The 115,343-nt window shown below is 40.1% G+C and carries 79 protein-coding genes (1 of these 79 running past the window's edge); 30 read left to right on the top strand and 49 right to left on the bottom strand.

What is annotated here, in order from left to right; all coding sequences use genetic code 11:
- Positions 1-463: 463 nt before the first annotated feature.
- Complete coding sequence (locus tag SOM16_RS23250) at positions 464-745, bottom strand: transposase (RefSeq protein WP_414692262.1); 282 nt, start codon at positions 743-745, stop codon at positions 464-466.
- 208 nt (positions 746-953) lie between these two features.
- On the opposite strand from SOM16_RS23250, the gene SOM16_RS15140 reads away from it, so the two are divergent.
- Together SOM16_RS15140 and SOM16_RS15145 are read left to right on the top strand one after the other, a co-directional pair.
- On the top strand, positions 954-1,472 hold the full coding sequence (locus tag SOM16_RS15140) for a ferritin-like domain-containing protein (RefSeq protein WP_320464837.1): 519 nt from the start codon (positions 954-956) through the stop codon (positions 1,470-1,472).
- 72 nt (positions 1,473-1,544) lie between these two features.
- Positions 1,545-2,447, top strand: a complete 903-nt coding sequence (locus tag SOM16_RS15145; RefSeq protein ID WP_320464838.1) for a PAS domain-containing protein — start codon at positions 1,545-1,547, stop codon at positions 2,445-2,447.
- Between the two features lie 1,579 nt (positions 2,448-4,026).
- Here SOM16_RS15145 and SOM16_RS15150 read toward each other — a convergent pair.
- From SOM16_RS15150 to SOM16_RS15165, 4 genes are all read right to left on the bottom strand, one after another.
- Positions 4,027-4,392 (bottom strand): hypothetical protein, encoded by a 366-nt coding sequence (locus tag SOM16_RS15150; protein ID WP_320464839.1) that lies wholly within the window; start codon positions 4,390-4,392, stop codon positions 4,027-4,029.
- Between the two features lie 119 nt (positions 4,393-4,511).
- Complete coding sequence (locus SOM16_RS15155; RefSeq protein WP_320464840.1) at positions 4,512-4,676, bottom strand: hypothetical protein; 165 nt, start codon at positions 4,674-4,676, stop codon at positions 4,512-4,514.
- A gap of 63 nt (positions 4,677-4,739) precedes the next feature.
- Entirely contained in the window at positions 4,740-5,021 is a 282-nt protein-coding gene (locus SOM16_RS15160; RefSeq protein WP_320464841.1) for a hypothetical protein, read from the bottom strand.
- Positions 5,022-5,865: 844 nt separating this feature from the next.
- On the bottom strand, positions 5,866-6,402 hold the full coding sequence (locus SOM16_RS15165) for an alpha-ketoglutarate-dependent dioxygenase AlkB (RefSeq protein WP_320464842.1): 537 nt from the start codon (positions 6,400-6,402) through the stop codon (positions 5,866-5,868).
- Positions 6,403-6,456: 54 nt separating this feature from the next.
- Here SOM16_RS15165 and SOM16_RS15170 point away from each other — a divergent pair, with 54 nt between their 5' ends.
- Together SOM16_RS15170 and SOM16_RS15175 are read left to right on the top strand one after the other, a co-directional pair.
- On the top strand, positions 6,457-7,041 hold the full coding sequence (locus SOM16_RS15170; RefSeq protein WP_320464843.1) for a hypothetical protein: 585 nt from the start codon (positions 6,457-6,459) through the stop codon (positions 7,039-7,041).
- A gap of 2 nt (positions 7,042-7,043) precedes the next feature.
- Positions 7,044-8,054, top strand: coding sequence for a hypothetical protein (locus SOM16_RS15175; RefSeq protein ID WP_320464844.1), 1,011 nt, complete (start codon positions 7,044-7,046; stop codon positions 8,052-8,054).
- Positions 8,055-8,394: 340 nt separating this feature from the next.
- Here the strand turns inward: SOM16_RS15175 and SOM16_RS15180 are convergent, their stop codons facing one another.
- The 3 genes from SOM16_RS15180 to SOM16_RS15190 form a co-directional block, all read right to left on the bottom strand.
- A complete protein-coding gene (locus SOM16_RS15180; RefSeq protein WP_320464845.1) occupies positions 8,395-9,873 on the bottom strand; it encodes a DNA/RNA helicase domain-containing protein in 1,479 nt (492 codons plus the stop codon).
- A 149-nt stretch (positions 9,874-10,022) separates the two neighbouring features.
- Complete coding sequence (rmuC, locus tag SOM16_RS15185; protein ID WP_320464846.1) at positions 10,023-11,549, bottom strand: DNA recombination protein RmuC; 1,527 nt, start codon at positions 11,547-11,549, stop codon at positions 10,023-10,025.
- A gap of 110 nt (positions 11,550-11,659) precedes the next feature.
- On the bottom strand, positions 11,660-11,938 hold the full coding sequence (locus SOM16_RS15190; RefSeq protein ID WP_320464847.1) for a DUF3892 domain-containing protein: 279 nt from the start codon (positions 11,936-11,938) through the stop codon (positions 11,660-11,662).
- Between the two features lie 762 nt (positions 11,939-12,700).
- Here SOM16_RS15190 and SOM16_RS15195 point away from each other — a divergent pair.
- A complete protein-coding gene (locus tag SOM16_RS15195; RefSeq protein ID WP_320464848.1) occupies positions 12,701-13,378 on the top strand; it encodes a Panacea domain-containing protein in 678 nt (225 codons plus the stop codon).
- Complete coding sequence (locus tag SOM16_RS15200; RefSeq protein WP_320464849.1) at positions 13,347-13,559, top strand: type II toxin-antitoxin system antitoxin SocA domain-containing protein; 213 nt, start codon at positions 13,347-13,349, stop codon at positions 13,557-13,559. The genes SOM16_RS15195 and SOM16_RS15200 overlap by 32 nt, the downstream gene beginning before the upstream one ends.
- A 571-nt stretch (positions 13,560-14,130) precedes the next feature.
- On the opposite strand, the gene SOM16_RS15205 is transcribed toward SOM16_RS15200, so the two are convergent.
- Positions 14,131-14,763 carry a response regulator transcription factor gene (locus SOM16_RS15205; RefSeq protein ID WP_320464850.1) on the bottom strand — a complete coding sequence of 211 codons (633 nt, stop codon included), beginning with the start codon at positions 14,761-14,763 and terminating at the stop codon, positions 14,131-14,133.
- Between the two features lie 3 nt (positions 14,764-14,766).
- Entirely contained in the window at positions 14,767-16,680 is a 1,914-nt protein-coding gene (locus tag SOM16_RS15210; protein ID WP_320464851.1) for a histidine kinase, read from the bottom strand.
- A 292-nt stretch (positions 16,681-16,972) separates the two neighbouring features.
- Here SOM16_RS15210 and SOM16_RS15215 point away from each other — a divergent pair, with 292 nt between their 5' ends.
- Both SOM16_RS15215 and SOM16_RS15220 read left to right on the top strand, forming a co-directional pair.
- Complete coding sequence (locus tag SOM16_RS15215) at positions 16,973-17,416, top strand: hypothetical protein (RefSeq protein WP_320464852.1); 444 nt, start codon at positions 16,973-16,975, stop codon at positions 17,414-17,416.
- Positions 17,417-17,860: 444 nt separating this feature from the next.
- Positions 17,861-18,349: a hypothetical protein gene (locus tag SOM16_RS15220; RefSeq protein WP_320464853.1), complete on the top strand. Its 489-nt coding sequence runs from the start codon at positions 17,861-17,863 to the stop codon at positions 18,347-18,349.
- Between the two features lie 292 nt (positions 18,350-18,641).
- Here SOM16_RS15220 and SOM16_RS15225 read toward each other — a convergent pair whose 3' ends face one another.
- Positions 18,642-19,052, bottom strand: a complete 411-nt coding sequence (locus SOM16_RS15225) for a type II toxin-antitoxin system VapC family toxin (protein ID WP_320464854.1) — start codon at positions 19,050-19,052, stop codon at positions 18,642-18,644.
- Positions 19,021-19,251, bottom strand: coding sequence for a hypothetical protein (locus SOM16_RS15230; RefSeq protein ID WP_320464855.1), 231 nt, complete (start codon positions 19,249-19,251; stop codon positions 19,021-19,023). Before SOM16_RS15230 ends, SOM16_RS15225 begins: the two co-directional genes overlap by 32 nt.
- A 446-nt stretch (positions 19,252-19,697) precedes the next feature.
- Here SOM16_RS15230 and SOM16_RS15235 point away from each other — a divergent pair, with 446 nt between their 5' ends.
- The 13 genes from SOM16_RS15235 to SOM16_RS15295 all read left to right on the top strand — a co-directional run bounded on the left by SOM16_RS15235 (position 19,698) and on the right by SOM16_RS15295 (position 40,555).
- Positions 19,698-21,029, top strand: a complete 1,332-nt coding sequence (locus tag SOM16_RS15235) for a Gfo/Idh/MocA family oxidoreductase (RefSeq protein ID WP_320464856.1) — start codon at positions 19,698-19,700, stop codon at positions 21,027-21,029.
- A gap of 1,001 nt (positions 21,030-22,030) precedes the next feature.
- Positions 22,031-23,374 (top strand): serine/threonine protein kinase, encoded by a 1,344-nt coding sequence (locus SOM16_RS15240; RefSeq protein ID WP_320464857.1) that lies wholly within the window; start codon positions 22,031-22,033, stop codon positions 23,372-23,374.
- A gap of 43 nt (positions 23,375-23,417) precedes the next feature.
- On the top strand, positions 23,418-24,371 hold the full coding sequence (locus tag SOM16_RS15245) for a hypothetical protein (protein ID WP_320464858.1): 954 nt from the start codon (positions 23,418-23,420) through the stop codon (positions 24,369-24,371).
- A gap of 94 nt (positions 24,372-24,465) precedes the next feature.
- Entirely contained in the window at positions 24,466-25,911 is a 1,446-nt protein-coding gene (locus tag SOM16_RS15250; RefSeq protein WP_320464859.1) for a protein phosphatase 2C domain-containing protein, read from the top strand.
- A complete protein-coding gene (locus SOM16_RS15255) occupies positions 25,898-30,013 on the top strand; it encodes an FtsW/RodA/SpoVE family cell cycle protein (protein ID WP_320464860.1) in 4,116 nt (1,371 codons plus the stop codon). Before SOM16_RS15250 ends, SOM16_RS15255 begins: the two co-directional genes overlap by 14 nt.
- 118 nt (positions 30,014-30,131) lie before the next feature.
- Positions 30,132-30,932: an FHA domain-containing protein gene (locus tag SOM16_RS15260; protein ID WP_320464861.1), complete on the top strand. Its 801-nt coding sequence runs from the start codon at positions 30,132-30,134 to the stop codon at positions 30,930-30,932.
- A gap of 489 nt (positions 30,933-31,421) precedes the next feature.
- On the top strand, positions 31,422-31,964 hold the full coding sequence (locus SOM16_RS15265; protein ID WP_320464862.1) for an RNA polymerase sigma factor: 543 nt from the start codon (positions 31,422-31,424) through the stop codon (positions 31,962-31,964).
- A gap of 48 nt (positions 31,965-32,012) precedes the next feature.
- Entirely contained in the window at positions 32,013-33,038 is a 1,026-nt protein-coding gene (locus SOM16_RS15270; RefSeq protein ID WP_320464863.1) for a FecR family protein, read from the top strand.
- An 87-nt stretch (positions 33,039-33,125) separates the two neighbouring features.
- Positions 33,126-36,329 carry a TonB-dependent receptor gene (locus SOM16_RS15275; protein ID WP_320464864.1) on the top strand — a complete coding sequence of 1,068 codons (3,204 nt, stop codon included), beginning with the start codon at positions 33,126-33,128 and terminating at the stop codon, positions 36,327-36,329.
- Between the two features lie 2 nt (positions 36,330-36,331).
- Positions 36,332-37,720 (top strand): RagB/SusD family nutrient uptake outer membrane protein, encoded by a 1,389-nt coding sequence (locus SOM16_RS15280; protein ID WP_320464865.1) that lies wholly within the window; start codon positions 36,332-36,334, stop codon positions 37,718-37,720.
- A gap of 11 nt (positions 37,721-37,731) precedes the next feature.
- Positions 37,732-38,643 carry a glycerophosphodiester phosphodiesterase family protein gene (locus tag SOM16_RS15285; protein ID WP_320464866.1) on the top strand — a complete coding sequence of 304 codons (912 nt, stop codon included), beginning with the start codon at positions 37,732-37,734 and terminating at the stop codon, positions 38,641-38,643.
- A 165-nt stretch (positions 38,644-38,808) separates the two neighbouring features.
- The gene (locus SOM16_RS15290) at positions 38,809-39,876 is read left to right on the top strand and encodes a glycerophosphodiester phosphodiesterase family protein (RefSeq protein ID WP_320464867.1); all 1,068 of its coding nucleotides are present in this window, start codon (positions 38,809-38,811) and stop codon (positions 39,874-39,876) included.
- A gap of 55 nt (positions 39,877-39,931) precedes the next feature.
- Positions 39,932-40,555 (top strand): hypothetical protein, encoded by a 624-nt coding sequence (locus SOM16_RS15295; RefSeq protein ID WP_320464868.1) that lies wholly within the window; start codon positions 39,932-39,934, stop codon positions 40,553-40,555.
- A 293-nt stretch (positions 40,556-40,848) separates the two neighbouring features.
- On the opposite strand, the gene SOM16_RS15300 is transcribed toward SOM16_RS15295, so the two are convergent.
- Complete coding sequence (locus SOM16_RS15300) at positions 40,849-42,207, bottom strand: hypothetical protein (RefSeq protein ID WP_320464869.1); 1,359 nt, start codon at positions 42,205-42,207, stop codon at positions 40,849-40,851.
- A gap of 575 nt (positions 42,208-42,782) precedes the next feature.
- Here SOM16_RS15300 and SOM16_RS15305 point away from each other — a divergent pair.
- The 4 genes from SOM16_RS15305 (at position 42,783) to SOM16_RS15320 (ending at position 49,171) form a co-directional block, all read left to right on the top strand.
- A complete protein-coding gene (locus SOM16_RS15305) occupies positions 42,783-44,018 on the top strand; it encodes an exonuclease SbcCD subunit D (RefSeq protein WP_320464870.1) in 1,236 nt (411 codons plus the stop codon).
- Between the two features lies 1 nt (position 44,019).
- Positions 44,020-47,754: an AAA family ATPase gene (locus tag SOM16_RS15310; protein WP_320464871.1), complete on the top strand. Its 3,735-nt coding sequence runs from the start codon at positions 44,020-44,022 to the stop codon at positions 47,752-47,754.
- A gap of 229 nt (positions 47,755-47,983) precedes the next feature.
- Positions 47,984-48,472 (top strand): hypothetical protein, encoded by a 489-nt coding sequence (locus SOM16_RS15315; protein WP_320464872.1) that lies wholly within the window; start codon positions 47,984-47,986, stop codon positions 48,470-48,472.
- A gap of 291 nt (positions 48,473-48,763) precedes the next feature.
- Positions 48,764-49,171: a hypothetical protein gene (locus SOM16_RS15320; RefSeq protein WP_320464873.1), complete on the top strand. Its 408-nt coding sequence runs from the start codon at positions 48,764-48,766 to the stop codon at positions 49,169-49,171.
- Between the two features lie 3,178 nt (positions 49,172-52,349).
- On the opposite strand, the gene SOM16_RS15325 is transcribed toward SOM16_RS15320, so the two are convergent.
- The 5 genes from SOM16_RS15325 to SOM16_RS15345 form a co-directional block, all read right to left on the bottom strand.
- Positions 52,350-52,646, bottom strand: a complete 297-nt coding sequence (locus SOM16_RS15325; protein ID WP_320464874.1) for a GIY-YIG nuclease family protein — start codon at positions 52,644-52,646, stop codon at positions 52,350-52,352.
- Between the two features lie 278 nt (positions 52,647-52,924).
- Complete coding sequence (locus tag SOM16_RS15330) at positions 52,925-54,550, bottom strand: RagB/SusD family nutrient uptake outer membrane protein (protein WP_320464875.1); 1,626 nt, start codon at positions 54,548-54,550, stop codon at positions 52,925-52,927.
- An 11-nt stretch (positions 54,551-54,561) separates the two neighbouring features.
- Positions 54,562-57,588, bottom strand: coding sequence for a TonB-dependent receptor (locus SOM16_RS15335; protein WP_320464876.1), 3,027 nt, complete (start codon positions 57,586-57,588; stop codon positions 54,562-54,564).
- A 485-nt stretch (positions 57,589-58,073) separates the two neighbouring features.
- Positions 58,074-58,739, bottom strand: a complete 666-nt coding sequence (locus SOM16_RS15340) for a hypothetical protein (protein ID WP_320464877.1) — start codon at positions 58,737-58,739, stop codon at positions 58,074-58,076.
- A 32-nt stretch (positions 58,740-58,771) separates the two neighbouring features.
- On the bottom strand, positions 58,772-59,287 hold the full coding sequence (locus tag SOM16_RS15345) for a L,D-transpeptidase family protein (RefSeq protein ID WP_320464878.1): 516 nt from the start codon (positions 59,285-59,287) through the stop codon (positions 58,772-58,774).
- Positions 59,288-59,522: 235 nt separating this feature from the next.
- Here SOM16_RS15345 and SOM16_RS15350 point away from each other — a divergent pair, with 235 nt between their 5' ends.
- The 4 genes from SOM16_RS15350 to araA all read left to right on the top strand — a co-directional run bounded on the left by SOM16_RS15350 (position 59,523) and on the right by araA (position 63,996).
- Positions 59,523-59,747, top strand: coding sequence for a CDGSH iron-sulfur domain-containing protein (locus SOM16_RS15350; protein WP_154281068.1), 225 nt, complete (start codon positions 59,523-59,525; stop codon positions 59,745-59,747).
- A 155-nt stretch (positions 59,748-59,902) separates the two neighbouring features.
- Complete coding sequence (locus SOM16_RS15355) at positions 59,903-61,603, top strand: ribulokinase (RefSeq protein WP_320464879.1); 1,701 nt, start codon at positions 59,903-59,905, stop codon at positions 61,601-61,603.
- Positions 61,600-62,301, top strand: a complete 702-nt coding sequence (locus SOM16_RS15360) for an L-ribulose-5-phosphate 4-epimerase (RefSeq protein WP_320464880.1) — start codon at positions 61,600-61,602, stop codon at positions 62,299-62,301. The genes SOM16_RS15355 and SOM16_RS15360 overlap by 4 nt, the downstream gene beginning before the upstream one ends.
- A 204-nt stretch (positions 62,302-62,505) precedes the next feature.
- Positions 62,506-63,996: an L-arabinose isomerase gene (gene araA, locus SOM16_RS15365; protein WP_320464881.1), complete on the top strand. Its 1,491-nt coding sequence runs from the start codon at positions 62,506-62,508 to the stop codon at positions 63,994-63,996.
- 130 nt (positions 63,997-64,126) lie between these two features.
- Here araA and SOM16_RS15370 read toward each other — a convergent pair whose 3' ends face one another.
- From SOM16_RS15370 to SOM16_RS15455, 18 genes are all read right to left on the bottom strand, one after another.
- Complete coding sequence (locus tag SOM16_RS15370) at positions 64,127-64,402, bottom strand: hypothetical protein (RefSeq protein WP_132535856.1); 276 nt, start codon at positions 64,400-64,402, stop codon at positions 64,127-64,129.
- Positions 64,390-64,584, bottom strand: coding sequence for a transcriptional regulator (locus tag SOM16_RS15375; protein ID WP_320464882.1), 195 nt, complete (start codon positions 64,582-64,584; stop codon positions 64,390-64,392). The genes SOM16_RS15370 and SOM16_RS15375 overlap by 13 nt, the downstream gene beginning before the upstream one ends.
- A 263-nt stretch (positions 64,585-64,847) precedes the next feature.
- Positions 64,848-65,867: a zinc-binding alcohol dehydrogenase family protein gene (locus SOM16_RS15380; protein ID WP_320464883.1), complete on the bottom strand. Its 1,020-nt coding sequence runs from the start codon at positions 65,865-65,867 to the stop codon at positions 64,848-64,850.
- Between the two features lie 172 nt (positions 65,868-66,039).
- A complete protein-coding gene (locus tag SOM16_RS15385; protein ID WP_320464884.1) occupies positions 66,040-66,828 on the bottom strand; it encodes an SDR family oxidoreductase in 789 nt (262 codons plus the stop codon).
- A 162-nt stretch (positions 66,829-66,990) separates the two neighbouring features.
- Complete coding sequence (locus tag SOM16_RS15390) at positions 66,991-69,231, bottom strand: DUF5703 domain-containing protein (protein ID WP_320464885.1); 2,241 nt, start codon at positions 69,229-69,231, stop codon at positions 66,991-66,993.
- A gap of 146 nt (positions 69,232-69,377) precedes the next feature.
- Positions 69,378-70,805, bottom strand: coding sequence for a sialate O-acetylesterase (locus SOM16_RS15395; RefSeq protein WP_320464886.1), 1,428 nt, complete (start codon positions 70,803-70,805; stop codon positions 69,378-69,380).
- Positions 70,806-70,959: 154 nt separating this feature from the next.
- Positions 70,960-71,553 (bottom strand): hypothetical protein, encoded by a 594-nt coding sequence (locus tag SOM16_RS15400; protein ID WP_320464887.1) that lies wholly within the window; start codon positions 71,551-71,553, stop codon positions 70,960-70,962.
- A 23-nt stretch (positions 71,554-71,576) separates the two neighbouring features.
- On the bottom strand, positions 71,577-74,990 hold the full coding sequence (locus SOM16_RS15405) for a glycosyl hydrolase (protein WP_320464888.1): 3,414 nt from the start codon (positions 74,988-74,990) through the stop codon (positions 71,577-71,579).
- Positions 74,991-75,033: 43 nt separating this feature from the next.
- On the bottom strand, positions 75,034-76,326 hold the full coding sequence (fucP, locus tag SOM16_RS15410; RefSeq protein ID WP_320464889.1) for an L-fucose:H+ symporter permease: 1,293 nt from the start codon (positions 76,324-76,326) through the stop codon (positions 75,034-75,036).
- Between the two features lie 405 nt (positions 76,327-76,731).
- Positions 76,732-77,178, bottom strand: a complete 447-nt coding sequence (locus SOM16_RS15415; protein ID WP_320464890.1) for a MaoC/PaaZ C-terminal domain-containing protein — start codon at positions 77,176-77,178, stop codon at positions 76,732-76,734.
- 227 nt (positions 77,179-77,405) lie between these two features.
- Positions 77,406-78,476: a Gfo/Idh/MocA family oxidoreductase gene (locus tag SOM16_RS15420; RefSeq protein ID WP_320464891.1), complete on the bottom strand. Its 1,071-nt coding sequence runs from the start codon at positions 78,474-78,476 to the stop codon at positions 77,406-77,408.
- Between the two features lie 6 nt (positions 78,477-78,482).
- On the bottom strand, positions 78,483-79,718 hold the full coding sequence (locus SOM16_RS15425; RefSeq protein WP_320464892.1) for an extracellular solute-binding protein: 1,236 nt from the start codon (positions 79,716-79,718) through the stop codon (positions 78,483-78,485).
- Complete coding sequence (locus SOM16_RS15430; RefSeq protein WP_320464893.1) at positions 79,711-80,874, bottom strand: CaiB/BaiF CoA-transferase family protein; 1,164 nt, start codon at positions 80,872-80,874, stop codon at positions 79,711-79,713. The genes SOM16_RS15425 and SOM16_RS15430 overlap by 8 nt, the downstream gene beginning before the upstream one ends.
- 469 nt (positions 80,875-81,343) lie before the next feature.
- Entirely contained in the window at positions 81,344-82,504 is a 1,161-nt protein-coding gene (locus tag SOM16_RS15435; protein ID WP_320464894.1) for a CoA transferase, read from the bottom strand.
- Positions 82,505-82,506: 2 nt separating this feature from the next.
- Positions 82,507-83,661, bottom strand: a complete 1,155-nt coding sequence (locus SOM16_RS15440; protein ID WP_320464895.1) for an ABC transporter substrate-binding protein — start codon at positions 83,659-83,661, stop codon at positions 82,507-82,509.
- Between the two features lie 143 nt (positions 83,662-83,804).
- On the bottom strand, positions 83,805-86,318 hold the full coding sequence (locus SOM16_RS15445) for a glycoside hydrolase family 2 TIM barrel-domain containing protein (RefSeq protein WP_320464896.1): 2,514 nt from the start codon (positions 86,316-86,318) through the stop codon (positions 83,805-83,807).
- Position 86,319: 1 nt separating this feature from the next.
- The gene (locus SOM16_RS15450; protein WP_320464897.1) at positions 86,320-87,486 is read right to left on the bottom strand and encodes a glycosylase; all 1,167 of its coding nucleotides are present in this window, start codon (positions 87,484-87,486) and stop codon (positions 86,320-86,322) included.
- Entirely contained in the window at positions 87,431-90,184 is a 2,754-nt protein-coding gene (locus SOM16_RS15455) for a family 78 glycoside hydrolase catalytic domain (RefSeq protein ID WP_320464898.1), read from the bottom strand. Before SOM16_RS15455 ends, SOM16_RS15450 begins: the two co-directional genes overlap by 56 nt.
- A gap of 282 nt (positions 90,185-90,466) precedes the next feature.
- Here SOM16_RS15455 and SOM16_RS15460 point away from each other — a divergent pair, with 282 nt between their 5' ends.
- Positions 90,467-91,240, top strand: coding sequence for an IclR family transcriptional regulator (locus tag SOM16_RS15460; RefSeq protein ID WP_320464899.1), 774 nt, complete (start codon positions 90,467-90,469; stop codon positions 91,238-91,240).
- Between the two features lie 1,505 nt (positions 91,241-92,745).
- Here the strand turns inward: SOM16_RS15460 and SOM16_RS15465 are convergent.
- From SOM16_RS15465 to SOM16_RS15525, 13 genes are all read right to left on the bottom strand, one after another.
- Positions 92,746-94,911, bottom strand: a complete 2,166-nt coding sequence (locus SOM16_RS15465) for an alpha-L-rhamnosidase C-terminal domain-containing protein (protein ID WP_320464900.1) — start codon at positions 94,909-94,911, stop codon at positions 92,746-92,748.
- Between the two features lie 72 nt (positions 94,912-94,983).
- The gene (locus tag SOM16_RS15470; protein WP_320464901.1) at positions 94,984-96,573 is read right to left on the bottom strand and encodes a sodium:solute symporter family transporter; all 1,590 of its coding nucleotides are present in this window, start codon (positions 96,571-96,573) and stop codon (positions 94,984-94,986) included.
- Between the two features lie 303 nt (positions 96,574-96,876).
- Positions 96,877-97,962: a Gfo/Idh/MocA family oxidoreductase gene (locus SOM16_RS15475; RefSeq protein ID WP_320464902.1), complete on the bottom strand. Its 1,086-nt coding sequence runs from the start codon at positions 97,960-97,962 to the stop codon at positions 96,877-96,879.
- 119 nt (positions 97,963-98,081) lie between these two features.
- Positions 98,082-100,589 (bottom strand): right-handed parallel beta-helix repeat-containing protein, encoded by a 2,508-nt coding sequence (locus SOM16_RS15480; protein WP_320464903.1) that lies wholly within the window; start codon positions 100,587-100,589, stop codon positions 98,082-98,084.
- 3 nt (positions 100,590-100,592) lie between these two features.
- The gene (locus tag SOM16_RS15485) at positions 100,593-101,489 is read right to left on the bottom strand and encodes a sugar phosphate isomerase/epimerase family protein (protein WP_320464904.1); all 897 of its coding nucleotides are present in this window, start codon (positions 101,487-101,489) and stop codon (positions 100,593-100,595) included.
- 6 nt (positions 101,490-101,495) lie between these two features.
- Positions 101,496-103,022 carry an acetylxylan esterase gene (locus SOM16_RS15490; protein ID WP_320464905.1) on the bottom strand — a complete coding sequence of 509 codons (1,527 nt, stop codon included), beginning with the start codon at positions 103,020-103,022 and terminating at the stop codon, positions 101,496-101,498.
- Complete coding sequence (locus SOM16_RS15495; protein WP_320464906.1) at positions 103,019-104,155, bottom strand: sialidase family protein; 1,137 nt, start codon at positions 104,153-104,155, stop codon at positions 103,019-103,021. The genes SOM16_RS15490 and SOM16_RS15495 overlap by 4 nt, the downstream gene beginning before the upstream one ends.
- 701 nt (positions 104,156-104,856) lie before the next feature.
- Positions 104,857-105,516, bottom strand: a complete 660-nt coding sequence (locus tag SOM16_RS15500) for a DUF3826 domain-containing protein (RefSeq protein WP_320464907.1) — start codon at positions 105,514-105,516, stop codon at positions 104,857-104,859.
- Between the two features lie 228 nt (positions 105,517-105,744).
- Entirely contained in the window at positions 105,745-108,483 is a 2,739-nt protein-coding gene (locus SOM16_RS15505; RefSeq protein WP_320464908.1) for an alpha-L-rhamnosidase, read from the bottom strand.
- 200 nt (positions 108,484-108,683) lie between these two features.
- Complete coding sequence (locus tag SOM16_RS15510; protein ID WP_320464909.1) at positions 108,684-108,941, bottom strand: hypothetical protein; 258 nt, start codon at positions 108,939-108,941, stop codon at positions 108,684-108,686.
- A 268-nt stretch (positions 108,942-109,209) separates the two neighbouring features.
- On the bottom strand, positions 109,210-111,978 hold the full coding sequence (locus SOM16_RS15515) for a glycoside hydrolase family 2 protein (protein ID WP_320464910.1): 2,769 nt from the start codon (positions 111,976-111,978) through the stop codon (positions 109,210-109,212).
- The gene (locus SOM16_RS15520) at positions 111,978-113,558 is read right to left on the bottom strand and encodes a sialate O-acetylesterase (RefSeq protein ID WP_320464911.1); all 1,581 of its coding nucleotides are present in this window, start codon (positions 113,556-113,558) and stop codon (positions 111,978-111,980) included. Before SOM16_RS15520 ends, SOM16_RS15515 begins: the two co-directional genes overlap by 1 nt.
- 2 nt (positions 113,559-113,560) lie before the next feature.
- Positions 113,561-115,343, bottom strand: partial view of a six-hairpin glycosidase gene (locus SOM16_RS15525; protein WP_320464912.1) — the 3' portion only. It continues 47 nt past the right edge of the window; 1,783 of the gene's 1,830 nt are visible here — the last part of the coding sequence; the start codon falls outside the window, past its right edge; it ends in the stop codon at positions 113,561-113,563.

Here is a 115,343-nt window from a genome sequence, read left to right on the forward strand (position 1 = left end):
CCGTAGCTCAGCTGGTAGAGCATTACACTTTTAATGTAGTGGTCCTGGGTTCGAATCCCAGCGGGATCACAGAAAGCTTCACAGAAATGTGAGGCTTTTTTGTTTTGGATCCATCTGGAAGCCAAACGAAAAAGCGGATCAAGCAAAAGAGTTGGGGAGTTGAGAAGTTGGATCAGGCGGAAAAGTTGGGGAGTTGAAAAGTTGGATCAAGCGGAAAAGTTGGGGGCTGTAATTTTTAAGCATAGATTTTAGATAGCCTGAAAAGGAAGAATTTGATACCTCTAACAACCTCTTGAAGTAGCCCTGAATGCCTTTAGTTTGGCATTGAAAGACTCTCCCGATGCGTTTGTGCTCCTGTTGATAAAGAAATTCAGGATCGACAAGTAATTTGTCTTATCGATCTTGCCACGGGCTGAAAGACATCGATACCACAGTCTTCTACCACATTGCACCATAATGGCAATTACTTGAACGCCTGCTCCTTGCTGTTGCACAACTTGAAGATATCGCCCAGTGTCAGAGAGATCTGGTAGGCTTTCTTCAGTTGTGGATACCTTTCGAACAAGAGTTCTGTACGGTGTTTCTGTATCGCTGTCCATTTGATGTAGTGCTCGAACAAAAGATACTTGCTCCTGGAGAGCAGTTGTTTTAGGGTATCCCCTTTTGGAAATATATCCGGCTGGTAGGTCCCAATCAGAACAAAACTGCAATTAGCCACCTGTGTTGCAATAAGCCAAGATCTCATTTGATCATTACCTGATATGTTTGCATAAATGGGTTCTATCAACTGAGCGCATCATTTGCGAATTTTTGTAATTGAGACGACATCGTAAGAAATGGATCATAAATTTTGCTAAGATCACAGTGTGCTGCAACCAGCAGACCTGACTTCAATAAACAATTCTGGCGCGTGCTGGTTTAACATAAGTACAGATTTATCAATAACTTTAGCTATGGAAAATCAACCTGAACAACCCACAATCAATTTTCAACCATCGGACCTGAAGCGTTATTTTATCCACCACCTTAGCAAAATATATTGCGCTAAAAATCACCTTGTAGACAATTTCCCTGAAGTATTACGTTTGGCCACCTTCGCAGACCTAAAGGAAGTCATCAATAACAATATTGAAGACCTGAGGAATCAAATCGCCCGGATGCGTGAGATCTACCAGATTCTCAATATTGATTATGAACCCGGAAGTTGCAGGATGTTTCAGGGACTTATTGACGAACTTTTCCGGGGCGCAAATGAGGATGTAGGCAATCCAGAACTTCGGGACATGTCTATTATTTATTATCTGCAAAACCTGGAAAGCCTGGAAATGGCCTCATTTCACGCCTTGCAGAATGCGGCCATCAAGTTTAACAACGATGACATCAATGAACTTCTGAAGGATAATTTTCAGGAAGCAAAAACAGAAAGAGCGATGTTGCGTTTGCTAACAGCCAAATATCTAACAAGCTCATAAAATAGTAAAAAGGAAAACAATTATCGAAATAACTTGTATTTAGTAGTTTACAATATCTTGAATAAGTGAGGAATGATGGATTTTAGATACTTATTGTCCCAACAAGTTGGAGAAATGCTAACGGCTTTGCCTGAAGAGTTCAACGTTTTGGCAATGGCCTTGGAATCAACTAACTCCGGAGTGGTGATTACAGACAACAGAAAGTCAGATAATCCGATTATATTCTGCAACCATGCTTTTGAAAACATGACGGGTTACTTGCGCGAAGAAATCATTGGAAGGAACTGTCGCTTTCTCCAGGGAAGCAACAGTGAACAGCAAACGCTCAACCCATTGAGAGCAGCTCTTTCCACCGGATCAGCAATAACCATTGAAGTAATTAATTACCAAAAAGACGGTAGAGCCTTCTGGAATGAATTATCTATTGCTCCTGTAAGAAATTCCGAGGGCTTAGTTACACATTTTATAGGCATGCAAAATGACATCTCCCGTAAAAAGACTATGGAGACTGATTTGATGGAACAGATCGAATTGCTCAATAAAAGAGTAGAAAAACAGCAACTATATATTAAAAAAGTAGAGGGCATCTTCTCGCAGATTCTTCACTACAACAGAGATTGTGTGGTATTTTTGGATGAAGACCTGAAGTTAATTAAAGCGAATACCAATTTTTATGAAATTTTTCAGCTTGATGAGGAAGAGGTTAGAAATACACCTTTCATGGGTATCCAGAATGGTGAGTGGAATGACCCCAGGTTGAGCTCGCTGCTGGAGCAAGTATTGACCAATGGTAAGAGTTTTGAGCATTTCAATATTCGTCTTCAGCAACACAGGGAAGGTTGTCAACAGGTTCTGATCAAGGGTAAAAAAGTGAAAATAGATGGTATCTTAAAAGATTTCATTTTGCTTAACATTAAATGCGTCTCCAGTTGGTCTGAGAAAGAAAATCAAATACCAGAACTATCCCGAAAGTGAGTCAAATATTTTACATTTATTGAGATTAGCATTGACCGAGTAAAGTGAAAGCTCAACAATTTAGAACATCCGTTTGAGCGAGTATTGATAACATAAAACTCGGTGAGTTCCGTGCTCAAATTTTAATTTCATCAAGTTAGCATCCCTGAATTATTACTGGATATGCTTCTAAAAAAAAATAAAAATATCTTAATTCTCCTTACAAAATTTTTGAATCACTTGTATTCTTATTAAACGCCTTTCTAGGTATCGATCCGGCAAACGTTAACAGATACTTTGCATCATCCTCAGTATCCCCTTGCTGTATAAGCTGCGAAACAGATGACGTTACGTCAATTTGGTGATAAGCTATCTTCAAGTAAGCGCATCAAAAAGATTATCCTATCTTAAAAAACCGCTTGATCAACATTTAATTAATCCCCAACTAATTAGCGCAGGACAACTCCAACCTTTGGTTTGGTAACCCATCCGGATCAGTATCTGCGATCATTTCACCCGAGAATTACCTAATTGATCAAAAATATTATGTAGAAAGTTACAGCATGAGCCGCGGTACACCAAACTGGTTAAGCTTGCATTTAGATCGAAACAATTTTGACGGCATCGCTACCAGAAAAGCCGATTTCGCTTCATTTAGTGGTATTTAAACGTTGATTCTAACACCTGGTGTAAATCCCAGTGGGATCACAGAAAGGGAGGCTTCTTTGTTTTGTATCCATCTGGAAGCTAAATGAAAAAGCAGCAATCTTATCAAAAAAGAGACTGTTTCTGATCTCGAAGCAATGGCATGTAAAGAATCAACCAGTAATAGAAAAGTTCAATATGGATTTTGTGTTTGTAGGCTGTTGTGATTGTCTAGTAAAAAATCAGACATCAAAACAAACAACATGAGCAGAGAATAAAAAGTCAGATAAATTAGGCCTAAATCTTGAACAGTATTTCCGTTCATTTTTTTAGTTACATTTATTTTCTCTGAGATGTCTTAAAATGCAACTATCATGGGCTAGGACCCGACTAGAACCCCAATAGAACCCGGGGTAAATATCTAGCTTTTTTAGGTAGAAAAGGTGGGGTTGTAGACCTGGTCTGCGTGGGAAGAAATCGGAAGTTTTTAGAACCGAAAGAAAGACATTAGCAAACCAAAACAGCGCAAGAAATTGAAGATTCGATACTCCATAAAAATGGTAAAGATATATGCCTCCGCAGTTTTCTTCCTTCCTGATCTTACCCATTCGGACAGTTCCACCGTAGAGAAATAAAGTCTTTTGCTTCGCTTGTTCACGTAGATTTACTTCCGGCTCACTTTGGTGTAAAGCGTGGGTACGGATAGGCTGGGAAATTCGGTAGCCTGTCTGATAGTCAATAAATCGTGTCCGGGAACGTTGGGAATTTAGCGACCTATTTTCCAGCAGCAGGTCTTTAATATGGTCTACCTTTTCGTGCAGTATGCTAATGGCCTGCGGTAATTCTTCGAATGTGTACTTCATAAGCGGTATCTTTTGTTTTGATACCGCAATGTTAGCCGCTTTTTTTGTAGGGTTACAACATATTAAACCGCATCCTTACTGTTTTCCTACTCCTATTTACTGTTTTTTTTGTTTCGGACTGTTGGAACAAGGAAAGGAACTTTATCTTTCATCCTTACCTCTAAAATTGGTGATTTACAGACCTTGGTATCGGAAGATATAATCGCACTGACGCAGCCCTCCGAATATTCGTTTACTTTATCTCCATTGCTATATAAGAAGTGTTTTAGAATCCATTTTTCAAGTTCTGCTTTTAATTGCATCCCACAATCAGGTTCATAGAGCTGCTTAAAAGCATCGGCAAGCTTATTACTGTTTCCGTTGAAAATCAATTGGCTTGCAGCTTGTTCGTCCGCTTTTATTAGGGCGTCAAGCTGGCTGAAATCTTCTTCTGAAAAATAAGTCCTTATCAGTCGCAAAAAGTCATCTGTATACTGGTGATTGAATTTTGGCCGGCCGCATCGGGATTATATGGGATTTTCTGAGGCTGCTCTGTCGTGGCATCTTCTGTTTGTTGCGCGCTTACCTGTTTTGCCATCTATTCCTCGAACGTTTCACGGGGATTTAGAATTTCATCTACTTCGATGATCAGCTCACTTAAGAACTTGTCCCTGATCTTTAAAGTATCGTGCAGACTTTCCACAAACTCATCACCAATATAAATATCCTTGTAGTCTGATTGCAGGTTGTTAACGATAAACAAGTAATCGAGTTGAATTGAAGATATGAAGTTGCTGGGATATTCGGCAATAAGCTCACCGTAATGTTAGTGAAAATTTGTCCGTATGAGTTTAAACCTTTCCTTTAATTTTTTAAGCTGTTCAAATTCTTTTTTTAAACTGGTGTCGTTAAGGGACAGCAGGTCAATTAACGACATGTCTTTTAATACCCTGATTTCACTCTTATAAGTAAAAGAATCATAGTAATGTGTTTCGTGGGCAGGGCTACAAGCTGGCTTATTTCCATCTTCTTTTATGGGGCGTTTCAATTCGGCTTTGGTAACAAGAAGGAGATTAAAAGTCTGATACGGATTAAGAAATTGGAACATTCTGCATAAGTCAATCAAGTTTTAGCGCTTACTTTAAATATCTCGGTAATTTAGATGATTATGTAGAATTAGTAAAACAAGAAATGAAGCGATCTTTTTAACAGAGGAGTCAGTTTGATTCATTTATTCGTATTACAATCGCTACTTAGTTCTGAATATAGATGGTTATATACCTTTTACGTGAGTGAAATTTAATCTCAAGTATGATAAGAACCGACACTGGCGGAGTAAAAACAACTTTACTCTACACAGGAATACTCAGCCTGTGTAAATTTTACTTAAATTTATCCGAGAAATAGGAAACATGATATTAAAATTCAACAGCCCTTATCAGTCCATCACATCATTAAAGGAGACTGAGATCAACGATTTTAGCCGTCCTCACCGGGCTAAACGGATCTTGAAAAACATACCTGCTTAATGCAATTCACAACGGCCAGGTAAATATAGGGGGAATTGACCTTTCAGAGATCATATCTTACAATTACAATGATTTTACCATTCACGATGCTAATCCAGGTACGGATGAGCAACTCCGGTCAAAACAAAGTGTATTTCAAAACAAGTCCAATACTATTTAGTCAACGGCTGAATACATTGCGGTCACAAGCTATCAATTCCTTTCAGTTGGCACTACTAATCGGTGGTATGCAACTGAGAAAAAATTACTTCAGCACATTCTGGATTTTGAGCGGCTATTAAATTGGTCTCGGCAGGATTATAAAATTTGCAAACCTCTAATTTTCAGTTCCTAGCAGAAATTGTTTTGCATCTTAGCCGATTTAGATTAATGATGTGGTTGACCCCAAGTCTGAGCTTAATTCTCACTCCAGTTTACCAGCAATTATAAATAGCCCCTCATGCACCTAAAGGTGATGCTGATCCGTTGGCTCGTATTTTTAGGATCTGCTAAGATTGCATGCAACCAGTCATGCTGCATCTCCGCAGACATGTGCAAAAAGGAGTTCGGTTTCATGAAAAAGTCTATGGTTTCTCCAGTGATCTTATTTTTGAACCGCATGGTTCTTGAATCGCCCAATGATAGGATTGTTATGCCGGTTAGTGGTGCTAAAATATCCGTTCTATCTGAATGAAAACCCATCGCCGATGCGCCGGAATCATAGAAATTAATAAGACAATTATTAGCTCTATAGCCTACAATTGGGAATATATCCTCGATTATTTTATTGATAAAACCTGGAAAATCCATTGAGCTATAGGTTAATCCAGAATAATTGTAGGGCATTCCAAAGGATGCCGTTTTTCTGGACCGGATGCGGCAATCCCAATCCACTTCATTTTTTGTCGTAGAGAAAAGATTTTCATAAGATCTTCCCCGTGCCTCAAAAACTGAAATACCTGCTGGAATGTTTTGATTCATTTTCGAGTTTTAGTATATTGTGCCGAACAAATTTAAATATAATTAGCTTAATTAATGCCTCGCAAAGATATTAACGGAAATGATTTTGCACCTCATTCCGATTTCCCTGTAAACCCAGAAGTCAGAAACATCGAATTTGCTGCCGGTAAGGCCTTTTTTGGCAAAAGAGAGTTTCCTAATTGTTTTTTAACGGATCTCACAATTCCACAAGTTGATCATTTCACAGTACACCCTGCAGACTATGAATTTCAGGACTGTCACTACCTGGATGAACGCTGTGATTACCTTAACGCTCAAACCAACGGACGGACTTTCGACAATATTATTTTTTGTAATCCCGTTCAGATAGGTTTCAGGGGTAGGTTTGAGACTAAGTATTTCTTAGAGAAGGCACACGATTTGTTGGCTGATGATGGCACGCTTATCGTCCTTGGAAACTCGACCAATAAATGGAGTAAATTTAGAAATCTCCAAAGGTATTATGACCAACTAAAAGAAGAGAATGACCTTGACTATGACTTCAAGTTCGAATTGCACGACATTGATCAAGATCATCCTTATAGGCAAAACCATATTTTTTACAGGATGGATAATCAAGTGACTACACCTAATCAACTTATTCACATTAAGAAAGCATAAAAATGGAAAATATTGCATCAGTGAGTATTGCGCTTGATAACTTCGAACTTTCTACGGACTATAGGATCAAAAATTATGTAAAAAACTTCAATAGGCATGTGGATTTTTTGATTGAGACTACTTCTGAAATTAATGAGGTATCAATTGGCAATGATAAAGAGTTCACTTTCACAGATTCCATTTATTGGCAATGTGAAGCCTCGATATTAGAAAATTTAGATGATGTAACCGATAATGAAGTTTTGAGCAAACTTGATGATCTGGAGGACAGACTATATTCAAAGCTAATTTCGAGCTTGGGCAAATTTTACCGAAATGGGGATAGAAGCTGGATTGACAAAATGCTAGACATGACCATTCAAAATACCTTACTTGGATTGAAGTTTGAACACTTTTCTGCTAGCAATCAATACCGGAATCCATGGACAGAGGCCACGGATATACTTTTGGATAATAAGTTGATCTACACCTTTTCTGATGATGTCGATCATTTAAAAGACCTCGGGCTTAAAATCAGTGATAAAGATAGCAGTGAAATTGCCCGTAAGCTTGTAGGGGTTGCCGGGAAAGGACATAAAAAGGATTTTGCAACTGGCTATTTCAGGGATCTCACTGCACTGAGAAATATGCTTTATAGTTTTCTAGAATCGACCGCTGATAACAGTGCAAAGGCAATCAAGAAAGAGCTTATTGTCAAAGAGATAAGAGACATGGGGGTAAAACCAGATCAACTAACTGACAATAATATTCAGAGTTGGTTGATTGATCCTTTGAAGCAAACCAATAGAATCGGATCCAATAAGGACGGTTATTTTGTTATTAGCACCGCTAGTGATTTAATTGCGTCGTATAATAGTCACTTTGAAAATTTCAAGGGGTTTTACCGGACATTGGACCGACACAAACGCTTAGCAGAAAAATTTGAAGTACCTATAGAAATTTTAGATAGACACAACGAATTTGTTAGGGAGCAAAATCTAAATGCAGAAGATTCTAAAGAAAGTTTGTTATAAATAGTAAAGGGATTGATTCCTTCAGATTGATTAGTTATCGTTATTTATCTTGCTTACTGATCTGGCAAAATAGCTACATTGGATTTACTTTTTCCTTTCCCTGCTTACAAGCCTATGACCAATCAATCCCGTTGCGAATTGACCAGCCTACAAAAAATTGAACTCCGCCGTAAACTCTTAATTATTAATGATTTGAACTGGACAATTGGGACCGAAATGCGCTGTCTTTAATTTACGGAAAGGTATGGTCAGCAATGCTGTTCGGAGTAATCAGATTAAGTGACCGTTTAGCAAAGAACCCCCCAATTGGGAATAAATATCAAAACGAATCAGCATGAAATCATTGAGCGTCCAAAATATTAATGCATCTTTCCAAAATCTCTGGATTGTTAACGATTATAACATGGAGCTTAATTCTTGTTCTTGTCATAATTTGAAAAAGCATTTTTACAGGATGATAGTATGGAGATTTAGTCGCCATAACTGCTAAAGCATTGTTACTATAGCAAAAACTGCGGTCGATTATTGCGACCACTTTATCAAATTCTTGACCTATTACTTCATGAGTACTGTTTTCAAAAGGCAAATGATAATCATCATATGGAAGAATATCTTTAGATGGAGTATAATTTATAATTTTCCAGCCATCTTCCTTTAGCTGATTTGCGAAATTCTTTGTTTCAGATGCCGTGTGAAAATAGCTTAATTCCACATTACCTCTGCTTAATTTTTCTAAGACTTTAGACTTGTCAAATAGGGCAATAATAAAGGATGCAATTTCTCTGTTTGTCCGAATTTTATCTGTTAGTTCAAAAAAGAGAGGAGATGTTTGGTCCAAAATCAGCTTAGATATATTATTTCTTGTTTCTTCGTTCCTTAAGCATTGTTGATTATCATAAGAAAAAATACAATTATTATTAGAAGCTTTGATTTTGTCGATTATGATTTCAAGTTGATAGGGTTTTATTCTTTGGCATTCGTCAAGTATAACTAATGAATATTCTCCAAAATCAATAGATGTATAATATTTAATTGCGATGATATCCCAACGATATTCTTCCCTCAACTTAATATGCCCTTGATTTAGAATTCCGCAATGTATTATCAAAACCTTATAGTTTTTGGCCAGATATTTTTTGGCTATATCAAATGTAAGCAACGTTTTTCCAGTTCCCGCTTTTCCACATATTGATATGAAAGCACTTCCCTTCTGGATTAACATTTTTAAACATTCCAATCTAATTTCTTCTTGTCTCGCCGTTAAAAAATACTTACTGGACATAAATTCATCTGTAGAATTAAATGGAGACACCAAATAGTTAGAAGGATTAAACAAATGGTTAATATCTTCAACGTTAATCAATTCCTGCACTGATATAACATTTATGAGTTCTTCGAAACTTACAGTGTATAAATTTTGTTTTTCATCTATACTATAAAGTTGCTTTTCACTTGAAACGTAAGTAAAGCAGAAGATTTTCTTATTCAAAAATGTTAGATAATAATTATTTCTGATTAATTGCTTAAGTATTTTAACGTCTGAGCTTTCACTTTTTAATTCAATATTAATTACAGAGTCTTTTCCGAATCTCAAAAGATCAAACTCTTTACTAATTTGAGGGATTACATATCCGAAAAAGTATTTATCTAAAAATTTAATGTGAGGATTTACTTCTTTTATTTGTTGTGTGAATAACCCTAAATCCACCATTTCGACTTCTTTTGGAGAAATTTTAAATTGACTAAAATATTGTTGCAAAAGTGGCTTACTTAGGGTTTTGTAAGCATGGACTATGGATATTAGATTAACTTCTTTCATTGTTCAACTTTGAATTTCGAAACTAATTAAACTCATCTTCAACCTTAACAAATAGTTCAACTTCATCCAAAAAAGGAGCATTATGTTTGAATCATCCTCATCTGACTTGATTCCTAATGATATTATTATCATCTTTAATTATTTTATTGTTAACTGTCAATGCCTTCTATTGTGGAATCAAGCTCTATCTCGATTGAATCCCCTAAAAGTGCAGTAGATTCTGGTTTAGGCAATTCCTGAACAGTTTTTAGCTGGCGTTCTATTGCTCGCGAACGTACACCAGCTCTATCGATAGTATTAGTTGCTTCAATTAGTTTCTTCTTTGTCTTCTCCAAGATGGTTCCGAAATTACCAAACTCAGTTTTAACAGCTCCCAAAATATTCCAAACATCGCTTGATCTTTTTTGAATTGCGAGGGTACGGAATCCCATCTGCAAGCTTTGAAGAAAAGCAACCAAGTTAGTTGGCCCAACTACCGTTACTTTATAATCCTTTCTCAGCGTTTCAAACAATCCCGTTCTTCTGATCACTTCGGCGTACAGGCCTTCGGTTGGTACAAACATGATAGCAAAGTCCGTGGTTACTGGAGGGTTAATATATTTGTCCCTAATATCTTTTGCACATTTTTTAACAGAATTTTCAAATAGCCTAGAAGCTGTTTCAATGTCTGAACCACTATCATAGGCATCAATTAAACGCTGATAATCCTCGTTAGGAAATTTTGAATCTATAGGCAAAAGCAATGGTCTATTATCTTCATGTTGCCCTGGCAGGTTAATTATATATTCCACACGCTCTTGTGTACCTTCTTTAACAAGCGCATTTCTTTCGTATTGCTCAGGAGAAAATATTTGCTCCAATATTGCCCCTAATTGGATTTCACCTAGTCCGCCACGAGTTTTTACATTCGTTAAAACTTTTTTCAAATCTCCCACCCCTGTCGCCAGAGACTGCATTTCACCCAATCCTTTATGTACCTGCTCTAAACGTTCGCTTATCATTTTAAACGACTCGTTAAAACGCTTCTCTACAGTTTCATGAAGCTTTTCATCTACTGTTTTGCGCATTTCCTCAAGCTTTTTGGTATTGTCTTCTGATAATGATTTCAGTTTGTTTTCTACCGTCTCACGTATCTCTTTTAATTTTTCTTCAGTATCTTTCTTTACCTGATCTTGTCTAGTAATCAAGTCTTCAAATTTCTGTCTTTGAAGTTCATTGAATTCTTTAACATTCAGTCCGAAACTTTCTTCAAATGATTTTAGCGAATTGGATTGTTCCGTTCTACTTTCCTTTGACGACTTCTCTAATTGCTCCTGTAGCGATTTAGTCTTCTCATCAAAAGACTTGACCAGGTTCAATAATTGATTTGAAAATATTTCAAATTGGCTTTTCTGGACTTCCGATAGATCTTTAACGGTATTGGAAAGCGTATCTCCTAAAAATTTAAAAGAGTTATTGAGTTCTTCCCTGTTTGATTTGAATGACGCTTGATTTTCATCTCGCGCTCGAGACGCCTCTTCTCTAATTGCAGGTTCAAGTTTTGAAAGTATCAAATCTGCTTTATAAAACTGTTCGAGAAGTGGTTGGTTATTTTGACTGTTTTTTTTGAACAGCAGAAGAAGTATGACAATAATTACAAGAGTAATCAATATTACTAGTAAGATTTCAATAAGCATATTATAAATGAAAAGAGGTTAATTATATTCTGTTAAAAATAATCTAAATTTTTGTTAATTTCTATTTCGGATATTTCAAAATCGACAAATTATTTCCAAAAGATCACTTATTAAGGCGTATATTCTGGTAATGCCAGCAAATTATCATTCCAGACATTATCAGCATAAGTTCTTAAAAAAGGTGAACGTCCATCATTTGGATTAACCACACCTACATTTGAACGATTACCATTTTCCAATACATAAAAAGTGTTTGTTTTATTGTTGATGCTCGCAATAATATCTTCTCTCTTCCAGTACCAAGTCGGCGGGTTTCCAGCATGGGTAATATGTTCATGCGCACTTTGATGATTTTTTTTAGTGATGTGAGTAATTCTGCAATCTGCCATAATATTCTTGTTTAATTTATTCCAAAAATATTATTCACTATTGATATTAATTTACGGAAAACCGTAAATGTGATTTTCTAAATTTTAGGCATCAGGTTTTACTGTGACCGATAAATTCTTCTATACATTTTCTGGAAATGTTTTTATCTATACTTTTTGGAATATACTTGCATTACGGCATCAACCGAAGAGGATTTAATAGAAGAGGGTCGAATGGGTTACAGCATTTCTCTAGTTATGAAAAAGCGGTTGCTACCCAATCAGTTGAAGTACTTTGTAAACTGCTGGCTTATGACGGGTAATAAAATTCTTCTTGCTATATTTCATCAAGTTCTATATGATGGTAGATTGTAAAATAGGCTAACTTGAGAATCATTTTTGTGGATGTTGCTAAATCCATTGTTTTAGCAGGCTTCCCCCAACCCATATCCCCATGCCTACTTTGTAGGCCAAGCATTCCATAATTGTGGCGGTTCCAGTAAATGCATTGACGCTATCTATAATAACTTCGCTTTTCTCGAGTATGTGGGCTATTCTTTGCTCTCATTTCTCCTTGGTTAATTTCTTATCTTCAACCAACGGAAACTTTGCTTTGGTTTCTATCGTATCCAATAAAGCATATAGAGATATAAAACTGTGCTTTTGGCTAGCCAATAGAAGTAGTGAGTTAACAAAACGATCATATTTAGAAAGATAGATGGCGTATTTAACAAAATCTTCTCTTCTGTAATCTATTGCTTTACTACGGTCAAAGGGTTCAGCTTGACTGTATGGGTTTATTGGGATAATATCTGCAGGATTAACAATCTGGACACGTTTTTCTTTCTCCCAATCTATCAACCAGTCCAAGATGGCATCTCGGCATCCAAGATATTCGAAATATTAGGACTGGGAACAAACACATACCGTTTATATGAAAGTGGCGAAATGCCATCGGTCTCTAATGGAAGATTGATATCAACCATTGAAAAGCCGGTTTCTTTCCTATCACAGGTAGAGGCCAGCATCCACTTTCTGAGTGATAAGGAAATTAATAAGCTTACCAATCACGTTAAAAAAATTCAAGAGCAGGAAACCAGGGAGTGGTGGGAAACCATGTTTGAGGAAAAAATATTCCACGACCATAAGCCATGTGAATACAATGGCTACAAAAGTCCTGATCTTTTAAAGGTAGCCAAGGTAATATCCTACTTTTCAAATGAACTAGATACCTACAAGACTAAGGTTAACAAATTGCTTTTCTATTGTGATTTTCTGATGTACAAAAGAACGGCACATTTTATGACTGGTATTACCTATAAAGCTATCCCCTATGGACCTGTGCCAGCTGATTACGATAAAATGTACATCAAACTATGTGACGATGAAAGAATAAATATTACACAGATAGCATTTAAAGATGGTAACTATGGCGAAAAAAATAGTTGGAAAGGAAGATGACATGGATAATTTCAGTATTATGGAACTAGAAGTTCTTTCAAGTGTACTTAAGCATTTCAAAAAAAGCACCACCAAAGAAGTAGTTGATATTAGCCATGAAGAACCTGCCTGGATCGAAAACGAACCTGCAAGAGAATTGATCAGTTACCAGAAATATGCATTTGATCTAAAAGCATTTTAGTAAAAGGCATTACTCTATATTATAGAGGTGAAGTCGTGGCACCAATATTTTATAACAATAAATGAAATCCACGGTTTTAATGTTTGCCGACAAAAACATAAGTGTAATCTATAATGACATTTTTACGATTATATATTTGCTTTTTTTTCTTCACCACTCCGTATATCTTTACTTCGAGAGCGTTAATTTAGATAGCAGGAATATTCGAGATGATGAATGAAAGACTAAAATTCCAACAATTTTCCTAATCAAAACAACTTATGGACGTTAGCTACTTCCCCAGGCTTTGCTTGTAAATTAACGCCACTTATCGTAATTCTTTTGGTTCTATTCTAAAAAGTCATTATTTTTACATATAGCAATTGAAACTAAAGCGTATTAAAAAAACACTGAGTAATTCAATGAGTAGAATTACAAAATAACCTCAAATATTATTTAAACGCTGATTTTAGCACTACGTGCAAATCCCAGCGGGATCACAGAAAGCTTCACAAAATGGAGCTTTTTGTTTGTATCCATCTGGAAGCTAAAAGAAAAATTTGTATCAGGCCATATCCATTAATTGAGAGATCTATTTCCCGAAAACCTTATTAATCGCTTCCGTCTTGTTATCTACCTGCAATTTTTGGTACATGTTGTAAATGTGGCGCTTAAGGGTATTGATAGAAATGCCCAACTGATCTGATGCTTCCTTATAAAAAAGCCCTTGGGAAAGCAGTTCTAAAATTTCCTTCTCCCTCGGAGTAATGTTTAGTACGGCGACATTTTTATTTTCTTTTTGCCTGAAACGTTGTACCAGTTTGCGTGCAATATCAGGACTCATTGGGCTGCCGCCATTGTGCACCTCGAGAATAGATTGTAATAAAAATTCAGGTTTGCTGCTTTTAAGAATATAAGATGATGCACCATATTCCAAAGCCTGGTAAACTTTCTCATCCTCATCGTAAATCGTGCATATTAAAAATTCGGTACGGGGGCAAGTGGGTTTTAATTGCTTTATACAGTCTATGCCATTAATTCCCGGTAGTCCGATGTCCATCAGTACCACATCAGGCTGGAGCTCCGGGATGCCTTTCAGCGCATCTTCCCCATTGCCAAATATGCCAGTACAGGAGTAGCTCTCTTCCATTGCAATGATAGATTGCAACATTTCCCTGATAGATGCATTGTCTTCTACAATAGCTATGGTAATTAATCTTTTCATAGGTTAGGATTTTAAAAGGTAAGTAACCGTAATGCCAGTTCCCCCACCGGGGTTATTTATCCAGATAATTGTGCCGCCAATGGTTTGGATATTTGCCTTCATATTGCGCAGGCCATTACCCAAAACCATTTCTGCTTTTTGATCAGGCATCCCTTTTCCATTATCGACCAGGTGTAGGATTAACTGTTTTGTTTCCGTATTGGTAACTTGAAGGGTTACTGATGTGGCCTGTGCATGTTTTACAATATTGTGAAGTGCTTCCTTAACGGTAAGAAAAAGATTTCGCCTTACACTGCCATTCAAAATATGTTCAGGAATAAATTGCGGTAAGTGCATGGTAAATTCAATACCAGCATCATCCATAAACCCCGTTGCAAACTTGCGGATATAAGCCAGCAAACTCTGGAGCGTATCATTATTATTATTCAAGGTCCATACAATCTGATTCATTTGATCGACCATCTGCGTAGCATTCTCCGCGATAATACTGATTTCTCTTGTATCCAATTGGGGATGTTTTCTTTTCATTAATTCCGTACTCAGTGCTATGGAAGTAAGGGATGCGCCCAGGTCGTCGTGCAGTTCCTGTGCAATGCGGGTGCGTTCTACGAGCTGCATTTCCAGTACCGCTTTGCTTTGTTTCCATTGCTGCTCTTTTTCCAGGAGCTCAAAACGGTTTTTCTCTATTTGTATTTTCCTGCGATAGCTCATCAGAAAAGCAGTTCCCGCCAAGGCAAGCAAACCGGCGCTCATGATTAAAACCGTTATGGTATTGCTTTTCCTGGTCAGCTGCAGGTCTTTGCTAAGCAATACATTTTCCTGCATTACTTTTTTGCGTGCGATTTCATATTTTTCAAGGTCTTTATTTATTTCCTGCTTCCGCAGTTCGCCGGCAAGGCGGTAGGCCTGCTCCACACAAACCTGGGCCAATTCCTTATTACCCGTCATTTTAAGTATATTGTAATATCCATCAAAAACGTTCTTCCTTAAGGAAAGCGTTAGCAGGTTTTCATCTAAAAGCTGTTGCATCGGAATGCCGCGTTTCAAAATACTTGCCGCATACGCCGTATCATTAGCGTTGTAGGCTATTTCCATCATCTGGGTTAAAGTTTCAAAATGCCTGGGGGTATTTATATCTGAATCAGAGTTTATCATCTGCCTGGCAACAACTTTTGCACTATCGTAATTTTTGATGCTTTTATACATGGCCACCATGAGCGAGTTTACAAGATATTCCTTTGTTTTATCGGGATAAGCGCGTTGCAAAGCCTGCGCTCTTCTTGCTGTAAGATGAAAATTAAGGGTATCATTTGCCTGGTAATAGGCATTGCTCATCGTTTGATAAGCTCCAATCATCCTTGCGGTATCGTTTAAAGGGGCATAGTGGTTTAAAAACTTATTGGCATTTTCTACGGCAAGTTTATAGTTGCCCAACTGGGTGTGCAACACCGCCAGGTTATTATATAATGGAAAATTCTTTAAACTATCTGGTGCTTTGTCCTGCTGCAGGTATTGCAGTGCCGTTGTACTTGCATCGGCAGCTTCGTTCAGTTTGCCTGCAACGCTGTAGGCAACTGCCCTGGAAGCATAAAGATCGCTATAGGTGCCAGGATCATTTATTTTCTTAGCCAAAAGGATTGATGCATTTGAAAGGGCTATCGCATGGGTAAAATCATTTTTGTAAATGCTGTAGTAAAACACCAGCATGCGGTAACTTTTCACCTGAGCTACTTCATCTTTATGCAGTTTCGCCAGAGCAAGCGCTTTTTCATAAAGCGGAATAGCCGCTGCAGGATCACTTTTTGCCTTGTTAATGGCAGCATTAATGAATGGCTTTAAGGAAACGCTTACCTTACGTTTGTAAAAGGCAACCTTGTCTGAAGACTGATCCTGCCGGCAACTGCCCAGGAGTATCATTGCACAGCAAAAAAGGGATATGCCTGAAAGCACCCGGTTACAAAAATATTTTTCAAACAATCGCATAGAGGTTCACCATGCTACATTTAACTAGGCGTAGCCAGACAAAGGTAAGCAAATGTATCTACCCGAAAACTCATACAAAGGTATGAGGGGATGCACTGATTGAAAGCCTGTTTCGGGCAATAAGTTTTAGATCAATAAAATTAGAATTGATACAAAAGTGTTATTGTAAGGCGTGTAGATATGGTGCATCTTTGATTTTATTTATCCGTTTAAAACAAGAAAAACAATGAAAAAATTACTTAGCATTACTGCTGTTTTATGCTCAATATTGATCAGCTTCAGTGCTGCCGCGCAGCAAACCGAAATGGGAAAAGTTTGTAAAACCTACAGAGGCGAAGAAGGCCTGATCGTTACTACTGCCCGCTATGGTCCAGACAAAAATAACGAAGTGCTCATAGGCATTTATGACATTGACCACTCCTGGGCTGGAAAAATATTCAAAGCCAAAGTGGAAAGCTACAACGGTAAGGCAGATTATGAAATTACTTATAAAGGCAAAGCGTATATTATCATGACTTATAGAAATAATAACTACGAAATCTACCTTCCTAAAGAAAGTAACATGCAAAAATCACCGATGTATATCGCTTATGCTAAAGACTTATCTGATAATTGCACCCCTAACAAGTTTTTGCAGGAATATAAAGAACAGCAAAAAGCAAAAAAATAGAAGACAATACGAAGTCAGTTTTAACACTGTACACCATGCAAAGGTTAATTTCAATAATTGCATTCAATTGTTGGAATTAACCCTTCTAATCTCGTTCATCTTCCTAGCCACCGGTATTCATTCCATTTATAACGCATATTAAAGCATAACGACTTGACCTCCAATCTATTTAAAAGGAAGCGAAAGGCATTCAGATCTAAAACGATAAGGCGAGCGTTCCAGTGCCTCCGATAGGCTATTCAAAACGCCCAAAAACAACACTAGTGATCAGTATCCCTACCGCCGTGATCGATCACCATTGCCAGATGACTAGCAGCGCCCTGAAAATCATTACCCTATGGCACCCCATTTGGTTCTCGCTTTCTAAATTTAAAAAAGAAATCAATACAATTACCTTTACACCTACAGCACCACAACACTTTAAACACTCCAACCCCACCAGCTATGATTTCCTATCAGTATTTTGTTTATGATCAGGGTTCTTATCTTTTGAAAAGAAAAAAAACAGGACCAATCATACTGGGTACATTTTTTATTTTATTCGGCGTACTGTTTTTTACTTTGATTTTCAAAAGCCCAATCGGCGCCCTTTTAGGCGGATCAGCCTTCTTCTTCTTTGGATTCTTTTGTATCGCGGCAACCTTTACAAAACTCATTTTCAATCAGACCACGCAAACCATTGAAAGAAGTGGAACACTAGCTTATTTAAATAAACAGTATCATTTCGAGAACTATCTCCGCATTGAAACCGTTCGGATCTATACAAACTTTATTTACACCAGAACCGCAGTTAACTTAAGCTTCAAAAATCCGGAATCGCCTGACAAAACCGATCTGTTAACCATCGCATCACTTCGTAATAGCAAACAAATTGAACAGTTTATGCATGAATTTCATCAAATTACAGGTTTAAATCATGAGCAGCTTAAATAAAGAAGTAGTTTATATAACTAGCTAGGGATGGATTGGAAAAATGATACGCTTTAATAAAATGCTTTAGCACTTATGCAAATAGCCCCACATATCAGTAACCCATCATAATTAAATAGTTTAAAGACGACTTGGTTTTTAAATACGGGCAAGGGTTCTATTGTACACCCCAAATCCCATGTACAACGGTAAGAAACGGACAGCCGCCACCTCGTAAATAAGCTGTGAGTGAAGGGATTTGCAGACCGCACCGTGCGTGGGGGGTACAGATCAATAAGCAAGTATATGCCAGAGATTACCAGCTCTGTAAATTGAGGTCGTATATTTCCTTAAAGTGTTTGTCTTTGGTGTGTAAATTTAGGTCAAACTGCTTTGATATCGCGGCTATCCACATGTCATTCTCTGGTATTGGCTTACCTTTTTGCAACAAAGCAGTTTTGATTAGGGCATAGTGATTTGCTGTTTCATTGTCAGCATTAAGAACATTACACCTTTCTAGAAAAGAGTTGATCTGCTTAATGTGCTTTTTTGGGTTAGTTGATCTGTAAGCACCTAGATATAGTTCTCCTAATACAGCAAAAGGAATGTTTATTTCCTCCTTTAAGGTTTCAAGAAACGATGTGATTGTTGGATTGCCTTTAAATAACTCAATAACAATATTGGTGTCTAATAAATTACTTCCAGTCATCCGGGTGTATTGTTTCACAGGATTCTGCAATTATCCGCTGCATTTCATTCGCCTCGTCCTCAGACCAGATTCCAGAAAAATCTTTTAAGCTTGGCGTTTCCTTAACTGTTTTATTATTCGTCTTGTGTAATAGCTTCTCCAAAGCAGATAAAGTAGCTTCACTCTTTACTTTGAGCATTTCTTCTATCAAATGTAATTTACGTGTTTCTATGTGCATGGATATGATATTGAGTGTTAAAACAAAAATAAAGAATTATTTCAACAATAACCATACCTACAACTCCTAATGAATATGAGCAAGTGCTTGTTAAGCTCGTGATTTTATTTTTTTTCATGATCTTTATTTATCAATAAACCTAAATAAATATATTCATCCCTTACAAATAAACTATTATAAGCGCTGGTATTATGGGCAATAAAAGCTCGTTATTGGTACGATTAAAAATACCCACAAGCCACAACATCAACTCATCGTCTTTATTCAATACATAATCACGTACCTCCTTCCGCTCATAATCATATTCGACCTCCTTTTTCTATCTACCAGATAACGCACAAGAACAAAAAATACGGGTAACATTCTTATAAATTTTAACAAAATATCTTGGATGCTCCACTAATTATTTTGTAATTTACTTCCAGTATAAACCTAAACCAAATTAAATGTTAAACCGTCGAAATTTCCTCAACTACGCTGCAACCGCAGTAGGAACCACTGCCCTGCTTTCTGCCTTAGACAACCCTGCTTATGCCCTCTTCAGTAAAACAATTGGCGCAAACGACCAAATCAATATTGGGGTTATAGGAATCAAAGGCATGGGATGGTCTGACCTCAAAGCGGCCCTCAAAGTGCCGGGAGTAAACCTGATCGCCCTGTGTGATAGTGATGCCAATGTGCTTGATGAAAGGATGGCCGAATTAAAGTCGATGAATGTTGACGCTGCAAAAGTAAAGCGGTATAAAGATTATCGTGCGTTACTCGATAATAAAGATGTCGACGCAGTCATTATCGGGACACCCGATCATTGGCATGCCTTGATGATGATTCATGCAGTGCAGGCTGGTAAAGATGTATATGTGGAAAAGCCTGTCGGTAACTCTATCGTTGAATGCGGTACCATGGTTAAAGCGCAGGAAAAATATAATAAGGTGGTGCAGGCAGGTCAGTGGCAACGCAGTCAGCAACATTTTAAAGATGCTGTTGCTTTTGTGAAGAGCGGCCAGCTCGGAAATATCAGAACGGTAAAAGTATGGTGTTACCAGGGCTGGATGAAACCTGCTCCCGTAGTGCCTGATACCTTACCTCCTGCAGGCGTTGATTATGCCATGTGGCTTGGTCCGGCGAATAAAAGAGCTTTCAATGCCAGCAGGTATCACTTCAATTTCCGCTGGTTCTGGGATTATGCGGGCGGGTTAATGACCGACTGGGGCGTGCATTTACTGGATTATGGCTTGCTGGGCATGAATTCACCTGTACCAAAAACCATATCTGCATTAGGTGGCCGCTTTGCCTATCCTGATCTGTATGAAGAAACGCCTGATACGCTGACGACCTTATATGAGTTTGACAAGTTTAACATGGTATGGGATTCTGCCATGGGTATTGATAACGGCTCTTATGACCGCAACCATGGGATTGCCTATATCGGTAACAACGGCACACTAATCCTTAACAGGCAAGGTTGGGAAGTTATAGAAGAAAAGGCAAGCGGCAATAAAGTGAGCAAGCCCTTTGTTAAATCTTCAGATAATGGCCTGGACAACCATATGGTCAATTTCTTCAGTGTGGTCAGATCCAGAAAAAAAGAAGAACTGAACTGCGCTATACAAGATGCTGCGCATGTAGCTACCGTTGCCCAAATGGGAAACATTGCCTTCAGAAGCGGACAAAAATTATCATGGGACAATGCCAAACATCAGTTTACAGACCAGCAGATCAATGATCAATACCTGCTGGCTCAGTATCACAATGGTTATAGCTTACCCAAAATTTGAGTATTGAGGTGAAGGTTAAGAGTTGAGCTTTACAGGGTGGTATAGCAAAGTGCTCTGGCAATCGTGGTTGCCAGGCTGCCTGTCTCTGCCACCGAAGTTATCTATTTTGTGAGCATCAGTCATTAGCTTGGCATCTTCATTTAAGCTTAAATGCTCTTTAATAATACTTTATCCCAACAAAGTCTCTGCTATTAAAAAGCACCTGGAGGATTATAATGGCGACTTTCCATCCTCACTGACTATTCTAAATTCGACTTCAAATAACGCTGCGTTATTTGAAGTCGATTCAGCAAAATTTTTTGAATGACGGTGAAAATTAGCCTTCATGGTCAAAAACTAGTAACCTCATTAATTTCGTTGACGGCTACGGAATTAGTGGTTCTATCAAACCAATTTTAAATTGATCCCCATACAAAAAATGAAGAGAATTATATTTAAGTTTTGGCTAATAAACATTTTAATCAGTATCGCTTTATTCGTTACTTATAGAATAGTAATTGCAGAAACAGATCACGCTGATGGGAATTTTCTTAAATGGATTTTACAAATTTTAGATATCATATTAAACTTAGCTTATTCAGTTGTATATCTCATTGTAATGGCTTTTTGTTCGTTTGCCATTTTTCTAAATCTAATAGATAAAATTAGAAATAATCTTTACCTATCATTCTTAACATTTCTTGGAATACCATTATTTTGTGTTGCCTTTATAATTATTGCCATATTAGTTGACAGTCTTTTATACCAGGTTACTGCGTTCAGAAATCTTTTAATTTTTTCAACAATTTATCTCTTCTTTGCAACGTTTGAATTCTTAGTATTCAGAAAAAGAATGAAAAAATTCCAAACTGCATGAATTAAAACTGCAACTCACAAAGATTTTCCTTCAGGCGGGCTGATTGCTAAATTCAACCTATTTTTTCAGTTGAACTTTATTTTCAAACCAGATTTAATTATTGTTTGGCAACAAAAAATTCCTATAATTGTTATAGACGAGAACTATGAGCAAAGTATTTACAATCACCGAAGGACTGGAGAATTTAGGAGCGCTGCGAACGGGTGGACAGGGATCCGTATATAAAGGGAGGCGCATGGGTGCAATCTACTCCGCAGTAAAATTAATTCCTACACCAATCCACACCGAGGACCGTAACGATAAAAATTATCGCAATTTTGAAAACGAAGTATCGAAACTGTTAAGGGTAAATGAAAACCCTAGTCCGAATGTTGTAAAAATGCTCAGTTTCGGCATCACAGAAAGCGGATCCTTCCCATTTATAGAAATGGAATATATAGATGGGCCCGACCTTTGTGAGTTGCTTCAGCCCCCACATCAAAAGATATTTACGCTAAACGAAATCATAAAAGTTGCACAACAACTTGCTGCAGCGCTCGAACACTGTCACCAACTTGGTGTAAAACATGGCGATGTAAAGAGCAATAACGTTAAATACAACGTGCATACAGCCAACTATGTACTACTTGATTTTGGATTGGCCATCATGAGTGAGGAGCAACGGAGAAGTAGCATCAGGCATGCAGGTGCGGTGGAGTTTATGGCACCTGAACAAAATGAAGGCAAAATGCTTTTGCAAACCGATGTTTACAGTTATGGCATCATCTTATACGAATTACTTGGCGGTGAAGTTCCCTTTCCCCTATCGGGAAATAGCGATACCGGACGTAATTCGGTAATGATTGCGCACATGGAAAACGATGTACCAAATGTAGTTGATCTGCGCAAAACAAACTTACCCCCGAACTGGACTGATGAACAGAAAACCCGGGAAATGCAGGTTCCCGATTGGCTTTTAAAGCTTATTGATAAATGCCTGCAGAAGGATCCTATGCTTAGATACAGCGATGGGATGGTTTTGCATGAGGCGGTGGTTAGTGGAAGCTTATCAGGCATTACATTTCCGATGGACAATACCGCTATGGATCTGCTCAAGGCGGAGAACGATGCGCTCCGTAAACAGGTACTAGCGTTAGAAAACGTAGAACAGGCCCCAGATAGAAAAGGCATACTGCTGCCTCCTGTTGTATTCGCTTTTTTGATCCTATCCATTATCGGATTGGTGGCTTATCTGGGCTATTCTAAATTTAGCAATAAACCACAGGCACAACAAGTTACAGTTCCCATTGATTCGGTACCCGCTGCTGTAGATACCTCAGCACTTGACAGAAAAAGATTAGCGAATGAGCGCAGGGCGGCTGAAGCAGCGGCAACAAAGCGGGCTGTGGATAGCGCTATCAATGCGGAAATTAAAAAAGCGAGAGATAAAGCCACCGATAGCACGCAAGATCCTACGCCTGATACTTCGAATAACCCTGTACAGTTTTAATAAAAAGACGATCCCCTTAACCGCCACACAGGCACTGTAACTTATGGAAACAAAATCAAATTTCTGGCAGCGTATCGGTATTCAGGACTGGTTTCTAACCGATGAAACCAAGAGCAGTAAGCAAAAGGCAACACAACTTACCCCTGAAACCATCTATAGCTTTATCATTGATAAATTTAAAGCGTCTATCCAGGAATTATCATTTGCAGATCGCATCGTTTTTTATCATGAATTTATTATCACTTTTAACCCAGAAGACTACCGCGCTTTTGTAGACAATAAGCAAGGGATTTTTGGTTTAATCGTACAGGAAACAGTTAAAAAATTCTACGAAATTTTACGCGAATACCGGCAAGCGGGCAAAACAGTAGAACCATCAGGCTCTAAATGGGTATTCCGACTGGTATCGCATCCGGATTATGCCAGGGGCGATAAGGGATTTATCGGAAAACTGTTGCCGGGTAATAATCAAAAATCAGAAAACCTCCGTGTAACATTCATTCCCCGTCAAACAGGTATTGCGCAGACATTCGATATCAACAACGATATTTTGAAAGGTTTTACCTATTACAGCGAAGGTTATATGGAAATCCCCTATGAAACTCAATTGGAATATGTAGATGGCAATACTGCTCCATCCGCGAACCAGGACATTATCGCCCGGTTGGAAGCCATCATACCCGACAAGCAATTTTCGGGCAAAAAAATTGAGTTCCTGATTAAAACAGAAGACACTATTGTTTCGGGAAACGAAGACGAACGCGAAGATTCCAATATTTTCAAGATTGCATCAGAATGGACCAACTCACCACATTTACACATCCGCTATAACAAAACAGACGGTAATTTCTATTTAGCATCTTTCGGCGAACTCACTACCTTAAACGAGGTCTTGGTTGAGCGTAGTGAAATGAATTCACCACAATGGGTTTCTTTGCCTCTAAATTCGAGGATGCTGCTGAATGGTATCATTGGCTTAAACCTTTTTAAATCATAGCTCATGTCGCAACTTCTCTCCATCATATTGTTATCGCTAGTTGTTGCGCTGATGATCGTTCATTTTAAAGACATTAAAAATTCCAGCGATAAAAATGGATAAACACTTTTTTGGCGTCACAGACACCGGCAAATCCAGAGATAATAATGAGGACAGCTTCATTATTAAGTCCCTTACCAACGATCAGTTGATTTTGGCAGCTGTGATAGATGGTGTAGGTGGCTATCATGGCGGCGAAGTAGCCGCAGCTATTGCCACGGAGCAGATCTCGATGCAATTTGCAGATCGTCCGGCTGATCCAATTTCGCAAATGATCAGGGCATTCGAGCATACAAATGAAATGATCGTTGCCAAAAAGCGAACAGAAACAGATCTTTCTGAAATGGCTTGCGTAGCCACTATGGTATTCGCGGATATCGAGAATAACCAGTTTTATTACGCTCATGTTGGCGATACCAGATTATACCTGCTACGGGATGGATCATTGATTAAAATCTCCAAAGACCATTCATTTGTAGGCTTTCTGGAAGATTCGGGAAGATTGGATGAGGCCGCAGCCATGCAACATCCAAAACGCAATGAAATTAATAAGGCAATTGGTTTTAGTGATCAGATTGCGACCGATGACAGCTATATTGAAACTGGTCAATCTCCTTTCCTACCTGGCGACTTGCTGTTATTATGTAGTGACGGGTTAACTGATATGGTCAACAGGCAAGACATTACCAGTCTGCTTCTTGAAGGAGGTACACTCGCAAAAAAAGCAGGTAATCTCATCGCTCTTGCTAACGAAAACGGAGGCCGTGATAACATTACCGTGGTGCTGTTACAGAATAATAAAGAACCTCAACGGGTACAATCCACCAGACCTAACGTTGCGCAACAAACCCAGGTACCTGCAGAAATAGAAAAAAAGGCAGCCATACAGCAACCTGAAGAGCTAAAACCAGCTTCGGCTACACCGCCTAAAAGAAATTACTGGTTTAAGGCGTTGGTTATTTTATGCCTCATCCTTCTTGGCGCTACTGTATTTATGTACTTGCAAAACCAGCATACAGCAGCCCCTGTTTCACCTCTGGGTTCGTCAGCAAAACGAACCGTTAGAAATAGCCAGGAGCAGTTACTACAAGATGCATTTGATCATGCTGTAGGTGATACTATAATCCTATCCGACTCGATTTTTAAAAGTCCGGTCTTAATCAGCGATACTTTACGCCTGCGAAGAGATACCCTATACGTTTTAGCAAAAGGCATTGTGCTGCAAGCAGATAGCGGATACAAAGGTGCAGCCATAACCATGCAATCTCAATCCAGGCTTATGATGTTAGACAGCCTGCAATTTAAAGGCTTCGCGACTGCTATTGCAATTTCGAACCAGGCATTGCTACTCAAAAATGTCACTTTCACCAATTGTTTACTTCCTGTAAAAAACAGCATCCACTTCCCTGATCAGCAACTGGTAAATGCCGAATTGATGAAACTTGGACCCTTTAAAAAAAACACCTCTAAAACCAGAGATTTAAAACATGGAGCAGAATAAAGGGGCCGTCAAAGTGAGCCGGACTCATGAACGTATCTTCATACTGACCATAGGAATCGTTCTCGCGCTGTTCTTCTACCAGTTATATTCGATCATTCAGCCTAGATTTGAAGAAGTTTTGCCGCGCTTAAAAGCCGGCACCATGGTCAACCTTAACGCGGCAAAACCTGCCGAAAATATCAGGAATCTGCTTAAAAAAGGTTACTATTTTGAGGATCATCGGGACATTGATCTCATTGAAAAAACCATTGCAAATGCAACGCCAGATGCTCGACAACTAGACAATATTGGCGAAGTTAATAAACGCAGGTACTTTTTAATGGCAGATGATGCCTTTAAAAAAGGAGGTAAATCATTTAAGGCAAGGGTATTGGCATCCCGTGCATTACTTGGTTATACGGGTGATGATTCGCAAAGATTCGCACAGGAGCAGAACAAACCTCGGCCCTACCCATCCGAGGTGGGTCTCAATATGGGTGAGCATGATATTAGTGGGAAGATTACAGAAAACGAAAAGGCTGTACCAGGTGTACTTGTCCGTTTGGAAATGATTTTACCTCAAGATAGTATCTACAACGACGAACCTACTGAAACCATCAGAAACATAACTGAAAAGGAAAATGGCATTACAAAGGTCTTTACTTTGGATACTGCGGGTAAACGGAAATTGCAGCAGCTTACCGCCTATACCCGTACTGGTTCTGACGGAGCGTTCACTTTTGCTAAGTTGCCCGACAACCAGGCATTCAAGGTATTGCCATTAAAGCCCGGTTGTCAGTTCGGTGCTTCAAAGGGGGTACAGAACCTTAACGATAACACCGTTTTTAATTTTGAGCAGCGCCCTCATACGATAAAGCTTTTTTCTACCAGGGATTTCAATATCCTCAAAAAGGAAAAATCACTGATTATCAGAACACCCGAAGAATTCAACAAGTGGTTTTGGATCGTCTGCGGAAGCCTGATTGGTGGTTTTTTTCTTATCCACCTCATTCTGTCATGGAAATTCAGCACTGCCGATCAGGTCATCTTGCCTGTAGTGATGCTGCTCACTGGCATTTCTTTCCTAACGCTACTGAGTTTGCAAGATCCGCTACGCGACCGTTTTTTAGCGAAGGATTCACTTCTGTACCTGCTCATGGGTTTTGGTGGCATCGTGTTAATGTTATGCGTCAAACTGCGCCGTTTCAATACTGATACCCTGGTTTATCGCCTGCTCCTATTTAAAAACACCCGCTCAGCTGCAAATGGCTGGCCCTGGGCCTTAGCCGCTATTGGATTACTGGCACTCACCATCCTATTCGGAACCGGGCCAGAAGGAAGTGGTGTAAAGGTAAACCTGTTCGGATTTCAACCCAGTGAAGTGGTGAAGTATCTGATTATTTTTTTTCTTGCAGGATTTTTTGCCGTAAACGAAAAACTGATTAGTGAATATACGAGCTGGAACAAAAGATGGTCATTTTTCTCTTTTGCCTTATTGGCAATATTATTGACCCTGATGTTATTTCTGATATTAGGAGATCTTGGTCCGGCGATGGTGGTTTGTTTCACCTTTATTATTTTATTCTCTTTCTCCCGGGGCGATTTCATGTTCATGGCAGGCGCTATTGTATTATATGTAATGGCATCATGGATTTTTGAAAACATATGGATTTCCACCGGGATAACGTTGCTTTTGGTGGGTACGCTGATGTTTTTCAGGCGAAGGCAACTCAGTGAGTCTGCGATCATGGTCCTGGTGATTATGTCGGCCTTTTTAACGATCGATCAAATTCCATATCTCGACCGCGTCTTCCCTGGACCGGTACAACGCCTGGGGGATCGGAAAGCCATCTGGCAGGATGCCTGGAATAATGAAGTTTACGGCGGCGACCAGGTGGCCAATGGTTTATGGGCGATGTCTACAGGTGGTACAACAGGTCAGGGGGTTGGAGAAGGTTTTGCCAAAACCATTCCTGAAGCACATACCGATATGATTTTACCTTCGATAGGCGAAGAATTTGGATTAACGGGAATATTAAGCATCTTCCTGCTGTTCCTTTTATACCTGCACCGCTCAATTATTATCGGCAGACGAACTGGCTCACCCTTACTTTTCTATTTAAGTGCAGGCATAGGCGTATCCACGTTTGTGCAGTTTCTGCTCATCGCAGGTGGTTCTACCGGAGCTTTACCGCTATCAGGGGTATCCCTACCCTTTCAAAGTTATGGTGGATCATCACTGGTGCTCAATTTTTTAGCTGCCGGATTTTTAATGTCGGCATCTGCAGTACGCGGTACGGAAGTACAGCTGCAATACCTGGCCAAACAGCAGGACAAAAACCTCGTACCAGCCTTGATGGCTGCCTGTTTGGGCATCATCTTATTAGGTGTTAATGTAACAGGCTACGTGCTGAATAACCGGAAATGGGTTGTGCAGCCAGCCTTGGTAGCCGACCGCAGCGGTATGAGGATGTTCAGTTATAATCCACGCATCGCCATATTGATGAGCCGGTTAAAAGCTGGCACTATACATGACCGCAAAGGGATTTTAATGGCAACCAGCAATGTCGATAGTGTGAAGGCTCAACACTTTAAGCTCATTGGCGCAGGTATCCCCCATTACAATCTAGATTCTGCGGTACACCAGCGCTTAGACCGGTATTACCCTTTCGAAGAACAACTGTTTTTTTGGACAGGCGATGCAAATTCGGGTGTATTTAACGGAAGTGTAAACGGTTATTTTGCAGATTATGAACATGCGGCCGAACTCCGCGGCTTTAAATTGCCCGTAAAGAGTTTTACTGTACTTGCAAACCGATACAGCGAAAACCGTTTCCTGGCGCGGGGAGTTAAGGAAATGACGGTCGTGAAAAAAGATTACGCTGCACTTTCTCCTTTACTGCTTGCCGGTATCAGCAGTAAAGAGGTGGAAGACTTTAAAAATAAGAACCGCGATGTACAGTTAACGCTGGATGCCGGACTGCAGACCAAGATACAAAAGTCGATTGCCCGGGATACATCATTAGCAGATAACCGCGTTTCTGTAGTGATCATGGAAGCAAGTTCTGGTGATGTCCTTACTTCAGCCGTATATCCCCTGCCGCCCATTCATGATTGGGAACGGTTAACCATGACCAATGCAGAACAGAACCAGCTTTCGGGGTGGGTTACCACCGCTGATCTTGGCTTTACCAATTTTACCCAGCCGGGCTCAACCGCTAAGCTGATTACGGCCATGGCATCGTTTAATAGACTGGGCATGGCTGCTGCCAGTAAAAAATACCAGGTAGCTCCCCGGGAGCGTATCCGTACCAAAGGCATTGAACCAGATGAAACGGGATGGATCGATCTCGAACGGGCGGTGGTAAAATCTAACAATGTCTATTTTATCAAACTTGCAAACCAGGAACAGCTGCAGGAAAACATGGGCGACCTGTACCTAAAAACAGGCATGTTTTTACATGGAGCAGGAGGATACTATTACAATAAGCCGAGCGAAAACGGTGCACAGGAAGAAAAATGGAAACAACTTTGGCGAAGAACGGAGTTCAATACCAAACCAAAATATGATCCGAACAACATCAGAAAGACGAGGGCGAAGGGGATTTCAGGCATGTCTTGGGGCCAGGGAGCGCTCATTGCAACTCCAGCGGCAGTGGCGAGAATGGCTGCTGGGATTGCAAACAATGGAAATATGATTGCAAACAGGTTTGTGCTTAAAGTAAGCGATCAGCCGCAGGCAATAAAAACTGGTACAAAATTGGTAAACAATCCAGAGTATGCCAGGCTGATGCAGGAGTACATGATTAAACAGAGCAGGCCAAAGACAGAAACGCTTGGCCTGGCGGTTGCCGGCAAAACAGGAACGCCAGAACGGATTTGGAAGAAACAACAGGTTAATGATGGCTGGTATGTATTTTTTGCACCAACGGCAAAGGGTAATGGCCATATTGTAGTCTGTATACGTATCGAAGCTACCAAAGGGTCATCAGACGCAGTACGATTGGCCGGCAAACATGTAATCCCGCTTTTAAAGGAGGGCGGTTACATCAAAAGCATTGTTCCATCAACTAAAACTGACAGCCGTTTACCGGACCTTGATCAAACAGATGAAACATTTTAATTTAACTTAAACAGGGAAATCATAAATTTAATAGCTATACTATCATGGAGAACAGACTGGAGACGATGAATTCAGTAATCCAAATAATACGGCATTAAATCACCAACATTATATAGAGATGAAAATGATATTCGACTTATTCAAAAGCAAAAGTGGGGAACATCCTGATGATGTGAAGGGAATCAGACACGCATTACTACAATTTGTGAAGCAAGAGTTACAAAAAGCGGAAGGCGGTGAAGGAGCAAACATCAAAGGTTTGGGTATTTATATCAACTGTACCGCAGCAGAACGTCATGTGTATGAAGCCGCCGTATTTACCGAAGATCCTGATCAACTAAAAAATGAGATACAACGCATCAGCGATGATTATTCTTTGGATCTACCTGCAAGCTGGGTCCTTACAATTTCTTTTGAAGAAGCTTTTCCTGACGACGCGGTGAAAATGCAGCAGCTTCCGGTAGCACTTTTTGTCAAAACGAAAACCCATTTTGTAAAACAGCAGTCTAAGGCCTATCTTAAAGCACTTAGCGGGAAGACATTGCAACCAAACTATGAAATCAGTTCTGAGGGTGGAAAATACAATATCGGCAGAGACGAAAAGGCACAATCTGACGAAGGTTATTTCCGCACCAACCACATTGCATTTCCATCAGACAGTGACGATGAACGAAACAAATACATCAGCAGACAGCATGCGCATATTGAATGGGATAAGAATCTCGCCAAATTTGTAATCTTCGCAGATGAAGGCGGTATCCCTCCACGCAATAAGGTCAAGTTGCGTGCTGCGCAGACCGAACAGACAGTAAAACTCCATGCCACACATATTGGACAGGAATTAGAAGAAGGAGATCAGATTATTTTAGGTGAATCGGTCGTGTTGGAGTTTAGTTTTAATCCGCTAAACCAGGAGTAAGATTTTTACCAACACTGAAGAATTACGAAATCCAGGTGCATTAAAAACCGGTGGGTAGGGATTTGTTTACAACCCCTCGCCTTAAGGTGGGTATGATCAGGAAAATTTATCCAAGCTTCGAAAAAGACTTGTTTGAGCCGGGCTGCTGCCTGCACTTTACTTATCGCCTTTCTGGTTTACCTTTAGCTGCGATTCATAATAGTATTGCCCCAGTTTGGCCAACAACGCCTTACCAATCACTTTTAAATTAACAACATTTTTACGATCTACAGGCAACAAAATAAGGAACATCGCTGAAGTCAAAGTTGGCCTTAATCACAATTTAAGACCAGGATCGAAGCGTTTTATAGGCTGAATTTGAGCTTGGCCGCTCGTGTAGTACATTCATAGATGAGAATGTGTTTCCAGCTTCTTTTAACTTACTTCAACATATCCCTTAACCAAGTATTAATATTCTCTTGACATTGAAAATTTACCTTTGCCGGTAAGATGTCAGAAATCATTGAAGAGATTAAATGCGGTAATGAAGTTGCCTTTGAAAATGTCTTCAGACTTTGGCATAAGAAGGTTAATGGATATTTTATTTCCAAAACTGCCAGTGCTGATTTGGCCGATGAACTCACACAGGTTGTGTTTATCAAACTTTGGCGTTTCAGGGGATCACTATCTGGAGATCACCATCTGGAACATCAACTGTTTCGAATGGCCAAGTCCGTTTTGCTTGATTATTTCAGAACTGAAAGTACAGCAAAGCGTCATCTATCACTTTACAGCGATGAGTTACAGGGCATTCATACAGGGGAAAACCAGTTTGAGATCCGCCAGCAGCTTTATGCTGTACTGAATACCTTACCTCCCGTGCGAAAAAATGTTTTTATTCTGAGCAAACTTCATGGGTATTCTTATAAAGAAATAGCCGAACAACTGTCAATTTCTCCCAGAACGGTAGAAAATCATGTTTCATTAGCGACCAAACAGCTGGCCAAATATTCTACCGTAGTTTTGCTGTGTGCATTGGCTACACTAAAATAAATTTTTCTTGCATTAGGGGATTGCGATACTCACAATCGTATAAAGAGTATGAATGTCTCAAAAGATCTACTGGATAAATACTTCAAAGGGCTTTGCACGGTGGAGGAATATCTGGAAGTTAGAAAATACCTGAATGCCAATCAGGAAATTCCCGACGAACTGCTTCCGGAACAGGAATGGGCGGATGTTCAGGATGCACCACTTTCAGCAGAAAAAAGTGAACAAATGTTTGCATCCGTAAAGAAGCACACCATTCATAAAACCCACAGCATTTTAGTGCTCAAAAAGCTTGCCGTTGCAGCGGGTATTATATTGGTTTGTACTTTTGGCATACTCTGTTATTATAATACCCCTGATTACAAAAGATCAGCATCTGTTGCTGTTAAAAAACAAGAGACAGCCGTTCCGTTAGACAACGAAACTGTAACCAATTACTCCAGCAATGTAAAGCGTTTTACCTTACCAGATGGTTCTCTTGTAAAATTAAAACCTGGCGCAAAACTAGAATATCAGAAACCTTTTATAAAGAAAGAACGAAGGGTTTCGCTTCAGGGAGAAGCCTACTTCCTGGTTTCAAAAGACCATCTTCATCCATTTACAGTTGATGCCGGTGGTATTTTGACTACTGCATTGGGAACATCATTTACCATTACCGCAAAACAGGGCAGTCATTCTTTTAAAGTGGTATTGCATACCGGAAAAATTTTGGTTAAACCCGCAGAGAAATGGCCAAAAGCAAAAGCTTTCCAGGAGATTTTGCTGGCAGGCAGCCAGTTGGTTTATCATCAACATTCAGCAAAGTTACAGGTGAGTAATACGCAAGAAAGGAAACGAGTGGCAGCTGCCGTTCCACAACAACTGGTATTTAATCAAACACCGCTGCAAGAAGTGTTGGCTCAAATAGAAATATCCTTTGGCATCAAAATAAAATATGAGCCAGCAGATGTAAAAGATCTGGCGTTTACCGGAACCGTAGATCCTAAAAAAGACATTGGCCGGGTACTGGCTGATATTGCCGATCTCAATCAATTAAAATTATCCAGGGTAGCTGATGGTTATCAAATAAGCAACTAATATACTATAAACCAATACATATTAAGCTCGGAAATTACCGGGGATGGGCATGCCATACCCTTTTCAATAGCAAAAATTAATTAGCATATGAATAAACATTTCTTCAAACAAATACTCGCCTGTGCGGTGCTACTTTTACTGGCCGGAAGCCTCAGGGCTCAAAATGCTGAGATGGCGGGCATGGTTAAAGACGAAAAAGGTTCGCCATTAGCTGGTGTATCCATTGCGCTTTCCAATGAACTGACCCGGCAAACGCAATCAACGCTTACCACGAGCGATGGAAAATTTAAGTTACCGCAACTGCTTTCCCAAACACCATATAACCTAAGCATATCCTTTGTTGGCTACCAGACCAAACGGCTTTCAAAACTGATTTTAAAACCTTCGCAACATTCCACACTAATTATTGAGCTGTTGCCCGTTGCTACGGAAAGCCTGGATGAAGTGATGGTGATTGGCTATGGCACCCAAAGCAAAACGAGCATCACCGGTGCAGTTGGCAAGGTCAGTTTCAGCCAGATCAAAGATCAGCCTGTTACCAATTTCGACCAGGCCATCATTGGAAAAATAGCAGGCGTTCAGGTATTGCAAAGTTCAGGCGAACCCGGAAGAGGTTCTACCTTCAGAATACGTGGAACCGGATCAATTACTGCCGGAAACGGACCTTTAGTTGTGGTAGACGGATATCCACTTGATTCGCAGGGCCAGGCAAATGAGTTTATAAACACCAATGATATTGCGTCTATTGAAGTGCTTAAAGATGCCTCTTCCGCTGCAATCTACGGATCGCGTGGAGCCAATGGCGTTATCCTGATCACCACAAAAAAAGGCCAGGTGGGAAAGTTGCAAGTAACGTATGCTGCCAATACCGGGATACAGCAGGTTTCTAAAAAGCTCAATATGCTCGATGCTTATCAATACGCGCAGCTGGCTAAGGATGCGCACGATAACGCCTGGGTTGATTTTAAGGCAGGAAATAGTGCGGCTACGCCGGATGCCGAACGTGGAACGGTTGAAAATGCAGGCTTTTACTGGAATCAAACCCCGGTTGATTTATATCCATACCTAAACGGACAAGCAGGGCTCACCAATACCGACTGGCAGGATGAGATCTTCCGGTCTGCAGTATTAAACAACCAATCGCTAAGCTTTTCTTCAGGAAACGATAAATATAAGTACTTCACTGCCCTGAATTATACTGATCAGCAGGGCGTAGTGATCAATTCAGGCTATCAGCGATATGGAATAAGAATGAACCTGGATGCCACGGAAAACAAATTTGGCTTTGGCGTAAGCCTGGCTCCATCTTATGCGGTAGAGAAGCGGGTTAATGACGAAGGCCCCTATACCGATCAGTCGGTTATCGGCTCAGCCCTTCAGATGTCGCCTACCTGGCCTGTCTATAATCAAGATGGGTCTTATAATTTTCATGGCAATGGTAAATGGCGGATTGGTAAAGATTACCAGCACAATGCGGTACTGAATCCCGTTGCCCTTGCCAATCTGATAGACAACAAGGTATATCACACCAATTTGCTGGGCAGGGTTTACCTTAACTATGAATTGCTGAAAGGCTTGAAATACGAGATAGCACTTGGTGCAACACTTAATGAGTACCGGAATAAAACCTACAGACCATCAACTCTTCCTAACCTGGGTGAGGCCTTTTATACCGACCCCTCAAATCCTGTGGCGACCAACAGTCAAACATCTGTGTATAACTGGCTACTGGAGCAGACCCTCAATTATAACAAAAGTTTTGGCGATCATCATTTAAAAATATTAGGCGGCTTTACGGCTCAGAAAAACCGCTCGGAGCAGAATGGCGTAACCGCAACCAATTTTCCTGATGACCTCATCCGCACCATCAATGCAGGCCAGGTGGTATCTGGCACGGCAAGTATTCAGGAATGGTCGCTCCTATCGGCCCTTTCCCGACTGCAATATGATTTTAAGGGTAAATATCTCTTCTCGGCTGCGATAAGGACTGATGGTTCCTCCCGTTTTGGTAAAAACAACAAATGGGGTTATTTCCCGTCGGTTTCTGCCGGATGGCGGCTTTCCTCTGAGGAATTCATGAATAACATCTCTGCCATCAGTAACCTGAAGATCAGGGCTAGTTATGGCATTACAGGTAATTTCCAGATTGGAAATTATGACCATATAGCCAGGATTGGCATCAGCAATTATATCCTGGGGCCTGCAAGCGGTCAGCTTACCAATGGGTCGGCTCCGGCAAACCTATCTAATGCCGATCTGGGATGGGAAAGATCAAAGATGTTTGATTTGGGAATCGATTTGGGTTTATTCCAGCAACGCCTGAACCTGGAAATTGATATTTATGATAAAACCACGAGTGATTTGCTGCTTAACTTGCCTGTTCCCTATTCTTCTGGTTTCCGAATGGCCAGACAAAATGTAGGTAAGGTGAATAACAAGGGAATTGAGGCCACACTCTCTATGCAAAATGAGTTTGGGAAATTTAAATGGGGTATCAGCGCGAATATTTCTGCCAACAAAAACAGGGTTAAAGAGTTGGGGCCGGGCAATGCACCCATCATTGCTACTAACGGTACAGCCAATACTTTCTTTATCACAGCTGTTGGCCAGCCTATTGGCGCCTATTATTTTTTAAAGGCTAACGGAGTTTACCAAAACCAGGCCGACCTGAATGCCAATCCCCATTTTGCAAATGCCTATCCAGGCGACATTAAATTCACCGATGTTGATGGAGATGGTGTACTTGATGTAAATAAGGACCGTACCGTTGTGGGCAATTTTTTCCCTGATTATACCTTTGGTATCACCAATAATCTTTCCTATAGTGGTTTTGATCTGGCTTTCAGCCTTCAGGGTGCACAAGGTTTTGAAATTGTGAATCTCCAGAACAGGTATATCAACAGCATGGAGGGTAACTTTAACAATACCACCGACGCCCTGAATCGCTGGCAATCTGAATCAGCGCCAGGAACCGGAGCGGTTAACCGTGCGAACAGAAAGGCTAAAGGTAATAATGGCCGGACCTCTTCCCGGCAGGTAGAAGATGGCTCGTACGTAAGGTTACAAAATGTAACATTGGGCTATAGCTTAAGCAGCATGTTACTGAAACGACTAACGATTAGTAGCGCCAGAATATTTATAACCGCACAAAACCTGCATACCTGGACTTCTTACACTGGCTATAATCCCGAAGTAAACCTGTATGCTGGTGATGCACTCACGCCTGGTATTGATTACGGCACCTACCCGCTTAACAAAACGATTTCAGTTGGCTTAAACCTTACTTTTTAACCATGAAAAATTTTCTATCCATCATTTTATTATCGCTGTTACTTACCAGTTGTAAAAAGGGATTTCTGACGCTGAGTCCCGAATCTGAAGCAAATGCTGAAAACTACTATAAAACTTCCAGAGATTTCAATACAGCATTAATTGGTGCTTACGCGAGGTTTACGGATTATCCTACGATGTATTTCGAAATGAGCAGCTACCGTTCGGATGAATTATCACTTGGTGCACCAACAGCGGGTACGCAGGATCGGTATAACATCGATAAATTTACAGATGACCCCTCTAATCAGATTTTGCTGAACGTATGGGGCAACCTGTATAACGGAATTAGCCGCTGCAATGAAATCATTGCCCGGCTGCCAAATGCCAGTCTTGCAGATGCCGAGCGAAGACAGCTGGAAGCTGAAGCCAGATTTATCAGGGCCTACCATTATTATCATCTGGTTAAATTTTGGGGCAATGTTCCCTTAATCACCCAGCCGGTCAGTCCATCAGAATCATTAAAGGCAGGGAGCGTGCCGGCCGGACAAATTTTAAGCACAATGGCAGACGACTTGCGTTTTGCCAGGGAAAATTTACCCGAACGTTTTACCAGTCAGGCAGATTTAGGTAGGGCAACATCCGGAGCGGCCACCGTTTTACTGGCGAAAGTGCTCATGGAGCAAAAAAACTATGCAGAAGTACAACGCTTATTAAAACCGCTACTCACGGGCAGGTATAAACTTCTCACAGATATTGCTGAGGTTTTCAAGGTGACCAATAAGAATAATGAAGAGGTAATTTTTTCGATCCGCTATAACAAAGAGATACCTGGAGCTGGCCACGGCTTATGGCTGAGCACAACGTCTGCAAAATCTTCGCTGGTTCCACCGAAGCTATTGGCAGCCTATGGCGCCAATGATCGTAGAAGAGACCTTTTGTTATACAGCCGTTCGGGCAGCAGTAACAACTTCGTGCCCAATAAGTTCATGGACGTGATCTCCGCCACGACCCAGAATGCCGAAAACGACTGGATTCTGCTACGCTTTTCGGAAGTATTGCTGATGTATGCGGAAGCCGGAAACGAATTGGCTTATGCTGCATCGGGCGATGCCTTTGATTGCCTGAATAAGGTACGCCAACGTTCGGCTGTAGCCGACCCGAATTTCACATCAGCACGCCTACCCAATCAGGCAGCCTTCCGCGATGCGGTTCAGCAAGAGTACAAGCTGGAATTGGCCTATGAAGGTCAGCGGTGGTTAATACTAACCAGAACCGGAAAGGCTGCTTCAGCTATCCGGCAGGAGGAAAATATTAATCTGCCCACATTCAGAGCATTATTCCCTATTCCGCAAACAGAAATTGAGAAAATAGGCAATCCTTCCATTATGCCCCAAAACCCTGGATATTAAGCTGTATACAAATGAAAATACCACAACCACTTACGATACTTTTAATACTGATCATCGCAGGCATCACCTTTCCGGGATTTGCTCAAAGGCGAGCGGCTCAAGATCTTGACCAGCTTTTTGAAGGCAAGGCCGTATTTGCTGCTGCCCACCGGGGCGACTGGAGAAATGCACCTGAAAACTCCTTGCAGGGACTTAAGAATTGTATCGCCTGGGGCATTGATATTGTGGAAATAGACCTGAAGAAAACCAGCGACGGACAATTGGTTATTATGCATGACCAAACAATTAACCGAACCACGAATGGAAAGGGGAAAGTTGCAGATTATACGCTGAAACAACTTCAAAAATTCTGGCTGATCAATGGAACAGGCCATATCACTACACACCGTATTCCTACGTTTGAGGAATACTTATCCATTGCTAAGGGAAACATTATTATCTGTGTAGATAAGGGCTTCGAATATGTGGATCAGACGCTGGCGATGATCCGGCAACAAAATATGCAGGGGCAGATCATTTACGATATCCCACCCATCACACAAGACAGCCTGAGCCAGCGATATCCGGCATTTCACCTGGACAATATTGCCCTTAATATCCTGGTAGATATTCGCAAAGCAGATGTTAAGGAGGTGATTACCTCCTACAGGTACCGGAAGCATACGCTCATCCACCCTACCTTTTCTTCGGATACGGCAGACTTTGTAAAGTGGATGCCAGCAATCAGGAAAATGGGACTAAGCATCTGGCTTAATGCCCTCTGGCCGGAACATAACGGCGGACATGACGACGATCTGGCTGTAGAACAATCCAAGCCCGATCAGGCTTGGGGATGGCTTATTTCCAAAGGTGCTAATGTGATCCAAACTGACCGGCCAAAAGAGCTGCTTCTTTATTTAAAATCTGTTAAGCACCATCCTTAATAGTATCAAGTATCCTTATAAAACAGCAGCTCAAATTAAATCAATAGTTATCATGAAGCGTATAAAAATGAAACCTCCCTAAGTCGCCCACCGAAGAACAGATCAATACCATATCGGTTAATGATCGCAGCAACTACTTTGAAATAAACAACAAAAAACATGATCATGAACATCAAAAAAATTAGTTTATCATTATTTCTGGTCTTTACGGCCAACTTTTTACAGGCGCAACTCTTAAACACCGACAAGGTTATCAACACTTTAAAATCTGGCAGAAAAAATGACCTGGTTGCCGTATGTGCACACAGGGGTTACTGGCGTGAAAATGGCGTTCCTGAAAACTCATTAATGGCCATTAAACGTGCTGCAGACATGAGAATTGAAATGGTAGAGATTGATATCAAATTAGATAAGGGCGGTGAGCCTGTACTGATGCACGACTGGAACCTGGGCAGAACAACAGAGTTGGGAATGGGCAGAAATGATCTGGTAAGCAGTTGGTATAGCAACGCGTTGAAAACCCTTCGCTTAAAGGATAAAAACGGCAGGTTAACAAACGAGCATTTACCGACATTCAGAGAGGTGCTCTCCTTCATCCGCGACCATCGGATTGCTATTGTACTCGCTTTAGACATCAAGGATAAGAATGCGGCAAGAGCATGCTGGAACATCATGAACGAAGGTGAAGGCTGGAAAAACGCCTGGGGAACACCGAGCCGGAAATGGACCATTTTTAAGCTGAATGCATCAGTTTACACTGGCCCTGGTGATTTGGAAGGAAGCCTAGGTTTGAGGGGCGGAAATTATAGTGACTTTAGATTCGTGCCCGTTTTCACCACCAATATGGTTGATAAGTTTAACTGTCTGGCGCAGTATAACGCCTATAAGAATAAGCCCTATTTTATAGGTGTCGAAATTAACATTAAACAAAGAGATGGCATTCATCAGGATATCATGGACCAGGCATGGAGAGATGGAAAGACAGTTTGCTGTTTTAATGCCATACCTGATGCGGGTGGCGATAACTTCAATTTTGCCAACGGCACTTGCTGCTATACGCTAAAGACGCTATATTTTAAATCTAACTCAGGCAAGGTAGACACCGATGATAAGCGTGGAAGCTGGCAATGGCTCACCTCTATGGGCGTACATTGGATTACGACAGATGAGCCGGTAAACCTGATTAATGACTGGCTGAATAAGGGATTTAGAAACACCGCTTATTATCATTAATTATTCCACTATCGGAAGTCAATTTTCTAACAATTATAATTTTAAAAGATATTCTATGAAGACCTATAAACTCCACCTTACATTTTGCATACTTATTGCTTTGGCATCCCTTAGCAGTTGTAAAAAACAAATCATCGGGGATCAGTCACTTACAGGTGAAAACAGCAAAAACCTGGTATCAAACGTCGTTGAACACGCTAACTTCACCACTCCGGATTCTGTTGCGGGCATCCAGGAAACCAAATGGGGAAAAATAAGTTATGACCTGAACGCCAATCGGGTTAACGGAGATTCGGTTCTGCTCAGTTTTGACGGCAATTTGTGCCGTGAAATACATGCAGCTAACGGCTACACGCTTAAATATGTCGATTTACCGGGCAGTTCTATCTCCAGCATCAGTGGAACGCAAATACTTGCGGCAAACCTTAACGCTGTAGATTCTGCCACAGCTGCAGGCAAACCAAATGATGCAAGACAGACCTGGTTTACCTTTAGCGATGGTAAACAATATGGGATAATTCCAGTAAAAGACCGCTATCTGGTATTGTTTAAAGGCGATAGCATCGTTAAAACAACGGCATTGTATGTGCTTCAATTAAATGCAATTGAATATGTACCTGGTCAGATGAGCGGATACTACTTCGGTGGAGTGAAATTCGACTATAAACGATTAATTTAAGTATAAATTTTGCAAAGGTGTCCTATTTTAATATTGGACACCTTTGTCTTTTACCAGCTATTCTATTGGAAACTATTCTATATTGGAAATGGCTATAGTGCAGCCAGATCGGGAGGTTGATGATCTCTCTCTGGAATTATTCATCCCAATCAAGTAACCAGGCTTAATGCAAAAAAGACTGCAATTTTTAATGGTCTGAATATTGACCTATTTTTTTAATACGGTACAATATTTAAATACCATTTTCTACATTTAAATACCATTTTCTAAATTATGTTGCAACATTGATCAATCTAATTGGATAGTGCGATTAGTGTGTTACAAGTTGTCCAGATACTGCATATCAATCCGAATAACAGGCAATACAAAAGGATATCCATCTCCTTTCTTAACCTAATCAGGAAGACTACAACAAACATCAGCGGACAGGTGGTTAGGAAAATAAAAATAACTGTAGCTAATGTTTCAAAAATATCCTGATTGAAATCCATTAGTAAAATTCTGATCCCAGCATGTATAAGCCAGATAATAATTGGAGCAATAAAACACAATAGCCATTTCCAAATCGCTTGTAATTTAAGTTGTTCAGGAAATGTGCGACGGTAGTTCCTCCCCAACAATAAAATTATACCCACTACAATTAAACTTAGCACAGCAATCTGGATATAAACATTTCTGATCGTATCTGCGCGGGTATTCATCCGCGTAGAAGAGATTAGTTTGCCTTGGTCAAATTGCCGGAGGCCGGTTCGTTCTCCCTTAATAAATGTTTGTTGAGCCAGGCTGTTCTTGCTAGTATCTCTAAAGGTCCAGATCGAATCTTCAACACCCATTTTGTAGAATCCTTCAATGATTAATTTATTTTTTTTTGTTCTGGTAAACCTGCCATCCAGGCGGCTGCCATTAAACCTTAAAACGTCTTTACCCTGCGCGGTATTGATGGTTAGTGTGGTGACTTTTCCGACAGGAATTAAGTTTGTACGGCCTGTTATCATTGCCATAACATCCTTATCAAGATCTATAAGTGAGCGGTTTTTATTGTAGTCATCTCCCCTGACAGGGTTAGTGATGTACAAATAATTAACTTTAACAACCAGTAAGGAATCCATCTTATAAAATTCAAATTCATCATAGGAAGTAGTATCCGGAATTTCAGAAGATTTTAGGAGTACATACTGTGGCTGATCAAAGTACTGAACAGACCTTTGCTGACTCGTGGCACAGAAGGAGAAGATCGTAACCATCCCGATGAACCAGGTGCTTAATCGAGCTACCAGAGCATTTTTAGGCGCAACAATTGAAATGCCTTTTACATGGATCCAGGCAACCAATAATATAGGTAAGGCGATCAGATCGGTAGGATCAACTGTGCGCTGAATGCTAAAGAAGGTATTTACCAACTCGATTAATCCTGAAGCTAATTCACTTTTCCAATAGATGAACAGCAAACCGCTGAAGATAAAAACCGATAATTTACGTTGAGGAAAAACCGCCGACCAAAAAATAGGAAAAATGAATAACCCACAAACATCAGATACTTTTCCGGTAAGCATATTATGGAAAGCTGCCTTCAGATAGAAGTCGTTAAGGAGTAACAGCAGCAGGCAAAAAATGAAAGGTGGTGATATCAGCGTTTTTAGACGTTCGTACATTTGACAGCAATTTACTTTCTTATTAATACAAATTATGTAATTTGGTAACCTTGCCTAAATCATACAATGTGGTAGACCATCACCGCAATACCTTTTTAAAAATCTGGATGTTCTCTTTAAAAATGCTTTTGTAAGGTAATTAATCTCCGCTTATTAGCATGCAGGCTCCTTGCTTCGCTATTTTAATATTACCATCATTAACCAACATTTACGGTTTTCCGTAAGTATGCAAGGTGATCATATCCTAAATTAGCTAACTTATCAGCGTATAATTTTAAGCTATAAACCAGAAATGAAATCTTATTAACATAAATAGTATTTACTTTTAATGTCTTTGATTTATTCCTATAATTGTTTTAGATTAAGTCACTCCATCGAAATGAAAAATCAAATCAATAGCATCCCTTTGTTTTGAATGAATAATATCTGGCAGCATATAAACACTACAGGATCTGCCTGCTAATATATTAGGGATGCAAAACACATAAGAATCCATTTCTTTGCAAAATGGTGGGGTAAATTTAACGGATTTCACTTCCAGCGAAAGTATAGGCTTCTTGAAAAAAGATTAATTTATGAAAATTCTCCATACTGCAGACTGGCACATCGGTCAGCTGTTTCACGAATACGACCGTACACCAGAACACCAGCAGTTTCTGAATTGGTTGGTGCAGGTTGTACAAGATGAGAAGGTAGATGTTTTGCTGATTAGTGGAGATGTTTTTGACATTTCTAATCCTGCAGCGGCATCTATAAAAATGTTTTATACCTTTCTAAATGGTGCAACCAAAGCAAATCCGGATTTACAGGTCATCATCACCGCGGGCAATCATGATTCTGCCTCTCGTTTAGAAGCACCAAAGCCATTGCTGGAATCTTCCAATGTGCATATTATTGGCTTGGTTGAAAAAGATGCAGATGGAAATATCAATTACGAGAAGCTACTCGTTCCAATACATGATGCTTCGGGTAACATTAAAATATGGTGCCTGGCTGTTCCATTTTTGCGCATGGGCGATTATCCAACAATTGCCGACTGTGCAAATCCCTATACTGAAGGCGTAACGGCATTATATGCAGAAGCTTTCGAATATGCCAGTTTGAAAAAGCAACATGGACAAACCATTATCGCTATGGGACATTTGCACACTCACCATGCCGAAATAAGCGACCTGGATAATACCGAAAGGCTGATTATGGGCGGTGTAGAATGTATTCCGGCTACCGCGTTTCATCCAGATCTCCAATATGTAGCGCTGGGCCATATTCACAAAGCACAACGCATTGGCGGAAAAGAACACATCCGGTATTCCGGAAGTCCGCTACCCATGTCTTTTTCGGAGCTTAACTATAAACACCAGGTCATTGTCTTTGAGTTGGAAGAAGAGATTAAAAATCTTAAATCAATAGAAATTCCACTGTTTGTACCCCTGCTCAGGATTCCGCTGAAACCCCTGCCCTTGCATGAAGTTATTACACTCCTGGAAGAATTGCCAACAATGGATCAGCATTCAGAAATAGCCCCCTATCTTAATGTAAGGGTATTGCTTGATGGACCAGAACCTGCGTTGCGACACAAGATAGAGACTGCGTTGGCAGGCAAAAGGGTAAGGCTAGCAAAAATTGAATCAATCAATCCCGCTTCTACAGAAAAAGTATCAGAATTTATTACTCAGGAAAAACTGAGCGAGCTTAAGCCTCTTGATGTATTTAACAAAATATACCAGTCCAGATACAATAGTGAAGTTCCTGCTACCCTACTGCAACTTTTTCACCAGGTAGCACAAGAAGTAAATCAAACAGCCGAATAAGATGAAGATACTTGCCATACGTATAAAAAACCTGGCTTCTTTAGAAGGAACTACCGAGATTAACTTTACTGCCGAGCCGCTCTGTTCGGCAGGTATTTTTGCCATCACCGGAGCTACCGGAGCCGGGAAATCGACCATATTAGACGCGCTGTGTCTTGCCTTATACAGTAAAACGCCAAGATACCTGCAGGCAAAGGAAACAGGAATTGAGATCCTAGATGTTCCGGGAAATAAATTGAATCAAAGTGATGTTCGGGGGATTCTGCGGGATGGCACAGCTGATGGTTTTGCTGAAGTAGATTTTAGGGGAATAGACGGACAACACTATCGTGCAAACTGGAATGTAAGGCGTGCCCGCAATAAAGCCGATGGCAGTATGCAGTCTGATTCGGTTACCTTACAAAACATCACATCCAATACCGCTATTCCGGGTAAAAAAGCAGAAACCCTGAAAGAAATAGAAAGGCTTGTTGGACTTAATTTTGAGCAGTTTACCCGTTCGGTATTGCTGGCGCAGGGCGATTTTACTGCTTTTATGAAAGCCAGCAAGGATGAAAAATCTTCATTATTAGAAAAGCTTACCGGCACACATATCTATTCGGAAATCTCAAAAAAAATATTTGAGAATTATAAGGTTGAAGAACAGATACTTCGGGAGCTTAATTTACGAAAAGAAGGAATTGCCACACTCAACGAGGATGAACTTAAAACCTTACTGGAAGAACAAAGTATTTTAGCAACCCAAATCAAAAGCTTAGAAAAACAGCTTGATACCTTAACGATAGAAATTGGCTGGCATGAGCAACTCGCTACATTACAAGCCAATCATCTTGAAGCCAATACCGCAGTACAAAATGCGAACGAGCATAAAGTAAATGCTTTTCCACGCCGGCAGAAACTGGTGGTAACCGAGCAGGTACAACAAACCAGAAGCTGGGTAGATGCACAAAAGCACGCACAACAACAATATGGAGATAAAACAATCGCCCTGACTACTATAAAAGAATCCATTGTCTCGTTCCAGAAACAGCAAGAAAAACTAGAGTTACAGCTTTTAGCTTCTGGAAATGAGCTTACAGCACAAAACAAAGCCTTCAATGATGCGCTACCCCTACTGGAGCAAGCTAAAAAACTTGATACGCTACTTGCCGAAAAAAAGGAAAGCTTAGAAAAAGCTAAAAAAGAAGCTGATACTGCATCGGAAACAAACAGCCAGCAACAAAAACTACTGGCAGATAAGCAAGCCGCATTTACAGCGCTTTCCACTCAAATCAAAACCATAACCAATTGGAAAACAGAAAATATAGACCGTAGTCCGATTGCTGAACATAAAAACATCATCCTTTCTAAATTACAGGATGCTAAAAAACTTTTGGAAACTGTACAATCTTCTACCAGCGAACTGGATGTGTTAGATGGTAAAATCAGCACCAGCGAAACGGAACGAACAGCGATTGAAACGAGTCTGAGCAAGCAGACGCTGGAATGGGATCGTTTAAAGAACACCTATGATGGTGGGTTGAGGGAATTGCTGTTAATTCCCATTGAAGCTTTAAACCTGGATAAGGAGGAGATAAACCGTTCAGTTGAAAATACGATACAAGCGCAAGCCCACTGGCAACTGCTTGATCATGCGCTTACGGATTTACAAACCTTAAGCCAGAAACAACTTACGGACGAGGCTGATTACCAAACAAAACAGCAAAGCCTGGCAGAACTTTCCAGAAAGCTGGAGGTAGAAAGTGCTCAAAAGGAAACCACCGCAAAGTTGTTGCAACAATCTCGTCTGGCATCAGCTGAAAACGTTGAAACGCTCAGAGCTGGTTTGATAGATCAGGAACCTTGTCCGGTATGTGGCAGTACCGCCCATCCATATGCCTTGCACCATCCAGGTTTGCAAAATGTATTGGCAAAAATGGAAGAATCTCATGAAGAGATGGAACGTGTTTATCTTGCCACTTATCGCCAGCATAATGCTTTAGAACAAGCTTTTCAAACTTTGGCGCAAACCATCGAGATTCAGCATGAAGCCATTAATGCAAAACAGGCTGCGCTGCAAAATAAAAAACAAATCTGGGAACAATTTGATATCGCGCAAGAAGGCCAGGCCATTGCCGATGTAAAAAAAGCAGACTGGATAGCAGAAAAATTACAGTCTTTAAAAACTAAACAGGCTGTTTTACTAGCACAGACACAGGCTTATTCCAGCCAAAAACAACAACTGGAGGCCGATAAAATAAAAATCGACCTGCTAAAAGAAACCATTGATCGCCTTACTAATCAATTGAAGGATGTAAACGCTGCCATCTCTCTTTACCGGGAACAGCGGATTGGAAAACTTAAAGAACAGCAAAAGGCTGCAGTGGACCTTAATGAGGTTGAAAAAACACTTTCGCCTTATTTTACTACTCCAGAATGGATGAAAAACTGGAAGGCTGATCCAACTTCATTTGTAGGACGGATTGAAAGCTTCGCTAAAACGTGGAATGAAAACTCAGAGAAGTTAGCACAATACAGCCTTCAGGAAGGGGCGTTAGCCGCTACGTTAAAAGAACTGGATAACCAGGCAAAAAACATTTTAGCTGAGCTGAATAAAAAGACGGATGCTCACGCCATACAAAACCAAAACTACCAGGAACTGAAGCAACAACGCCATATTATTTTCGATGGAAAACCTGCCACAGATGTAGAAACCCAATTGAAACAGGCAATTACAGAAACCCAAAAACAGCATGATCAGCTTAAAGAGATACAGCAGGAACTAAGCATTAACAGTACCAAAGCCAACACTCAAAAAGAAGAATTGCTTATCACGTTAAATACCTTAGCCATAGAAACTACAAAAGCTTCACAAAAAATAGATGACTGGATTAGTGAATACAATCAAAAAAATAACGCCACTTTAAGTATTACTGAACTGCATCAACTCCTGGCCTTAAATAACGATTGGATGGATACCGAGCGTAAAACATTACAGGCCATTGATGACGAAGTAACGAAGGCAACCTCCATCCTCGCAGAAAGAAAACAACTGCTGGATACGCATCAGCAAAAAACCTTATCCGAACGCCCGTTAGACGAACTTAACGAATTATTTGGGTCTATAAAGTCAGATGTGGAATTGCAGAAGGATAAAAGAAGCGAAATTGGTTTCAAGTTACAACAAGACGAAGCCAATAAAAATAAAATTGGTGACTTGCTAAAAAGCATCGCCACACAAGCAGGCATTACAGAAAACTGGAGTAAACTCAATGAAATTATCGGCTCTGCTGATGGTAAAAAGTTCCGGCAGATTGCCCAGGAATATACACTTGATGTTTTGCTCGGCTATGCAAACATCCACCTGCATTCACTTACCAACAGGTATAAAATTGAACGTATTCCGGCCACACTGGGCTTACAGGTAGTAGATCAGGATATGGGCGATGAAGTGCGTACCGTGTACTCACTTTCTGGTGGAGAATCTTTTTTAGTATCGCTTGCACTGGCCTTGGGCCTCGCCTCTTTATCATCCAGCCGGATGAAAGTAGAGTCATTATTTATTGATGAAGGTTTTGGATCCTTAGATCCTACTACGCTCAATATTGCCATGGATGCTTTAGAAAGACTTCATAATCAAGGCCGTAAAGTAGGTGTAATCTCGCACGTACAGGAAATGACCGAAAGGATTCCGGTACAGATTAAGGTGAGTAAACAACAGAGCGGGAAGAGTAAGGTGGAGGTTTTGGGGATGTAATCACATTGGAGTAATAGCTTTGATAACTCTACCAGCGTTTCAGAAAGTTATTAAAGCTGATCAACGTAAATTCATTTCTGTCCATTGTTTTTGAGCTTATTTAATGGATTAAATTACCTTCTCAGATAATGGAAATCGAATGGAATTTACAAAATAGATATACTTGCATAACTAAACTTTTAGAAAATTTATTTTTTTTTAATTTTGATAAAAAATGACGTTCCAAATCATGAATAGCTTTAAAAAACACAGAGGCCTTCGCCGATATTATAAAAATCTGGTGCTAAAGAATGAAGACTGGAATGCTTTAAATTTTACAGATTCGAATAATGTATGGTTTGATCTTTGGCATACGCATTTCGATTCTTACGGTTATGGGAATGATAGTTTTAAACGCCGTAAACCACATCTTGATCAATTGTTCCGACATTTTAATCTTTTGAGTGATCAAGCTAAATTTTTAAAAGTAGATTATCAGATCTGGATTACCATTTTAGATAAAGACAGTGCTAGTGATGCATTATTTTTACACACCCCAAACCCAGATCAAAATAACTTTCCATGGGAGATATCAGGGATATCTGAAACATCTACCCTGACTAATCAGCAGTTAATAGAATACATTAATAACTTAGTTGGTTACGAGAAACGATACGGCAAAGCTGACGAAGCATTCTGTGTGCTTTATAAAAAAGGTATTGGGATAACGGTTGCGTAGACTTTATTAAATCCGAAAAATAGCGCCGCAATTATTTGAACTTACTTTTGCTTTTTGATATTAAATTTGAATTATTATTAATAAAAGTTCAGTAAAAATCAGTTAAGAAAAATTTCAATGAATGATAAGATGACTAAATCAAACGCATTTCACTATTTATTCCATTGCATAGTTTTATCTATGATGATCCTTTGTGTGTTAGTCATGGGTTGCAGCAATAAAAATAATAAAACCGGCCAAGCCAGGCTTCCTGACACCAATAAGACAGATAGTGTCGCCAAAATCCAACCGATGGAACAAATTGCCACGGGCAAAACAGACAAGCCAGACACCATCAGGAATATGGAAGCCACTAAAATGAATGAAGATGCTTTTCAAAAGGCCATCGTTAACCTTCAGGATAGTTCCTTAACCGTTTATGAAAATATCAGGGCTGATTATCGCATTTTTGGCTATCAGCAACCAGATACCAATTCAAAAAAAATGGTTTTCTTCTCGGTGTTTACACCCGACGTGGAAAATAATCCCTATCAATGTCCATACGGTGCCTATTATTCTTCAGGAGCCATGCAAGATACGCACATGAAATATATTGGAAAAACTGGAGACTTTGTAAAAGCGAATCTGGTTAAAAATAAAACCGTGCTTACCCCTATTTATATTTTGAAGGATTGGATTCAGTTTGAAAAGCAAAATTAATTATAGAGAAAAACTAATACGACAAACAAAGACGGTTTTGATTGCACAACCAATTGTTTATTGGCTGTGGCAACCTCCTTATGGCTTAAGGTTTAGCAAATAGGAGATTGCCACGAACATTACCGATGAAGGATCGGAAAATGTTCTCGCAAGGACGTTCATATGGGAAATTAATACGCTACATAAACGCGTCATACAAAAACGGTCGTCCTTGGCGAAGCCAATTCTTCATTGGCTGGCAACCTCATTGTGGCTAATGCTATATCAAACAGGAGATTGCCACAAACATTACCGATGAAGGATCGGAGAACGTTCTCGCAAGGACGTTCAGGGAGGAAGTTTATACGCTTTACTAATACGCCATACAAAAACGGTCGTTATTGCACAGCCAATTCTTCATTGGCTGTGGCAACCTCATTGCTGCTTATGCTATAGCAAATAGGAAATTGCCACCAGCATTACCGATGAAGTATCGGAGAATGTTCTAGCAAGGACATTCATAGAGGTAATTAATACGCTATACTAACACGCTATATTGACACACCATACAAAAACGTCCGTCATTGCGAAGCCAATCCTTCATTGGCTGTGGCAACCTCATTGTGGCTAATGCTATATCAAACAGGAGATTGCCGCGAACATTACCGATAAAGGATCGGAGAATGTCCTCGCAAGGACGTTCAGGGAGGAAATTGATACGCTACACAAACACGCTATATTAACACACTATACAAAATCGCTCGTTATTGCACACCTAATTCTTCATTGGCTGTGGCAACCACCTTATGGCTGATGGTGTAGCAAGGAGGAGATTGCCACGAAAATTACCAATAAAGGATCGGAGAATGTTCTCGCAAGGACGTTCATAGAGGAAATTAATACGCTATACTAACACGCTATACAAAAACGGCCGCCATTGCACGACCAAGTCATCACTGGCTGTGGCAACCTCATTGTGGCTAATGCTATATCAAATAGGAGATTGCCACGAACATTACCGATGAAGGATCGGAAAATGTTCTCGCAAGGACGTTCAGGAGGAAGTTTATACGCTTTACTAATACGCCATACAAAAACTGCCGTCATTGCCGCTAATCCTGTACCAAATAGCAGATTGCCACAAACACTACCGCTGAAGGATCGGAAAATGTTCTCGCAAGGACGTTCATAGAGGAAATTAATGCGCTATATTGACACACCATACAAAAACGTCCGTCATTGCGAAGCCAATCCTTCATTGGCTGTGGCAACCTCATTGTGGCTAATGCTATATCAAACAGGAGATTGCCGCGAACATTACCGATGAAAAATCGCAGAACGTTCTCGCAAGGACGTTCATAGGGGAACTTAATACGATATACTAACACGCTATATTAACACGCCATACAAAAACTGCTATCATTGCGAAGCCAATTCTTCATTGGCTGGCAACCTCATTATGGCCGATGGTGTACCAAATAGGAGATTGCCACGAACATTACCGATGAAGGATCGGAGAACGTTCATACAGGAAATTAATATGCTATACTAGTGCATCATACAAAAACGGCCGCCATTGCACGACCAATTCATCACTGGCTGTGGCAACCTCATTGTGGCTAATGCTATATCAAATAGGAGATTGCCACGAACATTACCGATTAAGGATCGGAGAATGTCCTCGCAAGGACGTTCAGTGAGGAAATTGATACGCTACACAAACACGCTATATTAACACACCATACAAAAACGTCCGTCATTGGGAAGCCAATCCTTCATTGGCTGTGGCAACCTCATTGTGGCTAATGCTATATCAAACTGGAGATTGCCGCGAACATTGCCGATGAAGGATCGGAGAATGTTCTCGCAAGGTCGTTCAGGGAGGAAATTAATACGCTATATTAATACACCATACAAAAACTGCCGTCATTGCGAAGCCAATCCTTCATTGGCTGTGGCAACCTCATTGTGGCTAATGCTATATCAAACAGGAGATTGCCGCGAACATTACCGATGAAGGATCGGAAAATGTTCTCGCAAGGACGTTCATAGAGGAAATTAATGCGCTATACTTATACATCATACAAAAACGGCTGTCATTGCGAAGCCAATTCTTCATTGGCTGTGGCAACCTCATTGCTGCTTATGCTATAGCAAATAGGAAATTGCTACCAACATTACCGATGAAAAATCGCAGAACGTTCTCGCAAGGACGTTCAGGGAGGAAATTAATACGCTATATTAACACGCCATATAAAAACGTCCGTCATTGCGAAGCCAATTCTTCATTGGCTGTGGCAACCTCATTGTGGCTAAAGGTGTAGCAAGGAGGAGATTGCCACAAACATTACCAATGAAGAATCGGAAGATGTTCTCGCAAGGACGGCGGATGTGGCAGATAAAACTAAGGAACTTAATTAAGGCTGTCGCCATTGCACGACCAATTCTTCATGGGCTGTGGCAACCTCATTATGGCTAATGCTGTATCAACTAGGAGATTGCCACGAAAATTACCAATAAAGGATCGGAAAGTGTTCTCGCAAGGACGGCGGATGTGGCAGATAAAACTAAGGCACTTAATTAAGGTTGTTGTCATTGCGAAGCCAATCCTTCATTGGCTGTGGCAACCTCATTGTGGCTAATGCTATATCAAACCGGAGATTGCCACAAACATTACCGATGAAGGATCGGAAAATGTTCTCGCAAGGACGTTCTGGGAGGAAATTGAGACGCTATACTAACACGCTATATTAACACACTATACAAAACCGTCTGACATTGCGAAGCAAATCCTTCATTGGCTGTGGCAACCTCATTGTGGCTAATGCTATAGCAAATAGGAAATTGCCACGAACATTACCGATGAAGGATCGGAGAATGTTCTCGCAAGGACGTTCATAGAGGAAATTAATACGCTACACTAACACGCTATATTAACACACCATACAAAAACGTCCGTCATTGCGAAGCCAATTCTTCATTGGCTGTGGCAACCTCATTGTGGCTAATGCTATATCAAACAGGAGATTGCCGCGAACATTACCGATGAAGGATCGGAGAATGTTCTCGCAAGGACGTTCATAGAGAAAATTAATACGCTATACTAACACGCTATATTAACACACCATACAAAAACGGCCGTCATTGCAAAGCCAATTCTTCATTGGCTGTGGCAACCTCATTGCTACTAAATTGATTCTTATTCTTCAATTAAATCGTATAAATCTTTCCATTGTGGATTTGATTCGTTAATCAAGTCAATTTTGTTTTGTCTTTTCCCTGCCTTTATTCTTTTCTCTTCGGCAATTGCTTCTTCAATACTTTCAAAAAAAATGTAAAAAACCAGTTTATAGCATTTATATTTTGAGGTAAAACTATCTGGGTAGTAATTGTTTTTATGCTGCCAGATCCTATTTCTCAATTCAGAGGTTACACCTGTATATAAAATTGCATCATACCGATTAGTTAAGATATAAACGTAACCTCCCTTAAACATTTTTTTTATTGAAAATAATGAAAATTATTTATTTGGTATAAACTAAAGACTGCCGCGAACATCAACCATAAAGGATCAATACCTATTTTCGAAAGGACGTACAGGAGGAAATAGTACGCTACACTAAATACAATAATCAGTGTGCGCTATGAAGCATTCTTAATGTAATCGCTTGCTGCGTTGAGTCATAGCGAGACGCTACAACCAGATTTTTTATTTGAAGAAATTAATAATCGGGCCATCCGAAGACGACCCGAAAAACTAACCAACTTTTCTTATTAGTAACCAGGATTTTGCGTTAATACCGCATCCTTGTTTAATTGAATTTCAGTTAATGGAATAGGCAATAACAACGCTTTTGTAGTTAAGCCCGTAATCGGTTTTGAAGCATCGTTTGAGTTTAAACGAAGCGCACGTTCTACCAATGTCCCAGTCCTCATTAAGGTCATTCGTCTATTCTCTTCGCCAATCAACTCTCTGGCTCTTTCATCGAGAATAAAGTCTTTTGTCATTTCTGCGGCTGTAACCTGCGCAGCATTTGCCCTTGTTCTTAACACGTTAATATTAGTGGCTGCTTGCGCTGTTTTGCCCTGGGCCACCTGTGCTTCGGCAAGTAGAAGATAGGTTTCGCCTAATCGCATTAAGATAAAATCTTTGATCATCGCAAACCCGAACGCATCATTAGGATCATATGCACCCCACTTGGTCGTACTTGGACAAATATTAATTAAGGTATCTGGTCCTGTAAACGGCACTTGCTTTCCAAATCTGGCTGCATAGATCGGGTTCGGATCATTATAATAATATCTTCTGCGAATGTTATATTGTGAATTGCGAATATCGTTTCCTTTATACAATCCATAAAGCACCCAATTGCTCAAACGCAACCTGCCAATAGAACGACCGCCTAATGAATCGGCTACCGCCATCCCTGCAATGTTGTAATAAGCTGCTCCCCAAACCCTTCTTTGCTGTGGGTTATCGGTAATTCCACCAACTACAGCATTCGGGTTTTCTTGTTCCAATACCCAGATGGCTTCGGTATTTCCTTGAGATCTTCTCTGGTTTCCGTATTGAAACATATCAGAATAGTAATCTCCCGGCTGACTCGCTTTTACACCATAACGACTTCTGATCAGGTTAAATTTACCACTACTGATGATCGCTTGTGCCTGTTGCTCTGCTAAATCCGGTTTGCCAATACGCAGGTAAACCTCTGCTAAAAGCTGCATGGCCATAAATTTATTCGCCCTGCCGTACATTTTACCTTTGGTATTGTTTTTTACCGCTTCTATGTCTGGCAAGTTTGCTGCAGCAAAAACTAAATCAGCTACAATAAGATCATTTACTTCAGTTATTGGTGCGCGAACGAAATCTATTTTTGGTCCGGTTAGTGCATTTTTAATTAATGGAACCCCACCAAACAAAGTAGCCAGGTTATTATAAGCATATCCCCTAAAAAATCTTGCTTCGGCACTGATGAGGTTTTTACCATTCGGGCTGATAGTTGATGTGGTGAGGTTACTGATACCATCCAGAATGATGTTTGTAGAATTAACCATAGTGTAGTTTCTATTCCAGGCACGGGCGGCACCATTATCTGTTGATGTTAATAATGCATAATTATAATATGGAATTTCCACACCTTGCTGATTATTGGTTGCGTTTGCCACATCGGTTCCTACCTGCCAAACGCTCGGCCAACCTTGCTGATCGCCCCATGAAAAGATGGTGCTGGTGTGGTTATACAACCCGATAAGCGATGCTTCGAAACCAAGCGAATCGGTAAGGGTTAATGGCGTGTAAGCCGAAAATGGTTTTTCATCCAGAAATGCTTTTTTGCAGGATGATAATGCAAAAAACAGTATGGTAATGGATGCTATGATGGTTATATATTTTTTCATGATGATGCTAATTAACGTAAGGAAACATTTAAACCGATAACAAAAGTTCTGGTTACGGGGTAATTGTTTGTCCAGTCTGCTGCAAATGCCTGCTGATTTGCTCCCGAATTTCCTGTTCCTCTGCCATAGGTAGTTTGTTCAGGATCCCATCCTATCCAGTTGGTAAATGTTGCCAGGTTCCTGCCACTCGCGTAAACAGTTAAACTACCTAAATGAAGCTTATCTAATATTTTTTGCGTAAAAACATAGCTTAAGGTAACATCTTTAATTCTGGTATAACTGGCGTCGGAGGCGTAACCGTAACCTAAGGTATTGTTATAAGATAAAGCCGGACGGGTTTGGCTTTGATTTTCTGGTGTCCAGTAGCCAATTTCTGCAGGTGTATTTCTTCTTCCGGTTTCATCGCCATAAGTTAAATCAGGGTTATTTCTGGTGATGCCTTGGGCTGTTTGAATAAATACGCTTAAATTAATGTTTCTATAGTGGAAGGTATTTGTGATACCGCCTGTCCATTTTGGTGCTGTCTGGCCTAAAATAGTTCTGTCATCCGGCGTAATTCTACCATCGCCATTAATGTCAGCGAACTTCAAACTTCCAGGTCTTGCGGTTGGATCCTGTTTAGAAACATCTTCTCCCGTTTGCCAGATACCCGTCATTTGGTAATCATATATTACATTAATTGGTCTTCCAATGAACAACCTGTTTCCGAGATCATCCTTGCCATCGCCAAAAAGATCAGTAATTTTATTCTTGTTGGTCGCGAATACTACCATCGTTTCCCATCTGAAATCTTTTCCTCTAAAATTTTGTGAGTTTAGGGTTATTTCCAATCCATTATTGGTTGTTTTACCAACATTTTCCAATACCTCTCTATATCCGGTGATGATGGGCAAAGCTCTGTTAAGCAGAATTCCATCGGTTTTGTTTTGATAAGCCTCAATACTCCCGGAAATTCTGTTGTCGAAAAGACCGAAATCCAAACCGATGTTGGCTGTTTTGGTAGTTTCCCATTGCAACAGCGTGTTCCCTAAATTAGCAGGAAGTACACCGATGGTACTAATGCCATTAAATGGAGACCTCACCGAATTTTCGGTTGTAATCGTTCTGTAAACCCCTACTGCCTCATTACCTGTTTTACCATACGACACTCTTAACTTTAGGTTATTAATAGCCTTTAGGTTTTTCATAAAACCTTCGTTGGTGATGTTCCAGCCAATTGCTGCTGATGGGAATACGCCATACTTAGTTGTATTGACACCAAATACCGACGATCCGTCCCTACGTGCAGTTAAGGTTAACAGATAGCGACTATCATAAGAATAGAACAAACGACCCATTTGTGAGTTTAATCCATAACGATCACGATAGGTATTACTGGTCTGCGTTGCGCCAGCTCCAATATTATCTAGGCCCAATTCATCATTTATAAAACCCACAGCGCCTGCAGTGGTAGAATTGAATTTACGTTCTTGTGAGCTATATAAAGCTGTGAAATCGAAATGGTGTTTTTCGATATCCTTGGCATAAGTTAAAATATTTTCAATGGTATAACTGTTGGTAGAGGCATTGAAACTGCTCGCTGTTCCGTTATTATCGTTTGCCAAACGACCTACATAACTTCCTCTTCTTTCGGGGAAGTAAGTGTAACCTGCATTAAATCTATATTTTAACCCGGTTAATACCCCAGGGAATTTAATCTCGGCATAACCATTGCCATTGATGTTTGTTGTTCTGTTTATCTGTGTAGTTTTTAAACCTAATAATGGGTTAGTATACAATAATTCCGGAGCCATCGGGAAAATTTTATAAGCGCCATTTGCCTCATACTGCTGCCCGTAAGGACTCATTGCACTGGCTAATAACAAATTTGCTCTGCCACCATCAAACTTGTTGCTGGTTAAAAACAGTGATGTACCAACCGTTAAAAAACTCGTTACGTTGATATCCAGGTTTGATCTTAAACTCACGCGATTAAATTGATATCCTTTGATTACACCTTTTTGATCAAGGTAATCACCCGAGATAAAATATTTCACATCTGGCGAGCCTCCCGAAATACTCACATTATGATCCTGTATTCTACCTTGTTGTGTAGATTCATCAATCCAGTCTGTAGTTGTACCCGCATTATAAGCAGCAAGCTCACCAACATTGGGCACCGGTCTGGTTTGTGTCTGATTGGTTTGTTTCAAGAAATCAGCATATTTCTGTACATACTCTGCGCCGCTTCTAGGTTCTAGTGTATGGGCGATATTATCCAGACCCACATAACCATTGTAACGAATGACTGGTTTGCCAGATGTTCCACGTTTAGTAGTAACCAGAATTACCCCGTTAGATCCGTTCGTGCCGTAAATTGCGGTCGCACTTGCATCTTTTAAAACCTCTACTGATGCAATATCGTTCGGATTAATATCATTTAAAGATCCACCTGTTTTACTCAACGGAACACCATCTACCACCACATAGGGGCCAGCACTTGCTGAAATGGAGTTCTGCCCCCTGATTAAAGCATTCGGCTGACTACCTGGAACCGACGATGTGGTACTGATGTTTACCCCGGCCACAGCACCCTCTATTGCCTGAAGCACGTTGGTAACCGGAAGCTGAGATAACCTTGCTTTCGGTACTGATACCACAGAACCTGTTACATCTGATCTTTTTTGGGTACCGTAACCCACTACTACAACTTCATTAAGTGTTTTATCAGATTCTTCAGCAAGTGAGAAATTAAGTTGGGTTTGGTTTTCTAAAACGATGGTTTTCGGTGCATAGCCTATAAAGGTTACCACTAATGTTTCACCTTTAGTTGCGGCAATTTTGTAGCGCCCGTTTCCATCGGATATGGCCACCTTTGCCGTCTTTTCATTTTTAATGGTTGCACCAGGAATTGGCAAACCTTTAACATCAAGAATAACACCTGATATTTCTGCATTTTGAGTTTGAGCATATAGACTGTTGCCGCTGATACTTATAGTAAGCAGGATAGCGAAAAGTCCAAATATGCGCCCTAAAGGATAAAGTAAATTTTTTAGCATAATTGAATTTGGTTAGTTGATTTGTTTGGAGCGGGTTAGATTTTCGCAGAGATTACCCGGCGTTTGCTTTTAATTCAGCGCGATTTTTTCATCACCAGATAGGGTGCTTAGGCAGATTTGTTACAGGTCATAAAAATTTATATTTGATTAATTCAAAGAAACTATAAATAAACAGAAATTATGAGGGGCAATACGGTAATTAATAGGGGTTAAATTGATAATTAAACTAAAATAGTATAGAAGTGGCTTTATTCTAATGGATGCAAGCCTACATTTCTCTCTGATAAATGATTCCCCTCAATTTCATCCAGTAAAATCAATTAAGCACTCGCTGATCAGTAAGGTTTTGGTTCATAAATCTAAAACAAATTTTAACAAAAGCTTTGTTTATACTGTACATAATATCGTGGCGATAACCATAATATGCTTTTGTGTCATTTACTAATTATGGTAAATATGGCTATACCAAATTTTCAAGTTGCTAACTAACCTGCAAAGGCTACTTTCTGAAAAATTAATTTCTTGCCCGCTTCAACCTCAAAGATGTAAATTTTGTTGTGTTCGCCCTCGCTAACCGGCTCACCATTTTCATCAACACTATTGTTATTATAGCTTAGATTTAATTGAAGTGTATTTTTATCCTCCTGAACATAATTGACTATCAATTTAAAATTGAAATCACCAGCCTTAAAGTCTGGTGATTCTGCCAGGTGCTTCTCAAATAAATCATCCGCTTTTATTTTCATTATCGATTCTGCCAGGTCATCATCGAAAACTCTTTTATAATAGCGATCAAAATCCGCTTCATACAACAAATCAGGGTTTGCATATTTCCCTATCCTGGATTTTCTTTCACTTTCTGAGAAATCAACCAGATAGCCCCAGCTTTCGTCACCAACCGGAAATTTTAAATAGGTTTTTAATTTATCTTTATCTTTCAGAAAAATAGCCTGACGTAAATTCTTAAAATCATCAATCCAGGTATTTACAGGAATGTATTTACTATTGAGGTTGCTTTCAGGTGTTGCTGTAACTGAGTCAGAAACGATGGTTTTAACCGTATCCTTTTGGTCTTTAACCACCTGCTTTGATTTGTTTTTACAAGAAAGCATTGCGGTCAACGTCATCAATATTAAAATAATCTTTTTCATTGTATTAAAGGTATTTTATTTATTTTACATCATTATGGTCTAATTTGAATTTTCGTTCCTATTTTAACAGAACGATATAATTCATCTATTTCAGCATTCGTTAACGCAATACAGCCGTTTGTCCAGTTGTAGCACCTTTGAAATTTATTAATAAATCCCAAACCATTGCGCAATGCATGAATTTTAATGTCTCCACCAGCAGATTTCCCGGCTAGCCTGGCATGTGTTAAATCCTCTGCATTTGGATACGAGATACCCAGATTTTTATGATAGCCACTTTTATCATTTTTGGCATTGATGCTATAGATTCCTTCCGGGGTTTTCTCATCACCTTCAAATTCTTTATGGCCAACAGGCTGATCACCAAATGAAACGGTATATGTTTTTAACACCTTACCATTAGAATAGGCCAAAAGCTGTTTTTTTGACTTTCTCACTTCCAAATAATCAATTACAGCGCTTTCGGGGAGTTTTTGCTCAGGAAAAATGTTGTAAATTAATAAAGCAACTAAGGTTATTACGCAAAAAATTTTAATAAGTTTCTTCATTTTAAGTTATTTCATTCGTTTGCAACAGCATAAATTTCTTTAGCTATACTAAAAGTACCATTAATGTTTATCAAATTCCAAAAACATTCTCTTGCCAGGAGCCTACCTAATTCAATGAAGCTAGGCTCCCTTTACGACGAAATTAAATGGCTAACCGGAACGTTTCTAAACTGCAATATGATTATTTAAATCTGTAAACTTTGCCTTAATTTTGCGGCATACAAACAAAACAAAAATGGCTAAAACTAAACTTACAATAAACAACAACGGCTCGGTAAAAATAGAAGGAGATTTTGAAATTGTTGACAAAAACGGAAACAATTATGGCTTACAGGGCAGAGAAGTATTGTCAATTTGCCGTTGCGGTCTTTCTCAAAACAAACCCTTTTGCGATGGCGCACATAAAGGCCATTTCGAGCATGATGCAATAGCTTTTGATCTGCCTCCAAAAAAGGTATAAACAATAATCTTTTACTGAAAGCCTTACAGAAATGTAAGGCTTTTATTTTACCTTATTTTTTTTAGAACCATAACAACGAAAATTTCTTGTAACAAATTTTCATAAAATTTTATAATCTGAATAAATAAACGTTAATTAGACGATTATTTATTGTTATGAGCGCAGCAAACTATGTAATTGGTGTAGATTACGGCACGGACTCTGTTCGTTCGGTTCTGGTCGACACCGCAAACGGAAAAGAAATTTCAGCTTCTGTTTTTCTTTATCCCCGATGGCAAAAGGGTTTATATTGTAAACCATCAGCCAATCAATTCAGACAGCATCCATTAGATTATATTGAGGGTTTAGAACACACCATTAAAGCTTGTATTGAAAAAGCTGGTGGTGCAGAAATTGCTCAGTTGATTAAAGGGATCTCTATTGATACCACTGGTTCCAGTCCGGTGGCTGTTGATGCCACGGGTAATCCCCTGGCACTCACACCAGGTTTTGAGGAAAATCCAAACGCCATGTTTGTACTTTGGAAAGATCATACTGCCGTTAAGGAAGCCGCTGAAATTAATGAGCATGCTACTAAATTCGCTACTAATTACCTGAAATATGTTGGAGGAATTTATTCTTCCGAATGGTTTTGGTCGAAGTTACTTCGCATCTTAAGAGTTGATTCATCTATCAAAGCTGGGGCTGAATCATGGGTGGAACATTGCGACTGGATTCCCTTTTTATTAACCGGGGGAACGGATGTAAACACCATGAAACGCAGTCGTTGTGCAGCCGGACATAAAGCTTTATGGGCCGAAGAATTTAATGGCTTACCTCCTGAAGATTTTTTTAGCAGCCTTGATCCGCTTTTAGCCGGGTTTAGAGATAAATTATTTAATGATACCTATACTTCAGATGTTTCTGCCGGAACTTTAAGTGAAGAATGGGCAAATAAATTAGGCTTAAATACTAATGTGGTGATTGGTGTTGGTGCTTTCGATGCCCATATGGGTGCCGTTGGCGGTCAGATTGAACCGTATTATTTAAGTAAAGTAATGGGTACGAGTACCTGCGATATATTGGTGGCTCCGAATCAGGATTTACATGGTAAATTAATTGGTGGCATCTGCGGACAGGTAAATGGTTCTGTTATTCCGGGTATGGCAGGATTAGAAGCAGGTCAGTCTGCCTTCGGCGATGTGTACGCCTGGTTTAAAAACTTAATTAGCTGGCCTTTAAATCATTTATTGACAGAATCTGATTTAATTAACGAAGCGACAGCAATTGCCTTAAAAGATGAATTAGAAAGTAAAATCATTGCCAATTTAAGTAAACAAGCTGAAGCTTTAGAGGATGATGATTATGCTGAATTAGCCATTGATTGGTTAAACGGCAGAAGAACCCCTGATGCCAATCAGGAGCTTAAAGGTGCCATTATTGGTTTGGGTTTAGGCACTGATGCGCCAAGGTTTTTCCGTGCTTTGGCTGCTGCTACTTGTTTCGGTGCGAAAGCAATCGTAGATCGTTTTAAAGAGCAAGGTGTTCCGGTAAAAGGAATCATCGGGATAGGTGGTGTAGCTAAAAAATCAGCTTATATTATGCAAATGATGGCCGATGTATTGGAAATGCCCATCAGAATTCACCGTTTCGAACACACTTGCGCTTTAGGTGCGGCCATGTTTGCAGCGGTTGCGGCGGGTATTTATCCCAACATCGAAGCCGCAATGGCCGCTATGGGTACCGGATTTGAGAAAGAATATACTCCAAATGTGAAAAAACAGAAATTGTATCGCCAGCATTACCAGGCTTATTTAGGCTTGGGCAGATACTTAGAAAAACACAATAAAAAAGACGTAAAACCGTACTTGTCATGAGCAATTACCAGGATATAAAAGAACAGGCTTATCAGGCCAATATGCAGTTACCAAAACTGGGGCTGGTACTCTTTACTTTCGGGAACGTAAGTGCAGCTGATCGTGCTCAGGGTGTTTTTGCCATTAAACCGAGTGGTGTGCCTTATGAGGATTTATCACCGGATAAAATGGTGATTGTCGATTTTGATGGGAATACCGTTGAAGGGAATTTGCGTCCATCTTCAGATACCAAAACGCATGCTGTTTTATATAAACATTGGGAAGATATTGGCGGCGTAGTACACACGCACTCTACCTATGGAACCGCCTGGGCGCAGGCGCAAAAGGCCATTCCAATTTTTGGGACCACTCATGCTGATCATTTAACGGTTGACATTCCTTGCGCAGCACCAATGGATGATGCCATGATCAAAGGAAACTACGAATATGAGACTGGCTTCCAAATTATGAATCACTTTAAAGATCTGGGGCTAAGTTATAAGGAAGTTGAAATGATTTTGGTCGGTAATCACGCACCTTTTACCTGGGGAAAAACCGCTGAAAAAGCAGTTTATAACAGCGCTGTTTTAGAAGCAGTAGCACAAATGGCCTTATTAACACAACAGATTAATCCACAGGCACCAAAATTAAAGGATTCCTTGATCGAAAAACACTTTGAACGGAAGCATGGTGCCGGGGCTTATTATGGGCAGGTTTGAGTCTTGAGTCTTTAGTCCAGAGTCTAGAGTCGAAAGTCCAGAGTCTAATATCCAGAGTCTAAAGTTCAGGGAGCGGAATTAGTTTGGAGTTGAGAGTTGGAAGTCTTTAGTCGAAAGTCTTGGGGCCAGAATGAGTTTGCAGTTGAAAGTTGAACAAGCTAAAAAGACTTAAATAAAACAGCATAAATTAAAAACAATATAGTAATGATTGATTTAAAGAAATTACAAGTTTGGTTTATCACTGGTACGCAGCATTTGTACGGTGAGGAGACCTTAAAACAAGTGGCAGATCATGCACAGGAAGTAGCAGATTCGTTAAACCAAAATGGAAATATCTCCGTTTCGGTCGTTTACAAACCAATTGTAAAAACAACTGAAGAGATTTTCGAAACGCTACAACAAGCTAACATCGATGAAAATTGCATCGGTGTGATCACCTGGATGCATACCTTCTCTCCTGCTAAAATGTGGATCAGGGGTTTAAATGTTTTGCAAAAGCCTTTGCTTCATTTACACACCCAATTCAATCGGGATATTCCTTGGAATACCATCGATATGGATTTCATGAACTTAAACCAAAGTGCACATGGTGACCGTGAATTTGGGTTCATGGTGACCAGAATGCGTAAAGATCGTAAAGTGGTGGTTGGCCATTGGCAAGATGAAGAAGTAGCAAAACAAATCGATACCTGGTGCAGAGCTGCCGCCGGATGGAACGATTGGCAAGGTGCTAAATTTGCTCGTTTTGGTGATAATATGCGCTATGTTGCTGTTACCGACGGTGATAAAGTTGAAGCAGAAATGAAATTTGGCTTCGCAGTAAACACTTACGGCATTGGTGATTTAGTGGCTGTAATTAACGCGATCGATGAAAATTCTATTCAGGATTTATTGAAGGAATACGAAGAAACATACCACATGGCCGACGATTTGAAAGCTGGCGGTGCCAGACATCAATCTGTTTATGATGCTGCAAAAATCGAGCTGGGCTTACGTAAATTCCTGGTAGACGGTGGTTTTAAAGGATTCTCTGATACATTTGAGGATTTACATGGCATGATTCAGTTACCGGGTATTGCTGCGCAACGTTTAATGGCCGATGGTTACGGTTTCGCTGGTGAAGGTGATTGGAAAACAGCTGCTTTGGTTCGCGCGTGTAAAGTAATGGGCGCTGGTTTACCTGGCGGCAATGCTTTTATGGAAGATTATACTTATCATTTCGATCCTGCTAACGCCATGGTTTTAGGTTCGCATATGCTGGAAGTGGATGCTTCATTGGCGAATGGCAAAGCAAGTTTAGAGGTTCACCCTTTGGGTATTGGTGGCAAGGCTGATCCTGCCCGTCTGGTTTTTAACGTAGGTAGTGGCGATGCGCTAAATGCTTCTTTAATTGACATGGGAAATCGTTTCCGCTTGTTAGTAAACGAAGTAACAGCTGTTGAAGCGGAGCATGATTTACCAAACTTACCTGTTGCACGTGTACTTTGGAAACCGCTTCCTGATATGAAAACTGGTTGTGCCGCATGGATTTATGCTGGTGGTGCACACCATACGGCTTATAGTCAGAATTTAACGACAGAACATTTATCAGACTTTGCAAATATTGCTGGTTTGGAATACATCAACATTGGTGCTGATACCAAAATTAATCAGTTCAGAAATGAGTTGCACTGGAATGAGGTGGCTTATAAATAATTCATAATAAGTTCTGTAATTGAAAGCCGATAGTTTTATAAATTATCGGCTTTCATTTTTTAAATGAGGCTGCAGATTCGCAGATTATAATTTGGTTGGTGAGACACCAACCAATAAAGCGTCTCAAAGGCTAGCCTTTCACAATAGCAGTAAAATCTGAAAAGTCTTCTATCTTAAATACTCTAATATCTCTCACAGACTTTTTGAACCAATCAATATTAGATAGAATATTAATGGCTTTATAAACTGCCGTTAAATTCCCTTCTGTAACATAAGTACTGCCTTGAATCCAATAAAAACCATTTTTATTTAAATGATTTTTTATTTCTACATAAGCGCTATGATATTTCTCGCCATATTCTTTTTTCAAATCAGCGATGGTCATATCAAAGCTTAATGCGTACATGTTTCTTTACTTAAAAACCTAAAAAGATCTTCTTTCTCAAAAAATACTTCTCCATCTTCAGATTCTGCTGTAATAACGATTCCAGCAAAAGGATTTTTCTCTATTTCTTTGATAGTACCATTAATCCAATCAGATCTATCAGTTACTTGGGGAGAGATTGAAACTTTGTCGCCTATTTTCATATTGAATTGGTGTTATCATTTTTAAACTCATATTAACTATAGCAAATATAATATTTTCAAACATAGATAAATATTTTGGTCAATGACAAAAGCACCTTCAGACTGACGAAGTTTTGTTAGATTTAACTTACGAAGTTTCCAAGGCCGAAAACGCAGGGGAAACTTCGTAAGTTTTCAGAATGATCTTCAGACTAACGAAGTTCTGCCACTGCACAATTCCTTCTAAACTTCGGAAGTCTTATTTCTGAGGTTTAACTTGCCAACTAATCCTCCATCTTTACCATAGCTTTAATCACTCCATTTTTTGGATCCAGCCAGCTTTCAAACTCATCTTTTACTTCTTCAAATTTAACCTGATGTGTAATGTAGGTAGTCGGTTTTACTAAACCTGCTTTCATTGATTGAATGACATGTTCAAAATCTTCAATATTGGCATTTCTGCTACTCATTAACGTAGATTCTCTTTTATGAAATTCCGGATGATTAAAAATCAAATCACCTTTTTGTAAGCCAATCAACACAAACCTGGCACCATGCGCTAGGTAGTTAATGGCATTATTAATCGCTTTCTGGTTTCCGGTGGCATCAATTACCACGGTAGGCATATCGCCATTGGTGAGCTGACTCAACTGCTCACTAACATCCGGAGATAGTGCATTGATGGTATGCGTTACACCAATTTTTTCCTTACAAAAAGTCAGCCGATCATCGTTAATATCAAGCGCAATTACCTTGCCTCCGGCAATCCTTGCAAATTCCATCGTACCCAAACCAATCGGGCCAGCGCCAATTACCAAAACAAATTCTCCAGACTGCACGTCAGCCCTTCGAACGCCATGGGCACCAATCGCCAAAGGCTCTACCAACGCCAGTTCGTCATAACTTAATCCTGCTCCATGTAAAAGTGTTCGCGAAGGTACCTGAAGATACTCACGCATTCCGCCATCAACATGCACGCCACAAACCTGCATTTTCACACAGCAGTTTGGCTTATTCATCCTGCAGGAAATACATTCCCCACAGTTGAAATATGGAATAAAGGTAACAGCCTCTCCTATCTTAAAATCGTTTCTTCCATCAAGCTCGATTAATTCTCCAGAAAGCTCGTGACCTAAAACTCTTGGATAGTTGAAGAAAGGCTGGGTACCTTCAAAGGCATGTAAATCCGTTCCACAGATCCCGATACGTTTAATCTTTATAATGGCGTGGTCCTTTTTAAGTTCAGGTTTTTCAGTTTCTGAATATTCAAAGGTTCCTGGTGTTGTGCAAGTAAGAGTTTTCATTTTATTTTAATGAGAGAAGGATTGAATTTTGAATTAGTGAATTACTAAATTTTGAATGAAAGAATGATTTAATTAATGAATTGTTTAAAGCGATTGCATAAGCTTTTACTCATTTAATTATTCTCTAATTCTTTCATTTATTCATTTTATCATTCCCTAATTCATTTATTTATTAGGCGTTGGCTAAAGCCCTGTCTAAATGCACATAACCACCATCAACATGAATGATCTGTCCGGTGGTATGGCTTGATTTATCCGATAATAAAAATGCTGCCATATTGGCGATTTCTTCTGCCGTAGTCATTCTATTTTCTAAAGGAATTTTAGCCGTTATTTCGTCCAGTTTGGCTTGAGCATCTGGCAAAGTTTCTATCCAGGTTTCATAGGCTGGTGTCCAGCATTCAGCTACCACTACAGCGTTAACCCTGATACCATACTTTAGCAACTCAACAGCCCACTCGCGCGTTAAGGCATTACGCCCACCGTTCGCAGCGGCATATGCAGATGTATTTCCCTGGCCTGTTTCGGCAGTTTTGGAAGTGATGTTTACGATTGCACCTTTGCTTTTAATCAGTTCTGGCAAAGCGTGATGTGCCATTAAATAGTAATGAACTACATTTTTATGCAAAGAAGCCATGAAATCTTCATAGTTTCCGTGTTCTAAGCCTACTCCATCATTCACCCCAGCGTTGTTCACCAATCCGTCGATTCTACCGAATTGCGCTACAATGGCTGCAATTACATTTTTACAATCTTCCGGATTAGAAAGTTCTGCCACAAATTGAGCCGCCTTTCCGCCGTTTTCTTCAATTGCCGCAACAACCTTTTCATTGTCTTCCGCTTTTCGTCCAACAATTACCGCAATTGCATTTTCTTTTGCAAATACTTCTGCAATGCTCCGGCCAATGCCTTTTGCAGCGCCGGTAACAATCACAACTTTTCCTTTTAAATTTAAATCCATATCTTTTTAATTAGTAGTTAATGAATGAGTGGATTAGTGAATGATTGAATGTATATAAATTACGAATAAAATTTTCCATTTAATCAATCTCTGTTTTATCAATCCATCATTCTTTCATTCCATCATTCTTTCATTCCATCATTCTCTCCCTCAGTCATTCCATTACTCTATCATTACTTTTACATCTGTTTTTCTCGCTTCTGGCAAGACTTTTAAATCTATTAATTTTCCATTTTTCAAAGTTCCTTCAACTGTAGTTTGGTATGGTGCAAAAAGTTTGAAATGTACATCCCAATCTTTTGGCCAGGCCGGAAACAAATAAAGCTTTTTTCCATCCACCTGCATTAACATTTCCTGCAAACCAATCATCCCTGAGCCGCCCCAATTGTGATCAGGTGTCCAGTCGAAACCAGGCCCCCAAAATGCTGGAAACCTTCTTCCGGAATCCTTAAGTTTTAGGGTGGTAAGCTTTTCGGCTTCTTCAGTTAAACCTAACCTTGCGGCGAAGATATTATCTTGTTTCCAACCTATATGACTTCGAAATTTAATTACATCGGTATCGTATTTAAATGTATTAATTGCCGTATCCAGTCCAGCTTTGCCAATGCCATAAATCCCCCAAGGATAAACCGGGTATAACTGCGGACTTTCAGTATTGTTAATCCGCTCCCAAACTTTTGCAGGTGAAATAGTGGTATGTCCCTCAAACTGCCTGAAGCTAATTGAAGGAATCATCTGGAGCATCTCAGTCCACTCTTTCTTTTTATTGCCTGGCAAGGATGGATATTCAATCAACCGCTCCAGCACAGTTTTCAAAGCCGCTATGGTGGAAGCAGAATTATATGCCATTTTATAGGTTTCGGCACCAGAACCGGGATACAACACCATATGTCCATTTCCATCCAAAGCTTTCGCCCCACGTTGCTTTGCCAAATAAGCGTAGTGTTCCCTAAAGAAAGTCAAAGAACTTTCGATTAAAGGGAGGTACTGCTTAATATCTCGATTGTCGTATCTTTCCGTTTCGAGGATCATCATGCAAAATTCCAGCACGGTATCCCATTCGTATTCCAGCCAGGCATTGTATTCCATTCCCTGATTAAAACCCGCCGGGCGTTTCCATCCATATTCCGCAGGATTTGGCAGACCAAAATTCTCTAGCTGTTCGGTGAAACTGGCACCTTTATGCCCCCATGCGGCTTCTGTTCTGATTTCTGCATTCTTGAGCAGGTTAAGATAGAAATCAAACTGTGGTTTCATCAGCTCAAAATCGCCACTTTTTAACAACGGCCAGTATACCAGTCGCTGGTTTTGAGCGGTATGCGTCCCTCCTCCCCAATTTCTAAAATCTGGTGTGTATTTTAACGTTGAATCGGTAAATTGCGGATCATAAGTAAACAATCCACCGTTGAATTTGGTTGGATATTTTCCGAAGGCATTGCAGCCCAACATAAACCTGAATAGCTGGTAATTTCTTGAGGATTGATTCGCCGTTTCATCCTTTGCGCTGATGTTAATAAAACTTCTTTTCCAGTAATCATTCCACCATTTAATACTAGGCGTTTGACTTGCCGAAGTTTTAATCGCATATATTTCTTTTTCCCAAGCTGGAACCGATGTCGCTTTACTGGTATTTAAGCGAATGGTAATCTGCTCAGATTTTGTTGGCAATTGACTTTTTAACGTCCAGCCTTGAAATGGTGTATTCATGTAGGTTCCAGAATAATTTCCAGCTGGAATCATTTTATCTCCATGTAACGAACCGCCAAAAATTAAGTTTTTCAAGGGATTAAATAATTCTGTTTTTCTATTTTCTAAACCCTGCTGTTTTACGGCAACATCAAATACAGTTTCCGGTTTATTTTGATGATAGAATTGAATAATATTTCCTTTGAAGCCAATTTCGTCTTTAAAGGTTTTAACTACACCCTGTGGCGCCCATTTGTAGGCGTTTTGATTGTTCTCCTTCCCTTTTGTAATCCGATCTTCAAAACGCCAGCTTTCATAACTCGCTTCAGTTGTTACTTTCTGACTGGATTTAATATCCAGATGAATTACAGGGTTAAAAACATCAACCCAAATCTTAATTTGAGTCTTTAGCTTGCTAGTTGAACCTGAAATCTGCGCATAACCATCATTTAAAATTAGTTCCTGCTTAAAGGTTTTCCCTTCGAATGGGTTTGGACTTAACTTTAGTTTTACACGACCAAGTTTAAGCAGGGTATTATTTTCGTCAAAGGTGCCACTTCGGGATAGGTAAAGGTATACTTCTCCTTTTTCTACCCAAAGATTAAGGCCAATATCGCCACCGCCCACTGGCATTGATTCTGATGAATTAAGGCTCTGGGTAGTCCACGTTACGTTTTCTTGTGATTGTGCTGTTGAGATTGATAAAAATATAAGCAAAATATATGACCAACTTAGAAACCTAGGCGCAGCCAAGAAAGAATTTACAACCTTTGACCATATAACAGCATATGAGTTCCTGGCTAAAATACTCAGCGTTCTATGTGCCTTTGTGGCGATGTATATCTTTCTGGTTAACATCATTACTAATTATCCCAATTATCGGTACGGAAAGAAGATACGGGCAAACCATCGTTTCCAAATAAATCACCATTAACAAAATCTTTAAAAGCATATCTAACGGCCACAGGTACCTTTACCTTATCAGCCGAAACGGTAACACTGCTTCCTTTTATTTCTGCTTTCGCAGGATAAAATTTCTGATCAGCCCCGGCAATTTCGAATAAAGACAGGGTTTTCCCAAAAGAGGTGATGCCATTGGGTACGTTCTGAAATTTCACAACCGCTTCATTTTTAACAATTGTTACCGATTCATAAGCAGGGCTTACGCCGCCAAAACCTTTTATGCCATAAGTTTTCGACAATGCTAAATAGGCTAACCGTTCCCCTCCTTGTTTTTTATTGGCTGGGTGGATGGAGTTTTCTTCGCCAATATCCAATAATACAGCCATTCCTGAATTTGGAATTATTGAAAGTGATTTACGCTGCGCATCTCGGATAAAGGCAGAATTATTAATTTTTGTTCCTTTTCCAATAGTTGAATAATTATAACTAAAAGGTGCAATCTGTGCATAATAAAAAGGAAATTCTCCAATATCCCAATGTTGTCTCCAGCTGGAAACCATGGCCGGAAAAAAATCTTCGTAGCGGTCTGGCCTTTCGAAATTGGATTCGCCCTGGTACCAGATGGCTCCCTTTATGCCGTAACCAATTACCGGATAAAGCATGCCATTGTACAAGGTTGTTGGTGTTCGGCTCACTTCTTTGATCGAATCTCCCTTTGATGGTATTTTGATTTCTGTAAAGGGCTTCAAATCTTCTGGCGACATCCATGCTTCAATTGTGGAACCACCATAACTGTCGTTGATGATTCCGATGGGAACCGTTAAAACTTCACTCAGCAGCTTACCGAAAAAGTAACCCGTTGCGCTGAAGTTGGATACCGCCTCTGGTTCGGCCAGTTTCCATTGGGAAGCTTTACTGTTTTCTTGCTTTTCGGTTATGGAAGAACGCGGAACGGTATAAAGCCTGATGTTTTGGTTTGTAGATTTTAAAATCGCCTCAGCCGAACCAATAATCGGCTGACTTTTGAAACCTTTCATGGGCATTTCCATGTTCGATTGTCCGCCACAAAACCAAACTTCACCGATCAGGATATCTTTTAAAACCAGTTCTTCGCCATCATTAAATTCCATTTCATAGGGGCCGCCAGCTTTCGGAGTAGATACTTTTACCCGCCACTTTCCTTCCTGATCAGTTGTAACTTTATAAGTTTTTCTATTCCATGAAGTTTCTATTTTTACAGTGGAAGAGGGTTTCGCCCAACCCCAAATGGCCACGTTACTTTGCTGCTGTAGCACCATATGATCAGTAAAAATAGATGCGGGTTTAACCGTTGCCGATGCAATGATGCAGTAGGCAAGGTTTAAAAAAAGGAGGAGTCTTAGTTTCATTTTGTTTCTTTCTGTCATCAATTGTTTAATTACCTACTTACGAGCAGCCAATACCTCACATCGTAAAGTCTGAAGGAATAAACTTTCGTTTGCATGAGCTAGCTTCTTTATCATTTTTTCGTTTTTAAAGTGGGAAATCTTTCGGGTTTTATCACTAAAAATATACTTTATTGCCAAAGGTTCGTAAATTCTGAAGTGTAGGTAATGGCCTTATCATTATTTTCTTTTTAGTTCTCCTGATAGCCTTTCCCGGATCTAGCGACGCTAATGTTTCAGTTCTTAGCCCTGTTAAAAGATCAAAAACAGTCTCAGTAGTTGAATTTTGCCCATCATAAACTACGCTGGAGATTTTAACTAATTGGAAAATTCCATTTCTATAGATGAATTTGTGTTCATAACGAACATCATCTCTTTCTGAATTCATTAATAGATATCCTTTCTCGATAAAAAAATAAGGGATTTGATTTTTAGTATGTACACCGTTTACATATTGCGGTTCAATTACATCTGTTGATGAGAAAACCATTTTAAATTTTTTATTGGGTTGTAAAAAAAATATTTGCAACCTCAATGGAACAGATGCATCAATGGTATCCATCGTAATTACAGTTTTATCTTTTAAGCCATCCTTATTCAAATCTCCCTCTTCTAATCTAATCTGAATAGTAAAATTATCCTTCAATTTCTTTTGTTGAGCGTAGACAACAGTTTGAGCAAATGCCAGAATGAATACCACTATCTTTTTCATTTATTTGAAATATTAATTCTTATTTATTCCTCAACCTGAACCAATACAGGACCAAACAAGCCCGTAGGATTGAGTGGTTTCCCCTCCAAACGGAAAGGCGCTGTAGTTTTTGTAATTTTCTTATCTTCAGTTAATTTACTATCACCAATTAAACGGTTTGCCCAGGTATTTACCACTTCAATACTGATTTGATTTATACCTTTTTTAATGGCCTTACTAATATTTAACCTAAAGGGAGCCGTCCATAATGTACCGCAGGATATTCCATTTATTTTTACATCTGCCATGCTGGAAAAAGCACCTAAATCTATCCAGGCGTTTTTGATATCACCATCGTAATTAAATGTATTGTTATAAATTGCTGTACCTGAATAATACCGGATGGTGCTATCGGCGTGCTTGGTCCAATCAATAAGATTCTCAAACAATACAGGTTTTACAGGACCACCATACGTTGGATCAAACTGAACTTTCCAATTTTTAGAAAGGTCTTGAACGGTTTTAAAAGTTGACCAATTATTGCCATTTTCTTTCTTTGTATTTTTAGCTGACTTTTTAAAAATCACGAATAAGGATTGATTGGATGCAAACTTTAGTTTTAGATTAATGCGTCCGTTCTTTTCAGACCAGCTTTTCACTTCACGATACTCGTTGCTTACTGCATCATAAATTACAGGCGTTCTGCCTGCTACCCTGAAAGATAATATTAGATCTCTTGCTCCCGCCTTTTGATTTGAAACAAAATAAATCTCTTCATCAATGGCTGACCGATGAAAATAGGCAATTTTATCTGGTTCATGGTTTTCGTTTTCAATTGCATAAAAGTCTTTTGCTACGCCTAGCTGCTGGAAATTTTCACCATAAAATGGTGCTTTGAAAACGTCACCAGCACCCAATTTCTTCCGCTTAACAATTTGATTACCTTTTGCAGTAGCAATGAAATTTCCACCCCAAATGCTTTCGACAAGTGCGTCAAAAGATTGTTTATTAATTTGTTTTAATCCAGCTTGATACAAGGGCTTATCTCCAACAATCACTTTAGCTCCAGCTTTAATTAATTCTGAGAGTTTTTTTATCGCAGCATCACTTATATACTGATAATTGGGGTTCATTTTCATATTCCCCGGTAGCACCAAAATCTTGTAAGCGGCACCGCTTTCAAAAACTACCTCACCATTTTTTACTGTAGCCGTACTTAACACGTCTGGATTAAAACTATCATAAGCATAACCTCGAAGTGGATTTACCCAATTTTCAGGATCGGCCATATTTGCAGAATGTGTTACACCTGCCGGGATTTGTCTTAATGGTTCACCAATATTTGCCAAACGTTTTTTTTCTGATTCAACTACATCTGCTCCGAAAATACCTGGCAAAGTTTCTACCAAACGATCGGGCAGCACCGAACGCCGGGGCAATTCTTCGCCCGTGAAAACAGCAATATCTATTACTGGTTTTCCTTGCTGTAAAAGGTTTTGTGTGCGTGTTGCATAGTCTACCCAAGCCTTACCCTGCTTCCACCAGGTTTGATCGCGCTGAAAATACAATCCTACCCCATCCAATGTCATTCCAGGCTTTCGATCTATCCAGGGATTGTGCGTAAAAACATGATAAACCAGTTTATTAATTCCAAGTGCATAATTTCTATCCTGCAAGGTTTTCATGTTTCCAGGGCTTTCATTCCAATCCATTCTAACGGTGGTAAAAGCTTCTGCCTGAACGATATTCTTTCCGTAAATATGCGCCCCGGAGATTGCATCGAGCATATCATTTGGCTTATCATGAGTGGGGCTGTTTAGCCAGAACTCTCCCATTGGTACGTCAACGGTTTTGTAATGCATTAAACCATCACTCATCATTGTTGGCGCAATACTTTCCGCAGTAAACGTAACACCCTTTGCTTTCGCCAGTTCAGCGAGCGTTTTGTAAAACTGATTAACTACCAGTTCTGAAATGGTCTTCCTTACATCGTATAAAAAGTCTTCAGAAACCTTTGCACTTTCCAGAGGCAAACCCGTCATGATGGGTAAATAAGGCGTTAGGTCATATCCCCTGCGCTTTAAAAATTCGGCTTTAAAAACCGGCGACCAATTCTGGCTACCGCATTCCCAGCTATCCACATGAAAAACACTCAATACCTTTTTAGCGATTTCAGGTCCTGCATGTTTCAACGCCTCACCGTACCAGCTATTAAACTGAAGCTTCACGGCTTCAGGATTAAATTTATCACATTCTAAACCCATTCCGCCACCAGCCGTTGCATTGGTGTGTCCGGTCGAGGTATGACCAATCCTTAAAATTGTCCAGTTTCCTTTTGGTACCTTCCAATTTAACGTTCCATCTGAATTCAATTTATCTGTCAGGTTGATTACTTGGTTTAATGGGACACATAACTCCGTTCCGATTTGCTGTTCGGTACTTCTTTTGCTTATCCGCCAAACAGATCCATTTTTGCCTTCATATTGATTGATTTTTGCTTCTGAAGATAATTCCAGGTTGACCAATTTTAATGATGGTTTCCACTTTGCTGCGTCTAAATCTTCTGCACCTGGCTCTGAGTCTTTTTTATCGTAAATAAACCTGAAAAATCTGGCCGTTGTTGGGATGATTGAATGAGTAACTTCTTCATCAGTATCTTGCCAGCCATGACGTGGTGGCTCTAAACGACCTATAGCGCGATACTCTTTGCCATCATTACTCACTTCGATGGCTAACCGTTGGGCCTGATAATTATTTCCACTAACTTTTATATTTATAGATCTGCAAGTGAAAGGCTTTTCAAATTCATATTGAACAAAACATGGCTCGTTCGAACCAAAATTCTTCTTATTTCCTGGCTGAACCAAACCTGTGGCATCGGCACCATTGCTTGCCGTAATTTTTGGAATTGCTGTACGCGTTGTGATGCTTTCGCCAGGTGGCGATGGATAGGCATAAACTGCAATATCACGATAATAGTTTTCTTTACTTTCTGGTTGAGGTAAAGGTATTTTATCAATTCTATTATTGATAGTTATCTTAGACCAAACTACTTTTTGCATAGACAGTTCCGGGGTAATCCACGGACCACCTGCAAGCGCGAAACCATCGCTTACGTGCATGCCTAGTTTTAGTTTTAAACGTTTCGCTTCTGTCATTGCGAACTCCACCATTTGCCACCATTCCGGTGTAAGTTGAACCGCCGGAGGAGTATAAACTGGTGTTTTATCGGGTCCCTGAATACTCATTAAATAAGCACCACCAATGCCATTGGTTTTCATCGCTTCTAAATCAGCTGTGATGCCGGCTTTTGAAACTGCACCTTTTACCCAATACCAGAAAACCCATGGCTTAGCTTTTTCGTTTTGTTGAGCATTAAGCTTGAAGCTAAAAGTGCAAAGCAGAAAGAACAAGAAGATTTGACTAAACGTTGGTTTCATTTTAATATTTTTCGCCATTGAACAGGTTGTTTTTTAACACCTTCCTGCAATAATGATTCGTTTATTTGTGAGCGACTTTATACCCTCTTAATGCGAAGTAGAGAACGATGATAAAACAGACTAAAGGAATGCTATATCCGATCTGAATATTATCGCCATACTGATCAATCATCGTTCCCATGCTAAATGGTAAAATAGCACCACCAACAATTGACATGATTAGCCAGGAGGAACCAGGCTTGGTATCCTCACCAATTCCTTCAATGCCCAAAGCGAAGATGGTTGGAAACATGATCGACATAAAAAAGCCTATAGCTCCTAAAGCATAAACTACATAAGAACCTTGTCCGAGTATTGCCACTAAGCAAAGGAGAACGGAAATAACTGCATAAATGGCTAATAGCTTATTTGAAGCTATAAATTGAAGTAAGGCTGTTCCGGCGAAACGTCCGGCGGTGAATAAAAAACCATAGATAGCGAGATATGAGGCAGCTGTTTTTTCGTCAAATCCACCACCTTGCTGCGCCATTCTGATAAAAAAGCTTGTTACACAAACCTGCGCACCCACATAGAAAAACTGCGCAACTACTGCCCATCTTAAATGTTTATGACGTAATGCGCCGAAGAAACTACCTTTTGCCTCCCCGTCTACGCTTTTTGTTTTAATTTCCGGCAGATGGATAAAGTAAAATATAACTGCAATCACCAGCAAGATAACGCCAAGTGTGATGTAAGGTGTCTTTACTGACGCTGCCTCTTCCAGAAAATAACTATTTCTGCCCGATTCAGTCATTGCTGCCAATTCATCTTCAGTATGCGATTTTCCTGAAAGAATGAACAAACCACCAATTACGGGCGCAACCATCGCAGCCAATCCATTAAATGAGGCGGCTAAATTCAGTCTGCTGGTCGATTTCGCCGGATCGCCGAGGATTGCCGCATAAGGGTTTGCAGAAGTTTCTAGCATGGTTAAACCACAACCAATGATAAAGAGCGCAATTAAAAATGTAGCATACGATAAGTTGTTTGCTGCAGGAACAAATAAAAATGCGCCAAAAGCAAAGGCCAGTAAACCTGCGATCATAGTGGCTTTGTAGCCCCATTTCTTTAAGATAATTCCGGCTGGAATAGCCATTATAAAGTAAGCGAAGAACACAGAGGTATCAATCAACGTGGATTGTTGGTTATTTAAATTACAGGCTTTCTTTAAATGTGGAATTAATATCGAATCGAGGTTATGCGCCATCCCCCAGAGGAAAAACAAACTAACAACTAAAATAAATGGCAATAGGTATTTTTTCCCTGATGAGGGATCGTTTTCAGTGATGATTTCTGGCTGTGTGTTGTGGTTCATTATATTTGGTTTTTTTTATTGGTTCATTAGTCAGTGGTTCATTAGTCATTAGTTCAGGCTAATTGCATAGACGTTCGTTAGTCAGTGGTTCATTGGTCATTGGTTCAGGCTAATTGCATAGACGTTCATTGGTTAGTGGTTCATTGGTCATTGGTTCATTGGTCATTGGTTCAGGCTAATTGCATAGACGTTCATTTATTAGTGGTTCATTAGTCATTGGTTCATTGGCCAATTGAATAGATGTTCATTCGTTAGTGGTTCATTAGTCATTGGTTCATTGGCCAATTGTATAAATATTCATTCATCAGTAGTTCGTTCCTGTTGGTCAGTTGTATGTTAAGTATAACAATTATATTATTAAATATCGCTATAAGCACCCAGACAAATTAACTATTGACCATTGAACTAATGAACCTTCTTCTTCACCACCAGAAGATGGTCGCAGACTAATACGACTTCTCCATGTTGGTTAATGATTTCTACGTGCTCCGTTACGGTACCATTTTCCGGCCTTTTACTTTCGGCTTTATCTGAAATCGTAATTTCAGAATGAATGGTATCGCCGATGAAAACAGGTTTTACAAAACGTAGTTTATCATAACCTTTAGACATTGCTTCCGGGTTAATTTCCGAAGCAGTTAAGCCAATTCCAATGCTAAAGATCATTGTTCCATGGGCGATGCGCTGTTTAAAAGGTTGTGTGGCACACCATTCTGCATCCATGTGGTGCGGAAAAAAATCACCTGTATGACCAGCATGAACGACGAAATCGGTTTCTGTTATCGTGCGACCTAAGGTTACCCGTTTATCTTCCAATTGATAATCTTCAAAAAATGTTGATTTGAAATACATTTAATCTTTTTAAATTTATTAAGTCTTAGCCAGACTGGCTCTTTTCTTTTAACCGCAAAAGAAACAAAACTCCCGGCTTAAAATTTTTTATTGTAGTCACTGCATTGGCTGGGACAAGTTATCCCAAAAAAATTATTAGGCTAGTTTTTAGGTGAGCGAACTGCTGTACGCTGACTTTATAAATAGCAGATAGCGTCCGTCTACCAAATTGATAATCCAAAAACTTGTCACGCATAACTCATTACCCTTACCCCTCCAATATCGCTTGATTGATAGGCACTTTCGACAACTGCCATGGTTTGAATTACATCTTCAACACTAGTATTTAAAGTAGTTGTTGAACCTTCATTATACCGCATTAAATTCGCCATTGTGCCAATAAATGCTTCTGGAAACCATGATCCTTCCAATTTAACAGTTTGCCATTCAGGAGTTTCTCCCTCCTTAACAATACAATATTCAAATACATCTGGCACGCCATGTGGATAATCCATCAGCAGACCAATCTTCGCTACAATAGCCCCTTTTGTCCCCTCCCATTTCAAGTAACTTTCCTGATGATTTGCGCCAAAATCATGATCGTGATTGGTGTTAATAACGGCATGCATGGTGTCGCCATAATCCATCAAAATGGTAGACCGGGATGAAGATAGCGCCTTTGCAGGATGCTTCAAAGTCTTCGCCAGCACAGATTTTGGATTCCCCAGAAATGAACGAATCAAATCCACATAATGAATGCTATGGTATTGAATTTCTAAGCGCGGATGAATCATCACATGGGGAAATATTTCCCAGGGGGTTTCGATCGTTACCCGCACTTCCATATCATAAAGTTCACCAATTAATCCTTGCTCAATCAAAAATCTTGCAGCGCTCACAAATGGAGCAAAACGCAGCTGAAAGTTAATAGCGGCTTTAAAATTTTTAAATCTGCACAATTCTAAAATCTCTTTTGCCTGCGCAAAATCATCGCCCATTGGCTTTTGGATCAATACTGCGCTTCCATCCGGCAACTGTTTCAGCGTTTCCACATATTGCTCTGGCATAATTGTTAAATCGTAAACTGCATTGTCGGGAGCGCTTGCCACGGCTTCTGCAACTGAATCGAAAACATTCGGAATTCCGAATGCATCAGCTAGTTTCTGTGCCCGCTCTTTGGTTCTGTTTACAATGCCAAAAACATCAAAACCAGCAATTTTGTAAGCAGGAAGATGCGCATCGGCAACAATTCCACCGGCACCAATAATAATGATGGGTTGTTTGGTTTCTGGTAATTCTGGCTTGTATTTAATCTCCATACTCGTCTAATTCAATTTGTTAATTTGATTTTGCGCCTGCTCAATTAAAAGTGAAGATTCATCACTTGTATTGATTGCTTTCAAAACCATTTCATCAATAATTTTTGCAATTGAAGTCCAGTTTTTATGTTGAGGAAGCATGTTGGCCACCTCATGTAATTTTTCTAATTTATGGTAGTAAGGTATAACTTCATTCACTTCCTGATCCTTCCATGTAGAGATCCGGCAACCGATTCCACCTTCCAGTGTGAGCAGTTTATCCTGCGCTACATCGGTTACAAATCTTAAGAAATCGTAAGCAATGTCTTTATGCTTACTGCCTTTTCCAATAGTGTAGAGCCAATAAACATTTAAAGATGCCGATGATTTTCCTGGACTGGCTGGCAACAACTCTACTCCTACCTTTCCTTTTACTTTTGAATGCGGATCTACTTCACACATCGCAGCGAAGCCAAACCAATTGATCATCATTGCAGCTTCGCCTTGTGAAAAAGCAGTTCCTGCGGCTACAGACTCAAATTCTCCGGATTTTGGATGAACAGCCGTTTTATCCTTTACAATTGATCGGTAGAAATCTAATCCATCTATAGCTGCCTGCGAATTGATTTGAATGGCACCATTTTTATCAATCAAAGATCCGCCCCTGGTCCATAGCTGCAGACAGAAATCAAAAACAGTGTTGTGTCCATCAGGATAGCAGGCAAAAACGCTCCCATAGCGCTGATCCTCCGGCCGATTGAAAAACCGGGCTACCTGGTGAAAATCTTCCCAGGTTTTTGGCACTTCCAGTGCTTTCCCATATTGTTTTAGATAGTTCGCCTGCTCTGTTTCACTTTCAAACCAGTCTTTCCTGTAAATAAGACATTCAGGTCCATCATGAAAGGGCAAGCCCACTACTTCCCATCCAAAACGTTGCAAAGACAGTAACGATTTGCTCCAGCCATTTGGAAAGTCTGCAGGTTTTTTAGTGTTGATATAAGGATTGAGTATTTCGAAAGCCTGATTTAAATAGCCTTCATAAACCCAGTCGGTGTTAATATGAGCAATATCGAAATCACCGTTGGCCAGGCCATTATGGGTGATGGTGGTTTTATAGAGCTCATGCAAATCCATAATGACCATTTCGAGTTTCAAATCACAGCCAGAAACCACACAAAACTGATCCCAGAATTTTTGCATGGCCGTTTCAAACGGACCGAATTTCCGAACAGCGATTTTGAAAGTATCTATTTGGTTAGGCATTAGCAATGGTTTTTTGCGTAATAAACTCTTTTATAATTTGCTCATTATCCTGGCCCAGTTTTGGTGAACCTTTTGCCGAAGTTAATAATTCTCCATCAATCCGAATCGGACATCGCGTAGTTTTATATTGATAACCATCAACCATCTCCACTTCCTGGATCATATTCAGCACTTTAAAGCCCTCATGATCCATCAGCGCATTCCAGTTTAATACATCTGCACACCAGATATCTGCCGGTTCAAGCTCCCCTAGCCATGCTTCGGTTGTACCCGTAAGTAAATGATCAGCTAAGATGGACTTAATTTCATCGCGTTTATCAAATGCTTCTTCGATCGTTTCATAATCTAAAAGCTTATCGCATCCAAGCAAACTTCCCAGCTGAGGGATAGATCCCATTGCCAATGCCAGATATCCATTCTCTGTTTGATAAATGCCATAAGGTGCACCAAGATAAGCGTTTGCGCTATTTTTTGCTGAGCGTTGCGGCAATTCTCCGCCATCATTCATAAAAGTGGTGATGGTTTCAAACTGAAAATCGTAGGCTGATTCCATCATGCTTACCTGCACAAAACCTCCTTCATTTTTAATGGCTTTGCGGTATAGGCAAGCTAGTAAACCTTGCGCTAAATGAGCACCTGCCAGCATATCTACAATTGATAAACCCATTGCCACGGGTCCGCTATCCGCATTGCCGGTTAAAGATGTTAAGCCCGTAACTGATTGTAGAAGTAAATCCTGTCCGGGTTTGTTACGCCACTCACCTTCCGTTCCGTAACCAGAAATTTCGCCATATATAATCGTTGGATTTAAAGCAATAACAGATGGATAATCGAAACCTAAACGCTCCATTACACCCGGACGGAAATTGTGAATCATGACATCAGCTTTTTTAAGCAACTCCCTGACCATTTCACAATCTTCTTCGGTTTTTAAATCGACTTCAAAACTTTCTTTATTTCTATTGATCGCATGAAAAACTGACGATTCTCCATTCATAATCAGGTTTGAGGTATAGAGCGTACGACAAATATCGCCAACACCCGAACGCTCGATTTTAATTACACGCGCGCCCATGTCGGCTAAGCGCAAGCTTGCAGATGGCCCTGAAAGGAACTGGCTGAAATCGATAACTAAATAATCTTCAAGCGGTTTCATAGTTATATGTATTTATTTTTAGTTGGTCAGGAAATATTTTCCTGACCATATTAACTGAGGATTTTAAATCCTCCAACGAAAAGTCGTGATTACAGACCCCGACTAACGCGCACCAATAATCTTCAGTCCGTTTCATAGTTTTATTTTTTTAGTTGGCCAAGAAATATTTTCCTGACCTTATTAACTGAGGATTTAAAATCCTCCAACGAAAAGCCGAGATTACAGACCCCGACTAACGCGCACAAATAATCTTCAGGCCGTTTCATTGTTTTATTTTTTTAGTTGGTCAGGAAATATTTTCCTGAACTTATAATAGAGGATTTAAAATCCTCAGAAATGGAAGTCGGGATTACAAATCCCGACTAACGAGAGGTTTCATAGTTTTTAGTTTTTAGTTTTTAGTTGGTCAGGAAATATTTTCCTGACCATATTAACTGAGGATTTTAAATCCTCCAACAAGAAGCCGAGATTACAAATCTCGATTCAATTTAAATTCGTTATTAATATCGTTAGTATTCAAACCTAATTTTGGAGCGGGTTTTGTCGCGAATAACTTTTGATGATCCAAACGAATCGGACTTACCGTCGTCTTCATTTTTTTGCCATCACCTATGTTCAACTCCTGCGCTATTTCAAGTTTTTTATACGTACTTAAGTTTGTTGCTGTTTGATAGTTTAATACTTCAGCACACCAGATCCCGTGGGTTTCCAGGAGATCAACCCAAATTTTATTGTTTTTTTGTTTAAATGTTTCTGCTAGGCGCACGATTAATTTATCGCGGTTTTCAAATGCCGAATTTGCTTCCACATATAAATCGGCAATATTACAATTGATGATCGCACAAATGTTTGGCAGATTTCCCATCGCCATGGCAATATAACCATCATTAGTTTCGTACATGCCATAAGGCGCACTCAGATAAGCATGTGCGCTGCCTTTTGCGCTGCTCCGGTCTGGTAATTTACCGCCATCGTTCAGGTAAGTCGTCAATACTTCAAACTGAACATCTAAAATGGATTCAAGCAAACTTACCTCAACCAAAACACCCTTCCCTGTTTTTGCTCTTTTGATTAATGCAGCCATAATGCCCTGTGCGAGGTGGTTTCCACACATAATATCAGAAACTGATAATCCAAATGGAACTGGTCCATCGGTATCTACACCGGATAAAAATGTTAAACCAGAGACGGCCTGAACCAATAAATCCTGTCCTGGTTTATATTTCCAGGGACCTTCATTTCCGTAACCCGTAACCATTCCGTAAATAATTTTTGGATTGATATTTTGAACGTTCGGATAGTCTAAGCCAATTTTCTCCATCACACCAGGGCGAAAATTATGTGTCATCACATCTGCTTTACTGATCAGCTTTTTTAATTTTTGCAAATCGTCTGGATTTTTTAAATCTGCAGCATAACTTTCTTTGTTTCTATTGATGGTATGAAACAGTAGACTGTCTTCATCCACAAACAGATTTTTAATGGATAATTGACGACAGGCATCGCCAGTTTGAGGTCGCTCAATTTTAATTACACGGGCACCCAAATCAGCCAGTTTTAATCCGGCAGACGGCCCTGCCAGAAATTGGCAAAACTCTAAAACTAAAAGTCCTTCCAGGGGCTTGTTCATAATCATACTAAGCTTTTAGATTTGCGATATAATTCATTCATTTCCATCAGCACTTGCTTCTCATCTCCTCCATTCATGAGGTAATCCCTCACCACATCGCCTGCATGATCCTGAAAATACATAGAACCGTGGTACCTTGGTCGAAGAAATGCCCGTTGTAAAGCAGGTAAGGTATTTATAAAATAGTTTTTGCTCTGGCGGTTTACTTCTTCATTTTTCCATGCGGTTAAATGGCCGGGCTGACCACCACTCTCGAAAAACAAGGTAGCTTGGCAAGCGGGTGAGCCCACAAACTCCACATATTTTGCAGCCAGATCTAGCTCCTCGCACTTCGAAGAAATGGCCAGGCCTGTACCGCCCAGGGTGCTTCTTAAATTTGTTTCTCCATCTAATGAAATCATATCGTGGAAATGCAATACTTTGCGTGCATAGCCCGTTCTTGAATAGTTTGAATACCCGTAAGCAAAAGGGCAATAAGCAATTGCATCGGTTAATGTCATTGCTTCATACACCTGAATCGGGTTTCTATTATAGTTAGCCGGATCGATTTTTGAAGACAATTCACGGTACATTTGCAATGCGTTGATACCAACATCCTGAGATACAACTTCATCATCATTTTGGCAAGGATCTTCACCTAATGAGCAGCAAAGCGTATAGAAATTCATCAAAACATCTATCGCGATGCCTGCAAAACCAACTAAACCTTTATCGGCTAAGCTTAACAGATCATCGAAAGAAGTTGGCAGTTGCAGACCTTTTTCTGCAAGTAAATCTGGTCTTGATGCGGCTACAGGTGTTGCAGCATCAATTGGAAGCGCCCATAAGTGTTCGTCATATAAATAGCTTTCGTAAGATAGGCCAACTGAATTCCTTTCCTGATCGCCTAGAAAGTCATCTGACAGATAAAAATCCAGTGGAACTATGGATTTGGTTTTGGCTGCAAATCCAGCCCAGGGATGATCGATTACCAGCAAATCGAACCGTTCAGCTAGTTCCTGGATAGAGAAATCTGCAAATTGTTGCAAACTTCGCTTCTCCCAGGTAATGTGAACGTTTGGGTACAACTCCGTAAACCGTTGCGCCGTTGCCACCATAGGCAAAAGCCCACGACTGTGGTTCCAGGTTATTCCTTTTAAGTTAATTGTCTTCTCCACTTTATTTTCTTCTTTATCTAGTAGTTGGTGTCTCCACCGACCGTAGTTTTTTTAATTAATTTCGGTTGGCGAGACACCAACCATATTCCCAAACATATTGGCTGTGACGGGCTAAATGATACGGCCTATTTCTTGCTTCTTTTTCATTTAACCCTTCCAGTTTTTACTATAATCGTGGCCGAAGCCAATCCTTTAGCTGTCGCTTTAAATTTAATTGTTCCTTCCTTTTCAGTCGATTGCAATATGGCCAAACATAAACCATGAAATGCTCTTCTATAATTAGCTTTAAAAGGCTCCAGACTGGCCTGAAAGCCATTATCTACACCAGCAATAAATCCATTTCCTTCCACATCAAAATTGATTAGATGATCAGCATTGGGCACTACGTTTCCGGCAGCATCTAAAATCCGAACCGTAATGAACGATAAATCTTTTCCATCCGCTTTAATCTGACTTCGATCGGCAATCAACTCAATTTTTGCAGGCGTCCCGGCAGTTTTCACCTCGCGGATCAATACATCTTTTCCATTTTTACGTGAAACGGCTTTCAATGTTCCAGGCTCAAAGGGTACATTCCAAAGGATATGCAAATCATCATTCAGCTTTGATTTTTTACCCAAAGATTTTCCATTTAAGTACAGTTCTACTTCGTCGGCATTGTTATAATATGCCCAAACTTCGACCGACTTTCCTTGTTCCCAGTTCCAATGAGGTAAAATGTGAAGAACGGGTTTATCCGTCCACTCGCTTTCATACATGTAATAAGAATCTTTCGGGAATCCGGCCAAATCGACTATACCAAAATAAGAACTTCTGGCTGGCCATGGGTAAGGCAGTGGTTCGCCGAGGTAATCGAAGCCTGTCCAAACGAATAAACCAGAAACATGACCATATTTCTTCGCTTCTTTCCAGGTTTCTTCATGTGTTGAACCCCAATAGGCAGAAACATTATCATAAGAAGAAGCCGACCACTCCTTATTTCCTTCCGTAAATTTTGTTTTGCCATCTTTTGGCCAGCGGCGAATGGTATCTGCAGTATCATAAAATCCCCTGGTTTCTAATGCTGAGGTGGTTTCTGTAGCTAAAAATTTTACACCGGGATAATCTTTTGGGAAGTCTTTATATAACTCATGATTGTAATTCAAACCATAAACATCAAGCGCATTGGCCTGATAAATAAAGTTCTTTTCGGCCTTAGTTTCTGTTAAAGCTGAAATCACCGGGCGGGTTTTATCAAGGCTTTTAACTATTGAAACCAATTCTCTTGTAATGTCAACTCCGGTACTGTCAAACTGTTCGCGAATTTCGTTGCCAATGCTCCAAAGAATAATTGAAGGATGATTCCGATCGCGAAGGATCATATCTTCCAGATCTCGTTTATGCCATTCCGGAAAATTTAGGTGGTAGTCATTTTTTGTCTTCTTTTTCGCCCACATGTCGAAGGCTTCATCCATTACCAGGAAACCCATTTTATCGCAAAGATCCAGGAACTCTGGCGCTGGTGGATTATGCGCTGTTCGAATGGCATTTACGCCCATTGCCTTCATGATTTCCAGCTGGCGTTCCATTGCACGGACATTCACCGCCGCACCTAATGCACCCAAATCGTGATGGAGACAAACACCCAGAATTTTCATCGGTTGCCCGTTTAATGAAAAACCTCTTACGGCATCAAATTGAAAACCACGAATACCAAACCGAGTTTCGTAGCGATCAATCAATTTATTATTCTGCAGCACCTGGGTCTGCAATCTGTATTGTTTAGAATTAGTTACAGACCAAAGTATCGGATTATTAATTTCACTTTGAATGGTAACCGTTTTTCCAGAAGTATCTATTTTAGTGGCTTCAGTTTTGGTTTTAAGCACCAATTTCCCATTGGGATCATAAACAGAATGAACCAATACTACCGACTGCGATTGAAGTGTTTTATTGTTGATTTGCGTTTCTATATTTACTTTACCAGATTGATCTGCAGAAACAAATGTCCCCCACTTCGCTACAGAAATTTTAGCAGATGAGGTTAACCAAACATTTCGGTAGATCCCCGATCCGGAATACCAACGGGAATCTGGCTGGGCTGAATTATCAACTTTAACGGCGATGAGATTTTTTCCGGTTTTTAAATATTTACCAATCTCATGGGAAAAAGAACTATAGCCATAAGGTCTTTTTCCCAGATATTTTCCATTGATCCAAACCTCACTGTTTTTATAAACGCCATCAAACTCTATCGTGATTATTCTATTTGTGAAGTTTACCGGCGCTGTAAATTCTTTCCTATACCAACCAATCCCGGTGGGTAAGCCCCCGCCTTCTGGTTTTGCAGGATTCTTTTCATCAAATTTCCCTTCGATGCTCCAATCGTGTGGCAAAGTTAATTTTCGCCATTTTGTATCCGTAAAGGCAGGTGATTTCGCTCCCGGTTCATCGCCCAGATAGAATTTCCAGCCTTTGTTAAAGCTAATTTTGGTGCGGGATTCTACGGCCCTCATCATTGCCTGGCTAGATTCGTGTGAACTGAAGTAATCTGGTTTGGCAACTGAGCTAGCTACGTGCTTGGCAATGACGATGCCTGATGCCTCGCAATGACTTAACGCAATAAAAACTAAAAGCGTTAAACTAAAAATTCCATATATAAACTGAGACCTCTTCATGCTAATTCTTCGTTTCACTTACAAAATTCACTTTACTGATTCCCAAATCTTTTGATGTTGCTACGGCAATTCCCCTTTGATCTTGTTTATTTACTGCGCAATAAAAGTGATAAACCACGCCCTTATATTTTAATACGAAAGATTTGTGCGCATAAAGTTCATCGTATTTTTCTGATGATTCTATTAGGTTATCTCCTGTCCAGTCGGTCCAGTTTACCAGGTCTTTTGAAACAGCAAAACGGTTAAAAGAACCATTTCGATCTTGCCAGAAAGCACCAAAATAAAACATTACATAATGGTTTCCGATCTGCTGGATCACGGCATCTCCGGTAATTCCGGCGGGATGATGCACAACCGGATTGTTCTTAAAACGCTTCCAGTGCACCATATCATCTGAAACGGCCATCCCAATTCGTTCATACCAGCGCGTTTTTTTATTGTTCACCAATGAATCGCCCACCGCATTGTAATACATCACAAAACGATGTCCTGTAAGTCTTTTTTTATCTTCGATCACCGTACTTTTAAAAAGCTTATTCCGATTTTCCCACCAACGTACATCAGCATCTAATGAAGTTAATACCGGCGTTTCCAACCTTTTCCATTCTTGCGCAAAAGATGGATGCTGACTGGTGTATGCCATTCCAATAGATAATGGCTCAACTTCGTAACCTTTTTCCTTACCGCCGAAATACGACATCCAGTATTTACCGTCAAACTGATTTACAGCATAGCTTCCACCCCATTTTATATCCAACAAGGCATTGTACCCGGCTTTCTGATTATCGTCCCATTGACCACTATCATTAAAAGACATTATTTTACCTTGATTTTCCCAATGCAGTAAATCTTTACTTTTTGCTAAGCAGGTTTCATAACCACGACCGCTAAAAATAAGATAAGTCATGTACCAATCTTTTCCTTTTTTAAAGATGGTCGGACAATCCATTTTATGTTCTTTATCTTCAGGAACCATCACCAAACCATATTTATATGGTGTTTTAACTTTCTGATAGATCTTCTGCATTTCCACAGGCGGGATCAATCCATCCTGTGCTACAGCAGTGGTTACAGAAAAAACAAGTAATATATAGCCCCAAATCGCTTTCATCTTAATTGACTTTGAATTTGTAAGCGCCTGAACCGATTGCAACCTTTGCTTTTCCATTTTTATTACCAAGCATTTTGAACCCAATATGATTGGCTTCAGAAACAGTTTGATTTTCTGCTGCAGGAAGATAAACTGTTGCAGTGGTATTAACTGGAATTTTTACATCGAGTTCAAATCCATCCGCAGTTTTTCTCCAATCAGTGGCAATTTTACCGTAGGGAGAATCATATTCGGTTTGTGCAAAAGTTAAATCACCAACCACCTCCGGCGCAATGCTAATCCTGTTAAAAGCTACTGAATTTTCGTCCTGCCGGATACCGCCCACGCCACTATAAAACCATTCCATTAAATGGCCAAGCATAAAATGGTTGTTCGAAACTGTTGGCAATGCGGCCCAGCTTTCTGTTAAAGCAGTTGCACCTTTGGCAATTTGCATACCATATCCTGGCACATCAGACCGACTATTCATGTCGAAAATCACATCAGATCTTCCAGCCTCTTCGAGTACACGAAGTACGTAACGATACCCAATGTCTCCGGCTGTTAATCCATTATTCTTCGCTCTGATATCTTTCACGAGGTTTTCGATTACCGCATCTTTATCTTTTTCTTCAACTAAACCCATATAAATAGCCATAGCATTTGCTGCCTGACTGCCTGAACCGTATTGTTTGGTTTTAACATTAAAGAACTTATTATTAAATGCTTTCTTTACGGCTTGAGCAAGGTTTAAATATAAAGTGGCATCAGTTTTCTTCCCTAATAGTGTAGCAATTTTCTCCATTATTTTCAGATCGTAATAATAGATGGCGGTAGCTGTTATGCCCATTGGCGTAAGTTGTGAAACCCCAGGCGGATTCGGGCCAAGGTCGTACCAGTCGCCCAATCCCTGCGATAAAATATGTTGATTTGCTTTCTTGCTTAAATAGTTAATATAACGCTGCATGGCAGGATAATTATCTACAAGTGCTTGTTGATCGCCATAATATTGATACAAATCCCAAGGTACCAGAATGCTGCTGCTCCCCCACTCCGGCGAATCGCGAAACATATCGCCTCCCCATTCGAACTTTACATATTCAGGCGCAATTTCAGGTACCAATCCACTTTCCAGTTGAGAATTCCGCATATCTACCGTAGCTTTTCGAAACAATGGCGCCGCAGCATAATTGTAGTTTACCGATTTGCCCATTAAATGCAATTGCTCGAGCCAACCTAGCTTTTCGCGGTGCGGACAATCTGTAAATACACTCATCATATTGCTTTTTATTGACCAATCGATCAAGGTAAAAGTCTTATTGAAAAGTTCATTTGACGATTTAAATGTCCCGATCTTTTCTGCGGCATTACGGATGTGCAAGGCCTTCAAATCTTCAATTATAGCTACTCTGTCCTTATTTTCCTTACCTGCCGGAACACCTCCTTTAACCTGAAGATAACGGAAACCCGTATAGAAAAATTTCGGCCGCCAGGTTTCTGTTCCTTCGCCCTTTAAAATGTAAGTGAAATAAGATGGCCCGCCAATGTTCTTCTGCGTTACCGTACCATTAGCCTTCAATAACTCTGCAGGAGTAATGCGGATGGTATCGCCTTTTTTACCACGAACTTTCAGCTCGATAATTGCAGCGGAATTCTGACCTAGATCGTAAACCCAATCTTTTTCAGCAGTTATGGTAATGCTTTTAGGAATGAAAGTTTCAAATACTTTTACCGGAGCTTCTTTCTGCGCATGGAGCTTTGGACCATTCACAATGATTGCTGTTTTCCAGCTTCCATCATCAAAATTCACTGTATTCCAGCCTTTTTGTTCCAGATTTGCGTTGTAATCTTCCCCTCCATAAATGCTCGAAAAAATAACGGGTGACGGTGCAGTCTTCCAGGTTTCATCACTTACCAAATCTTTCGATGTTCCATCGGTATATTCGATTTTAAGGCGACAAATCATTTTCGGATAACCAAATGCCGATTTCAATTTTCTGTACCTGCCTTTTACCGGGGGAACATAGTAAAAGCCATTTCCAAGCATCACGCCTACTGCGTTGGCTCCTTTTTTTAATTGTGCTGTGATATCATAGGTAACATATAAGGCTTCTTTATCGTACTTGGTCCAGCCTGGGGCGAGTAAGTCATTTCCAACTTTGGTTCCGTTCAAGCTCAATTCAAAATGGCCAAGACCAGAAATAAAAGCCGTAGCACTTTTTATGGCTTTAGTAAGCACAAAAGCTTTCCTAAACATAGGAAGCACATTGTTGGTATTAAATTTATCCTTTTTCCCATCGGTTGGCAACAGGTTCACATTTGAATCGGCTAATTTTTCATAAGCAATCCATTTTGCACCTATCCAATCACTGGCATTTATTAAACCCATTTGAAAGAAAGCGGGTTTACTCCAGTCAGAAGCCTGGCCTGTTTGATTCCAGACCTTCACTTTCCAGTAATATTTCTGGCTAGCTTGTAATTTTTCGCCTAGATATTGAACCTGAATAGATTGGCTTGAAGTCACTTTTTTGCTATCCCAGATATCGCCAAGGTTTTGATCGAGTTTCTTAGCATTGCTGGCAACCAAAATTTGATAGGCAGTCTGCGTTACATAGTGTTGATTTGATTGCAACTTCCAACTTAAATTTGGAGTATTAATGTCTATTCCGATAGGATTAGTTAGATAGGCACAGGTTAATTGAGCAACCTGAATATCTTGCGCAGACAGCGAAATGCTGATCGAAAATAGCCAGGAAAAGAAGAAAATTCTGCTCATTTTTTGATGTTTAACGCCACGTTACCTATTTCACGCAGAGCAATAATAATTTGGGTTTATAAATGGTTATTGATACCTTGAAGCAGAAAAAGAATCCATTTTCAAAACGAAGCAATGAATTTATATTCCGCCGCAGCATCAATTCAAATATAAATGTTTTTTTTAAATATGAAAACATATCTTCGTATTTAAATTAATACAAAATGTTGTAAGTGATAAATATGAATGCATTTTGTATGTTTGGAATTGTAAAAAAACTGCTACAGCCAAATTTAAACCAGTATGAACGAAAAAGAATCGAAATATCAGGCACCAGCTTTGGATAAAGGCCTGGATATATTGGAATATTTATCAGCACAATCTATCCCCCTTTCTCAAACAGAAATAGCTGTAGGCATTGAAAAAACACCCAACGAAATTTATCGGATGCTGATGAGTCTGGAGAGTCGTGGTTATATTTTGCGTGATGAAGTTTCGGGGAAATATCGTTTATCATTGAAGCTATTTTACCTTTCTCACCGCCATTCCCCGATTGATGAGTTACGTAAGGCGGCACAGTTTCCGCTGGAAGAACTGGCAAATACCATTCGCCAATCGTGCCACCTGAGTATTTTATACATGAACCAGGTGATGGTGATTATCCATGCGAAAAGCCCCGGGCCGATTGCGCTTTCTATTGAGGAAGGTAATTTATTTCCTTTGCCCATAACCGCATCCGGAAAGGTTTTATTGGCTTATATGCCGGAAGACGAGCGAGCTGTAACGTTAAAAAACAATTCGATTTATAAAAAATACGCAAAACCTCAACAAGAAGATTTTCTGATCTCCCTTAACCACATTCAGCAAAATGGCTCTTATGTTAAAAACAGCGATTCTGTGTCTGGTGTAACCGATATTTCAGTACCCGTGGGGCTGGCGAGTAACAATGGCATCATCGCTTGCTTAACTATTTCCATGTTAAATGCATTAAATACTGACACAGCGATTGAAAATGAGGTAATTCTCGCCGAAGCTTACAAATGTGTCAAAAAGATTGAGCAAAGGATTGGCGTTTAGACCACCAACCCCTGAAGGGGGCTTTTGATTTTTTATAGTTCATAAAAGGTTTTCATTTCTCTATCGGTTTGGTGTCTTATCCGGCTTGCGCTCGTTTCCTAACGAGTGCATAAATAACTTTACGATTTTATCGTTTATAAACGACAAACTATCTAACGCTCGTTTGAAACGAGCGTTAGCATATGTCTCCGGCTTGCGCTCGTTTCCCAACGAGCGCATAAATAACTTTACGATTTTATCGTTTGCAAACAACAAACTATTCAACGCTCGTTTGAAACGAGCGTGAGCTTCTGTTTAGGCTTGCGTTCGTTTTCCCCAGTGCACAAATAACTTTACGGTTTAAGTCGTTTGAAAACGACAAATTATTCAACGCTCGTTTGAAACGAGCGTTAGCATATGTCTCCGGCTTGCGCTCGTTTCCTAACGAGTGCATAAATAACTTACGATTTATATCGTTTGCAAACGACTAGCTATTAAACGCTCGTTTGAAACGAGCGCATAAATAACTTTACGATTTTATCGTTTGAAAACGATCAAACTATTCAGCGCTCGTTTGAAACGAGCGTGAGCATATGTCTCCGGCTTGCGCTCGTTTCCCAATGAGCGCACAAATAACTCTACGATTTTATCGTTTGCAAACGACTAGCTATTCAACGCTCGTTTGAAACGAGCGTGAGCTTCTATTAGGCCTGCGCTCGTTTCCTAACGAGCGCACAAATAACTTGACGATTTTATCGTTTGCAAACGACAAATTATTCAACGCTCGTTTGAAGCTAGCTTGAGCTTATGTTTCGGCTCGCGCTCTTTTCCAAACGATTGCACAAATAACTTTACTATTTTATCATTTGAAAACGACAAACTATTCAACGCTCGTTTGAAACAAGCGTGAGCTCCTGTAGGCTTGCGCTCGTTTCCTAACGAGCGCACAAATAACTCTACGATTTTATCGTTTATAAACGACTAGCTATTAAACGCTCGTTTGAAAAGAGCGTGAGCTTCGGTTAGGCTTGCGCTCGTTCCCCAACGAGTGCACAAATAACTTTACGCTTTTATCGTTTGAAAACAACAAACTATTCAACGCTAGTTTGAAACGAGCGTTAGCATATGTCTCCGGCTTGCGCTCGTTTCCCAACGAGCGCACAAATAACTTTACGATTTTATCGTTTATAAATAACTAGCTATACAACGCTCGTTTGAAACGAGCGTGAGCTTCTGGTCGGCTTGCGCTCGTTTCCTAACGAGCGCAGAAATAACGCTACGATTTTATCGTTTGAAAACAACAAACTATTCAACGCTCCTTTGAAACGAGCGTGAGCTTATGTTTAGGCCTGCGGCTTGTGCTCGTTTCCCAATGAGCGCACAAATAACTTTACGATTTTATCGTTTGAAAACGACAAATTATTCAACATTTTATCGTTTGAAAACGACAAATTATTCAACATTTTATCGTTTATAAACGACAAACTATTCAACGCTCGTTTGAAACGAGCGTGAGCTTCTGTTTATTACCCCGAATACCTCACATTGTAATCCTTACCTTTTTCAATCAACACCTCATAAATTCCTTTTGAAACCTCTTTCACTTCCGCATCTTTTACCACTGGTTTGGTTTTACTTTTTATCTTTAGTCTACCTACTCCTGTTGCCGAAGAAACTTTGATTTCTTTCTTATTTATGTAGACTGAAATATTTCCATTAGCGGTTGGCACTTTACCTTCCATCCATTCCAGGCCACCAAGGTTCGGCTGAATAGTGTAGGTTTCATAGCCAGGCGCATTCGGACTAACGCCCAGATAATATTTTCCTAACAGGTAAATCGGACTGGCACCCCATGCATGGCAGAGGCTCTTGCCAAAAGGTCGCCCGTACATTTCAAGATGCTCCACACCTTTCTTATCAGGATTGTATTCCTCCCAGAAGGAAGTAGCCCCAAGTTTAAGCATGCCACCCCAATAGCTTTTCATTTCTTTAAGCACATAGGATTGCTCGCCCATGGCGCACAAGGCTTCCAGTTCGTAAAAACGCATATACGGCGTAGTAATTTTAGCAATTTTATCATTTAACAACACATGTTCTTTTACAGCCAGCTTTTGTTCAGGCGTAAAGTAATCGAAGAAAATGCCAAACATATTAGCGTAACGAGTAACATTGTCTGTGGGCTGATCTGCAATCCTGCTGTGAACCAACGCATTTTTATTCTGATTCCAGTACAGGTCAAAAATTTTGGTTTTTAAAGCTTTCGCATCTTGATCGTATTTCGCGGCGTTGGCTGTATCATTGGCTAAATTGGCACATAACGCCATAGTTTCTAAACTTCTGGCATAGAGCAACTGTTCAAAACTTACTTCTCCATCTTTACTCAATTTATCTGCCCAATCAATAAAAATCCAGTCACCGGGCATCCACTCCAACAGGCCGTTTTTATTTTTCCTTCCGTCTATGTAAGTCATGAGCGACTGCATTCTCGGGTAAATATCCTGCACAAACTTTTTATCTCCCGTGAATTTGTAATAGTCGTAGATCCCCAGAAACCAATAAAAGGAATAATCCATAATGGTGTTAATGTGTGCGGTAACCGGATCTTTTCCGCGTTGGGCAAGCAAAGTTCTTTTTACCGTGGGGGCGTCAAAAAACGAGTAATAATTCATCAGGTAACTTTGGTAGGCATCTCCGCTCCAAACCCACCGATCGCGTTTAATTCCATCAATAAAAAACTCCCGGGTGTTGAGATGAAAAGTATATTTCGCAACATCATAAATTTTATTCAATTCTGCATCTGAAGATTTAAAGCTTCCACGCTCAGTTACAGGCGAATATTCATAAAGCATAGAGATAGAATCGGCAGTTACAGCGTTATCTGCCTGAATATTTACAAACCGGAAAGCCTTCGAAAGAGGCATAATGGAGTCTTTCTTGTTGGCTAAATTTACCTCAAGGTAATCCAGCGTTTCGCATTTATCTATAGATAAGGATTCTTCTTTCGATTCTCCATAATAGAGGCTCAATTTTCCTTTACCCTTCAATCCATGCACTTTAATAAAGCCAAAAGTCTCTTTTCCAAAGTCTGCAACGTAACCATTTCCAGCTTGTTCTTTCTTAACAGCATATTGAGCAACTACGGGAAGCTTAAATGTTGATGGCAAAACATTCGGATCAGATAAATTCCAGGAGCCTGCTGAAACGAAAGTAGTTCCTGATTTATCGGATACCTTACCACTTTGATCGATCCACTCTTTATCTTCAAAAGTGGTTAGCCATGTATCGTCAGAAACAATGGTTTTGCCTTGTACAAAAATTGCGGGTACTGTTCCCTGACTATAAACTTTCAAACTCAATTTATGCTTACCTGCCGGAATGTTGATCGTTTTAGGGAAACCCGTAATGGCTTGTCCATCTATTTTAACATGATAGGTTCCTTCAACAAAAAGTCTCACTTCTTCTGGTTGGCTCAACGTAAATTCCTTGTGAAAATCAACCAGCACGTAATGACTATCCATCTTCCAGAAGACAGGAAAAAAAGATCCACGTTCTGTTCTCCGATTCTGCATTACATTACTCATATAGATATCGAAATCGCCTGGATACCAGATCCATGATGCTTTTTGTGCGAAAACTGGCAGCATCGAAAAAGTCAGGATGGATAGCAAAATTATTTTTTTTAAGTTTTTCATATGGTTAAGATTAAGCAAAGGATCATTAATATTATTTTCATCCAACTTCGGATTTCCAACGCTAGACTATTTTCAATGTCCGTTAAAGAATAAGTAAAGAGCAACCATCACTACTGCCAGGGCTGTCCAGGAGATCCAAACCATTCGATCGGGTTTTTCAATATTAGCCTGGTGTTCGTTATTTATTTCGTAGAAACTTGGGCTTCGATCTAAAACTGAGATCAGAATAGCGGCAATCAGCAGTACTGCAAAAACGTAAAAAGATAACATCAGATAATGTGGCCAGAAGGTATACTCATTAGATGGCAGAATCCACAGATAGGTAACACCGATGCCTAAACTCAAAATAGAGCCAATGGATAAGGTGAAGTTCACTGCTTTCCGGGTTGTTTTCTTCCAAAATACGGTTAATAAAAACACCACTGAAAGCGGCGGCGCGATGAAACCTAAAACCGACTGAAAAACGTCGAAAAGATTTAGCCCCTTAATGTTATCAATTGCAAGCACTACAATTACGGCAAAAATACACCCTGCTACGACAGTGAGGCGCCCCACGTTGATAATCTGTTTGTTGGTAGCTTGTGGATTGATTTTTTTAACGTACACATCCATCGTAAAAACGGTACTTAATGAATTTAAAGAGGAGCCAATCGTTCCCACTAAAACAGCAATTAAAACCACAATGACTAAGCCATTCATCCCCGGTGGAAAAAGGTTGGTTACCATAGTCATGTACGCCTCGTTTGGATCTTTCAAGTTCGGAAACAGCACATAACACAAAATCCCGGTAACGATAAATAATGGTAGGGAAAGCAGTTTCAGCCAGCCAATGAAACTTACACCTAGCTGGCCTTGCTTTAAGTTTTTAGCACCCAAAACAGATTGAACCATCGACTGATCGGTACAGAAAAAGGCCACTGCTGCGACTGGATAACCCAGTAGAATAGCATACCATGGATATTTTGGATCGCTGGCAGGATGAATCAGGTTCCAGAAATGACCTGGTGTTTTTTCGTATAATGCAGAGATGCCACCCACTTTGTGTAAACCTAAGAGTGTGAGGGATAACGACACCGCGATAAGTAAAATCATTTGGAAAACGTTCACCTTTGCAATGGCTTTTAAACCACCAAAGAAGGTAAATAAACCTGCAAATGCAACCAGAACTGTAACGGATTGCCACATCGGGATGCCTAAAATTTGCCTGACTAAAAAGCCACCTGCAAACAAACCGAGCGACAGCCAGGAGATTAAAATCTTCACTAGTGCATACCATGCTAAAATATTTTGGGTAGAATCGCCATAACGGTTGCCCATAAATTCTGGCATGGTGCTTACTTTAGCCGCAAGGTATTTTGGGGCGAAAACGATGGCCAGCAAAAATAAAAATATGAAGGCATACCAGTCGAAGTTAACCGCAACAATACCCGTTGTGTAGCCGATACTAGCAAAGGCAAGTAACATTGAGGGGCCCACATTTGTGCCCCACATATTGAAACCAATGCTTGCCCAGCCAAGTGATTTATTGGCTAAAAATAGTGTTTCGTCTTTATCTGTTGATTTTGAAAAACTGGCTCGATAGCCGATAAATATCAAAATGATGAGGTAAACCACCACGATCAGGTAATCTAAACTGGTTAAACGTTCTACAATGTTTCCCATTGATTATTTGGTTAGTTTTATTTATTTATTAGTTATTCTTTTTCTTGCCATCCTTGGGAGATACAAAATAATCCCAATACGATCGTTATCCCAGAGTTTCAGGGTTACTTCGTTTCTCCGAATGACGAATCCGTTTGAAGAATCATCTTCCGAAATTTGATTCAGGATCCTACCCTTAAAAGGACGAATAGCAAATAAGCAGTTGGCTAAAGCCAGCCTGCAATAAATTGATTGCTGTCTATCTCAATGATGATCTTCCTGTCTGCATTTATCCTTTCATTTGTAGTTAAAACCACAATATGCTTATAACCCTATTGATTCTCTCGTGATGTTATTTGCCTTTAAAATTTCGTCGATCTTCACGGGTAAGCCGGTTTCCATCGATTTATCCATCGCCTGGAGCAAAGCCACCGTTCCAATTCCTTCTTTTAAGTCTGGGTAAGCCGTGAATTTATTGTTAATGCTATCTGCAAAGTAATCCAGGTAATTCTGGTATTCACCAGCATGGTGACTTTGTCCTTCGAAACGGAAATAATGTTTTAGCGTGGCATCACCCCAGGTAATGATTTTCTCTTCACCTGTTTTAGTGGTTACCGCATAACGCAATTCGTGGTAATCAGCCTGACTTGCACCTTCTGTTCCGCGCAAGATGCAACTCATACCACTATCACGACTGGCCGGCTGCGTAGGCCCCGTGTAAGCACCACTTACTCTCGCAATTCTACCATCTTTCGCTTTGAAAATAAAATGCATGGTATCCTGATTTTTCAAGCCTGCTTTTAATCCATTGCTGCTTAACATCCCATAGCCCATCACTTCCTCGATGTTTGGCATATACCAGCGAATGAAATCTACCGGATGACTTAACCCACCATACAACCACTTAAATGATTGTTTAAGCGACCAGCCTTTCTCTAAAAACCATCGGTGATCTGCGTGATAATAACTTTCGATGGTGATCAATTCGCCAATTAAACCTTTATCAAAGTCTTTTTTCTGCCGCATGGCCGGCTCAAAAAACCTTGAACTCTGTCCCACAAAAATCTTCTTCCTCGATTTTTTGCTCAACTCCAACAGTTCATTGGCTTGTGATAAATCATCGATAAAAGGTTTGGTACAAACCACGTGTTTACCATGCGCTAACGCGAGCTTAATGTGCTCAAAGTGCAGGTGATCTGGTGTGTAAATCGCAATCATATCGATCTTATCACTGGTGAGCATGTCTTCATAACTGGTTGTCCAGTTTTGAAAATCGAATTCCAATGCACGCTCCTCGCACAGCTTTTTATTGGCGTCACATATTTGGATGAGCTTAAACTTTTTGCTCGCCAGTGATGCAGAAATGGTACTTCTGCCCTCTCCTAATCCTAAAATCCCTAATCTTAACATGATCTTATTTTTTTACGCGTTATTTTTTTTCTGTTATAATCATTTATTTATCACCGATACCTACAGATTCAAATCCGTATATATCGGCGGCTAAAATTGTTGTGCACTACTTGATTTAATTACGCTATCGGTTTAAAGAAAACCCATACCTCGCCTGGTTCTGTGCCTTCAATTCCTTCCTGATATTTTTTCATTATTGCATTCCATTCGTTAACTCTTGGGTTGTTTTCTGTTGTTTTTGGATTTAAATCATCTAATTTTTTTCCTTTTGGAATACTGATGATGAGCATCAATTGATTATCCTTCTTAAAAATCGCCAGTCGCTGAAAATCCGCATTGCAAAAACCTTTTGATACTTCCGGCCATTTTTCAAACTGGGTTTTGTGGTAATCCAGGTATTCTTTCTGCATCTTTTCATCTTTCACCAGGTTGGCTGATAGTATGATATTATCCCATTCAGCAACGGAAGAATCACCACAGTTCTTTTCCCTGGTAAAATCATAAAATGCATTATCGTATAATTTAATTTCAGATGCATTTAGGTGCTTCAGGGTTTGCTGCAAGCTTTCTACCTTTAATGAAGAAGTATAAATGACCAGTCGATTATTCCAATGATAAATCGCCGAAGGCAAAAGATTGTTTTCTCTGGCAAATGTTTCCAAAACCCTTTTCCCTGGAAATTCCGCGTTTTTAAAAACCAATTCAAATGCCACAGATTTTTCAGTTGCCTGCTTAATCCCCCGGTTGGAATAAGCATTTTTTTCTCTTAATAAGTTTTGGAATGACTGCTGTAATCCTGCATTTCGTTTAATTTCATCAGCTACTTTTGGTCCGTTATCCTGCCAAAGATTACCGGGTCCGTTAGCATTTTGCAGATACTTTTCAGCTGGTGTCCAATTGTCTTTTATTGTAAAGTACGAGGAGCCCTCATCTGTATATAGGTAAAACCAATGTTCAGGAAGATGCGCATAAGGTGCGTTATAAATGCTATCAATAACATTCTCTTGTATAACTGATTGTGGCTGCGCAGATAAAGTATAAATTCCGGCAACATCGTACATGTGTTTACCGTAGTGGTGGATTTTATTTGCAGCAATGGCATTATTTTTCATGGCATTATCGGTCTTTGTCCAACCCCATCCCATACTAATTCCGGAATAAGAAACATCACTGATTTCATTGTGACTGATTTTAATTCCGCGAACGTAACCTGCGCCTATACCAACAGCTCCCCAATCTTCATTGGTTACATCGGTGATGAAATTATTTTCTATAGTTTCATTGGTCGATATTTCGCGTTCATCAGATGGTTTATAAGGCAAATGCACTTCTGTAGCCTCTTCAGAAAACGTTCCGACCAGGATTGCAGAACCCCCGATATCCTTAAACAGATTTCCCTTTATCAGGTTATCTGAGGTACCTTTTTTATAATCTAATCCAGTTGAGGCCAGGTGTTCGAAACGACAGGACTCAAATGAGGTGTTGTTCGCATAATTAACTTCAAGAGCAGATGCCGGACGGCCAACCCAGGCCTGATTCTCTAGTGCAGCTTTATCAGGCGTTCCCGGGAGCTTAAGTTTATAGGCATCGAGCATATACATGCCCGCCTGATGGGGCACATGGCCTTTTTGTGATGGCCTTAGCCAGGTAGAATGCTCAAATGATATTCCTTTAAAATGAATATGTGATACCTGATGGTCAATCGTCCCCTCAATCTTCACTAAATTTTCTAAAGCAGGTGCTACTACATTGGCGTTGCGCATATTTTCTGATGCCCCAGGCCAGTAATAAAGCTTGTGATTTTGCGGATCTTCAAACCATTCGCCCGGTTCGTCTAGAAATTGAATGGCATTAGATAGAAAGAATGCCGAGTTTCCGGTTTTTTCCGAGATCCAAGGTGCCGGCCATGGGTGCTCAGACTGAATCCTACTTTCAGGCTGCATAAAAGTGAGTTCTGCAATATTTCCGATGCGTTTTACCGATTGAATACGAAGATTAGCAATTGCCCACCATTGATGAATGAGCATCTCCATCCCCTTTATATTTTCCAGACTAACATTTTTTGATATCGGAATTTTACAGGTCTGCTTTTTTTTATCCCATGACAAAATCCTCCCCATTTCATCGCCGTTGTAGTTTTTGGCACGGGTAGCCTTTTTCCCATTCACCCAGAGTTGCCTGAATAGTAGATTCTGCCCACCATAATCAGGTAAATCTGCAACCCAAACTTTGCCCATAGCTGCCTTTGGTAGGCCGTTGATAACCGTTTTTACCTGCTTCCAATTATTAATCTGCACTCCGCCACTTAATAAAACCTTTTTACCAGGCATAGCCAAAATTTCCGTGGGACTCTCCTTCGTACCTGAATCTTCCGGACGCAGCAAAATTGGTTCGGCTAACTGATAAACACCTTCGCTAATGATTATTTTAATACCACCGTTAATTGACGGATCATTTAATCTCCGTAATTCTCTGGCTTTTCTTATGGCAGCATTTAATGTTGACATTGGCTTCTCCTTTGTACCCTGGTTCGTATCCCTGCCAGTTAGGGACACGTAAATATCTGCAGCATTGCTGTTTAAACAGGATATTACAACAAGCAAAAATGAAAAAATAGCTACTTTCATAAATTATCTTACCTGGAAAACTGATTTCAAATAGCGGGTATTTGCACTAAAATTATACTTTACATTGGTGGGTTGTGTGGCATCTCTGCTACGTTCTACTACCAGCCAGCCGCTCCAACCCATTTCATCGAGCGTATTTTTCACCTTTTTTAAGTCGATTTTCGGGTCGTTCTGAAGCCATACTCCGTCTTCATTGGTCGCATGAATTTGAACGATATTTTTTCTTCCTAAAATCCTTAATTCCTGGTGCAGATCTCTTCCAATTTTAATTGCATTAGAGAAATTAAAGTAACTCTTAACGTTTTTAGAACCGACTTCTTTTAATAGCTTTAATTCTCCTGCAGCATCTAAAGCGGTTTCAATGCCAATCACCACATCGGTTTTAGCTGCCATTTTACCCGCTACCTTTAGTCTTTCGACAATAGGCTCCCATAGTTCAGGATATTTTACTAAATCACCCTGTACGCCTAGTGGCAAGAAAACGACTTTGACTTTCATCGCTTTGGCAGTATCCAGGCAATCCTGAAGCATTTTTTGGTAGGTTGGTCGGGTGGCGAAAGACTGCGCATAAAAACCTGTCATTGCCAGCGAGCAAATCTCCAGATTCAATGCTTTTGCCTGATCTAAATATTCTTGTCTTGTTGTAAGATCAGCCAGCTTGTTATCAAAAGTATCGCGGTTACCTAATCCTCCCATATCAATCTCCAAACCATCTGCACCAATTTCTTTTGCAAGCGGTAAAGCACTTATTTTCTGACGCTTTAAAATCATCAAATCTATTACTGCTATTTTGTATTTTTCCTTTTTTTCTACAGCCATAAGCAGCTGATTAGGAAGTATACATCCTCCTGTAAGCAAAGCAACACTACCAATAAATTTTCTTCTTCCCTGATTCTGCATATACGTCTATTTAGTGGTGCTGAGTGGAAACAATTTTTCTAGATTTTCAAAACCCATTACTGCATTTTTTGGCAACTTTTCTCCCTTATCCCCAAAAACATAGAGTGCATTTTCCTTTTCAATGGTCACTTTGCTTTCGTCATATTTACCCGACTTGTCTTTTACCGCTTTGCCGTTTAGCTTGAAGTTTTTGACCAGGAAATCATATAATGCATTTCTTTTATTCACGCCGAAATCATGTCCTTCTGATGGAAGATGCACATTTTCAACATTTGCCGTTGCACCGTAATAACCGTACATCTTTTGTAAATACGGGAAATCATGTTCGGGTGTATGAGCGGTCCAGTCGCCTCCATCTGAAACCAGTAATTGTGGTCTAGGAGCTGCCATTGCTGCCAATTCTACGTTATCAGTTCCACCGCCACACTGATGAATGGGCATGCCACTTTCACAAGGGCAACCACCATAAAAGTACGACGACATGGCCACAACAGGCGCACTGAGTTTAATCCGATTATCCATCGCAGTCATTAAGATGCAATGGCTTCCGGCCCCGGAGCCACCACTAATTCCTATTCTTGTGGTATCGGTTTCTTTTAAGGAACTGAAATAATCGAGGATTCTGATTCCTCCTAATGTTTGTACCGTTTGAGCCAAGCTTCTGCGGTGATCTTCATACTTAAATTGGAGCATTGATTCTCCCCAGGCAAACAGATCATAACTAAAAGCCATAGCCCCCATCTTTGCAATTGTGGCACATCGAATCTGGCAATCTGCACGGTAACGCTGTTTTGACCAATGTCCATCAGGACTTAACACCACAGGTATTTTTCCATTGAATTTCAATGGTTTATATAAAGATCCGTTAATCCAAACACCGGGTAAAATTTCCAATGCAATGTTCTCAACTGAATATCCATCGAAAACCCTTTTCGCCGTAGTGATTGGTTTAGTGTTCGGTTTCACAGGAAGTGGAGAAAGCTGCAAAGCCTGAAAAAGTTCGGGTTTAATAGAATCTCTTCTTTTCTCCCAACTGACTTTATCGGTATATTTTGTTGCTAATTCATCTAGGTAGGCCCAGCCGTCCTGAACCTCCCAACGATAGTATTCGTATTCTTTTAGTTTATAAACGCCTGGTTTTTCTTTGTTCACCTTCATATCCAGTGGTGCAAGTACATTGGCTAAGGTTTGATCTACATCTGCACGAAAACGCCAGTCGGCATAGTTTACCCACTTGTCTTTTACTTGTGGTGCTGCGTATTTAATCTGTACTTTAAAGCGAAGCTGAATATCTTGTAAAACATCAGCTAACGGCTTTTTGTATTGGTTATCTGTGTTTTGTGTTTGGGCAAATACCTGGCTTATTTGTGATAAACTAACTAAAAGTAATATCGATAGATACTTAAATGGCCTGCCCGTGATTGCGAAGCCAAGCGCGCGTGAGCTGAAGCATTCTGACCTTTCGAAGATAGATTGCTTTGTGCCTCGCAATGATAAGAACACCTGTTTTAGTAATAACTCCCCTAATCTCATGGCTCCTCGCTTTTAGTTTCTGTGATCACCGGAGCAGTATAGCCCTTCAATTTCGGCCAAACGCCATTTTTAATTTTCTTCAATTTCAATTTTCCTGGATCTACAACCACGTGTTTAATCTTCTGCCTTCGCCAGGTGTAAATGAAATGCAACATGCCATCTGCCGTTTGAATAACCGCCGGATATGAATACTGGCTAATCGGCGAATCTTCGAGAATAAGTGCAGCTGACCACTCCTTTCCATCTTTAGAAATGGAAACATTTAATGGTGTTCTTGCTCCTTTCGCCAACGTACCGGGAGGCAATACATGATTGTAAACTAACACATGACGGCCGTCTTTCATGGTTACCGCGTCCGTTCCGGAATTATTATTCGGAAGCGTTGTTTTTGTCATCGGTGTCCAGGTTTCTCCGTTATCTTCTGACCATGATTCTGCAATCGCCCGGTTCGCTGTTCTAGCCAAAATCTGCAGTTTGCCATTTCCATGTTGCAAAATGCTAGGCTGAATGGCTTTAATTCCATTTTCGGCCAGCGGGCCGATGGTTCGCCAGGTTTTTCCATTGTCTTTGGTTACCTCGAAGTGGACTTTCCAGCCATCGCCCTCTCTACTTGATGGTGCGAAAAGATTTCCATTACTTAAAAGAATGGGCTTATTTTTTACTGGTCCGATGTAGCCATCTGGCAATTTTGTTGCATCAGACCAGGTAATACCGCCATCCTTTGAAGTTTTCATCAGCCCCCACCATTCAGACGGCTTCGGTCCGACTTTATAGAATAACAATAAATCACCCCCCGGAACCTGATAAAGCACCGGATTCCAGGTTGGAAGCCTTTTTCCTTCTGGCTGAATACCATTCGCTACCGAGACTGGCGCCAGCCATTTGCCATCAACATATCTGCTGATGTAAATCTCCACATCTGGATTGCGTTCCTTCGTGCCCCCAAAAAATGAAGCGACTAAACCTGTTGGCGTTTCTGCAATGGTTGCAGAATGGCACGACGGAAATGGTGCCTGATCGTATAGAAATTCTTGCTTGATTATACCCGTCTGCCACTTTTCTACTTGTGCATAGGTGATACTTACTGATGCCAGAGCAAGGCTAAACGTGAGATATAGGGTTCTTTTTAACATGATTTTTTTTCCGATTAGTGGTTGATTACACTGTTTCTATATTTTTTATTGTTCGCTGCAAGGTGTCTAATTTCGCTTCGCGGTTGATTACACAGATTAGAGGATCGAACTGATTTGTATAAAGTCTAAAACTGCAAAGTACCTAATTTCGCTTCGCGGTTGATTACACAGATTAGAGGATCGAACTGATTTGTATAAAGTTTAAAACTGCAAAGTGCCATAAGTTCGCTTCGCGGTTGATTACACAGATTAGAGGATCGAACTGATTTGTATAAAGTCTAAAATTGCAAACTGCCTAATTTCGCTTCGCGGTTGATTACACAGATTAGAGGATCGAACTGATTTGTATAACATCCGAACTGCAAATTGAAAACTGCAAACTGTCTACTGCCTCGCGGTTGATTACACAGATCTATATGGCATCCGAACTGCAAATTGAAACTGTAAACTGCCCACTGCCTCGCGGTTCATTACGCAGATCTGTATGACACCCGAACTGCAAATTGTTAACTGTAAACTGCCTACTGCCTCGCGGTTGATTACACATATCTATATGACACCAGAACTGTAAATTGCAAACCGTAAACTGCCTACTGCCTCGCGTTTGATTACACAGATTTCTATAACACCCGAACTGTAAACTGCAAATTGTTAACTGCTAAATGCAAATTGTTAACTGCAAACTGTCTACTGCAAACTGCCTACTGCTTCGCTGCTTTTTCCTCCTTAATCTTTTTGGTATAGGCGCTATAAAGTGTCCGCCAGTTTCTTCCGTTGTTGTTTAACATTTGTTCTGATTTTGTTTTATAGATTTCGAAGATTGCCGAAATCTGTTTCATATTTTTAAAATCGATAGCTTGTTCCCGGGCCTGTTTTAGAAAAGCCAGAATTTTAGCTTCTTCACCAGCGGTTAAATCCGGAACGATTGCTTTATAGCCTTTCATTGTAAAGTCGACTTTTCCAATCGTATACTTATCCAGAACAGTTTCCACCTGCTCAGGAGATAAGTTTTTCCTCAAGCCTTCCATTAACGCTTGGTGTACTGTTCCTGGAATAGCAGAATCTGCGATAATCTGTTTGTCTAAATCACTCAGTTTATTTCCGGTTACGGGATTTATGCCATCTGGTATATTTGAGGCTGGATGACTGTTATGCCAGTCTCTGATGGTAGTCAGATGCATTGCTATTGTTTGTTCTGCGGCTGTTTTCTTCTTCGCATCAGTTAGCTTTAGTGCCGAAACCCATTCTTTGGCTTTATCCAATATTTCGCCAGGCACGATCACATCTTGTGTTTGACTAAATGCACGACTTGTTATTAGTAGCAAAATAATCAGCACGAATGGCTTTAAAAACTTTCTCATAATTGTGTGTTAACTATTGGTTATTTACTTTTTTTATTTTTTGTATTTACACGCTGATTCTGCAATCGACAGCTGGACATAGAAAAATTGACCAATGGTCAAAAATTTGATGTTGTACCTGATGCCTAAATAGCAAGCAGAAAATAGATGAACCGACAAAATGTAGCTTTTTAAAGCTGAACTGTGCTTTTCGTTGTAGGATTACTCCTATTTCCTATTCTCCATACCCTATTTCCTATCCACCACAAAAGAATAATCTCCTGAACCAATCTCATAAATTGCCCTGTCGTTTTCCATTTTTATATATTTTAAATCCTTAATTGACCCTAATTGTTCTGAAACTTCACTTTTACGCTTCGCAGGAAGATAAACTATAGCCGTTGTATTGGGCGGAACAGAAATATTCCACTTAAACGCGCTTGCTGTTTTGGTATAACTGCTTTTGATTAGTCCATAAATCGAATGATAACTCGCATTAACAGAATTTAAGCCATCAATCATTTCCGGCTTCATTGTGATGGTTTTAAACGCCCCGCTTTCAGATTTAATGCCTGCCAGATTTTCATAGTACCAGATGAGCAAGTCGCCCAGCATCATCACGTGATTTTGAGAATTCATTTTTGGATCGGAAGTGTTTCCATTCCAAAGCTCCCAAATGGTGGTTGCCCCGTTTTCTATCATATAGCCCCAGCTTGGATAGGTTTTTTGAGTAGCTACGGTGTAAGCCAGGTCCGGCCTACCATAATCATTTAAACAGCGCATTAACCATTGAATTCCTACCAGGCCATTACTCAAATGACCTTTATTTGTTACTTCAACCGTATAGGTTATATTTTTAAAAACCTGCTCCACCTTATCCTTTGGCACCATTCCAAAATACAGTGGAATAATATTATCAGTTAGTGCCTCAGAACCATAATATCCCTTTTCATTGAAATACTTTTGATTAAAGGCAGTCTTAATCTGATCACCTAATTGCTGATAGCTTGCTACATCTTCCGATTTGCCAATTGCATTTGCAAACTGCATCATCAACTGTGTGAAATGATAATAATAGGCAGTGGAAATTAAAGCAGATGGATATTTCTTATCGGCACTTTTGCCCCTGCCAAATTCGACTGTGATCGGTGGCATACACCAGTCACCATAACTGTCTTTAGTTAAAATGTAGTCCTGCATGTAGCGATCCTGCATATAGCTCAGCCATTTTTTCATTGCGGGGTAATTATCCTGCACACCAGAAATATCGCCTGTTTGCTTATAGAGCATTTCGGTAACGAGCAACATGGCGCCGGGCCAGGTCATGTTATCGCTATAATACCGCCAAAAGGCTGGCGCTACATCGGGAATCGCACCCTCTTCTTTCTGAGAATTTCTGATATCCTGAAGCCACTTCGCATAAAATCTTCCATTATCGAAAACGAAACTTTCTCCATAAGCTACCGCGCCACGATCACCTAACCAAGGCATGCGTTCGTTGCGTTGCGGGCAATCAATTGGAATTCCCTTGTAGTTTCCCGCAATTCCCCACCAGGCATTTTTAAAAATCTGGTTGGTCACCACATCAGATGTTTCAAAGGTTCCAATAGTTTTAATGTTGTCGTAAATCATTTTGCCTACAAAATCGTTGATGGATGGCTGATAGCTATAGCCAGAAAGCTCTACATAACGGAAACCACGATAAACGAAAGTTGGTTCCCAGGTTTCCGAGCCTTCTCCTTTTGCAATGTACAAATCAGTACATTTCGCATTACGAAGATTGGCAGTGAACAATTCACCATTTGGCTGTAACGATTCCGCAAACCGAAGTTTTATCTGTTTTCCTTTCGCCGCTTTTATTTTGATCTGCAACCAACCCACCATGTTTTGACCCATGTCCAGCAGGTATCGATCACCAGAAAGTTTTTTGATCGACACTGGTTTTAATATTTTCATCACACGGATATTTTCATTCATCTGCGCTTCAATTGTTCCAGCTGGTTCCTGCACAAACTCGGCTTTTAGCCATTTACTATCATCAAAACCAACTTTGTTCCATCCTATTGCTTCTTTCGTAGCATCATATTCCTCTCCATCATATTCGTTATTGGTTCTGATTGGTCCATCTGCAGTTCCCTTCCAGCTACCGTCTGTATCAATGTTCTCCGTACTGCCATCGCTGTAAACGATATTGAGGTTCATCAGCATTTTCGGGAAGCCAAAAGTTTTAATTTTATAGGGCTTTTCATTTTGCCGCATGGCGAAGAAACGACCGTTTCCTAAAATTGCACCCACTGCATTTTTACCATTTTGAAGATAACTTGTTACGTTGTAAGTGTTGTATTTTACGTTTCTGGTGTAATCTGTTGGGGAAGGCGAAAGTACATCTTCGCCAACTTTTTTACCGTTGATATAAAGCTCGTATAAGCCTAAGCCAATGATGGATGCGGTAGCATACTGAACCATTTTTGTAGATTGAAATTCTTTTCGGAAATACCTCGCAGATAAGCGGGAATCGGTTTTAATATTGTCCCATGGAAAAGCCCTGTCGAAGCCAATCCAGCCTTTTGGCCAGTCTTTATAATACAACAAACCCATTGTCCAGGAGTTGACTGAAGACCATTCACTCTCTCCGGCGGTTGTCCAGGTTTTAATTTTCCAGAAACACCGCATGCGACTATTGAGTTTTTGTCCGCCATATTTAACATGCACCGAAGCGGTAGAACTTACTTTCTCAGAATCCCACAGATCACCATTGTTTTGAGCAAGTTTTTCTGCTGATGATGATACCAGAATTTGATAGGCTTTCTGTTCTATATTTCTTTTATCGGAAACAATTTCCCAGCTCAAACGCGGCTGTGTAACATCAATTCCCAGCGGATTGGTTAACATCTCGCACTTTGGATTTTGCACACTGATTTGTGCCACCAATTTTGAAAAGGGGAGCAAGCAAATACTGATTAGTGTGATGTATATTTTAATGTTCATTTACGCTTCGCGATTGATTACTCATATTGATTGAACTCATTTTATAGTGTAAGTTTTTCCCGCTGATCTCAGAGATCTCGCAGATTCACATTTTCTCTTTCTGCGTTAATCCGTTTAATCTGCAGGGCAAACTTTTTTAACTATTTATTTTTTCCCACGAATTTCGCAGATTCACATTTCCTCTTTCTGCGTTAATCCATTTAATCTGCGGGCCATTCTTTTCTTCTTTCCTTTGCGAAAAACTTAGCGTTCTTTGCGGTTAAACTTATTTCCCCTGGAAAGTCAAATTTCTTTTTATCGGAAACAATTTCCCAGCTCAAACGCGGCTGTGTAACATCAATTCCCAGCGGATTGGTTAACATCTCGCATTTTGGATTTTGCACACTGATTTGTGCCACCACTTTTGAAAAGGGAAGCAAGCAAATGCTGATTAGTGTGATGTATATTTTAATGTTCATTTACGCTTTGCGATTGATTACTCAGGTTAACTGATTTGAACTGATTTTATATTGTAGTTTTTCCCGCTGATTTCAGAGATCTCTCAGATTCACATTTTCTCTTTCTGCGTTAATCCGTGTAATCTGCGGTAAACTTTTTTAACTATTCATTTTTTCCCGCTAATCTTGCAGATTTGATATTTACCCTTTCTACACTAATCTCTTTAATCTGCGGGCCATTCTTTTCTTCTTTCCTTTGCGAAAAACTCAGCGTTCTTTGCGGTTAAACTTATTTCCCTGAAAAGTCAAAGTACAAGGTCATATCCAATGCCCTGCTCGGCGCTTTATCAAAATCATAAAACACATGTTTCATTCCCATCGGCCCTGTAGTTTCTGGTTTTTGTGTTTTGGTACCAATTGCCGAAATTCCATTCATAAAAGAAATATCTCCCGTTGGGAAAGTCGGACTCATATTATCATAATCTGTATCCTTGGATTTTTTTGGCGTAAATAAGCGCAAGAAAACATCTTCGCGATCGGTAACCACTTTAAAATTTTGCGTTTTGCCGATAAACTCACACCAATACAAGTTTGAGTAATAGCCCTTAAACTCGGGGTACTGCCATGCAGGTTCTCCAGTGGCCGAATCGTTATAATCCTTTTTCCAGATACCAAATTCACTTCCCTTCATTCGGTTTTTCCAAACCCGGTAAGGTCCGTTCCCTTTATATGCTACCGACTTGATTTCTGTTTCCGGATAAGAAAAATTCAATCCTACGAACGTAGAAAAGTATGCTGTTGGAAAATAGCGAACTTGCATTTTCAACCAGCCTGATGGATAAATAGTCCACTCTAAGGTATTGTAACTTTCTTTTTGATCATATTTGGATGAAATGACTACATTTTCTCCATCCATTCTGGTAGTAAAATTTTTGAAATTGTTAATGCCCTCCTGCAGTACCGGACCGTTAGAAAAGGGAATCACCCCCTTGGCATTTTGAACATTTTTCAATAAGCCGGTCGCTTTGTCAAATGTTAAATTTATTCCGTTAGCCGAAACCTCGAAGTGAGCAGCAGACTCTTTCAGGTTTACTTTTGAAGAACCCGTTTTAATCACCATTTGTGCAGCATCATCTTTGGGCAAGGCAATTGGAAAACTCCAGGTAAATAATTCCTTACCGTAGAAATCTTTAACTGTTAAGTATAAGGCATCGAACGTATACCAGTCTGATGGCAGCTTAACCTGAAGCTTTCCTTTTTCTAAGGGCTTGATATCTGGTGCATCGACTTTACCCACTTTAAAAATAGCATCTGCGCCAGCATTTAGTTTCTTTAGTTTCCACTCGAAGGTACACTGGTTGAGATTGGTAAATGCATATCGGTTTTCCAGCAAAAACGAACCGTCAAAACCGGCAGTCATTTCCCTCTTTTCTACAAATACCGGACTCCATACTTCTTTGATGGTGTAAAAGCTTCCTTCCTTTTCGTGATAGGGCCCAACAATCCCATCAGGTCCGTGGTTACCATCCGTATCCAATTCGCCGTTTTTGTCCGTGCGGACTACAGCCTGATCAGCAAAATCCCAGAGGAAACCGCCTGCAGAAAGTGGGTTATTCCACATCGCATTCCAGTAATCTTCAATGCCTGCACCATGTCCGCCATCCCACATGCCGTGCAAAAATTCGGTTGGCATTAAAATGTTGTGGCCGTGATCATAATTTCCGATCCCGTAATTAAATTCCCGGTAATGGGTCGTTTCAAAGCCATTAAAAACCTCCCAGGGATGAATCAGCGGGCGTTTTTGAAGGTCATTTTCAACAAACAGGTGATCGAGTTCACGGTTATGGCCGCCCTCATTTCCATTTGCCCAAAATACAATTGACGGGTGATTTTCATCGTTCGCCATCATCTCCTGGTATAACTTCGTACCAGTTGGTGTATCATAGGTTCCGTGCCACCCGGCCAGTTCATCCATTACAAATAAGCCCAAAGAATCACATACATCCAGGAAATGACCATCTGGCGGATAATGAGACATCCGAACCGCATTCATGTTCATTTCTTTCATGAGCAGCACATCAGCAATGCTTATTTTTTTGCTCGTTGTTCTGCCTGATGATGGATAAAAAGAATGGCGGTTTACTCCTTTAAATTTCATTTTAATGCCATTCACATAAACGCCGTCCCGTTCTTTAACTTCAACTGTTCTGAACCCAATTTTCTTAGTTAACTGATGAATAGCCCTACCGTTTTTAATGAGTGTGAAAGTTGCAGTGTAAAGGTTTGGAAATTCAGACGACCATAATTCCGGGCTTTTGAACGGTTGACTTAACCGGGTAGTACCAGCGGTAATTTTAGCCGAAATTTCTTTACCAAACTTCTTTCCTTTTGCATCAGTAAGCTGAACAGTGATTTTATCTGCATCGCCAACTGAGAAAACATTAGCGTTTAATATTCCATTCGCTTTCGCATCAATTTGTATCCTTTCGATATATGTTTGCGGCAATACTTCCAGGTAAACCGGTCTGAAGATTCCCCCGAAAATCCAAAAATCTGCCTTACGCTCTGCTTCATTAACGGATTGATTTGCTGAATGCTTAGATACCTTTGCTTCAAGCAAATTATCACCACCGAATACTATTAAGTTACTGATATCATATTTAAAAACGTAGAACGATCCCTGGTGAGTTTCCCCAGCTGATTTTCCGTTAATTTTCACCTCTGTGTCGGTCATCGATCCCTCGAAAACAATGTTTATTTTCTTGTTCTTCCAGGTTTCAGGAACTTTGAAATTGTATTTGTAAAGTCCTTGCTCCTTCCCTTTATTGGTTTCTTTATTAAAGCCATAGTTATACTTCCCAAATCCTTGCAATTCCCAGTTAGAGGGTACCGGAATGGTTGTCCATTTACCAGCATTCATTCCTTCTGTGCAAAAGAATTCCCAATTTACGGTATTGTCATTTCCGGTTCCAGACAGGTACAATTTTTCCGTTTGCTGCGCCCAAAGCGAACAAGATAGGATTACAAAACAAAGAAGGGGTAGAATCTTATACTTCATTAATTGGCTTTAAATTGATTTATTAATGGGTTGTCTGTTCTAAAAGGAAGTGCAGGTAAACCATTACTATAAAAGTTACCGGAAGGATTTTCATTCCAGTTGTAGCGAACAGCGATGGGTTTAGTGATTTCTTTAGCGGATACCACCACCTTACCTCCTTGCACAGTGGCATCGGCGACAACGAATTTGCCGTTTTTCCCGGCAATGGTAAATCCGGCAATGGCGTCCATTGAAGCCAAATGGTCGAAACTGAGGATCGCTCTGGTTCCTTTAAACACAACATTTTTATAAACGGGGCCAGAATAATTAACGGGCTGGTGGTATGTTTTCGCCAGCGCCAAAAGCGCCAGCCTTCTACCCACCTCCCATTTGTAGGTAGGATGTAAATCCTCTCCGTTATCATTCAGGTCTGTAGTTGAGATCATTCCCGTATTTGGCAGGCGCAAAACCTGCTGCTGTGCTTCCCAGAAGTTAGGTTCAGTATCTGTTGTAAGTATAACCTTATCACTTTTTTGTTTACTGTAATTAAATGGTGCGATTTGAACATAATAAAAAGGTAGCTGTTCGCCCCATGCTTTTCTCCATAAATTAATCAGCGATTTCAATTTATAAGAATAACTAATGGTCTCATTTAAAAAGCAATTGGTTTCGCCCTGGTACCAAAGGAAACCACTGATTTTAAAATCTGAAAGCGGTTCGATCATGGTACTATAGAACTTTCCCGGATCGTTGCTCAACTTTTTATCTTTGAAATAGGTTTCCTTAGCAAAGCCTTCCGGTGATATCCATGGTTCGATTGCACTACCAGAAACGGCAGATGAAATGATTCCAACCGGAACTCCTAATTTCTCCTGCACTTCTTTTGCGAAAAAGTAACCAACGGCAGAAAAAGCGCGCAAGGCCGAATCCTGAGCAACCGACCAACTTTTATGCACATCGTCTGGCCGGGTTAAAGCCTTGCGGTTGACGAGGAAAATTCTGATTTGTGTATTCTTTGCTTTGGCTACTTCATCTGCAGGAAAACCTAATTTTTCGTTCTTTGGCTTAGGAATTTTTGCCAGTTTTCGCATTTGATATTCCATGTTAGACTGTCCTGAACATAGCCAGACTTCTCCCACCAGGATGTTGTTCAATTCAATTGTGTTGGAACCTGCAATGGTCATGTTTTGAGGAACTGATGAGGTCTTCAGAGCACTCAACACTACTGCCCATTTCCCGTTTTGATCGGTAATGGATTGTTTTGTTTGTCCGGCGAAATCCACTTTAACAACCTCTCCTGCAGCGGCGAAACCCCAGATATTAATTGGCTGATCTCGTTGCAACACCATATTTGACGCTAAAATTTGAGGTAAAAGGATTTTTGCGTGGGCAGTGATGGATAAAAATAAGAATAGGATGAGCAAGAGTGATTGTTTCGACGTTTTCATGGCTGTCGTCATTGCAAAGCCAGACCTATGCGAACTGAAGTCATGTGATTCCTTCAATGGAGATTGCTTTGTACCTCGTAATGACGATAATTCAATCCGCAATGAGGGAAAAACTCCAAACTTCAAACCCAAAACGCCAAACGCTGTCTTCATGGTTAAAATCCCCCCGTTTTTAAATATTTAATTGAATACACAGCTTCCTTTTCAAATTCACCCGCATTTTTAAGATCATAAGTCTGATCTGCCGGGGTGTCTACATCAGGAAAGCGACGAACTGTGCCTGTACGGAATACAATTCTTGAAACCGCTGCTACGGGCTGAAAAGCCAGGCTGGTTAGCGCATCTTTACCATTTACAGTGACAGTGTAAAATCTGGTAAAGGCATCAAGTTTGATTTTGATATCGTAAGCTTTACCAGCCTCATATTTCATAAAATTTTTATAACGCGCACCAGCTTTTGCACTTAATGTTCCAGCGGTATCAAATGTTAACCTTACCGATGCCATTCCTTTCGCATCTTGTAACTCAATTTCAAGAAGGCCGAAATCATTTTGCTTTGGGGTAACCGAAAATGACGTGATGGTTTTTCTGCCCGCCGGGAATGCCCGCTCTGCCTTGGCATAATCGAACGGATCTTTATCTTTTAGCACCAAAGTTCCATCCTCCACTTTTACCGGCGCCCAAAGTGGACTATAAATATTCCATTTCTCTAACGCTTTATCTTTCGGCAATTTTGCAAAATCATCATTAACCGATTCCATCACCTGGCTTACACCTGGTAAAGGAACGGATGAAACCCAAATATCTTCCTTGTTCATGCTATAGGTAACCCACAGCTTCCCATCGGAAGGTTTTCCGTTGCCCTCTATAATTCCGCGAACATATTGCGGACCATATGATTTATAGTTTCCACCATACCGCATCGGCGTAATTTCTCCGTTCAGCAACAATAAATTAGTATAATCCAAACCATTTTTGCTGGTAGAAATGGCCAATGGCCACCTGTATTCTGATGGATTGTATACGGTTGCATAATTGCCATCAGCTGTTTTTTGTCCCCAGATTTTTGCATTGCTGTTAACGAAACCAGGTGCACGAGACGCATTCTCCGGCCAGGTTTTACCGTTATCATTGCTGATTGCGGTAAGGGCATTTTTCCACAAGCCAACCACTCTTCCATCTGGCAAATGGTAATAGCTAAAAGCTTTATACTGTTTTTGCAAAGTAATTAATGGGTCTTTCCGGTCGGCTTCTTCGTTCCATTGTTGGGTCATTAACTTATTCGCCAACAATTCTTTACATGCCGCAACAAAGGCTTTATTTTTACTTTTTGTATAATAAGGGTATTTAGTATTCTGCTCGGAATAACCGGGGTTATAATGAATAAAATAAATTGGTCCGTATTGACCATCTGGCTTAATTTCCCTTACCGCTCTACCAATTCCGTGGCCATCATTTGGATCATCTTTGGCATCGAAGCTGATGGCGTAGAAGCCTAAAACCAGAAATATATTTTTGGTTGAAACATAAAAACCCATCCTTTGATGCATCACAGCATCTAAATCTTTCGCCACATCTGTTCTGCCCGCTTTTGTCGTTCCGTCGGCTATTCTGTAAATTGGAAAAATAACGTCTGGTTTGCTCCAGTTGTAGCCATCTGAAGAAGATTGGAGCAATGTTTGCCCCGGCGGGATGCTTTCCCCTACTTTGTCGCTTAAATATTCTACATAAAACTTATTATTCCAGTAAGCTAACATCGGGGCATGATTGTATGTCCACCCAAAGTTTTCGGCAAGTTCAGGATGTTCCCTGTTTGCCCTGAACGTTTGAATGTTGTGCACGCCCACTACAGGTGTTAACTGGCCATGGTGATAGTCTGCATTTACCAGCGTTGTACCTGTATAACGTACGGTATCCTGCGCATCCGCGGATGATATC

The organism is Pedobacter sp. CFBP9032 (assembly GCF_034045265.1).
Lineage (GTDB): Bacteria > Bacteroidota > Bacteroidia > Sphingobacteriales > Sphingobacteriaceae > Pedobacter.

Excerpts from the sequence above, each read along its gene's own strand:
- SOM16_RS15240 (WP_320464857.1), top strand. The coding sequence starts at position 22,031 with ATGAGCAAAGTATTTACAATCACCGAAGGACTGGAGAATTTAGGAGCG.
- SOM16_RS15300 (WP_320464869.1), bottom strand. The coding sequence starts at position 42,207 with ATGTACGAACGTCTAAAAACGCTGATATCACCACCTTTCATTTTTTGC.
- SOM16_RS15385 (WP_320464884.1), bottom strand. The coding sequence starts at position 66,828 with ATGGATTTAAATTTAAAAGGAAAAGTTGTGATTGTTACCGGCGCTGCA.
- SOM16_RS15415 (WP_320464890.1), bottom strand. The coding sequence starts at position 77,178 with ATGTATTTCAAATCAACATTTTTTGAAGATTATCAATTGGAAGATAAA.
- SOM16_RS15515 (WP_320464910.1), bottom strand. The coding sequence starts at position 111,978 with ATGAAGTATAAGATTCTACCCCTTCTTTGTTTTGTAATCCTATCTTGT.
- SOM16_RS15400 (WP_320464887.1), bottom strand. The coding sequence starts at position 71,553 with ATGAAAAAGATAGTGGTATTCATTCTGGCATTTGCTCAAACTGTTGTC.
- SOM16_RS15520 (WP_320464911.1), bottom strand. The coding sequence starts at position 113,558 with ATGAAGACAGCGTTTGGCGTTTTGGGTTTGAAGTTTGGAGTTTTTCCC.
- SOM16_RS15260 (WP_320464861.1), top strand. The coding sequence starts at position 30,132 with ATGAAAATGATATTCGACTTATTCAAAAGCAAAAGTGGGGAACATCCT.
- SOM16_RS15450 (WP_320464897.1), bottom strand. The coding sequence starts at position 87,486 with ATGGAAAAGCAAAGGTTGCAATCGGTTCAGGCGCTTACAAATTCAAAG.
- SOM16_RS15505 (WP_320464908.1), bottom strand. The coding sequence starts at position 108,483 with ATGAACATTAAAATATACATCACACTAATCAGTATTTGCTTGCTCCCC.
- SOM16_RS15275 (WP_320464864.1), top strand. The coding sequence starts at position 33,126 with ATGAATAAACATTTCTTCAAACAAATACTCGCCTGTGCGGTGCTACTT.
- SOM16_RS15145 (WP_320464838.1), top strand. The coding sequence starts at position 1,545 with ATGATGGATTTTAGATACTTATTGTCCCAACAAGTTGGAGAAATGCTA.
- SOM16_RS15475 (WP_320464902.1), bottom strand. The coding sequence starts at position 97,962 with ATGTTAAGATTAGGGATTTTAGGATTAGGAGAGGGCAGAAGTACCATT.
- SOM16_RS15460 (WP_320464899.1), top strand. The coding sequence starts at position 90,467 with ATGAACGAAAAAGAATCGAAATATCAGGCACCAGCTTTGGATAAAGGC.
- SOM16_RS15495 (WP_320464906.1), bottom strand. The coding sequence starts at position 104,155 with ATGTTAAAAAGAACCCTATATCTCACGTTTAGCCTTGCTCTGGCATCA.
- SOM16_RS23250 (WP_414692262.1), bottom strand. The coding sequence starts at position 745 with ATGAGATCTTGGCTTATTGCAACACAGGTGGCTAATTGCAGTTTTGTT.
- SOM16_RS15310 (WP_320464871.1), top strand. The coding sequence starts at position 44,020 with ATGAAGATACTTGCCATACGTATAAAAAACCTGGCTTCTTTAGAAGGA.
- araA (WP_320464881.1), top strand. The coding sequence starts at position 62,506 with ATGATTGATTTAAAGAAATTACAAGTTTGGTTTATCACTGGTACGCAG.
- SOM16_RS15165 (WP_320464842.1), bottom strand. The coding sequence starts at position 6,402 with ATGAATCAAAACATTCCAGCAGGTATTTCAGTTTTTGAGGCACGGGGA.
- SOM16_RS15220 (WP_320464853.1), top strand. The coding sequence starts at position 17,861 with ATGATTTCCTATCAGTATTTTGTTTATGATCAGGGTTCTTATCTTTTG.
- fucP (WP_320464889.1), bottom strand. The coding sequence starts at position 76,326 with ATGAACCACAACACACAGCCAGAAATCATCACTGAAAACGATCCCTCA.
- SOM16_RS15370 (WP_132535856.1), bottom strand. The coding sequence starts at position 64,402 with ATGTACGCATTAAGCTTTGATATGACCATCGCTGATTTGAAAAAAGAA.
- SOM16_RS15285 (WP_320464866.1), top strand. The coding sequence starts at position 37,732 with ATGAAAATACCACAACCACTTACGATACTTTTAATACTGATCATCGCA.
- SOM16_RS15355 (WP_320464879.1), top strand. The coding sequence starts at position 59,903 with ATGAGCGCAGCAAACTATGTAATTGGTGTAGATTACGGCACGGACTCT.
- SOM16_RS15295 (WP_320464868.1), top strand. The coding sequence starts at position 39,932 with ATGAAGACCTATAAACTCCACCTTACATTTTGCATACTTATTGCTTTG.
- SOM16_RS15180 (WP_320464845.1), bottom strand. The coding sequence starts at position 9,873 with ATGAAAGAAGTTAATCTAATATCCATAGTCCATGCTTACAAAACCCTA.
- SOM16_RS15490 (WP_320464905.1), bottom strand. The coding sequence starts at position 103,022 with ATGAGATTAGGGGAGTTATTACTAAAACAGGTGTTCTTATCATTGCGA.
- SOM16_RS15230 (WP_320464855.1), bottom strand. The coding sequence starts at position 19,251 with ATGCACATAGAAACACGTAAATTACATTTGATAGAAGAAATGCTCAAA.
- SOM16_RS15210 (WP_320464851.1), bottom strand. The coding sequence starts at position 16,680 with ATGATACTCCTGGGCAGTTGCCGGCAGGATCAGTCTTCAGACAAGGTT.
- SOM16_RS15325 (WP_320464874.1), bottom strand. The coding sequence starts at position 52,646 with ATGTTTAAGGGAGGTTACGTTTATATCTTAACTAATCGGTATGATGCA.
- SOM16_RS15350 (WP_154281068.1), top strand. The coding sequence starts at position 59,523 with ATGGCTAAAACTAAACTTACAATAAACAACAACGGCTCGGTAAAAATA.
- SOM16_RS15140 (WP_320464837.1), top strand. The coding sequence starts at position 954 with ATGGAAAATCAACCTGAACAACCCACAATCAATTTTCAACCATCGGAC.
- SOM16_RS15290 (WP_320464867.1), top strand. The coding sequence starts at position 38,809 with ATGAACATCAAAAAAATTAGTTTATCATTATTTCTGGTCTTTACGGCC.
- SOM16_RS15340 (WP_320464877.1), bottom strand. The coding sequence starts at position 58,739 with ATGAAAAAGATTATTTTAATATTGATGACGTTGACCGCAATGCTTTCT.
- SOM16_RS15280 (WP_320464865.1), top strand. The coding sequence starts at position 36,332 with ATGAAAAATTTTCTATCCATCATTTTATTATCGCTGTTACTTACCAGT.
- SOM16_RS15470 (WP_320464901.1), bottom strand. The coding sequence starts at position 96,573 with ATGGGAAACATTGTAGAACGTTTAACCAGTTTAGATTACCTGATCGTG.
- SOM16_RS15465 (WP_320464900.1), bottom strand. The coding sequence starts at position 94,911 with ATGAAAAACTTAAAAAAAATAATTTTGCTATCCATCCTGACTTTTTCG.
- SOM16_RS15320 (WP_320464873.1), top strand. The coding sequence starts at position 48,764 with ATGGAACAAATTGCCACGGGCAAAACAGACAAGCCAGACACCATCAGG.
- SOM16_RS15380 (WP_320464883.1), bottom strand. The coding sequence starts at position 65,867 with ATGAAAACTCTTACTTGCACAACACCAGGAACCTTTGAATATTCAGAA.
- SOM16_RS15445 (WP_320464896.1), bottom strand. The coding sequence starts at position 86,318 with ATGAAGAGGTCTCAGTTTATATATGGAATTTTTAGTTTAACGCTTTTA.
- SOM16_RS15335 (WP_320464876.1), bottom strand. The coding sequence starts at position 57,588 with ATGCTAAAAAATTTACTTTATCCTTTAGGGCGCATATTTGGACTTTTC.
- SOM16_RS15200 (WP_320464849.1), top strand. The coding sequence starts at position 13,347 with ATGGCGAAAAAAATAGTTGGAAAGGAAGATGACATGGATAATTTCAGT.
- SOM16_RS15420 (WP_320464891.1), bottom strand. The coding sequence starts at position 78,476 with ATGGAGATTAAATACAAGCCAGAATTACCAGAAACCAAACAACCCATC.
- SOM16_RS15500 (WP_320464907.1), bottom strand. The coding sequence starts at position 105,516 with ATGAGAAAGTTTTTAAAGCCATTCGTGCTGATTATTTTGCTACTAATA.
- SOM16_RS15510 (WP_320464909.1), bottom strand. The coding sequence starts at position 108,941 with ATGAACATTAAAATATACATCACACTAATCAGCATTTGCTTGCTTCCC.
- SOM16_RS15345 (WP_320464878.1), bottom strand. The coding sequence starts at position 59,287 with ATGAAGAAACTTATTAAAATTTTTTGCGTAATAACCTTAGTTGCTTTA.
- SOM16_RS15160 (WP_320464841.1), bottom strand. The coding sequence starts at position 5,021 with ATGTTCCAATTTCTTAATCCGTATCAGACTTTTAATCTCCTTCTTGTT.
- SOM16_RS15425 (WP_320464892.1), bottom strand. The coding sequence starts at position 79,718 with ATGCCTAACCAAATAGATACTTTCAAAATCGCTGTTCGGAAATTCGGT.
- SOM16_RS15435 (WP_320464894.1), bottom strand. The coding sequence starts at position 82,504 with ATGAACAAGCCCCTGGAAGGACTTTTAGTTTTAGAGTTTTGCCAATTT.
- SOM16_RS15375 (WP_320464882.1), bottom strand. The coding sequence starts at position 64,584 with ATGAAAATAGGCGACAAAGTTTCAATCTCTCCCCAAGTAACTGATAGA.
- SOM16_RS15205 (WP_320464850.1), bottom strand. The coding sequence starts at position 14,763 with ATGAAAAGATTAATTACCATAGCTATTGTAGAAGACAATGCATCTATC.
- SOM16_RS15305 (WP_320464870.1), top strand. The coding sequence starts at position 42,783 with ATGAAAATTCTCCATACTGCAGACTGGCACATCGGTCAGCTGTTTCAC.
- SOM16_RS15265 (WP_320464862.1), top strand. The coding sequence starts at position 31,422 with ATGTCAGAAATCATTGAAGAGATTAAATGCGGTAATGAAGTTGCCTTT.
- SOM16_RS15255 (WP_320464860.1), top strand. The coding sequence starts at position 25,898 with ATGGAGCAGAATAAAGGGGCCGTCAAAGTGAGCCGGACTCATGAACGT.
- SOM16_RS15245 (WP_320464858.1), top strand. The coding sequence starts at position 23,418 with ATGGAAACAAAATCAAATTTCTGGCAGCGTATCGGTATTCAGGACTGG.
- SOM16_RS15190 (WP_320464847.1), bottom strand. The coding sequence starts at position 11,938 with ATGGCAGATTGCAGAATTACTCACATCACTAAAAAAAATCATCAAAGT.
- SOM16_RS15330 (WP_320464875.1), bottom strand. The coding sequence starts at position 54,550 with ATGAAAAAATATATAACCATCATAGCATCCATTACCATACTGTTTTTT.
- rmuC (WP_320464846.1), bottom strand. The coding sequence starts at position 11,549 with ATGCTTATTGAAATCTTACTAGTAATATTGATTACTCTTGTAATTATT.
- SOM16_RS15360 (WP_320464880.1), top strand. The coding sequence starts at position 61,600 with ATGAGCAATTACCAGGATATAAAAGAACAGGCTTATCAGGCCAATATG.
- SOM16_RS15395 (WP_320464886.1), bottom strand. The coding sequence starts at position 70,805 with ATGAAACTAAGACTCCTCCTTTTTTTAAACCTTGCCTACTGCATCATT.
- SOM16_RS15455 (WP_320464898.1), bottom strand. The coding sequence starts at position 90,184 with ATGAGCAGAATTTTCTTCTTTTCCTGGCTATTTTCGATCAGCATTTCG.
- SOM16_RS15315 (WP_320464872.1), top strand. The coding sequence starts at position 47,984 with ATGAATAGCTTTAAAAAACACAGAGGCCTTCGCCGATATTATAAAAAT.
- SOM16_RS15235 (WP_320464856.1), top strand. The coding sequence starts at position 19,698 with ATGTTAAACCGTCGAAATTTCCTCAACTACGCTGCAACCGCAGTAGGA.
- SOM16_RS15270 (WP_320464863.1), top strand. The coding sequence starts at position 32,013 with ATGAATGTCTCAAAAGATCTACTGGATAAATACTTCAAAGGGCTTTGC.
- SOM16_RS15175 (WP_320464844.1), top strand. The coding sequence starts at position 7,044 with ATGGAAAATATTGCATCAGTGAGTATTGCGCTTGATAACTTCGAACTT.
- SOM16_RS15405 (WP_320464888.1), bottom strand. The coding sequence starts at position 74,990 with ATGGCGAAAAATATTAAAATGAAACCAACGTTTAGTCAAATCTTCTTG.
- SOM16_RS15430 (WP_320464893.1), bottom strand. The coding sequence starts at position 80,874 with ATGAAACCGCTTGAAGATTATTTAGTTATCGATTTCAGCCAGTTCCTT.
- SOM16_RS15480 (WP_320464903.1), bottom strand. The coding sequence starts at position 100,589 with ATGAAAGTAGCTATTTTTTCATTTTTGCTTGTTGTAATATCCTGTTTA.
- SOM16_RS15170 (WP_320464843.1), top strand. The coding sequence starts at position 6,457 with ATGCCTCGCAAAGATATTAACGGAAATGATTTTGCACCTCATTCCGAT.
- SOM16_RS15215 (WP_320464852.1), top strand. The coding sequence starts at position 16,973 with ATGAAAAAATTACTTAGCATTACTGCTGTTTTATGCTCAATATTGATC.
- SOM16_RS15250 (WP_320464859.1), top strand. The coding sequence starts at position 24,466 with ATGGATAAACACTTTTTTGGCGTCACAGACACCGGCAAATCCAGAGAT.
- SOM16_RS15485 (WP_320464904.1), bottom strand. The coding sequence starts at position 101,489 with ATGCAGAATCAGGGAAGAAGAAAATTTATTGGTAGTGTTGCTTTGCTT.